The organism is Enterobacter cloacae complex sp. 2024EL-00227 (assembly GCF_043945315.1).
Classification (GTDB): domain Bacteria; phylum Pseudomonadota; class Gammaproteobacteria; order Enterobacterales; family Enterobacteriaceae; genus Enterobacter; species Enterobacter roggenkampii.
Window position 1 is genome coordinate 57672 of the sequence record NZ_JBIMQP010000013.1, and the last position, 86268, is coordinate 143939.

General features: G+C 57.4%; 82 protein-coding genes and 1 pseudogene (1 of these 83 cut by a window edge). 43 read left to right on the top strand and 40 right to left on the bottom strand.

Features of this window, described 5'->3' with window-relative positions:
* The 6 genes from livF to ugpQ all read left to right on the top strand — a co-directional run.
* Positions 1-580, top strand: the 3' portion of a protein-coding gene (gene livF, locus ACHH0Z_RS19935) for a high-affinity branched-chain amino acid ABC transporter ATP-binding protein LivF (protein ID WP_008500102.1). 134 nt of this gene lie to the left of the window's left edge; only the last 580 of its 714 coding nucleotides appear in the window; the start codon falls outside the window, past its left edge; its stop codon occupies positions 578-580.
* Positions 581-826: 246 nt separating this feature from the next.
* Positions 827-2143 (top strand): sn-glycerol-3-phosphate ABC transporter substrate-binding protein UgpB, encoded by a 1317-nt coding sequence (gene ugpB / locus ACHH0Z_RS19940; protein WP_045407242.1) that lies wholly within the window; start codon positions 827-829, stop codon positions 2141-2143.
* Between the two features lie 106 nt (positions 2144-2249).
* On the top strand, positions 2250-3137 hold the full coding sequence (gene ugpA, locus ACHH0Z_RS19945; RefSeq protein WP_008503352.1) for a sn-glycerol-3-phosphate ABC transporter permease UgpA: 888 nt from the start codon (positions 2250-2252) through the stop codon (positions 3135-3137).
* Positions 3134-3979 (top strand): sn-glycerol-3-phosphate ABC transporter permease UgpE, encoded by an 846-nt coding sequence (ugpE, locus tag ACHH0Z_RS19950; protein WP_013099125.1) that lies wholly within the window; start codon positions 3134-3136, stop codon positions 3977-3979. Before ugpA ends, ugpE begins: the two co-directional genes overlap by 4 nt.
* A gap of 1 nt (position 3980) precedes the next feature.
* Positions 3981-5051 carry a sn-glycerol-3-phosphate import ATP-binding protein UgpC gene (locus tag ACHH0Z_RS19955; RefSeq protein WP_008503354.1) on the top strand — a complete coding sequence of 357 codons (1071 nt, stop codon included), beginning with the start codon at positions 3981-3983 and terminating at the stop codon, positions 5049-5051.
* Positions 5048-5794 carry a glycerophosphodiester phosphodiesterase gene (ugpQ, locus tag ACHH0Z_RS19960; RefSeq protein WP_021242741.1) on the top strand — a complete coding sequence of 249 codons (747 nt, stop codon included), beginning with the start codon at positions 5048-5050 and terminating at the stop codon, positions 5792-5794. Before ACHH0Z_RS19955 ends, ugpQ begins: the two co-directional genes overlap by 4 nt.
* Here the strand turns inward: ugpQ and ACHH0Z_RS19965 are convergent.
* Positions 5778-6155, bottom strand: a complete 378-nt coding sequence (locus tag ACHH0Z_RS19965) for a DUF2756 family protein (RefSeq protein WP_032664701.1) — start codon at positions 6153-6155, stop codon at positions 5778-5780. The genes ugpQ and ACHH0Z_RS19965 overlap by 17 nt on opposite strands.
* A gap of 123 nt (positions 6156-6278) precedes the next feature.
* On the opposite strand from ACHH0Z_RS19965, the gene ggt reads away from it, so the two are divergent.
* Positions 6279-8024, top strand: coding sequence for a gamma-glutamyltransferase (ggt, locus tag ACHH0Z_RS19970; RefSeq protein WP_172621899.1), 1746 nt, complete (start codon positions 6279-6281; stop codon positions 8022-8024).
* 86 nt (positions 8025-8110) lie between these two features.
* Here the strand turns inward: ggt and yhhY are convergent, their stop codons facing one another.
* Positions 8111-8599 (bottom strand): N-acetyltransferase, encoded by a 489-nt coding sequence (gene yhhY, locus ACHH0Z_RS19975; protein WP_021242744.1) that lies wholly within the window; start codon positions 8597-8599, stop codon positions 8111-8113.
* A 256-nt stretch (positions 8600-8855) separates the two neighbouring features.
* On the opposite strand from yhhY, the gene ACHH0Z_RS19980 reads away from it, so the two are divergent.
* From ACHH0Z_RS19980 to gntU, 5 genes are all read left to right on the top strand, one after another.
* Positions 8856-9893, top strand: a complete 1038-nt coding sequence (locus ACHH0Z_RS19980; RefSeq protein WP_045407243.1) for an oxidoreductase — start codon at positions 8856-8858, stop codon at positions 9891-9893.
* A gap of 123 nt (positions 9894-10016) precedes the next feature.
* Positions 10017-10712, top strand: a complete 696-nt coding sequence (locus ACHH0Z_RS19985; protein ID WP_008503360.1) for a pirin family protein — start codon at positions 10017-10019, stop codon at positions 10710-10712.
* A gap of 101 nt (positions 10713-10813) precedes the next feature.
* On the top strand, positions 10814-11809 hold the full coding sequence (gntR, locus tag ACHH0Z_RS19990) for a gluconate operon transcriptional repressor GntR (protein ID WP_021242747.1): 996 nt from the start codon (positions 10814-10816) through the stop codon (positions 11807-11809).
* Between the two features lie 126 nt (positions 11810-11935).
* The gene (gene gntK, locus ACHH0Z_RS19995) at positions 11936-12463 is read left to right on the top strand and encodes a gluconokinase (RefSeq protein ID WP_045407244.1); all 528 of its coding nucleotides are present in this window, start codon (positions 11936-11938) and stop codon (positions 12461-12463) included.
* 3 nt (positions 12464-12466) lie between these two features.
* Positions 12467-13807 carry a gluconate transporter gene (gene gntU / locus ACHH0Z_RS20000; protein WP_014833577.1) on the top strand — a complete coding sequence of 447 codons (1341 nt, stop codon included), beginning with the start codon at positions 12467-12469 and terminating at the stop codon, positions 13805-13807.
* 102 nt (positions 13808-13909) lie between these two features.
* Here gntU and plsB read toward each other — a convergent pair whose 3' ends face one another.
* Complete coding sequence (gene plsB, locus ACHH0Z_RS20005; protein WP_021242749.1) at positions 13910-16330, bottom strand: glycerol-3-phosphate 1-O-acyltransferase PlsB; 2421 nt, start codon at positions 16328-16330, stop codon at positions 13910-13912.
* A 154-nt stretch (positions 16331-16484) separates the two neighbouring features.
* Between plsB and ACHH0Z_RS20010 the strand changes: the two genes are divergently transcribed.
* From ACHH0Z_RS20010 to ACHH0Z_RS20025, 4 genes are all read left to right on the top strand, one after another.
* Positions 16485-16853 (top strand): diacylglycerol kinase, encoded by a 369-nt coding sequence (locus ACHH0Z_RS20010; RefSeq protein WP_045335150.1) that lies wholly within the window; start codon positions 16485-16487, stop codon positions 16851-16853.
* A 108-nt stretch (positions 16854-16961) separates the two neighbouring features.
* Positions 16962-17570 (top strand): transcriptional repressor LexA, encoded by a 609-nt coding sequence (gene lexA / locus ACHH0Z_RS20015; RefSeq protein ID WP_008503366.1) that lies wholly within the window; start codon positions 16962-16964, stop codon positions 17568-17570.
* Between the two features lie 63 nt (positions 17571-17633).
* Positions 17634-18971, top strand: coding sequence for an MATE family efflux transporter DinF (dinF, locus tag ACHH0Z_RS20020; RefSeq protein WP_045407247.1), 1338 nt, complete (start codon positions 17634-17636; stop codon positions 18969-18971).
* 120 nt (positions 18972-19091) lie between these two features.
* Positions 19092-19301: a CsbD family protein gene (locus ACHH0Z_RS20025; RefSeq protein WP_014830284.1), complete on the top strand. Its 210-nt coding sequence runs from the start codon at positions 19092-19094 to the stop codon at positions 19299-19301.
* Positions 19302-19370: 69 nt separating this feature from the next.
* On the opposite strand, the gene zur is transcribed toward ACHH0Z_RS20025, so the two are convergent.
* Complete coding sequence (zur, locus tag ACHH0Z_RS20030) at positions 19371-19883, bottom strand: zinc uptake transcriptional repressor Zur (protein WP_008503369.1); 513 nt, start codon at positions 19881-19883, stop codon at positions 19371-19373.
* A 115-nt stretch (positions 19884-19998) separates the two neighbouring features.
* On the opposite strand from zur, the gene ACHH0Z_RS20035 reads away from it, so the two are divergent.
* The 4 genes from ACHH0Z_RS20035 to pspG all read left to right on the top strand — a co-directional run bounded on the left by ACHH0Z_RS20035 (position 19999) and on the right by pspG (position 23427).
* Entirely contained in the window at positions 19999-20487 is a 489-nt protein-coding gene (locus ACHH0Z_RS20035) for a cupin domain-containing protein (RefSeq protein WP_045407251.1), read from the top strand.
* Positions 20488-20659: 172 nt separating this feature from the next.
* Entirely contained in the window at positions 20660-21970 is a 1311-nt protein-coding gene (locus ACHH0Z_RS20040; RefSeq protein ID WP_021242754.1) for a conjugal transfer protein TraF, read from the top strand.
* A gap of 82 nt (positions 21971-22052) precedes the next feature.
* Complete coding sequence (dusA, locus tag ACHH0Z_RS20045) at positions 22053-23048, top strand: tRNA dihydrouridine(20/20a) synthase DusA (protein WP_045407253.1); 996 nt, start codon at positions 22053-22055, stop codon at positions 23046-23048.
* Positions 23049-23184: 136 nt separating this feature from the next.
* Positions 23185-23427: an envelope stress response protein PspG gene (gene pspG, locus ACHH0Z_RS20050; RefSeq protein ID WP_023293521.1), complete on the top strand. Its 243-nt coding sequence runs from the start codon at positions 23185-23187 to the stop codon at positions 23425-23427.
* 184 nt (positions 23428-23611) lie between these two features.
* On the opposite strand, the gene ACHH0Z_RS20055 is transcribed toward pspG, so the two are convergent.
* Positions 23612-24595, bottom strand: a complete 984-nt coding sequence (locus ACHH0Z_RS20055) for a quinone oxidoreductase (RefSeq protein WP_008503374.1) — start codon at positions 24593-24595, stop codon at positions 23612-23614.
* Positions 24596-24655: 60 nt separating this feature from the next.
* Here ACHH0Z_RS20055 and dnaB point away from each other — a divergent pair, with 60 nt between their 5' ends.
* From dnaB to ACHH0Z_RS20095, 8 genes are all read left to right on the top strand, one after another.
* Positions 24656-26068 (top strand): replicative DNA helicase, encoded by a 1413-nt coding sequence (gene dnaB, locus ACHH0Z_RS20060; protein WP_008503375.1) that lies wholly within the window; start codon positions 24656-24658, stop codon positions 26066-26068.
* Between the two features lie 16 nt (positions 26069-26084).
* A complete protein-coding gene (gene alr / locus ACHH0Z_RS20065; RefSeq protein ID WP_008503376.1) occupies positions 26085-27164 on the top strand; it encodes an alanine racemase in 1080 nt (359 codons plus the stop codon).
* A gap of 22 nt (positions 27165-27186) precedes the next feature.
* Positions 27187-27744 carry a nicotinamide riboside transporter PnuC gene (pnuC, locus tag ACHH0Z_RS20070; RefSeq protein ID WP_023293520.1) on the top strand — a complete coding sequence of 186 codons (558 nt, stop codon included), beginning with the start codon at positions 27187-27189 and terminating at the stop codon, positions 27742-27744.
* Positions 27741-28751, top strand: coding sequence for an AAA family ATPase (locus ACHH0Z_RS20075; protein WP_023293519.1), 1011 nt, complete (start codon positions 27741-27743; stop codon positions 28749-28751). The genes pnuC and ACHH0Z_RS20075 overlap by 4 nt, the downstream gene beginning before the upstream one ends.
* 75 nt (positions 28752-28826) lie before the next feature.
* Positions 28827-30020 carry an aromatic amino acid transaminase gene (gene tyrB, locus ACHH0Z_RS20080; protein ID WP_045407257.1) on the top strand — a complete coding sequence of 398 codons (1194 nt, stop codon included), beginning with the start codon at positions 28827-28829 and terminating at the stop codon, positions 30018-30020.
* 247 nt (positions 30021-30267) lie between these two features.
* Positions 30268-30981 carry an acid phosphatase AphA gene (aphA, locus tag ACHH0Z_RS20085; protein ID WP_021242762.1) on the top strand — a complete coding sequence of 238 codons (714 nt, stop codon included), beginning with the start codon at positions 30268-30270 and terminating at the stop codon, positions 30979-30981.
* Between the two features lie 113 nt (positions 30982-31094).
* The gene (locus tag ACHH0Z_RS20090) at positions 31095-31511 is read left to right on the top strand and encodes a secondary thiamine-phosphate synthase enzyme YjbQ (RefSeq protein WP_008503381.1); all 417 of its coding nucleotides are present in this window, start codon (positions 31095-31097) and stop codon (positions 31509-31511) included.
* 2 nt (positions 31512-31513) lie between these two features.
* The gene (locus ACHH0Z_RS20095) at positions 31514-31867 is read left to right on the top strand and encodes an MmcQ/YjbR family DNA-binding protein (RefSeq protein ID WP_008503382.1); all 354 of its coding nucleotides are present in this window, start codon (positions 31514-31516) and stop codon (positions 31865-31867) included.
* A gap of 3 nt (positions 31868-31870) precedes the next feature.
* Here ACHH0Z_RS20095 and uvrA read toward each other — a convergent pair whose 3' ends face one another.
* Positions 31871-34693, bottom strand: a complete 2823-nt coding sequence (gene uvrA / locus ACHH0Z_RS20100; RefSeq protein WP_008503383.1) for an excinuclease ABC subunit UvrA — start codon at positions 34691-34693, stop codon at positions 31871-31873.
* Between the two features lie 251 nt (positions 34694-34944).
* Between uvrA and ssb1 the strand changes: the two genes are divergently transcribed.
* Positions 34945-35469, top strand: a complete 525-nt coding sequence (gene ssb1, locus ACHH0Z_RS20105) for a single-stranded DNA-binding protein SSB1 (RefSeq protein WP_008503384.1) — start codon at positions 34945-34947, stop codon at positions 35467-35469.
* Positions 35470-35531: 62 nt separating this feature from the next.
* Here the strand turns inward: ssb1 and ACHH0Z_RS20110 are convergent, their stop codons facing one another.
* Entirely contained in the window at positions 35532-35813 is a 282-nt protein-coding gene (locus tag ACHH0Z_RS20110) for a YjcB family protein (protein WP_008503385.1), read from the bottom strand.
* 636 nt (positions 35814-36449) lie between these two features.
* Here ACHH0Z_RS20110 and ACHH0Z_RS20115 point away from each other — a divergent pair.
* A complete protein-coding gene (locus ACHH0Z_RS20115; RefSeq protein WP_045407259.1) occupies positions 36450-38015 on the top strand; it encodes an EAL domain-containing protein in 1566 nt (521 codons plus the stop codon).
* Positions 38016-38021: 6 nt separating this feature from the next.
* On the opposite strand, the gene soxS is transcribed toward ACHH0Z_RS20115, so the two are convergent.
* A complete protein-coding gene (soxS, locus tag ACHH0Z_RS20120; RefSeq protein ID WP_008503387.1) occupies positions 38022-38348 on the bottom strand; it encodes a superoxide response transcriptional regulator SoxS in 327 nt (108 codons plus the stop codon).
* A 98-nt stretch (positions 38349-38446) separates the two neighbouring features.
* Here soxS and soxR point away from each other — a divergent pair, with 98 nt between their 5' ends.
* From soxR to ACHH0Z_RS20140, 4 genes are all read left to right on the top strand, one after another.
* Entirely contained in the window at positions 38447-38905 is a 459-nt protein-coding gene (soxR, locus tag ACHH0Z_RS20125) for a redox-sensitive transcriptional activator SoxR (RefSeq protein WP_008503388.1), read from the top strand.
* Between the two features lie 373 nt (positions 38906-39278).
* The gene (locus ACHH0Z_RS20130) at positions 39279-39950 is read left to right on the top strand and encodes a glutathione S-transferase family protein (protein WP_021242766.1); all 672 of its coding nucleotides are present in this window, start codon (positions 39279-39281) and stop codon (positions 39948-39950) included.
* Between the two features lie 294 nt (positions 39951-40244).
* Positions 40245-41594 carry a guanine/hypoxanthine transporter GhxP gene (ghxP, locus tag ACHH0Z_RS20135; protein WP_008503390.1) on the top strand — a complete coding sequence of 450 codons (1350 nt, stop codon included), beginning with the start codon at positions 40245-40247 and terminating at the stop codon, positions 41592-41594.
* A gap of 150 nt (positions 41595-41744) precedes the next feature.
* Positions 41745-43391 (top strand): Na+/H+ antiporter, encoded by a 1647-nt coding sequence (locus ACHH0Z_RS20140; RefSeq protein ID WP_008503391.1) that lies wholly within the window; start codon positions 41745-41747, stop codon positions 43389-43391.
* Between the two features lie 81 nt (positions 43392-43472).
* Here ACHH0Z_RS20140 and ACHH0Z_RS20145 read toward each other — a convergent pair whose 3' ends face one another.
* Complete coding sequence (locus ACHH0Z_RS20145) at positions 43473-44360, bottom strand: LysR family transcriptional regulator (protein ID WP_021242768.1); 888 nt, start codon at positions 44358-44360, stop codon at positions 43473-43475.
* Between the two features lie 102 nt (positions 44361-44462).
* On the opposite strand from ACHH0Z_RS20145, the gene ACHH0Z_RS20150 reads away from it, so the two are divergent.
* Positions 44463-44873 (top strand): CidA/LrgA family protein, encoded by a 411-nt coding sequence (locus ACHH0Z_RS20150; RefSeq protein WP_021242769.1) that lies wholly within the window; start codon positions 44463-44465, stop codon positions 44871-44873.
* A complete protein-coding gene (locus ACHH0Z_RS20155) occupies positions 44866-45555 on the top strand; it encodes an LrgB family protein (protein ID WP_023293512.1) in 690 nt (229 codons plus the stop codon). Before ACHH0Z_RS20150 ends, ACHH0Z_RS20155 begins: the two co-directional genes overlap by 8 nt.
* 32 nt (positions 45556-45587) lie before the next feature.
* On the opposite strand, the gene actP is transcribed toward ACHH0Z_RS20155, so the two are convergent.
* From actP to acs, 3 genes are all read right to left on the bottom strand, one after another.
* A complete protein-coding gene (gene actP, locus ACHH0Z_RS20160; protein ID WP_039024675.1) occupies positions 45588-47237 on the bottom strand; it encodes a cation/acetate symporter ActP in 1650 nt (549 codons plus the stop codon).
* A complete protein-coding gene (locus ACHH0Z_RS20165) occupies positions 47234-47548 on the bottom strand; it encodes a DUF485 domain-containing protein (protein ID WP_008503396.1) in 315 nt (104 codons plus the stop codon). The genes actP and ACHH0Z_RS20165 overlap by 4 nt, the downstream gene beginning before the upstream one ends.
* An 82-nt stretch (positions 47549-47630) precedes the next feature.
* Positions 47631-49589, bottom strand: coding sequence for an acetate--CoA ligase (acs, locus tag ACHH0Z_RS20170; protein WP_008503397.1), 1959 nt, complete (start codon positions 49587-49589; stop codon positions 47631-47633).
* Between the two features lie 423 nt (positions 49590-50012).
* On the opposite strand from acs, the gene gltP reads away from it, so the two are divergent.
* Positions 50013-51326, top strand: coding sequence for a glutamate/aspartate:proton symporter GltP (gene gltP / locus ACHH0Z_RS20175; RefSeq protein ID WP_008503398.1), 1314 nt, complete (start codon positions 50013-50015; stop codon positions 51324-51326).
* Between the two features lie 83 nt (positions 51327-51409).
* Here gltP and ACHH0Z_RS20180 read toward each other — a convergent pair whose 3' ends face one another.
* The 3 genes and pseudogenes from ACHH0Z_RS20180 to fdhF all read right to left on the bottom strand — a co-directional run bounded on the left by ACHH0Z_RS20180 (position 51410) and on the right by fdhF (position 54823).
* Positions 51410-52084 carry a tetratricopeptide repeat protein gene (locus ACHH0Z_RS20180; protein ID WP_008500036.1) on the bottom strand — a complete coding sequence of 225 codons (675 nt, stop codon included), beginning with the start codon at positions 52082-52084 and terminating at the stop codon, positions 51410-51412.
* Positions 52085-52205: 121 nt separating this feature from the next.
* Positions 52206-52354 (bottom strand): annotated as a pseudogene (locus ACHH0Z_RS20185) (Hok/Gef family protein).
* A 321-nt stretch (positions 52355-52675) separates the two neighbouring features.
* Positions 52676-54823, bottom strand: a complete 2148-nt coding sequence (gene fdhF / locus ACHH0Z_RS20190; protein ID WP_084832236.1) for a formate dehydrogenase subunit alpha — start codon at positions 54821-54823, stop codon at positions 52676-52678.
* A gap of 256 nt (positions 54824-55079) precedes the next feature.
* Between fdhF and ACHH0Z_RS20195 the strand changes: the two genes are divergently transcribed.
* Positions 55080-55811 carry a response regulator gene (locus tag ACHH0Z_RS20195; RefSeq protein WP_021242940.1) on the top strand — a complete coding sequence of 244 codons (732 nt, stop codon included), beginning with the start codon at positions 55080-55082 and terminating at the stop codon, positions 55809-55811.
* Positions 55812-55814: 3 nt separating this feature from the next.
* On the opposite strand, the gene lpxO is transcribed toward ACHH0Z_RS20195, so the two are convergent.
* From lpxO to ACHH0Z_RS20230, 7 genes are all read right to left on the bottom strand, one after another.
* Positions 55815-56723 (bottom strand): lipid A hydroxylase LpxO, encoded by a 909-nt coding sequence (lpxO, locus tag ACHH0Z_RS20200; protein ID WP_045407268.1) that lies wholly within the window; start codon positions 56721-56723, stop codon positions 55815-55817.
* Between the two features lie 143 nt (positions 56724-56866).
* Positions 56867-57871 carry a carbohydrate kinase family protein gene (locus ACHH0Z_RS20205; RefSeq protein WP_032655361.1) on the bottom strand — a complete coding sequence of 335 codons (1005 nt, stop codon included), beginning with the start codon at positions 57869-57871 and terminating at the stop codon, positions 56867-56869.
* The gene (locus ACHH0Z_RS20210; RefSeq protein WP_025912336.1) at positions 57871-58731 is read right to left on the bottom strand and encodes a ketose 1,6-bisphosphate aldolase; all 861 of its coding nucleotides are present in this window, start codon (positions 58729-58731) and stop codon (positions 57871-57873) included. The genes ACHH0Z_RS20205 and ACHH0Z_RS20210 overlap by 1 nt, the downstream gene beginning before the upstream one ends.
* Positions 58732-58741: 10 nt before the next feature.
* Positions 58742-59428, bottom strand: a complete 687-nt coding sequence (locus ACHH0Z_RS20215; RefSeq protein ID WP_023293504.1) for a D-lyxose/D-mannose family sugar isomerase — start codon at positions 59426-59428, stop codon at positions 58742-58744.
* Positions 59429-59477: 49 nt separating this feature from the next.
* Positions 59478-60419: an ABC transporter substrate-binding protein gene (locus ACHH0Z_RS20220; RefSeq protein WP_021242935.1), complete on the bottom strand. Its 942-nt coding sequence runs from the start codon at positions 60417-60419 to the stop codon at positions 59478-59480.
* Positions 60420-60449: 30 nt separating this feature from the next.
* A complete protein-coding gene (locus ACHH0Z_RS20225; RefSeq protein WP_045407271.1) occupies positions 60450-61445 on the bottom strand; it encodes a ribose ABC transporter permease in 996 nt (331 codons plus the stop codon).
* On the bottom strand, positions 61442-62962 hold the full coding sequence (locus ACHH0Z_RS20230) for a sugar ABC transporter ATP-binding protein (protein WP_021242933.1): 1521 nt from the start codon (positions 62960-62962) through the stop codon (positions 61442-61444). The genes ACHH0Z_RS20225 and ACHH0Z_RS20230 overlap by 4 nt, the downstream gene beginning before the upstream one ends.
* A 181-nt stretch (positions 62963-63143) precedes the next feature.
* Here ACHH0Z_RS20230 and ACHH0Z_RS20235 point away from each other — a divergent pair, with 181 nt between their 5' ends.
* Entirely contained in the window at positions 63144-65423 is a 2280-nt protein-coding gene (locus ACHH0Z_RS20235; protein WP_045407274.1) for an ATP-binding protein, read from the top strand.
* Between the two features lie 69 nt (positions 65424-65492).
* Positions 65493-65816, top strand: coding sequence for a DDRRRQL repeat protein YjdP (yjdP, locus tag ACHH0Z_RS20240; RefSeq protein ID WP_008500050.1), 324 nt, complete (start codon positions 65493-65495; stop codon positions 65814-65816).
* 82 nt (positions 65817-65898) lie between these two features.
* Here yjdP and phnP read toward each other — a convergent pair whose 3' ends face one another.
* The 16 genes from phnP to ACHH0Z_RS20320 all read right to left on the bottom strand — a co-directional run bounded on the left by phnP (position 65899) and on the right by ACHH0Z_RS20320 (position 77831).
* Positions 65899-66657: a phosphonate metabolism protein PhnP gene (gene phnP, locus ACHH0Z_RS20245; RefSeq protein ID WP_045407275.1), complete on the bottom strand. Its 759-nt coding sequence runs from the start codon at positions 66655-66657 to the stop codon at positions 65899-65901.
* Between the two features lie 9 nt (positions 66658-66666).
* Complete coding sequence (phnO, locus tag ACHH0Z_RS20250; protein ID WP_021242924.1) at positions 66667-67101, bottom strand: aminoalkylphosphonate N-acetyltransferase; 435 nt, start codon at positions 67099-67101, stop codon at positions 66667-66669.
* On the bottom strand, positions 67094-67645 hold the full coding sequence (gene phnN / locus ACHH0Z_RS20255) for a ribose 1,5-bisphosphokinase (RefSeq protein WP_102046715.1): 552 nt from the start codon (positions 67643-67645) through the stop codon (positions 67094-67096). The genes phnO and phnN overlap by 8 nt, the downstream gene beginning before the upstream one ends.
* Entirely contained in the window at positions 67642-68778 is a 1137-nt protein-coding gene (gene phnM, locus ACHH0Z_RS20260) for an alpha-D-ribose 1-methylphosphonate 5-triphosphate diphosphatase (protein ID WP_045407278.1), read from the bottom strand. The genes phnN and phnM overlap by 4 nt, the downstream gene beginning before the upstream one ends.
* On the bottom strand, positions 68775-69455 hold the full coding sequence (gene phnL / locus ACHH0Z_RS20265; protein ID WP_045335185.1) for a phosphonate C-P lyase system protein PhnL: 681 nt from the start codon (positions 69453-69455) through the stop codon (positions 68775-68777). The genes phnM and phnL overlap by 4 nt, the downstream gene beginning before the upstream one ends.
* A 157-nt stretch (positions 69456-69612) precedes the next feature.
* Positions 69613-70368 (bottom strand): phosphonate C-P lyase system protein PhnK, encoded by a 756-nt coding sequence (gene phnK, locus ACHH0Z_RS20270; RefSeq protein ID WP_045407280.1) that lies wholly within the window; start codon positions 70366-70368, stop codon positions 69613-69615.
* On the bottom strand, positions 70365-71210 hold the full coding sequence (locus tag ACHH0Z_RS20275; RefSeq protein ID WP_045407282.1) for an alpha-D-ribose 1-methylphosphonate 5-phosphate C-P-lyase PhnJ: 846 nt from the start codon (positions 71208-71210) through the stop codon (positions 70365-70367). The genes phnK and ACHH0Z_RS20275 overlap by 4 nt, the downstream gene beginning before the upstream one ends.
* A complete protein-coding gene (locus tag ACHH0Z_RS20280; protein WP_023293494.1) occupies positions 71203-72267 on the bottom strand; it encodes a carbon-phosphorus lyase complex subunit PhnI in 1065 nt (354 codons plus the stop codon). Before ACHH0Z_RS20280 ends, ACHH0Z_RS20275 begins: the two co-directional genes overlap by 8 nt.
* Positions 72267-72851 (bottom strand): phosphonate C-P lyase system protein PhnH, encoded by a 585-nt coding sequence (gene phnH, locus ACHH0Z_RS20285; protein ID WP_008500060.1) that lies wholly within the window; start codon positions 72849-72851, stop codon positions 72267-72269. Before phnH ends, ACHH0Z_RS20280 begins: the two co-directional genes overlap by 1 nt.
* A complete protein-coding gene (gene phnG, locus ACHH0Z_RS20290; RefSeq protein WP_045407285.1) occupies positions 72848-73300 on the bottom strand; it encodes a phosphonate C-P lyase system protein PhnG in 453 nt (150 codons plus the stop codon). Before phnG ends, phnH begins: the two co-directional genes overlap by 4 nt.
* A complete protein-coding gene (gene phnF, locus ACHH0Z_RS20295) occupies positions 73301-74026 on the bottom strand; it encodes a phosphonate metabolism transcriptional regulator PhnF (RefSeq protein ID WP_023326523.1) in 726 nt (241 codons plus the stop codon).
* Between the two features lie 20 nt (positions 74027-74046).
* A complete protein-coding gene (gene phnE / locus ACHH0Z_RS20300; protein WP_021242916.1) occupies positions 74047-74826 on the bottom strand; it encodes a phosphonate ABC transporter, permease protein PhnE in 780 nt (259 codons plus the stop codon).
* Positions 74827-74928: 102 nt separating this feature from the next.
* Complete coding sequence (gene phnD, locus ACHH0Z_RS20305; protein ID WP_045407287.1) at positions 74929-75945, bottom strand: phosphonate ABC transporter substrate-binding protein; 1017 nt, start codon at positions 75943-75945, stop codon at positions 74929-74931.
* Positions 75946-75969: 24 nt separating this feature from the next.
* The gene (gene phnC, locus ACHH0Z_RS20310) at positions 75970-76758 is read right to left on the bottom strand and encodes a phosphonate ABC transporter ATP-binding protein (protein ID WP_045407290.1); all 789 of its coding nucleotides are present in this window, start codon (positions 76756-76758) and stop codon (positions 75970-75972) included.
* Positions 76759-76931: 173 nt separating this feature from the next.
* Complete coding sequence (gene yjdN / locus ACHH0Z_RS20315; RefSeq protein ID WP_045407296.1) at positions 76932-77372, bottom strand: VOC family metalloprotein YjdN; 441 nt, start codon at positions 77370-77372, stop codon at positions 76932-76934.
* A gap of 123 nt (positions 77373-77495) precedes the next feature.
* Positions 77496-77831 (bottom strand): zinc ribbon domain-containing protein YjdM, encoded by a 336-nt coding sequence (locus ACHH0Z_RS20320; RefSeq protein ID WP_008500067.1) that lies wholly within the window; start codon positions 77829-77831, stop codon positions 77496-77498.
* A gap of 594 nt (positions 77832-78425) precedes the next feature.
* Here ACHH0Z_RS20320 and crfC point away from each other — a divergent pair.
* Both crfC and ACHH0Z_RS20330 read left to right on the top strand, forming a co-directional pair.
* The gene (gene crfC, locus ACHH0Z_RS20325) at positions 78426-80771 is read left to right on the top strand and encodes a clamp-binding protein CrfC (protein WP_021242912.1); all 2346 of its coding nucleotides are present in this window, start codon (positions 78426-78428) and stop codon (positions 80769-80771) included.
* Positions 80768-81643 carry a diguanylate cyclase regulator RdcB family protein gene (locus ACHH0Z_RS20330; protein ID WP_008500070.1) on the top strand — a complete coding sequence of 292 codons (876 nt, stop codon included), beginning with the start codon at positions 80768-80770 and terminating at the stop codon, positions 81641-81643. The genes crfC and ACHH0Z_RS20330 overlap by 4 nt, the downstream gene beginning before the upstream one ends.
* Before the next feature lie 57 nt (positions 81644-81700).
* On the opposite strand, the gene kdgT is transcribed toward ACHH0Z_RS20330, so the two are convergent.
* A complete protein-coding gene (kdgT, locus tag ACHH0Z_RS20335) occupies positions 81701-82693 on the bottom strand; it encodes a 2-keto-3-deoxygluconate transporter (protein WP_008500071.1) in 993 nt (330 codons plus the stop codon).
* Between the two features lie 650 nt (positions 82694-83343).
* Here kdgT and proP point away from each other — a divergent pair.
* The gene (gene proP, locus ACHH0Z_RS20340; protein WP_008500072.1) at positions 83344-84846 is read left to right on the top strand and encodes a glycine betaine/L-proline transporter ProP; all 1503 of its coding nucleotides are present in this window, start codon (positions 83344-83346) and stop codon (positions 84844-84846) included.
* Positions 84847-84878: 32 nt separating this feature from the next.
* Here the strand turns inward: proP and ACHH0Z_RS20345 are convergent, their stop codons facing one another.
* Positions 84879-85832 (bottom strand): nickel/cobalt transporter, encoded by a 954-nt coding sequence (locus ACHH0Z_RS20345; protein ID WP_045409827.1) that lies wholly within the window; start codon positions 85830-85832, stop codon positions 84879-84881.
* Positions 85833-86268 lie beyond the last annotated feature (436 nt).

Genomic DNA, 86268 nt, shown 5'->3' on the forward strand with positions numbered 1-86268 from the left:
CACGCTGCTCGGCACCCTGTGCGGTGACCCGCGCGCCACCAGCGGGCGGATTGTGTTTGACGGCAAAGACATTACCGACTGGCAGACCGCCAGAATCATGCGCGAGGCGGTGGCGATTGTTCCGGAAGGGCGTCGCGTGTTCTCGCGTATGACGGTGGAAGAGAACCTGGCGATGGGCGGCTTCTTCGCCCACCGCGATGAATACCAGACCCGCATCAAGTGGGTGTACGAACTCTTCCCGCGCCTGTGGGAGCGCCGCATCCAGCGTGCGGGCACCATGTCCGGCGGTGAACAGCAGATGCTGGCGATCGGCCGCGCGCTGATGAGTCAGCCGCGCCTGCTGCTGCTGGATGAGCCGTCGCTCGGCCTGGCGCCGATCATCATCCAGCAGATCTTCGACACCATTGAGCAGCTGCGTAAAGAGGGGATGACCATCTTCCTCGTTGAGCAGAACGCCAACCAGGCGCTGAAGCTGGCTGACCGTGGCTACGTGCTGGAGAACGGCCGCGTGGTGCTTGAGGATACCGGAGACGCACTGCTGGCGAACGAAGCGGTGCGGAGCGCTTACCTGGGCGGCTGAGCCGTCTGTATCGCCCGGTGGCGCTGCGCTTACCGGGCCTACAGGGATCGACCAGGCCGGGTAAGGCGTAGCCGCCACCCGGCTTTTTAACCACTACACCCCTTCACACAACCATCATCCCCCTGACCCTTTGCTGTCACTTATCTGTAAACAAACAGTTATTTTTCTGTCATTCGAGCATGTCATGTTACCTCGCGAGCATAAAACGCGTGATATCGCGCATCCGGCACAATAAGAGAGATGACAATGACATCGTTACGACACACAGCTTTGGGTCTGGCACTGGGTCTGGCTTTTGCGACGAACGCAACGGCTGTGACGACCATTCCGTTCTGGCATTCCATGGAAGGGGAGTTGGGTAAAGAAGTTGACTCCCTGGCGCAGCGTTTCAACGACACCCACCCGGATTACAAAATTGTGCCGGTGTACAAAGGTAACTACGAGCAGAGCCTGAGCGCGGGCATCGCCGCCTTCCGTACCGGCAACGCGCCTGCACTGTTACAGGTTTATGAAGTGGGCACCGCCACCATGATGGCCTCCAAAGCCATCAAGCCGGTCTATGAAGTGTTCAAAGAAGCGGGTATTAACTTCGATGAATCCCAGTTCGTGCCAACCGTAGCGGGTTACTACACCGATTCCAAAACCGGACATCTGCTGTCTCAGCCGTTTAACAGCTCCACGCCGGTGCTGTACTACAACAAAGACGCCTTCAAGAAAGCCGGTTTAGACCCGGAGCAGCCGCCAAAAACCTGGCAGGACCTGGCCGAATACACCGCGAAGCTGAAAGCGGCGGGGATGAAGTGCGGCTACGCCAGCGGCTGGCAGGGCTGGATCCAGATCGAAAACTTCAGCGCCTGGCACGGCCTGCCGGTGGCGACCAAAAACAACGGCTTCGACGGCACCGACGCGGTACTGGAGTTCAACAAGCCGGAGCAGGTGAAGCACATCGCGCTGCTGGAAGCACTGAACAAGAAGGGCGACTTCAGCTACTTCGGGCGTAAAGACGAATCCACCGAGAAGTTCTACAACGGCGACTGCGCCATTACCACCGCCTCGTCCGGCTCGCTGGCGGATATCCGCCACTACGCCAAATTCAACTACGGCGTGGGCATGATGCCGTATGACGCTGACGTGAAGGGCGCGCCGCAGAACGCCATCATCGGCGGGGCGAGCCTGTGGGTGATGCAGGGTAAAGACAAGGGCACCTATAAAGGCGTGGCCGAGTTCCTCGACTTCCTGGCGAAGCCGGAAAACGCTGCCGAATGGCACCAGAAGACCGGCTACCTGCCGATCACCAAAGCCGCGTATGACCTGACCCGCGAGCAGGGCTTCTACAGCAAGAACCCGGGCGCGGATATCGCGACGCGTCAGATGCTGAACAAGCCGCCGTTGCCGTTCACCAAAGGCCTGCGCCTGGGCAACATGCCGCAGATCCGCACCATCGTGGATGAAGAGCTGGAAAGCGTCTGGACCGGGAAGAAAACGCCACAGCAGGCGCTGGATTCCGCGGTAGAGCGCGGGAATCAGCTGCTGCGCCGCTTTGAGCAGTCGACGAAATCGTAATCCGTGATTCGCCCGGTGACGCGTAGCGATCCGGGCCTACGATGTGCCCCATGTAGGCCGGGTAAGGCGTAGCCGCCACCCGGCACTGTTCAGGAACCCAATCTCAATGTCATCATCCCGTCCGGTGTTCCGTTCCCGCTGGCTGCCGTACCTGCTGGTCGCGCCTCAGCTGGTCATCACCGTTATCTTCTTTATCTGGCCTGCGGGCGAAGCGCTGTGGTACTCGGTACAAAGCGTCGATCCGTTTGGGCTCTCCAGCCAGTTTGTCGGGCTGGACAACTTTACCGCGCTGTTCCATGACAGCTACTACCTGGACGCCTTCTGGACGACGATCAGGTTCAGCGCGCTGGTCACCGTCAGCGGCCTTGTTGCCTCGCTGTTTTTCGCCGCGCTGGTGGACTATGTGGTGCGCGGCAGCCGCCTGTATCAGACCCTGATGCTGCTGCCGTACGCCGTGGCACCCGCCGTCGCCGCCGTCCTGTGGATTTTCCTGTTTAACCCCGGTCGCGGGTTGATTACCCATTTCCTGGCAGAGTTCGGCTACGACTGGAACCACGCCCAGAACAGCGGTCAGGCCATGTTCCTGGTGGTGTTCGCCTCGGTGTGGAAGCAGATCAGCTACAACTTCCTGTTCTTCTTTGCCGCGCTGCAGTCCATCCCGCGTTCGCTGGTGGAGGCCGCCGCCATTGACGGCGCAGGGCCGATTCGTCGCTTCTTCAGGCTGTCGCTGCCGCTGATTGCCCCGGTGAGCTTCTTCCTGCTGGTGGTTAACCTCGTGTACGCCTTCTTCGACACCTTCCCGGTGATCGATGCGGCCACCGCAGGCGGTCCGGTGCAGGCGACCACCACGCTTATCTATAAGATCTACCGCGAAGGCTTCGCCGGGCTGGATCTCTCGGCCTCCGCCGCGCAGTCGGTGGTGCTGATGTTCCTCGTCATCATCCTCACGGTGGTGCAGTTCCGCTATGTTGAAAGTAAGGTGCGCTACCAATGATTGAGAACCGTCGCGGGCTGACGATTTTCAGCCATACCATGCTGATTCTGGGGATTATCGTCATCCTCTTCCCGCTGTACGTGGCCTTTGTCGCCGCCACGCTGGACACCAAAGCGGTGTTCGATACGCCGATGACGCTGATCCCAGGCACACATCTGTTCGAGAACATGAAGACCATCTGGACCCAGGGCGTGGGCGCCAACAGCGCGCCGTTCTGGCTGATGATGCTCAACAGCTTCATCATGGCGTTTGGCATCACCGTCGGCAAAATTACGGTGTCGATGCTCTCGGCCTTCGCCATCGTCTGGTTCCGCTTTCCGCTGCGCAACCTCTTCTTCTGGATGATCTTCATTACCCTGATGCTGCCGGTGGAGGTGCGTATCTTCCCGACGGTGGAAGTGATCGCCAACCTGAAGATGCTCGACAGCTACGCGGGCCTAACCCTGCCGCTGATGGCCTCGGCGACCGCCACCTTCCTGTTCCGCCAGTTCTTTATGACCCTGCCGGACGAGCTGATTGAAGCCGCGCGCATCGACGGCGCGTCGCCGATGCGCTTCTTCCGCGACATCGTGCTGCCGCTGTCGAAAACCAACCTTGCGGCGCTGTTTGTGATCACCTTTATCTACGGCTGGAACCAGTACCTGTGGCCGCTGCTGATTATTCAGGACGTCAATCTCGGCACCGCCGTGGCGGGCATCAAAGGCATGATTGCCACCGGCGAAGGCACCACCCTCTGGAACCAGGTGATGGCGGCGATGCTGCTCACCCTAATCCCACCCGTAGTCATTGTTTTAGCCATGCAGCGCGCGTTTGTCCGCGGCCTGGTCGATAGCGAGAAATAAGATGGCAGGTTTAAAACTTCAGGCAGTAACCAAAAGCTGGGACGGCAAAACCCAGGTGATTCAGCCGCTGACGCTCGACGTGGCGGACGGGGAGTTTATCGTGATGGTCGGCCCGTCCGGCTGCGGCAAATCTACGCTGCTGCGCATGGTGGCGGGGCTGGAGCGCGTAACGTCCGGGGATATCTGGATTGACCGCCAGCGCGTCACCGAGATGGAGCCGAAAGACAGGGGCATCGCGATGGTGTTCCAGAACTACGCTCTCTACCCGCACATGAGCGTGGAGGAGAACATGGCCTGGGGGCTGAAAATCCGCGGCATGGGCAAAGGCCATATTGAGGAGCGCGTGAAAGAAGCGGCGCGCATTCTGGAGCTGGACGGCCTGCTCAAGCGCCGCCCGCGCGAACTCTCCGGCGGCCAACGCCAGCGCGTGGCGATGGGGCGCGCCATCGTGCGCGATCCGGCGGTATTCCTCTTCGACGAGCCGCTCTCTAACCTCGACGCCAAGCTGCGCGTGCAGATGCGTCTTGAGCTGCAGCAGCTGCACCGTCGTCTGAAAACCACGTCACTGTACGTCACCCACGATCAGGTTGAGGCCATGACCCTCGCCCAGCGCGTGATGGTGATGAACAAAGGCGTTGCCGAGCAGATTGGTACCCCCGTGGAAGTCTACGAGAAACCGGCCACCCGCTTTGTGGCGAGCTTTATCGGCAGCCCGGCGATGAACCTGCTCGAAGGGCGCATCAGCAGCACGGGCACGCACTTTGAGCTGGAAAGCGGGATGGCATTGCCGATCAACTGGTACTATCGTGGCTACGCCGGGCGTAAGATGACGCTCGGTATCCGCCCGGAACATATCGGTTTAACCTCTCAAGCGGAAGGCGGCGTGCCGCTGGTGATGGACACGCTGGAGATGTTAGGTGCAGATAACCTGGCGCACGGGCGCTGGGGCGAGCAAAAGATGGTGGTGCGTCTGGCGCATCAGGAGCGCCCGAAAGCAGGCAGCACGCTGTGGCTGCACCTGCCGGAAAATCATCTGCACCTTTTTGACGGTGAAACAGGACAACGAGTATGAGCAACTGGCCTTATCCCCACGTCGTCGCCCACCGCGGCGGCGGTAAGCTGGCGCCGGAGAACACCCTGGCGGCGATTGATGTTGGCGCGCGTTACGGCCACACCATGATCGAGTTCGACGCCAAGCTGTCGAAAGACGGCGAGATTTTCCTGCTGCATGACGATAACCTCGAACGCACCAGCAACGGCTGGGGCGTGGCGGGCGAGCTGCCGTGGCGCGATCTGCTGAAAGTCGACGCCGGAAGCTGGTACAGCGGCGAATTCAAAGGCGAACCGCTGCCGCTGCTGGCGGAAGTGGCCGATCGCTGTCGCCAGCACGGCATGATGGCCAATATCGAAATCAAACCGACCACCGGCACCGGGCCGCTGACGGGCAAAGTCATTGCCCTGGCCGCGCGCGAGCTGTGGGAAGGGATGACCGCGCCGCTGCTCTCCTCGTTTGAAATTGACGCCCTGGAGGCGGCGCAGGCGGCCGTGCCGGAATTGCCGCGCGGGCTATTGCTGGACGAGTGGCGCGAGGACTGGCGCGAGCTGACGACGCGCTTAGCGTGTGTCTCTATTCATCTTAATCACAAGCTGCTGGATGAGGCGCGGGTGAAGATGCTGAAAGACGCGGGACTGCATATTCTGGTTTACACCGTCAATAAACCCCAGCGTGCGGCCGAACTGCTGCGCTGGGGCGTGGACAGCATCTGTACCGATGCGATTGACCTGATCGGCCCGGACTTTAGTTCTGCGGATTAAGCATACTGCCATTCGACTGCGGCGGCAGCATATGCTGCTGTCCGCTGCCTGACGAGGTCATTCCACCTAACATTCCGCCATTTTTGTTCGGCAGCGGCTGCTCGCGAACCTGCCCCTGCTGCACGCGCTGGGTGTTGGCGTTCATCTGATTTTGCAGGCTTTGCTGCTGCATCTGGGTCTGCGTTCTCAGCTGCTGATTCAGCATCCCTTTTTGCTGCTGTTGCTGGCTCATCATCTCGGTCTGCATACGCTGCTGGCTCGGGATAACGTAACCCGGCTGGTTCGGGTTATTCATCGTATTGAGTGGCTGTGCGAGCGCGGCAAACGGGATCAGCGCCGTAAGAATCAATAAGCGTTTCATTGTCATTTCCTCCTTTTGAGGTCTCTCTTAAGTTTACCCTGATTTCACCATGACGATGATTTTTTAGGAGTTGTGAACCAGGCTTAAGCGGGGAATATGGATCCCTTCACCTGGAGAACAATAATGATGAAACCAACGTTTTTGCGCTGGGTCGCCCTCGCCGCGCTGATGGCAGGCGGTACATTTAGCGTGGCGGCCAACCCGCCCGCGGCGCCTCCGGTCTCTTACGGCGTGGAGGAAGATGTCTTTCATCCCGTGCGGGCAACCCACGGCATGGTGGCGTCGGTGGATGCGCTGGCGACCCGCGTGGGTGTCGATATTCTCAGGCAGGGCGGTAACGCGGTGGATGCGGCGGTCGCCGTCGGCTATGCGCTGGCGGTGACGCACCCGCAGGCGGGGAACCTGGGCGGCGGCGGCTTTATGATGCTGCGCACCAAAGACGGGAAAACCACCGCCATCGACTTCCGTGAAATGGCGCCTTCTCAGGCGTCACGGGACATGTTCCTCGATGACCAGGGCAACCCGGACAGTAAAAAATCCCTGACCTCGCACCTGGCCTCCGGCACGCCGGGCACCGTTGCGGGCTTCTCGCTGGCGCTGGAAAAATACGGCACGATGCCGCTGAACAAGGTGGTGCAGCCTGCTATCAAGCTGGCGCGGGAGGGCTTTGTGGTGAATGACGCCCTGGCAGACGACCTCAAAACCTACGGCAGCGAAGTCATCCCGAATCACGAAAACAGTAAGGCGATCTTCTGGAAAGACGGTGAACCGCTGAAGAAGGGCGATAAGCTGGTGCAGAAGAACCTCGCCAAAAGCCTGGAGCTGATTGCGGAGCACGGTCCGGACGCTTTCTACAAAGGGGCGATTGCCGACCAGATTGCGGAAGAGATGCAGAAGAACGGCGGGCTCATCACCAAAGCGGATCTGGCGGACTACAGGGCGGTGGAGCGCGAGCCGATTAGCGGCACCTACCGCGGGTACGAGGTCTTCTCCATGCCGCCGCCGTCTTCCGGGGGCATTCACATCGTGCAGATCCTCAACATTCTTGAAAACTTCGATATGCACAAGTTCGGCTTCGGCAGCGCGGATGCCATGCAGATAATGGCGGAAGCGGAAAAACGCGCCTATGCCGACCGCTCGGAATATCTCGGCGACCCGGACTTCGTGAAGGTGCCGTGGCAGGCGCTGACCAACAAGGCGTACGCCAAATCCATTGCCGATCAGATTGATATCAACAAGGCCAAGCCGTCGAGCGAGATCCGTCCCGGCAAGCTGGCGCCGTATGAAAGCAACCAGACCACCCACTTCTCGGTGGTGGATAAAGACGGTAACGCGGTGGCGGTGACCTATACGCTCAACACCACCTTCGGCACCGGGATTGTGGCGGGCAACAGCGGCATTCTGCTGAACAACGAGATGGATGACTTCTCTGCCAAGCCGGGCGTGCCGAACGTCTACGGGCTGGTCGGCGGCGATGCGAACGCGGTAGGGCCGAAGAAACGTCCGCTGTCGTCCATGTCGCCCACCATCGTGGTAAAAGAGGGCAAAACCTGGCTGGTAACCGGTAGCCCGGGCGGCAGCCGAATTATCACCACCGTATTACAGATGGTGGTAAACAGTATCGACTTTGGGATGAACGTCGCCGAAGCGACTAACGCCCCGCGTTTCCACCACCAGTGGCTGCCGGACGAGCTGCGCGTCGAGAAGGGCTTTAGCCCGGACACCATTAAACTGCTTGAGCAGCGTGGGCAGAAGGTGGCGGTGAAGGAGGCGATGGGCAGCACCCAGAGCATTATGGTGGGGCCGGACGGAGCGCTGTTTGGCGCATCAGACCCGCGTTCGGTGGATGATTTGACGGCGGGGTATTGATGTATTGCCCGGTGGCGCTGCGCTTACCGGGCCTACAACTGCACGAACGTAGGCCGGGTAAGGCGAAGCCGCCACCCGGCAAATCACTACTTCATTCTCGCCATATAATACGCGTCCACATATTCGCCGTTGCGCAGGGCAAATTTCTTGCCGGTCCCTTCGATTTCAAAACCAAAATTTTTATAGAGGGCAACAGCCGCGGGGTTATCGGCAAAGACCGTCAGTTCGATACGTTCAATGCGCAACCAGTTGTCACACAGGTTGATCATCTCGCTCATGAGCCTGCGGCCTACGCCGCGTCCCTGCATATCCGCAGCCACGCTGATGCCGAATGTGGCAACATGGCTGCGACGCGGGTTTTCCATCACGTCCAGCGCCATATGCCCGATAACGCGCTGGTCCAGACAGGCAACGAGATGGCGCCGGCCTGGTTTTGTCGCAACGCGTTCGTGCCACATTTCCATAGAAGGATGAGGGAGCTGTAGCGTGTCGTGATACACATCAGGATGCGACATGATGTCACGTAAAGCTTCTGCATCGCTGGGTTCGATGTGGCGTATCACTATCTCACTCATTCCTTGTTCCTCAGTCATTTAAAAGGCCCTTCCAACATCAATGACTTTAAAATTTGAGTCAACCGCTATTTTTTGCAAAAAGTATTGGACAAGTGCGAATGAGAATGATTATTATTGCTCTGCATTCAGGAAGACCGCTACGGGAACCTGAAAGCACGACATTGCTCACATTGCTTCCAGTATTACTTTAGCCAGCTTTTAGCTGGCTTTTTTTTTGTTATGGTTAGACTCAGTAACCTTCCAAAAGGACTGAGCCATGACACTACACTGTGCATTTATTGGATTTGGCAAAAGCACCACCCGCTATCACCTGCCGTATGTCCTCAACCGTAAAGATACCTGGCATGTGGCCCATATCTACCGCCGCCGCGCGAAGCCGGAAGAGCAATCTCCTCAGTATTCCCACATCCACTTCACCAGCGATCTCGATGACGTGCTTAACGATCCGCAGGTCACGCTGGTGATTGTCTGCACCCACGCCGACAGCCATTTTGACTATGCGAAACGCGCGCTCAATGCGGGTAAAAACGTGCTGGTAGAAAAGCCGTTCACCCCGACTATTGCCGAAGCGAAAGCGCTGTTCGCGCTGGCGAAAAGTAAAGGGCTGACCGTCACGCCGTACCAGAACCGTCGCTTTGACAGCTGCTTCCTGACGGCAAAAAAAGCGATTGAAAGCGGCAAGCTCGGCGACATTGTGGAGATAGAAAGCCACTTCGATTACTACCGTCCGGTGGCGGAAACCCAACCCGGACTGCCGCAGGATGGTTCATTCTATGGTCTGGGGGTGCATACCATGGACCAGATCATCTCCCTGTTTGGCCGCCCGGACCACGTGGCGTATGACATTCGCAGCCTGCGCAATAAAGCCAACCCGGACGATACCTTCGAAGCCCAGCTTTTCTACGGCGACCTGAAGGCCATCGTCAAAACCAGCCACCTGGTGAAGATCGACTACCCGAAATTTATCGTTCACGGCACTAAAGGTTCGTTTATCAAATACGGTATCGACCAGCAGGAGACCAGCCTGAAGGCCAATATCATGCCGGGTGAACCAGGCTTTGCCGCGGACGATTCCGTGGGCGTGCTGGAGTATGTGAACGACGAGGGCGTGACGGTCAAAGAAACGCTGAAGCCGGAAACCGGCGACTATGGCCGCGTCTATGATGCGCTGTTTGAGACCCTCACAAACGGCACGGCGAATTACGTCAAGGAATCTGACGTTCTGACCAACCTCGAAATCCTTGAGCGGGCCTTCGAACAGGCCTCTCCTGCCACGGTAACCCTCGCAAAATAAGCAAAAACGGCTCCTCTGAACTTGTTCACAATTTTTGAACAGAGGAGTCAATTTTCACCCTCTATGATCCCAGGCCGTTTGCGTCCACACTTACTCCATCGAAACGAACTGAGGGTGAAAACAATGATCTACTTACGCAAAGCAAACGAACGTGGTCACGCGAATCATGGCTGGCTGGACTCATGGCATTCATTCTCGTTTGCCGACTACTACGACCCGAACTTCATGGGCTTCTCCGCACTGCGGGTGATTAACGACGACGTGATTGATGCAGGCCAGGGCTTTGGTACCCACCCGCACAAAGACATGGAAATCCTGACCTATGTGCTGGAAGGCGCGGTTGAGCACCAGGACAGCATGGGCAACAAAGAGCAGGTTCCGGCGGGCGAGTTCCAGATTATGAGCGCGGGTACCGGGGTGCGTCACTCCGAGTACAACCCAAGCAAAACGGAAAAACTGCACCTGTATCAAATCTGGATCATTCCAGAAGAGACCGGCATCACGCCGCGCTACGAGCAGCGCCGCTTCGACGCCAAACAGGGTAAACAGCTGGTGCTCTCCCCGGATGCGCGTGAAGGTTCCCTGAAAGTGCATCAGGATATGGAGCTGTACCGCTGGGCGCTGGCGAAAGATGAACAGTCCGTGCATCAGATTGCCGCTAACCGCCGCGTCTGGATCCAGGTGGTGAAAGGGGAGGTGTCCATCAACGGCACCAAAGCGACAACCGCCGATGGTCTGGCCATCTGGGATGAGCAGGCGATCTCCGTGCATGCCGACAGCGAAAGCGAAATTCTGCTGTTTGACCTGCCGCCGGTGTAATAAAACATAAATAAATCCCCATCCTTCCCTTTGACAGGGGAAGGATGGGCTTTGTCCGTGGTAAACTGAGCGAATCTCTCACTTCAAGATTTCTCAGGACGATGAAAAAGAAACGCCCCGTACTTCAGGATGTCGCCGATCGCGTCGGTGTGACCAAAATGACGGTCAGCCGTTTTTTACGTAACCCGGAACAGGTTTCCGTGGCGTTACGTGGCAAGATTGCCGCTGCCCTTGATGAACTGGGTTACATCCCCAACCGTGCACCCGATATTCTCTCCAATGCGACCAGCCGCGCGGTGGGCGTTCTGCTTCCTTCTTTGACCAACCAGGTTTTCGCCGAAGTATTACGTGGAATCGAAAGCGTTACCGATGCGTTTGGTTACCAGACCATGCTCGCCCACTACGGGTACAAGCCGGAACTCGAAGAGGAACGTCTTGAATCGATGCTTTCCTGGAACATTGACGGCCTGATTTTAACCGAACGTACCCACACTGCCCGCACGCTCAAAATGATTGAAGTGGCCGGTATTCCGGTCGTGGAGCTGATGGACAGCCAGTCGCCGTGCCTCGACATCGCCGTCGGCTTTGATAACTTCGAAGCGGCGCGCCAGATGACGGCGGCCATTATCGCCCGTGGGCATCGTCATATCGCCTATCTGGGTGCGCGTCTTGATGAACGTACTATCATCAAACAGAAGGGATACGAGCAGGCGATGCTCGACGCGAACTTAACCCCGTACAGCGTGATGGTGGAGCAATCCTCTTCCTATACGTCGGGTATTGAGCTGATGCGTCAGGCGCGACGCGAGTATCCGCAACTGGACGGTATTTTCTGTACCAACGATGACCTTGCGGTCGGCGCAGCGTTTGAGTGCCAGCGTCTGGGGCTGAAGATCCCTGATGATATGGCGATCGCCGGTTTCCACGGCCATGACATCGGTCAGGTGATGGAGCCGCGTCTGGCGAGCGTCCTGACGCCGCGTGAACGTATGGGCCGCATTGGCGCAGAACGCCTGCTGGCGCGCATTCGTGGCGAGACGGTTACGCCGAAAATGTTAGATTTAGGTTTCACCTTGTCACCGGGTGGATCTATTTGAACTGACAAATTTGAAGTAGCTCACACTTATTCACTTCGCGCACGTTTGGATATTGCTTCTCTTTTGCCCCGGCAGGACAATGTTACCGATAACTGTTACCCGTAACAATTGACTGAGGGACACCCTTTGAGCACGACTAATCACGATCACCACGTCTACGTCCTGATGGGCGTTTCCGGTAGCGGGAAATCAGCCGTGGCCAGCGAAGTGGCGCATCAACTCCAGGCTGCGTTTCTTGATGGCGACTTCCTCCATCCGCGCAGCAACATCATGAAAATGGCCTCCGGCGAGCCGCTGAACGACGACGACCGCAAACCGTGGTTGCAGGCGCTGAACGACGCCGCGTTCGCGATGCAGCGCACCAACAAAGTCTCCCTGATCGTCTGCTCCGCGCTGAAAAAAACCTACCGCGATCTGCTGCGTGACGGCAATCCGAACCTCTCTTTCATCTACCTGAAAGGGGATTTCGAGGTGATTGAAAGCCGCCTGAAGGCGCGTAAAGGTCACTTCTTCAAAACCCAGATGCTGCTGACGCAGTTTGAAGCACTGCAGGAGCCGGGTGAAGACGAAAAAGACGTCTTAGTGGTTGATATCGATCAGTCACTGGAGGGTGTTGTTGCCAGCACCATCGAGGTCATTAATAAAAGGCAGTAAGTTTTGAGTACATTAACGCTAGTTTTGACAGCAGTAGGTTCGGTATTGCTGCTGTTGTTTTTAGTGATGAAGGCGCGCATGCACGCCTTTGTTGCTTTGATGGTGGTTTCTATTGGTGCTGGTCTCTTTTCCGGTATGCCGCTCGACAAGATCGCCGCGACAATGGAAAAAGGGATGGGCGGTACGCTGGGCTTCCTGGCGATTGTGGTCGCGCTGGGCGCGATGTTTGGCAAGATTTTGCACGAGACGGGCGCGGTCGACCAGATTGCCGTCAAGATGCTGAAATCCTTTGGCCACAGCCGCGCGCACTACGCGATTGGTCTGGCCGGTCTGATTTGCGCGCTGCCGCTGTTCTTCGAAGTGGCCGTTGTGCTGCTGATAAGCGTCGCATTCTCCATGGCGCGCCATACCGGTACTAACCTCGTGAAGCTGGTCATTCCGCTGTTTGCGGGCGTGGCGGCAGCCGCAGCGTTTCTGCTGCCGGGGCCTGCCCCGATGCTGCTGGCCTCCCAGATGCACGCCGACTTTGGCTGGATGATCCTGATTGGCCTGTGCGCGGCAATCCCGGGGATGATTATCGCCGGTCCGCTGTGGGGCAACTTCATCAGCCGTTACGTTGAGCTGCACATTCCGGACGACATTACCGAGCCGCACCTGGGCGAGGGCAAAATGCCATCCTTCGGCTTCAGCCTGTCGCTGATCCTGCTGCCGCTGGTGCTGGTGGGCCTGAAAACCATCGCCGCGCGCTTTGTGCCGGTCGGTTCTACCGCCTACGAATGGTTTGAGTTCATTGGTCATCCGTTCACGGCGATCCTGGTGGCGTGCCTGGTGGCGATTTACGGCCTGGCGATGCGTCAGGGGATGCCAAAAGACCGGGTGATGGAGATCTGCGGTGCGGCGCTGCAGCCTGCGGGGATTATCCTGCTGGTGATCGGTGCAGGCGGCGTGTTCAAGCAGGTGCTGGTGGATTCCGGCGTGGGCCCGGCTCTGGGCGAAGCGCTGACCGGGATGGGCTTGCCGATTGCGGTCACCTGCTTTGTGCTGGCTGCGGCGGTGCGTATCATCCAGGGTTCCGCCACCGTGGCGTGTTTAACCGCCGTGGGTCTGGTGATGCCGGTGATTGAACAGCTGAACTACTCCGGTGCCCAGATGGCCGCGCTTTCTATTTGTATCGCGGGTGGTTCGATTGTGGTCTCTCACGTTAACGACGCCGGCTTCTGGCTGTTCGGTAAGTTTACCGGCGCCACCGAAGCGCAAACCCTGAAAACCTGGACGCTGATGGAAACTATCCTCGGCACGACGGGTGCAATTGTCGGGATGATTGCCTTTACGCTGCTCAGCTAAATGCAATGATTTAACAAGGCAAAAAAAGGCCCGGTAGCGTCAGCGCTTACCGGGCCTTTTTATTATCCAGGGCGTCAGGCCGGGCCATAACCCGGCATTGTGTTACTCGCCCTGCGTGGCGCTCTCAATCGTTAAGCGCACGTCCGAGGTAATCAGCTCTGCCAGCATCTGGTACACCTTCAACGTCTCTTCCGGCTCGGCATCACCCGTATCGCTGATGAAGCCTTCATCGCGCAGCGTCAGCACCAGAGAACTGAAGACCGCTTTGTCGAAGAATTCAGGGGCGTTAATGCCGTGCAGAACGGACAGGCGCTGGGCCAGCGTCCGGCTCTCTTTCTCCAGCGTACCGCGGTTGATGGACGGGTTCGCGCTCAGCAGCCAGAACGTGATGGCGTAGCGCTGCAGCGTTTCGCGCGCACCGGCCGCCAGCAGTTGCAGGGTGCGGGAGCGTGACGGATTGATGTGCAGCTCGTCGTTGTTCAGGGTAATCAGCCCCTGGCGACGCATCTCTTCCGTCATCTTATCCAGTTCTGTCGCCAGCTCATCCTTACTCCAGCGCAGGAACAGCTCCGCTTTCAGCATTGGATAGATGGTCTCAAGATGGCGCAATAGCTCCTGACGGGAGATATGACGATGCTGGGTAATAATGGCGGCCATGAGCGACGGCAGCATCAGCATATGCGTGATGTTGTTGCGGTAGTAGGTCATCAGAACGGCCTGCTCGCGCGGCAGAATGATGATGTCGCCGATCGTGTCCTTCTCCACTTCAAACTTGTTCATCTGCAACGCGTGATCGATAAGTTCACTGGCGGTTGCAGAAGGCACGGTCGAGTCAACCGAATACGGCACGTTACGCATCATGTCCAGATAGCAATCCAGCTGCTCCGTGAGCTGTTCACGGGTCAGCGAGCGCTGACGTGAAGCCAGCAGCGCCGTACAGCAGAGGTTCATGGCGTTAGCCGCACCGGCGTTGTTAATGCGCACCATCAGCTCGGACGCGATGCCGTTAACCGTTGGCGTTAGCCAGGCCGGACGCACCGCTTCGATAGGATCGATGGACTCGCGCCACTCCGGCACGTGATGGTTCAGGTAGGTCATCAGCGGCATCGGCTCGCCGAAGTTCACGTAGCCCTGACCGAGATTGCGCAGCTTGCTCAAGCCGCGCAGCATCTGCGGCAGGCTCTCTTTCTCTTTGGTCGCGCCACGCAGCTCTTTCGCGTACGTGCCCACTTCCATCACGTGCTCGTAGCCGATGTAGATAGGCACCAGCGTGATCGGACGGGTACCGCCGCGCAGCATGGCCTGGATGGTCATCGACAGCGTGCCGGTCTTCGGATCGAGCAGACGACCGGTACGGGAACGGCCGCCCTCCACGAAGTATTCCACGGAATAGCCGCGGCTGAACAGCTCGCCCAGATACTCGCGGAACACGGTGGAGTAGAGCTTGTTGCCCTTGAAGGTACGACGAATAAAGAACGCGCCCAGGCGGCGGAAAATCGGGCCCGCTGGCCAGAAGTTCAGGTTGATACCGGCTGCGATGTGCGGTGGCACCAGCCCCTGGTGATAGAGCACGTAGGAAAGGAGCAGGTAGTCCATGTGGCTGCGGTGGCAGGGGACATAGACAATCTCATGGCCATCGTGCGCCAGCTGACGCACGCGCTCGGCGTTATGCACGTTGATGCCCTGATACAGTCGGTTCCAGGTAAAGCCGAGAATACGATCGGACAGGCGAATCATCTCGTAAGAGAAGTTTGCTGCGATCTCTTCCATCAGCGCAATGGCGTTCTGCTGAGCTTTCTCATGCGAAATTTTCTTGCTGCGCGCTTCATCTTCAACGGCGCGGGCGATCGCTTTGGAGGCCAGCAGCTTGTTGAACAGATCCTGACGCGCCGGAAGGCGTGGCCCTACGGCCGCCAGGCGCTGACGGGCGAAGTGCATACGCGCCACGCGCGCCAGTTTTTGCGCGATGATCTTGTCGGTGCCGTGCTCGTCCGCCATGCGACGCAGCGAAACGGAAGGGGAGAAGCGCACGAAGCTGTCGCGTCCCAGCCAGGAGACCGCGAAGAACTTCTGGATGCCGTTAAGCATGCGCAGCGGCGGATTCTCTTCGCCTTTTTCACGACCCGGACGACGACCAAACATCACCGATACCGGCACCATCTGCACATCCAGATCGGGGTTGCTGCGGTGCAGATCGAGATAGTCATGGAACAGCTTGATGGACTCTTCTTTCGGCGTGTAATAGGTAAACACGCGCGGCCCGCCGTGGATGAAGACGTAGCGCGGCAGCAGCGTACCGTCAACTTCCAGCGGTTCAAGCGGGTCAGGTAAGTCATGCGCCAGACACTGGGCGCGAAGCGTCAGTAAGTCTGCCTTCGAGTTATAAGGCAAAACGTACATAATAGGGCGCGACGTATCGAGCCCCAGTTCCAGCGCGGGTTCTGCTGGGATAGACTTGCTTTTTACCAGGATGCTTAATGGTAAATTAAGTAATTTGTAGTAAATTCGTGGCCAGCCGGACATAAACGATGTAAAGCCTCTGGTTAATAATGCAATTGCGGCGCAAGGATAACAGAAAGCGCGCAAAATTTCTGTTGTTACCCGTCATACTTCAGGCTGTAGCGAAACGCGCTCCGCCTCATGTTAATGACGCTCTTTTTTAAAAAAGGTTCTTTTAATGGCCAATAATACCACTGGGTTAACGCGTATCATCAAAGCCGCCGGCTATTCATGGAAAGGGTTCCGTGCCGCATGGGTCAACGAAGCCGCTTTTCGCCAGGAGGGCGTTGCCGCAATCGTCGCGGTGATCGTCGCCTGTTTCCTTGATGTTGATGCGATTACCCGCGTACTGCTTATCGGTTCCGTACTTCTGGTGATGATAGTGGAAATTCTTAATAGCGCTATTGAGGCCGTTGTTGATCGCATTGGTTCCGATTTCCATGAGCTTTCTGGCCGTGCAAAAGACATGGGCTCTGCTGCCGTGTTGCTGGCGATTATCACTGCCGTTATCACCTGGGTCACCCTGCTTTGGTCACATTTCCGATGAGCCTCGAGGAATAATTAAGTCCCTGGTTTTTTGTGCAGTTTTTGGTTCCAAAATCGCCTTTGACTGTATATACTCACAGCATAACTGTATATACACCCAGGGGGCGGAATGAAAGCGTTAACGACCAGGCAGCAAGAGGTGTTTGATCTCATTCGGGATCATATCGGCCAGACGGGTATGCCACCCACGCGTGCGGAAATCGCGCAGCGTCTGGGCTTCCGTTCTCCGAATGCTGCCGAGGAACACCTGAAAGCGCTGGCGCGTAAGGGTGTGATTGAGATTGTGTCAGGCGCGTCGCGTGGTATCCGCCTGCTGGTGGAAGAAGAGACGGGCATTCCGCTGATAGGTCGTGTTGCTGCAGGTGAGCCGCTGCTGGCACAACAGCATATTGAAGGTCACTACCAGGTCGATCCCGGCATGTTCAAACCGAGCGCTGATTTCCTGCTGCGCGTCAGCGGCATGTCGATGAAAGACATCGGCATTCTTGATGGCGATCTGCTTGCGGTGCATAAAACTCAGGACGTGCGAAACGGCCAGGTCGTGGTCGCACGCATTGATGACGAAGTGACCGTTAAGCGTCTGAAAAAGCAGGGTAACACTGTTCAGTTGCTGCCCGAAAACAGCGAGTTCACCCCGATTGTGGTCGACCTCCGCGAACAGAGCTTCTCTATTGAAGGTCTGGCGGTAGGCGTGATTCGCAACGGTGAATGGCTGTAATCTCTTCCTGACAGGCTATGGCACCGCTGTAGCCTGATTCATTCCCCACTCCCGGTATCTTTCATGTCACTGCTGACGGCATCCGATAAGGCATTGTGGCGTCTTGCTCTGCCGATGATTTTCTCCAATATTACCGTGCCCTTGCTGGGGCTGGTTGATACTGCCGTTATAGGCCATCTTGATTCACCGGTTTATCTTGGCGGCGTGGCGATTGGCGCGACGGCAACCAGCTTCCTGTTTATGCTGCTGCTCTTTTTGCGCATGAGTACCACCGGTCTTACCGCACAGGCTTATGGCGCGAAAGATCCGCTGCGTCTGGCGCGCGCACTGGTGCAGCCGCTGATCCTCGCGCTTGGCGCGGGTGCGTTAATCGTTGTATTGCGGGCCCCCCTGATCGATCTTGCGCTTCATATCGTCGGTGGCAGCGAAGCGGTACTGGCGCAGGCGCGACGGTTCCTGGAAATCCGCTGGCTCAGCGCACCCGCCTCGCTGGCAAACCTGGTTCTGCTGGGGTGGCTACTGGGCGTGCAGTACGCCCGCGCGCCCGTGATTTTGCTGGTGGTGGGTAATCTGCTCAACATTGTTCTGGACGTCTGGCTGGTCATGGGTCTGCATATGAACGTGCAGGGCGCGGCGCTGGCGACGGCGATTGCCGAATACGGGACCTTTATCATTGGCTTGTGGATGGTCCGGTGTGTGCTGGCCATGCGCGGGATCTCCCTGGCGCTGCTCAAAACCGCATGGCGCGGCAATATCCGTAAGCTGCTGGCGCTCAACCGTGACATCATGTTGCGCTCGCTTCTTCTTCAGCTCTGCTTTGGTGCGCTGACGGTTTTCGGGGCTCGACTGGGGCCGGAAATCGTTGCGGTGAATGCGGTATTGATGACGCTTCTGACCTTTACCGCCTATGCGCTGGACGGATTTGCCTACGCGGTTGAAGCGCATTCCGGGCAGGCGTACGGCGCGCGCGAAAGCGGGCAGCTTCGGGAGGTGTGGCGGGCTGCCTGCCGTCAGTCGGGGCTGGTGGCGCTGGCCTTTGGTCTGGTTTACGCCTGCTTCGGTGAGCAAATCGTTGCATTGCTTACCTCTCTCCCTGCGCTGCGCGAGCTGGCGAGCCACTATCTCATCTGGCAAGTCGTCTTACCGGTGGTTGGCGTCTGGTGTTATCTGCTGGACGGCATGTTTATTGGGGCGACGCGCGGAGCCGAAATGCGCAACAGTATGGCTGTCGCGGCGGCCGGATTTGGCCTGACGCTCCTGACGCTCCCCTGGCTGGGGAATCATGGTTTATGGCTGGCCCTGGCCGTCTTCCTCTCGTTGCGCGGATTATCGCTGGCGTTTATCTGGCACCGACACTGGCAAAACAATACCTGGTTTCCCTCGCGCTCCGATATATCGTGACGGTTAAAGATTCCGAATATGAAATTAACCACGGAATCCTTAACTACAATAATTATCACGTCCAGCAGAAAAGAACGTAACGGACGTTACGACCCGACGCTTAACGAAGAGGACACGATGATGAATAAAGACGAAATCGGCGGCAACTGGAAGCAGTTCAAAGGTAAAGCGAAAGAACAGTGGGGTAAGCTGACGGATGACGACATGACCGTCATCGAAGGTAAACGCGATCAGCTTGTCGGTAAAATCCAGGAGCGTTACGGCTACGCAAAAGACCAGGCGGAAAAAGAAGTGGGCGACTGGGAAAAACGCAACGACTACCGCTGGTAACCGGGCTACACCCGAAAGTACAAGGAAGTACACCCTGAGGGCGGCCATGAGCCGCCTTTTCTTTTGCCGCTAACGCGGCTTTTTCTTCACCAGGATAGAGTGGTCGTGCTGACACGCGTCCTGATGGCGACAGGCTTCCACCTCCACGCACGCGGAACAGAGCCCGTGCGCTTCAATCACGTTATGACGCAGGGCAAAGCCCATTTTCGCTGCCAGCGTATGCATAATATCTTCCACGCCTTCCGCAGCCTCTTCTTTCACCACGCCGCAGCGGTCACAGATAAACATCGCCGATGTGTGGGTGGGCTGATCGAACAGATGGCATAGCACATAGCTGTTGGTGGATTCCACCTTGTGCACGAACCCTTGTTCAAGCAGGAAATCCAGCGCGCGATAGACCGTCGGCGGCTTTGCCTGCGGCTCGCTTTCGCGGAGTAGATCCAGCAGATCGTAGGCGCTGATGGCACCCTGCTGCAGGCTCATCAGACGTAATACTTCAAGGCGCTGCGGAGTCAGGCGCACATTGCGTTGCGCACACAGCTTTTCGGCCTGCGCTAACAGCTCTTTTGTGGACTTATCCATGTAGCACCCCGGATGTTATAGGACGGAAAACCTTCACTTTATCATGTTCTGCTAAAAACACCGAGATCCGCCAGTCTGTGCTATACCTGACCCATCGAAAACCGGGAGAACCAGAATGAAAAGACCTGACTGCATTCGACACTGGCGCGACGTGGAAGGCGCGGATGACTCGACCTACCCCGACAGCGATGAGCTGTTTTCCATTGGTGCTCCGCTGGCTCGCAGGCTTGGGCTCGGGCGTATTGGCATCCATCATGAGCGCCTGCCGCCGGGGCGCAGAACATCCTATCCGCATGCGGAGAGCGACGAAGAAGAGTTTATTTACGTGCTCGAAGGTTACCCTGAAGCCTGGATTAACGGCTACTTGTGGAAGCTGGAGCCTGGCGACAGTGTAGGTTTTCCCGCCGGCACCGGCATCTGTCATACCTTTATCAACAACACGGACTACGAGGTTCGGTTACTGGTCGTTGGCGAGGCCAACAAGAAGCACAACCGCATCTACTACCCGCTCAACCCCGTGTATGCCGCCACGCGGGAAGATCGCTGGGTAGATCATCCCCCGCAGTTTTTTGGGCCGCATGATGGAAAACCTGGGAAAAAATAATTTCCTCTTCTATAAATATTGAGGGCCGTCACAAAATATAACAGGCCGTAAGGGAGTTTTACTTAGGGAAAGAAATAGCGGGTCTTTTACTACTTATTCACAGCAATAGTTCGTTCCTGTTTGGGTGATAACAGACAGGGGTTATTTCATAACAGACTATAACGGGCATACTGTGAAAAAAAATTTTAAATTTTCGGTGGTTAGCATTGCTGTCTCCTTGTTTATGGCAAATCAGGCGGGAGCAGCCAATACCTGGACAGAATCACGCAGCGACGCAATGGGTGGCACCGGCGTGGCTTCGGGAAGCTATGGTAGTGGGGCGTTAATCAACCCCGCGCTGCTGGCAAAGGCAAAACCGGACGATGATGTGACGGTCATATTGCCTTCGGTTGGCGCGCAAATCACGGATGAAGACAATCTTCAGGACGAGATTGATAACATCAACGACAAAATTAATCACTACAAGGATGTGGTTGATAATCTCACGCCACGAGAAATTATCACCAATCCATTAGGTTCCATTAATCAATTCCAGGGCGCGGCCAAAGATCTGGCCGATGAGCTGGACTATCTCAAAGGCAAAACCGCACGCGCAACGGCAGGGGCAGGGCTTGCGGTGAGTATCCCTAACGATGTCCTTTCGGTAGCCTTCATGGCGAAAGGCTATGCCCATGGCCGGGTGAGCTCGTCTATCGATCAGCAAGATATTGATTACCTTCGCCGTATTCAACGAAGCAATGTCGTGGCTGCCGGTGTCGCGCTGGACGCTGCGCTGAATGGTACGGATCAGATCACCAAAAACCTCAACTCAACGGCATCCGGCCGGGCGGCGATAGTCTCCGATTACGGTGTTGCTGTTGCCCGTCAGTTCGATCTGGGTGGCGTCCCGGTTTCCGTGGGGGTTACGCCAAAACTGCAAAAAACCTGGGTCTATAACTACACCACGTCAATCTACGATTACGACAGTAACAAGTGGAACGACAGCCGCTACCGCACTGACGATACGGGCTTCAACGTGGATGCCGGTATTGCGGCCGATTTCGGCGAACACTGGACCGTGGGCGTGAGCGGACAAAACCTGATGTCGCGTGATATCGACACCAAAGACATCCGTATTCGCAACGGCCGTACGGGAGAAGTGGTGAGCTATAAAGACACCTATCAGATCCGTCCGCTGGTGACCGCCGGTGCTGCCTGGCACAACGACCTGGTGACGCTGACCGCCGATGGCGATCTGACCGAAACCAAAGGCTTCAAGAGCGAAGATACATCGCAGTACGTGGGTGTCGGTGCCGAGGTGACGCCGCTGAGCTGGCTGGCGGTGCGTGCGGGTTATCGTGCCGACGTGAAGGGTAACGACAGCAATGTCTTTACCGGCGGTGTCGGTTTCGCGCCGTTTAGCACCGTGCATGTTGACCTGATGGGCCTGTACGGTGAAGACGAAACCTGGGGCGCAGGGGCTCAGCTGAGCATGACGTTCTAAAGTCCACCGGAGGCGCTGCGCCTCCGGCTTTTCTTTGTGCTATAGTAGCGCCCCTTTTCCACCAGATGCTTAAAACTTCGCCATGTCGTCAGAATTACAGACCGTTTTCCCTGCACACCGTTTTTCCATTGCGCCAATGCTCGACTGGACGGACAGACACTGCCGCTATTTCCTGCGCCAGCTCTCCCGCCATACGCTGCTGTACACCGAAATGGTGACCACAGGCGCAATCATTCACGGCAAGGGCGACTATCTGGCCTATAGCGAAGAAGAGCATCCGGTTGCCCTGCAATTGGGCGGCAGCGATCCGGCCGCCCTGGCGCAGTGCGCGAAGCTGGCTGAAGCGCGCGGCTACGACGAGATCAACCTCAACGTTGGCTGCCCGTCCGATCGCGTGCAAAACGGCATGTTCGGCGCCTGCCTGATGGGGAACGCGCAGCTGGTGGCGGACTGTATCAAGGCGATGCGCGACGTCGTTTCCATTCCGGTGACGGTCAAAACCCGTATCGGGATTGACGACCAGGACAGCTACGAATTCCTGTGCGATTTCATCAATACGGTCTCCGGCAAGGGCGAATGCGAGATGTTCATCATCCACGCGCGAAAAGCCTGGCTCTCCGGCCTGAGCCCGAAAGAGAACCGTGAGATCCCGCCGCTGGACTACCCGCGCGTGTATCAGCTGAAGCGTGACTTCCCGCACCTGACGATGTCCATTAACGGCGGCATCAAGTCGCTGGAAGAGGCCAAAGCGCATCTTGAATATATGGATGGGGTGATGGTCGGGCGCGAGGCGTATCAGAACCCGGGCATTCTGGCGACGGTCGATCGCGAAATCTTTGGCATCGAAGGTGCAGACACCGATCCGGTTGGCGTCGTGCGTGCGATGTATCCTTACATTGAGCGCGAGCTGAGCAACGGTACGTATCTCGGCCATATCACTCGCCATATGCTTGGGCTGTTCCAGGGCATTCCGGGCGCGCGTCAGTGGCGTCGCTACCTGAGCGAAAACGCCCATAAAGCCGGGGCCGATATTGAGGTGCTGGAACATGCGTTGCGCCTGGTGGCGGACAAGCGATAACTTTCGCTAAAAGTTCGTCAAATTCACCACGCCCTGCGAATTCTCGCGGGGCGTTTTGTTTTAAGAACAACACGTTATGTCTGGCATGATTCTTGTAATGTTTGCTGCATCATTCGGGAACTCGTGGGAGAGCACCATGCTGGAACTACTTTTTGTGATTGGCTTTTTTGTCATGCTGTTAGCAACGGGCATTTCGCTGCTCGGCATTCTGGCGGCTATCGTGGTGGCGACGGTCGTCATGTTTATTGGCGGATTGTTTGCCCTGACGATCAAACTGCTGCCGTGGTTACTGCTGGCCGTCGCGGCGGTGTGGGTGATACGGGCGATTAAATCGCCAAAAGTGCCCAGTTATCAGCGCAATAACCGCTTCCGTTACTAAGGTATTGAGGGGTTCGTCACAGAGTTGTAACTTTTCCAGCAGCCTGGCTTAGAACAGAATAGGATTTACTTATCGAATCTGTCACTATGACTGCCGTTAAAGAATTCATCGCGCTGTACCCTACATACAGCCGAACTAAAAAAAGAAAGGGCTTCCCACGGGAAGCCCAATTTCTTTTTGGGGCTCAGGGAATCAACAAGCTCGATCCCTGCGTTGCCCGGCTCTCCAGCACCTCATGCGCGCGCTGCGCATCGGCTAGCGGGTATTTCTGCGCTTCTGCCACATCCACCTTAATGACGCCGCTGGCGATCAGCGAGAACAGCTCGTTGCTGGCTTCCTCAAGTTCTTCCCGGTTGGTGATGTAACCCTGCAGGGAAGGGCGCGTGACGTACAGCGAGCCTTTCTGGTTAAGGATGCCCAGATTCACGCCGGTGACTGCGCCTGAGGCATTTCCGAAGCTCACCATCAGCCCACGACGCTGCAGGCAGTCCAGCGACGCTTCCCAGGTGTCTTTCCCAACCGAGTCATACACGACACGCACCTTTTTGCCGCTGGTGATCTCCTTCAGCCGTTCGACAATGCTCTCTTCACGGTAGTTAATCACCTGCCAGGCGCCCGCCTGCAGCGCGCGCTGGGCTTTTTGGGCATTGCCCACGGTGCCGATCAGTTTTGCGCCCAGCGCTTTTGCCCACTGACAGGCGATGAGACCGACGCCACCCGCCGCGGCATGAAACAGGAACTGCTCGTCGGGTTTAATTTCATAGGTTTTGCGCAGCAGGTAGTAAACGGTTAACCCTTTCAGAAAGGAGGCCGCCGCCTGCTCAAAGGAGATGGCGTTGGGCAGCAGGGCGGCTTTATCCGCCGGGACGTTGTGGACGGAGCTGTAAGCGCCCAGCGGAGATTGCGCGTACACCACGCGGTCGCCTTCTTTAATATGCTTAACCGCGCTGCCCACTTTGACGACGACGCCGGCCGCCTCGGTGCCCAGTCCGCTCGGCATCGACGGAGGCGGGTAGAGCCCGCCGCGAATATAGGTGTCGATGTAGTTTATGCCGATGGCTTTGTTTTCAACCTGCACTTCGTTTTCGCCAGGCGCGGTGGGGGTGAACTCCACCGCGTTGAGTACGTCAGGGCCACCATGCTTGTGAAATTCAATACGTGTTGCCATGCTTCCTCCAGAATGTGGTAATCTTTCGACCCACTCTTTATCTCGGTAACTCCATTCACTATGGCAGGAAACAAACCCTTCAACAAACAGACTGAACCTCGCGAGCGTGATTTCCAGGTCGCAGGGTTAAAAGTCCCGCCGCACTCGATTGAAGCGGAACAGTCGGTGTTGGGCGGTTTAATGCTGGATAACGAGCGCTGGGACGACGTCGCCGAGCGCGTGGTGTCCGAGGACTTCTACACCCGTCCGCACCGTCATATCTTTACCGAAATGGCGCGCCTGCAGGAGTCGGGTAGCCCGATTGACCTGATCACGCTCGCGGAATCGCTGGAGCGTCAGGGACAGCTGGACAGCGTCGGCGGGTTTGCCTATCTGGCAGAACTGTCAAAAAACACGCCAAGTGCGGCGAACATCAGCGCTTATGCTGACATCGTGCGTGAACGCGCCGTTGTCCGCGAGATGATCTCGGTGGCGAATGAGATCGCCGAAGCCGGTTTTGATCCGCAGGGTCGCACCAGTGAAGACCTGCTCGACCTTGCCGAGTCTCGCGTCTTCAAAATCGCCGAAAGCCGCGCCAACAAAGACGAAGGCCCCAAAAACATCGCCGACGTCCTCGACGCCACCGTTGCCCGTATCGAACAGCTGTTCCAGCAGCCGCACGACGGTGTGACCGGGGTGAACACCGGTTATGACGATCTCAACAAAAAAACCGCCGGTCTGCAGCCGTCGGATTTGATTATCGTCGCCGCGCGTCCGTCGATGGGTAAAACGACATTTGCGATGAACCTCGTCGAAAATGCGGCAATGTTGCAGGATAAGCCGGTACTGATTTTCAGCCTTGAGATGCCCTCCGAGCAGATCATGATGCGTTCTCTGGCATCGCTGTCGCGCGTGGACCAGACCCGCATCCGTACCGGTCAGCTCGACGATGAGGACTGGGCGCGCATCTCCGGCACCATGGGCATTCTGCTGGAAAAACGTAACATCTATATTGATGACTCCTCCGGCCTGACGCCGACGGAAGTCCGTTCCCGCGCGCGTCGTATCGCCCGCGAACACGGCGGTATCGGCCTTATCATGATCGACTACCTTCAGCTGATGCGCGTCCCGTCGCTCTCCGACAACCGTACGCTGGAGATCGCCGAAATTTCCCGCTCGCTCAAGGCGTTAGCCAAAGAGCTGCACGTGCCGGTGGTGGCGCTGTCGCAGCTTAACCGCTCTCTGGAACAACGTGCCGACAAGCGCCCGGTCAACTCCGACCTGCGTGAATCCGGCTCGATCGAGCAGGATGCCGACTTAATCATGTTTATCTACCGTGATGAGGTTTATCACGAGAACAGTGACCTGAAAGGGATCGCCGAAATTATTATTGGTAAACAACGTAACGGCCCGATCGGGACGGTGCGTCTGACCTTTAACGGCCAGTGGTCGCGTTTCGACAACTATGCCGGTCCTCAATATGATGATGAGTAATTTCTAAGGAATTCAAATGCAAGCGGCAACTGTTGTCATTAACCGCCGCGCTCTGCGACACAACCTGCAACGTCTGCGTGAACTGGCACCCGCCAGCAAGCTCGTTGCAGTCGTGAAAGCGAACGCTTACGGACACGGTCTTCTTGAGACCGCGCGAACGCTCCCCGATGCCGACGCCTTTGGTGTCGCCCGTCTTGAAGAAGCCCTCCGCCTGCGCGCGGGGGGGATTACCCAGCCGATTCTGCTCCTCGAAGGCTTTTTCGAAGCCGCCGATCTGCCAACTATCGCGGATCAGCATCTGCACACGGCGGTACACAACGAAGAACAGCTGGCCGCGCTGGAAACCGCCGAGCTGAGCGAGCCGGTGACCGTGTGGATGAAGCTTGATACGGGCATGCACCGTCTGGGCGTGCGTCCGGAAAGCGCCGAAGCGTTTTATCAGCGTTTATGCCGGTGCAAAAACGTGCGCCAGCCGGTGAATATTGTCAGCCACTTCGCCCGTGCCGATGAGCCCGAGTGCGGTGCGACCGAGCGACAGCTGGATATCTTTAATACCTTCTGCGAAGGCAAGCCGGGGATGCGCTCGATCGCCGCATCCGGCGGTATTCTGCTGTGGCCGCAGTCGCATTTCGACTGGGCGCGACCGGGCATCATTCTTTACGGTGTGTCGCCGCTGGAGAATAAACCCTGGGGGCCGGACATGGGTTTCCAGCCAGTCATGTCTCTGGTGTCTACTCTGATTGCCGTGCGTGAACACAAAGCCGGTGAACCGGTGGGCTATGGTGGCACCTGGACCAGCGAGCGCGACACGCGTCTCGGCGTGGTGGCGATGGGCTACGGCGACGGCTATCCGCGCGCAGCACCAACGGGTACGCCGGTGCTGGTCAACGGTCGCGAGGTGAAGATCGTTGGCCGCGTGGCGATGGACATGATTTGCGTCGATCTGGGGCCAGAAGCGCAGGATAAACCCGGCGACGATGTGGTGATGTGGGGGGAAGGTTTACCCGTTGAACGTATTGCTGAAATCACTAAAGTGAGTGCTTACGAACTTATCACCCGCCTGACGTCTCGGGTGGCGATGAAGTACATCGACTAACATTTCATTCCAGGGAAGGATAATGTCCCCTTCAGAAATCGCTGCATGTCTGGCCTATGCTCTCTCCGTCTGGCTGGCCGCCAGAAACAATATCCATACGTGGTGGATAGGCATCATCGGTAGCGGGCTTTATGCCTGGGTCTTCTATTCTGTGCAGCTTTATGCTGACGTTACCCTTCAGTTCTTTTTCATCATAACGAGCATAACCGGCTGGCTGCATTGGCTTAAAGGCAATCATGGAGAGGTCTTGCCTGTCCGTCGTACCAGACCGGGACATTTTTTTATGCTTTTAGCCTGCGCCGTAAGCGTAGCAGCGGCGTACGGGTGGATATTGCATCTCTATACCAACGCATGGGCCCCCTGGCTGGACTCCATCATTTTGACATTTAGCATTCTTGCTCAGTTTATGTTGATGGGACGGCGTCTGGAAAACTGGTACATCTGGCTTGCCGTTAACACGCTGGCAGTACCGCTGTACGCGACGAGAGAACTGTATCTGACCGCCGGTTTATATCTGGTGTTTTGGTTTAATGCGTGGCACGGACTGTATCAGTGGCGCAAGGAGATCCGTGCGCAATGACGCTGTATGCTAACGGCCTGGTGGTAGGCAAATTCGCACCATTACATGCAGGCCATGAAGCGCTTATCAATACGGCACTTGAGCAGTGCGAGACGGTCTGTATCATCAGCTATTCGTCGCCGGAAATACGCGGTTACGAACCTGAAAAGCGGCTTAACTGGTTAACAACGCGCTTTCCGCAATGTCGCCACCTCGTGCTTTCGCCGCATGTGTTGGCTACATATGGCCTTGCGCCACCGCCACCGAATGACGCTGATGACGATCTTCACCGGCATTATGTTGCAACGCTGTGTGAGGACATTTTGCACTGTCAGCCAGAGGCGGTATTTACTGCCGAAGACTATGGAGACGGGTTTGCCGTTGTCCTGAGCCAGCGTTTCGGACGACCGGTTGCGCACGTGCGTCTCCAGCGTCAACGGGGACCAGAGGCCCCTTCGGGAACGCTCATCCGTTCTGATGTTCATCGTTATCGTAAGATGATGTCCCCAGAGGTGTACCGCAGCTTTGTTTTTCGTATCTGCTTATTAGGAGGAGAATCGACGGGCAAAAGCACGCTAGCAAAAGCTCTGGCGCAGACGTTAAACGTTCCGTACGTTGCAGAGTATGGCCGTGAACACTGGGAAGCGAAGAACGGTATCCTGGATCGGGAGGATTTGCTGCATATTGCCCGCGAGCAAGTACGTCGGGAAGCATTAGCCTGCACGGCGCCTTATCTGGTCTGTGATACCTCACCTTTAACGACCCTGTTTTACGCACTCGATCAGTTTGGCAGCGCGCCGCAGGCGTTAAAGGAGTTAGCTGAACGAGACTATGCGCTGGTCGTACTTTGCGGAGATGAATTTCCGTTTGTGCAGGATGGCACCCGGCAGGGCGAGGCGTTTCGCCACCGACAGCAAGTATGGTATGAAGCAGAGCTGTCGGCACGAAATATTCCTTTTCTGCGCGTGCAGGGCTCACTGCCTGAGCGAATCGATCACATTTGCCGATATATCCAGGGACCGATCTGATATCGCTCTCGACCTTCATCTGCTTCCGGTTTATTGTTGAAATCCCTGCCTCATCGAATTCCGGAGAACCATCGCGTGTTTCAGAAAGTTGACGCCTATGCCGGCGACCCTATCCTCTCCTTAATGGAGCGTTTCAAAGAAGATCCTCGCAGCGACAAAGTGAACCTCAGCATCGGTCTGTATTACAACGAGGAGGGCATTATTCCTCAATTAAAAGCCGTTGCCGAAGCCGAAGCGCGTCTGAACGCGGTTCCACACGGCGCGTCTCTGTATCTGCCGATGGAAGGGCTAAACGCTTATCGCAACACCATTGCACCGCTGCTGTTCGGCGCCGATCACGCTGTGCTCGCGCAAAAACGCGTGGCGACCATCCAGACGCTGGGCGGCTCGGGTGCGCTGAAGGTCGGTGCAGACTTCCTGAAAAAATATTTCCCGGATTCAGGCGTGTGGGTCAGCGACCCGACGTGGGAAAACCACGTTGCGATCTTCGAGGGCGCGGGCTTTAAGGTGGCGACCTATCCGTGGTTCGACAGCGAAACGAACGGCGTGCGCGTTGACGCGCTGCTGGAAAAGCTGAACACGCTGCCAGCGCGCAGTATTGTGCTGCTGCATCCGTGCTGCCATAACCCAACCGGGGCGGATCTCACCCATGCTCAGTGGGATGCGGTGATCGAGGTGCTGAAGACCCGCGACCTGATCCCGTTCCTCGACATTGCCTACCAGGGCTTTGGCGCGGGTATGGAAGAAGACGCCTATGCCATCCGTGCCGCTGCCAGCGCCGGGCTGCCTGTTCTGGTGAGTAACTCCTTCTCTAAGATCTTCTCCCTGTACGGTGAACGCGTTGGTGGCCTGTCCGTGGTGTGTGAAGACGCCGAAGCGGCGGGCCGCGTGCTGGGCCAGCTGAAAGCGACGGTGCGCCGTATCTACTCCAGCCCACCAAACTTTGGTGCTCAGGTGGTGGCGACGGTTCTCGGTGACGAAACGCTGAAAGCCTCCTGGCTTGCCGAAGTGGAAGCGATGCGTAAGCGCATCCTGTCGATGCGTCAGGCGCTGGTTAATGTCCTGAAAGAGGCCGTGCCCGGGCATAACTTTGATTATCTGCTCAAGCAGCGCGGGATGTTCAGCTATACCGGACTGAGCGCGGCGCAGGTCGATCGCCTGCGCGAAGAGTTCGGCGTCTACCTGATCGCCAGTGGCCGTATGTGCGTGGCGGGCCTGAATGCCAGCAACGTTCATCGCGTGGCGCAGGCGTTTGCAGCTGTGATGTAAGTACTCACAACTTATTATCGCCCTCTCCCTGTGGGAGAGGGCATCAGGCCGCAGAAAATCTTGCCCGGTGGCGGCTGCGCCTTACCGGGCCTACATCACTCATCCACACTTTGTGATCGTCTTCTTTTTATTCCGCTTCATAAGCAAAAACTCCTTCCCTTCACCTCCCGCTGGGGTTAAGGTCGGATAGTTTTTTGACCATTCACTCAAAATAAAACGATAACTAGCTGAATATTCAGGGGAAAACATGCGCAAGATCACACTGGCGCTCAGCGCCGCCTGCTTATTGTTCTCACTTAATAGCGCCGTCGTCGCACGTGCCTCGGCGCCGACGCCGCTTTACACCGGCACCACCGCCGCCATGCTTGCCGAGCAGGCGCCCATTCACTGGGTCTCCGTGGCCCAAATCGAAAACAGCCTGATGGGACGCGCGCCAATGGCCGTGGGCTTCGACATTGACGATACCGTGCTGTTCTCAAGCCCTGGCTTCTGGCGCGGCAAAAAAATGTATTCACCGGACAGCGAAGCGTATCTGAAGAATCCGGAGTTCTGGGAAAAAATGAATAACGGCTGGGACGAGTACAGCATCCCGAAAGAGGTCGCCCGGGCGCTTATTGCTATGCACGTTAAGCGCGGTGACAGCATTTACTTCGTTACCGGCCGTAGCCAGACCAAAACGGAAACCGTCTCCAGAACACTGCAGGACGATTTCCAGATCCCGGCTGCCAATATGAATCCGGTCATTTTTGCGGGTGACAAAGAGGGGCAAAACACCAAAATCCAGTGGCTGGAAAAGAAAAACATCAAAGTGTTTTATGGCGATTCGGATAACGACATTACCGCCGCGCAGGATGCTGGTGCCAGAGGGATCAGGGTGTTACGCGCGTCTAACTCGACCTATCGACCGCTGCCGATGGCCGGAAAGTTTGGTGAAGAGGTGATCGTCAACTCGGAGTATTAAGCCTCTGGCAGCGAGTTTGACTCTTTTTTAATCAAATCTCGCTGCTGCGGGTTTTACCTTTCGCCTTCTTGCTGCACACTTAGAAAGATTCATCTTTCATTACGGAGCAGCAGATGTGGTACCAACAGACCCTGACCTTAAGCGCTAAACCACGCGGTTTTCACCTGGTGACGGATGAAGTCATCGGGCAGCTCCGCGACCTGTCGCGGGTCAAAACGGGTTTGCTGCATCTGCTGCTTCAGCACACGTCAGCCTCTCTCACGCTGAATGAAAATTGCGATCCCACCGTCCGGTCTGACATGGAGCGTCATTTTCTGAAGAGCGTCCCGGACAACGCGCCCTACGAGCATGACTATGAGGGGGCGGACGATATGCCTTCGCATATCAAATCTTCCCTGCTGGGCGTATCGCTGATGCTGCCGGTCCACAACGGACGGCTGCTGTTGGGCACGTGGCAGGGGATCTGGCTGGGAGAGCATCGCATTCACGGTGGTTCGCGTAAAATTATCGCCACGCTACAAGGGGAATAAAGATGACAATTTCGGAGATACTTCAGTACTGCATGAGCAAACCCGGCGCGGAGCAGAGCGTCCATAGCGACTGGAAAGCCACGCAGGTTAAGGTGGGGGATGTGCTGTTTGCGATGGTGAAAGAGGTAGAGGGCCGTCCGGCGGCGTCGCTGAAAACCAGCCCTGAACTGGCGGATTTACTGCGTCAGCAGCATGATGACGTGAGGCCGAGCCAGCACCTCAATAAGGCGCACTGGAGCACCGTCTATCTGGATGGATCGATTCCAGGCTCGCAAATTTACTACCTGGTGGACGCGTCCTATCAGCAGGCGGTTGAGCTGCTGCCGGAAACGACCCGACAGCAACTCTCCGTGTGACAATTACAGCAACGGTTTAAGGAAGCGCGCGGTGTGCGAGGCTTCGCACTCTGCAACGGTCTCTGGCGTACCGGAGACGAGGATTTCACCGCCGCCGCTGCCGCCTTCCGGGCCAAGATCGACAATCCAGTCCGCGGTTTTAATCACGTCCAGGTTATGCTCGATGACCACGATGGTGTTGCCCTGATCGCGCAGCTGATGCAGCACGTCCAGCAGTTGCTGGATGTCGGCAAAGTGCAGACCGGTGGTCGGCTCATCCAGGATATACAGCGTCTGGCCGGTACCGCGTTTTGACAGCTCGCGCGCCAGCTTCACGCGCTGCGCTTCACCGCCGGACAGCGTCGTGGCGGACTGCCCCAGACGAATGTAGGTCAGGCCGACGTCCATCAGCGTCTGCAGCTTACGCGCCAGCGCAGGGACGGCGTCAAAGAACTCACGCGCCTCTTCGATGGTCATATCCAGCACTTCGTGGATGGTCTTGCCCTTGTACTTAATCTCCAGCGTTTCGCGGTTATAGCGCTTGCCTTTGCACTGGTCGCACGGCACGTAGATATCCGGCAGGAAGTGCATCTCAACCTTGATCACGCCGTCGCCCTGGCAGGCTTCACAGCGGCCGCCGCGCACGTTAAAGCTGAAACGGCCTGGCGTGTAGCCGCGTGAACGCGCTTCCGGCACACCGGCAAACAGTTCACGTACGGGCGTGAAAACACCGGTATAGGTTGCCGGGTTAGAGCGTGGCGTACGGCCAATCGGGCTCTGGTCGATATCGATAACCTTATCGAAATGTTCCAGCCCCTGAATGTCACGGTACGGTGCAGGTTCGGCCAGCGTCGCGCCGTTCAGCGCCGTCTGCGCAATCGGGAACAGCGTATCGTTGATCAGCGTCGACTTACCGGAACCGGACACGCCGGTAATGCAGGTAAACAGGCCCACCGGCAGCGTCAGGGTAACGTCTTTCAGGTTGTTGCCGCGCGCGCCGGTCAGCTTCAGCACTTTTTCCGGGTTCGCCGCCACGCGCTGTTTTGGTACTTCAATCTTGCGCTTGCCGCTCATGTACTGGCCGGTCAGCGACTCGGGCACCGCCATAATGTCCTTCAGCGTGCCTTCCGCCACCACCTGGCCGCCGTGCACGCCAGCGCCCGGGCCAATGTCGATCACGTGGTCTGCGGCGCGGATCGCGTCTTCGTCGTGCTCCACCACGATCACCGTGTTACCGAGGTTACGCAGGTGAACCAGGGTGCCGAGCAGGCGCTCGTTGTCGCGCTGGTGCAGGCCGATGGACGGCTCATCGAGCACGTACATCACGCCCACCAGGCCCGCACCAATCTGGCTCGCCAGACGAATACGCTGGGCTTCACCGCCGGAGAGCGTTTCTGCCGAGCGTGAAAGCGTCAGGTAGTTCAGGCCGACGTTCACCAGGAACTTCAGGCGATCGCCAATCTCTTTCAAGACTTTTTCAGCAATTTTGGCGCGCTGGCCGGACAGCTTCAGGTTATTGAAGAAGTCCATCGCGTGGCCGATGCTCATGTCTGAGATGGTCGGCAGCGCCGTATTTTCCACGAACACGTGGCGCGCTTCGCGACGCAGGCGCGTGCCCTCGCAGGTGGCGCAGGAGCGGTTGCTGATGAACTTCGCCAGCTCCTCGCGCACCGCGCTGGATTCGGTCTCTTTGTAGCGGCGCTCCATATTGTGCAGCACCCCTTCGAACGGGTGGCGACGCACGGAGGTATCGCCGCGATCGTTCATATACTTGAACTCGATGTTCTCTTTGCCAGAACCGAACAGGATCACTTTGTGTACGTTCGGGCTCAGGCTCGCCCACGGCGCTTCCACGTCGAACTTGTAGTGCTCCGCCAGCGACTTCAGCATCTGGAAGTAATAGAAGTTACGCTTGTCCCAGCCGCGAATGGCGCCACCCGCCAGCGACAGCTCCGGATTCTGGATCACGCGGTCCGGGTCGAAATACTGCTGGACGCCCAGACCGTCACAGGTCGGGCAGGCGCCCGCCGGGTTGTTAAACGAGAACAGGCGCGGTTCCAGCTCGCGCATGCTGTAGCCGCAAATCGGGCAGGCAAAGTTGGCGGAGAAGAGCAGCTCTTCCGCCTGCGGGTCGTCCATGTCGGAAACCACGGCCGTGCCGCCGGAGAGCTCCAGCGCCGTTTCAAACGATTCTGCAAGACGCGTGGCGAGATCGTCACGCACCTTAAAGCGGTCAATCACCACCTCAATGGTGTGCTTCTTCTGCAGTTCCAGCTTGGGTGGGTCGGACAGGTCACACACCTCGCCGTCAATACGGGCGCGGATATAGCCCTGGCTTGCCAGGTTCTCCAGCGTTTTGGTGTGTTCGCCCTTACGCTCTTTAATGATTGGCGCCAGCAGCATCAGGCGTTTGCCTTCCGGCTGCGACAGCACGTTATCCACCATCTGGCTCACGGTCTGTGCCGCCAGCGGGACGTCGTGGTCCGGGCAGCGCGGCTCACCCACGCGGGCATACAGCAGACGCAGGTAGTCATGGATTTCAGTAATGGTACCGACCGTGGAGCGCGGGTTATGCGACGTGGACTTCTGTTCAATAGAGATAGCAGGAGACAACCCTTCAATGTGGTCGACATCCGGTTTTTCCATCAGCGACAGGAACTGACGCGCGTACGCCGAGAGCGATTCAACGTAACGACGCTGTCCTTCGGCATACAGAGTGTCGAAAGCCAGTGAGGATTTGCCAGACCCCGAAAGCCCGGTCACGACAATGAGTTTGTCGCGAGGGATTATGAGGTTGATATTCTTGAGATTGTGGGTGCGGGCGCCCCGAACTTCGATCTTATCCATTCACCTTTCCCGGTTGGAACACGGATTGCCTGGTTTGTTTGAAGGACAAACGGCTGTCAGAAACGGCTAATTATGACACAATTTGACCTGTTTGAATATACAGTATTGGAATGCATTTTCTGACGGACTGTGTAACAATGTTATGTTCGCACGAGAACTCTGGAATCCATCTCGCAGCTATCAAAATGCAGCGTGGAAATGGTACACTCGCGCGTTTACACTATTAAGAAACGTATTCAGGAGACACGAACATGGCCAGCAGAGGCGTAAACAAGGTGATTCTCGTCGGTAATCTGGGCCAGGACCCGGAAGTACGCTACATGCCGAGTGGTGGCGCAGTTGCCAACATTACGCTGGCTACTTCCGAATCCTGGCGTGATAAAGCGACCGGTGAGATGAAAGAGCAGACCGAATGGCACCGCGTTGTGCTGTTTGGCAAACTGGCAGAAGTGGCCGGTGAGTATCTGCGTAAAGGTTCTCAGGTCTATATCGAAGGCCAGCTGCGTACCCGCAAATGGACCGATCAGTCCGGTGCTGAGAAGTACACCACTGAAGTCGTGGTTAACGTCGGCGGCACCATGCAGATGCTGGGTGGCCGTCAGGGCGGTGGCGCACCAGCAGGTGGCGGCCAGCAGCAGGGCGGTTGGGGTCAGCCTCAGCAGCCACAGGGCGGCAACCAGTTCAGCGGCGGCGCGCAGTCTCGTCCGCAGCAGCAGTCTGCTCCGGCGCCGTCTAACGAACCGCCAATGGATTTCGACGACGACATTCCGTTCTGATTTGTGCGTCCTTCAAACAAAAAACCCAGACATCGTCTGGGTTTTTTTATTCCATAAAGGGATCAGGTAATCACCATTGGCCAGTCTGGTGGCGTGTGGCTCATCGCTTCAACCATCACCACTTTGATATTTTCCCAGACGGCGGCGATATCCAGCAGGGTAATGCCAAGCAACCCCGTTGCAAACCAACATGCTGCACCCAGCCCCAACAGCGTGCTGATGACAGCGAGACCCGCGTAGTCAGATTTACGAAACTGAATGTTCAGCGTGCTGGCCAAAAACATCAGTACCGCACTCAACAAAGGCCAGCGCAGGAGAACCATGCTGGTAGTAATGGTTGCCATAAACCCATCCTCTACAAAACAGACGACCTGAATGAAACGGTGTTTCTCGTTACAGAATATGTGTGAACTATATCACATTTGTTGATTTATTCGCCAGTGTCTGTGCGATCAAAAAACGGTTTTTATTCCTCAGGTAAAGAGTGTGTGCAGGCTGGCCCTGCCTTCGGCGCGCGAGGAGGCGCCCCCCAGCGTGCCGGAAACGTCCATCGGGCTAGTGGTGATACCTCAAATTCGGTTTTTATAAGAGGGGGCTCAGTCGAATCATAAAATAGTGCGGCGAAGACTGATTATTTATAAATCAACGCACACAATGCCCCACAGTAAATAGCATAAAACGTCATGATAAAGGTGCGCTTTTTTCATGCTGCCAGAAGTTTGGCTTAATCAACGATCGTCTGTTGTGTTATCTTCCCTCCGTCCTCGAGGGCTGGATAATTATTTTCCTTAATTGAAACGGAACGAATACTTACAGTTTCACTTACGGGAAAATATTATCGTCATAACGAAATTTAAGATTTTTAATACGAAAAGTCAGTTGCTAACTTCGCATGATTCATGCAACGTAATCACCTGTTTAACACAGCATCCGGCCTTCATTACTACAGGCGTACAACATGCAGGGATATAGGGCGGGAAATGAATCGTAGCGCGCGGCGCAAGATGCTCAGAGTGGTAGGGATCATCATGGTAGTTATGCTGCCGGTGATGCTTGCGCTATGGTTTGCCCAGCTAAGAGCCGTGTCTGAAACAAGCGCCCAGCTACGGACATTTGCTGAACTGGCTTTAGACAAAACTGAGCTGGTTATACAACAGGTTGATCTGGCCCGGGACGAGGCAGAAAAATATTGGGGCGAGCTCTGTACCCCGGGACACCGTCAATATATGTTGAACGTTGTTCGTGGTCGCCTGTTTGTTGCCGATTTAATTTACGCTGAAGGTCAGAATTTTCTTTGTTCGACCGTTTTTACACCGGATCAACCCTACGCCATACCCGTCGCTAATTACACGCGAAAACCTGACGTCGCTATCTATTATTATCGCGACACCCCATTTTATACTGGCTATAAAATGACATATATGCAGCGCGGAAATTATGTAGTGGTCGTTAATCCACTTTCATACAGCGAAGTCATGTCCGCGGATCATTCTCTCTCGTGGGGGGTTTACGACACGGTAACCAATGCTTTCTTTTCCGTCAGTCAGAAAGCCAACGTTTCGTTATTAAATTCGCTGATTCGGGATAAGGAATCGGTATTTCAAAAAGATAACCGCTTTTATACGATCGTCACATCCCCTAAAAGACCGATTGCGGCCATCGTGTCGACATCGAATAAACGCTTTTATGAAACGCTTTATCATCAGGCGACATTAACGCTGCCGCTGGGCATGATCTGCAGCATTATTATTTTGTTGGTCTGGTCCCGTACTCATCGTGAGCTTAATTCGCCGGGGCGTTTACTGCACCGGGCGCTGAACAAACGCCAGCTTTGCGTGCACTATCAACCGATTATTGATATCAAGAACAACCGGTGTGTCGGCGCGGAGGCGTTGTTACGCTGGCCGGGTTTTAACGGACAGGTGATGAGCCCGGCTGAGTTTATTCCGCTGGCTGAAAATGAGGGGATGAGCGAGCGGATTACGGATTACGTCGTTGAGGAAGTGTTCAGCGATTTGGGCCATTTCCTGGCCGAGCATCCGCATCTCTATATTTCGATTAACCTGTCGGCCACGGATTTCCACTCCTCGCGGCTGATCGCCATGATTTCTGAGAAGGCTCGCCACTACGCCGTCCGCGCGCAGCAAATCAAAATTGAAGTGACGGAACGCGGTTTTATCGATGTGCCTAAAACCACGCCGGTGATTCAGGCTTTCCGTCAGGCGGGGTATGAAGTGGCGATCGATGATTTCGGTACCGGCTATTCGAACCTGCACAACCTCTACTCGCTGAACGTCGATATTCTGAAAATCGATAAATCGTTTATCGATACCTTAACGACCAACAGCACCAGCCACCTGATCGCCGAGCATATTATCGAGATGGCGCAAAGCCTGCGGCTGAAAACCATTGCGGAAGGGGTCGAGACGGCAGAGCAGGTGAGCTGGCTGTTGAAGCGCGGCGTCCAGTTTTGTCAGGGATGGCACTTCGCGAAAGCGATGCCGCCCCAGGAATTTATGACCTGGCAGCAGCAACCTTTGCACTGAGAGTAATTAATTCAACTGGTGGCGATAGTCGCTCGGCGTGCGGTCAAACTCGCGGCGAAACACGCGGGAAAAGGTTTGTTGCGACACATAGCCAAGATCCATCGCGATATCAAAAATCGGCCGCTGCGTTGAGCGTAGCGCCTGCGCCGCCAGCAGCAGCCTGCGCTGACGAATGTACTCACCCAGCGTCTGGTGCATGACCGTGCGGAACATTCTCTGTAAATACCATTTCGAATAGCCCGACTTTTTCGCGACCACATCAATGTTCAACGGTTGGTCGATATGATCGTCAATCCATTCAATAAGCGTCTGAATAATCTGCTGATGCGACATAAGGTTGCCCCTCTGTAGATACAACTTTCTCGGTTGATTCGTCGTTTTCTCTGCGGGGGAGTATAATTCCTCAAGTTAACTTGAGGTAAAGAGGTTTTATGGAAAAGAGATTGCCGCGCATTAAAGCGCTGTTAACCCCCGGCGAAGTGGCAAAGCGAAGCGGCGTTGCGGTATCGGCGCTCCACTTCTATGAAAGCAAAGGGTTAATTAAAAGCATCCGCAACGGCGGCAACCAGCGTCGCTATACCCGCGACGTGCTCCGCTACGTGGCGATTATCAAAATTGCGCAACGAATCGGCATTCCCCTGGCTACCATTGGCGAGGCATTTGGCGTGCTGCCGGAAGGGCATACGCTGAGCCCGAAAGAGTGGAAAGAGCTTTCATCCCAGTGGCGAGAAGAGCTGGACAGGCGTATCCATACGCTGGTCGCGCTGCGTGATGAGCTGGACGGTTGTATCGGCTGCGGCTGCCTGTCGCGCAGCGACTGCCCGTTGCGTAACCCCGGCGACAAACTGGGCGAACAGGGGACGGGAGCGCGGTTGCTGGAAGAGGATTGAGCGTGCGTGTAGCCCATTCGCCGGGTGGCGCTTCGCTTACCCGGCCTACCAAACCGTCAAATGTAGGCCGGGTAAGGCGCAGCCGCCACCCGGCAAAACCCCGCACAATAAAGAACTAAAGCGCCACAAAGGGCGCTTTAGTTTTTCCCGGTCTTTGTCTTTCTCTCTATCCCGCTGGTTCACGGGAGGGTTTCCCCCGACGTCAGCACCCCTCATGTCGAGCTGGTTGGGGAGGTTCCGGATTGTGCTGACACTTTAATTCTATGCAAGACCCGTTTTTTCGCCAGCGTCGCTGACCGGTTTTTAGCCGAATTTTTTTCGCGGTGTTGTTCGATTTTCTATAGTTAAAAAGTATGAATAACAGGAGAAAACCATGCTCACGGTACACCACCTTAACCAGTCGCGCTCGCACCGCGTGATCTGGGCGCTGGAAGAACTCGGTCTGCCTTATGAGATCGTTCACTATCAGCGCGAAAAGAACATGCTTGCGCCGGAGGCTCTCAAAAAGGTGCATCCGTTGGGCAAATCGCCGGTCATCGAAGATAACGGGCTGATCCTCGCGGAGTCTGGCGCCATTCTCGAGTATCTGCAGGAAACATACGATGCCGAGTCGCGGCTTAAGCCTTTAGATCCGGCGCATAAGGTGCAGTATCGCTTCTGGCTGCACTACGCGGAAGGATCGCTGATGCCGCTGCTGCTAATGAAGCTGGTCTTCAGCAGTCTCGGCAAGCCGCCGGTGCCGTTTGGTATCCGAACCCTGGGCAAAGCGCTTGGGCAGGGGGTGCAGAAAGCGTACCTTAACCGCCAGCTGGAAACCCATGCGCGCTTTATTGAGTCGCACCTTGCTAAAAACAGCTGGTTTGCCGGGGATTCGCTCAGCATGGCCGACATTCAAATGAGCTTCCCGATCTTTGCCCTGCTGGCGCGCGGCGGTATCGACAACCTGCCGCATAGTCAGGCATGGAAAACGAAAGTTGAAAACAGCCCCGGCTGGCAACGAACCCTGACACAAGGGGGACCGTTATCCATTCCGGGTGAGGATTGAAATGTAAACAAATTGCGCATAGACGATAACGTTTGCGCATCCTCTGTTTATTTCTTCAGCGTCATAAGGGAATTTTAGCGAAAAACGATAAAGTTCAGTTGAAAAGGGCGGGGATTAGGCTAGATAATCGTTTGCCTTAATTTGACCACCCGTTTGTAAGCGCGGAGCTAAACGTTTGCTTTTTATGTGACGCCCTTTCGTCGCAAACGCAACACAAGGATTTGACGTTTAGCTGGCAGTGGCGTCTCCACCTCGCTTACGGACTTCCTAAAAAACTCTCAGGGGATGTTTTCTATGTCTACGCCATCTGCGCGTACTGGCGGTTCACTTGACGCCATGTTTAAAATTTCGGCCCGCGGCAGCACCGTGCGCCAGGAAATCGTTGCCGGTTTGACAACGTTTCTGGCGATGGTTTATTCCGTCATCGTTGTGCCGGGTATGCTGGGCAAAGCGGGCTTCCCGCCAGCGGCTGTCTTTGTGGCGACCTGCCTTGTGGCCGGCGTGGGCTCTATCGTGATGGGCCTGTGGGCGAACCTGCCGCTGGCGATTGGTTGCGCCATCTCCCTGACCGCGTTTACCGCGTTCAGCCTGGTGCTGGGCCAGCACATCAGCGTACCGGTTGCGCTGGGCGCCGTGTTCCTGATGGGTGTGCTGTTTACCGTTATTTCAGCGACCGGCATCCGTAGCTGGATCTTGCGCAACCTGCCGCAGGGCGTGGCGCACGGTACCGGCATCGGTATCGGCCTGTTCCTGCTGCTGATCGCCGCCAATGGCGTCGGTCTGGTTATCAAGAACCCGCTCGACGGCCTGCCGGTTGCGCTGGGCCACTTCGCCAGCTTCCCGGTGATCATGTCACTGATCGGCCTGGCGGTGATTATCGGTCTGGAAAAACTGAAAGTCCCGGGCGGCATTCTGCTGACCATTATCGGCGTGTCCATTGTGGGCCTGATTTTCGATCCGAACGTCCACTTCTCCGGCATTTTCGCCATGCCGTCGCTGAGCGATGACAAAGGCAACTCTCTGATTGGCAGCCTCGATATCGTTGGCGCGCTCAACCCGGTGATCCTGCCAAGCGTGCTGGCGCTGGTGATGACCGCCGTGTTTGACGCGACCGGTACCATTCGTGCGGTGGCCGGTCAGGCGAACCTGCTGGATAAAGACGGTCAGATTATTGACGGCGGCAAAGCGCTGACTACGGACTCCCTGAGCAGCGTCTTCTCGGGCCTGGTGGGCGCAGCGCCTGCGGCGGTGTACATCGAGTCCGCAGCGGGTACGGCGGCGGGCGGTAAAACCGGCCTGACGGCGATCACCGTGGGCGTGCTGTTCATGCTGATCCTGTTCCTCTCCCCGCTCTCCTATCTGGTTCCGGCGTACGCGACCGCGCCAGCGCTGATGTACGTTGGCCTGCTGATGCTGAGCAACGTGGCGAAAATCGACTTTGCGGATTTCGTTGACGCGATGTCTGGCCTGATTACCGCGGTCTTCATCGTGCTGACCTGTAACATCGTGACCGGCATTATGATCGGCTTCGCGTCGCTGGTGATTGGTCGTCTGGTCTCCGGTGAATGGCGCAAGCTGAACGTTGGCACCGTTGTGATTGCCGTTGCGCTGGTGGCGTTTTACGCGGGCGGCTGGGCAATCTGAGTTGTCCTTTGATGCGAAAACGGGTGGCTCAGGCCGCCCGTTTTTATTTTCAGGACTCATCCTGTTGCCTTTTGCGTTACTCTGGGGAAGATAGAATAAAAGGCACGACGCCTTCCGGAGTACATAAGCAACACAGCAAACAGGGAACGCATGGAAATCTTCTTCACAATACTCATCATGACCCTTGTGGTCTCGCTATCCGGGGTGGTTACACGCGTACTGCCCTTTCAGGTCCCCCTGCCATTAATGCAAATTGCCATCGGCGCGCTGCTGGCGTGGCCAACGTTTGGCCTGCACGTGGAATTTGACCCCGAACTGTTCCTCGTGCTGTTCATCCCGCCACTGCTGTTTGCCGATGGCTGGAAAACGCCCACGCGCGAGTTCCTTGAGCACGGGCGAGAGATCTTCGGCCTGGCGCTTGCGCTGGTGGTGGTCACCGTCGTCGGGATTGGTTTCCTGATCTACTGGACGGTACCGGGTATCCCGTTAATTCCTGCCTTTGCGCTGGCCGCCGTGCTGTCGCCAACCGATGCCGTGGCGCTGTCCGGCATTGTGGGCGAAGGCCGCATTCCGAAGAAAATCATGGGGATTTTACAGGGTGAGGCGCTGATGAATGACGCCTCCGGCCTGGTTGCTCTGAAGTTTGCCGTGGCCGTTGCGATGGGCACGATGGTCTTTACCGTCGGCGGCGCGACGCTGGAGTTCTTTAAGGTAGCCATCGGCGGTATTCTCGCGGGCTTCGTGGTGAGCTGGCTGTACGGCCGCTCATTGCGCTTCCTCAGCCGCTGGGGCGGCGATGAACCCGCGACGCAGATCGTACTGCTGTTCCTGCTGCCGTTCGCCTCTTATCTGATTGCCGAACATATCGGCGTGTCGGGCATTCTGGCCGCGGTCGCGGCAGGGATGACCATCACCCGCTCCGGCGTGATGCGCCGCGCGCCGCTGGCGATGCGCCTGCGTGCCAACAGCACCTGGGCGATGCTGGAGTTTGTCTTTAACGGCATGGTGTTCCTGCTGTTGGGCCTGCAGCTGCCGGGCATTATGGAATCCTCGCTGGTGGCGGCGGAGGCCGATCCGAACGTTGAGGTCTGGATGCTGTTTACCGACATCGTGCTGATCTACCTGGCGCTGATGCTGGTGCGTTTCGGCTGGCTGTGGACGATGAAAAACTTCAGCGTCCGCTTCCTGAAGAAAAAACCGATGGAGTTCGGCTCGTGGACAACGCGTGAGCTGCTGATCGCCTCTTTTGCGGGCGTACGCGGGGCGATAACCCTCGCCGGTGTGCTCTCCATTCCGCTGCTGCTGCCGACGGGCGATGTCTTCCCGGCGCGTTACGAACTGGTGTTCCTGGCGGCGGGGGTGATTCTGTTCTCCCTGTTCGTCGGCGTGATTATGCTGCCGATTTTGCTCCAGCATATTGATGTTGGCGATTCGACCCAGCAGCACAAGGAAGAGCGTATTGCGCGTGCGGCCACCGCCGAAGTGGCGATTGTCGCCATCCAGAAAATGGAAGAGCGCCTGGCCGCGGATGCGGAAGAGAACATCGACAATCAGCTGCTGACGGAGGTGAGTTCCCGCGTAATTGGTAACCTGCGTCGCCGCGCGGACGGGCGTAACGATGTAGAAAGCTCGCTGCAGGAGGAGAACCTGGAACGCCGGTTCCGTCTGGCCGCGCTGCGCTCAGAGCGTGCCGAACTGTATCACCTGCGCGCCACGCGCCAGATCAGCAACGAGACGCTGCAAAAGCTGCTGCACGATCTGGACCTGCTGGAAGCGCTGTTGATAGAGAATCAGTAGCGCTGTTTTGCCGGGTGGCGGCTTCGCCTTACCCGGCCTACGGTTCGAACGTAGGCCCGGTAAGCGCAGCGCCACCGGGCACTATTCAGACCGCACCCAAAACCCCTCACAACACTGCAGCCACGCCTGCGCGCTCTGCGACAAATAGACCCCTTCACGCCAGATCATCCCTAACTGCCAGTGCAGATCGCTCTCCAGCGGGATCCAGCGCAGCGTGTTTTTGTCCAGACGCTCGCAAATCGGCTGCGGCAGAATGGCAATCCCCACGCCCGCCTGCACCATCGCGGCCAGGAAATCCCACTGACCGCTGCGCACCGCGATGCGCGGCTTGACGTTATGTTGGTTAAACAGCGTCATTAGCTGGCGGCTAAGAGCGAAGTCTTCGTTGTAGATCAGCAGAGGGTGTTCGCCGAGCAGCTCAGGCTTCACCGCGTCCCTTTTCAGCCAGTCGCCGGAGCGGGGAACCAGCACGCACAGCGGGTGGCTAAAGAGCGGAAGCGTCGCCAGGCCGCTCTCTTCCTCAACGGGGAGGGCGGTCATGGCCACGTCGAGCTCGCCGTTAGTGACGGCCTGCTGGACGGTTAAGCCACCAAACTCCGAAATCTTCAGCTCTACGCCAGGATAGCGCTGGCGAAACAGGCCGATCGGCCCGGCCATCATCATCCCCACCATCGGTGGAATGCCGAGGCGAAGCACCCCTTTGGTCAGATGATTAATATCGTCCAGCTCCGCTTCCAGCTGGCGGAACTCCGCCAGAATGGCCAGCCCGCGTTCGAACACCACGCGTCCGGTGTCGGTCAGCAGCAGCTTGCGCCCGTCGCGGATCAGCAGGGTACAGTTAAGTTCATCTTCGAGGTTTTTCAGCATCTTGCTGATGGTGGGCTGGGTAACAAACAACTTCTCCGCTGCGCGGGTAAAACTTTGCTGGCGAACCACTTCGACAAAATAGCGCAGCGTTCTTATGTCCATGATTATTCCTCGAAACTATACCTGTGATGATTTTAATTCATTTCAGTCCATACCGTGCGCTCACTATACTGGCGCCTCGTCTCATTTTTGAGGAAAACCCCCATGGCCGTGGCGTTAAGCCGTGTTACGCCTGCCGTTGTGCAACGACTCCAGGTCCCGGTTCAGGTACTGCTCTACGCGGGACTGTTTGTTTTCGCCGAATATCTTGTCGGCTGGCTCCACCTGCCGCTGCCTGCCAACCTGGTGGGGATGCTGCTGATGTTGACGCTCATCCTCTGTCGCGTGATCCCCCTTAACTGGGTGCGCGCCGGGGCGCGCTGGCTGCTGGCGGAGATGCTGCTGTTCTTTGTGCCTGCCGTGGTGGCGGTGGTGAACTATGCGCAGCTGTTGATGGTGGACGGCTGGCGCATCTTCGCGGTGATCGCGCTGAGTACGCTGATGGTGCTGGGAGCGACCGCCTGGGTGGTGGATAAAGTGTATCGCTTTGAAATCAGCAGGCACAAACATGACTAACTTTCAGATCAGCGTTTTGTGCCTGATCGCGACGCTGGCGATCTACTTTGCCAACAAGCGGCTGTATCGCCGGTTTCATGCGCTGCCGCTGATGCCGCTGGTCTTCACGCCGATCCTGCTGGTGCTGATGCTGGTCTTCGGCCATATCTCCTGGCAGAACTACATTGGTGAATCCCACTGGCTGCTGTGGCTGCTCGGCCCGGCGACCATCGCCTTTGCCGTGCCCGTTTACGACAACCTGGCGATTATCAGGCGCCACTGGATGTCGCTCAGCGCAGGCGTCATCACCGCCACGGTGGTCGCGGTCTGTAGCTCCGTCTGGCTGGCGAGACTGTTTACGCTGCCCGACGAAATTCAGCGCAGCCTGGCCGTGCGCTCGGTGACCACGCCGTTTGCGCTCGCGGCGGCGAAACCGCTCGGCGGACAGCCGGACCTGGTGGCGCTGTTTGTGGTGGTGACGGGCGTCTTTGGGATGGCGGTGGGCGATATGCTCTTTCTGCGGCTTTCCATCCGGGAAGGGATGGCCAAAGGCGCGGGGTTTGGCGCGGCGTCGCACGGCGCGGGGACGGCGCGTTCGTATGAACTCGGTCAGCAGGAGGGGGTTGTCGCAAGCCTGGTGATGATGCTCTCGGGCGTGACGATGGTGCTGGTTGCACCGCTGGTGGCGTGGATGATGTTTTGAACTCCCCGGCCAGAGCGGCCGGGGAGAAAGGTTTAGTGCGCGCGGCCCTGCTCAACGCCAAGACCGGTTTGTGAACGAATAAACTGGGCGCGGAATTTCTCACGCTCCAGGTTACCCTCCGGCGAGTTGTCGGTAGCCGAGAAGACCCAGATACCGATAAACGCCACGGCAATGGAGAACAGCGCCGGGTACTCGTACGGGAAGATAGCGCTTTCGTGACCGAGGATCTGCACCCAGATGGTTGGGCCCAGAATCATCAGGATCACCGCCGTCAGCAGCCCCAGCCAGCCGCCAATCATCGCGCCACGGGTGGTCAGTTTCGACCAGTACATGGAGAGCAGGATGATCGGGAAGTTACAGCTTGCCGCGATGGAGAAGGCCAGCCCCACCATAAAGGCGATGTTCTGCTTCTCGAACAGAATGCCCAGCAGGATCGCCACGACGCCCAGCACCAGCACGGTGATTTTAGAAACCTTCAGCTCATCGCGCTCGCTCGCGCCTTTGCGGAAGACGTTGGCGTAGAGGTCATGCGAAACCGCCGACGCCCCGGCCAGCGTTAAACCCGCAACCACCGCAAGAATGGTGGCGAAGGCCACGGCGGAGATAAAGCCGAGGAACAGGTTGCCGCCCACCGCGTCGGCCAGATGCACCGCCGCCATGTTATTGCCGCCAATCAGCGCGCCCGCGGCATCTTTAAACGCCGGGTTTGCCCCCACCAGCATGATCGCGCCAAAGCCGATAATAAAGGTCAGGATATAAAAGTAACCCATGAAGCCGGTGGCGTAGAAGACGCTCTTGCGCGCTTCACGCGCGTCGCTCACGGTGAAGAAGCGCATCAGGATATGCGGTAAGCCTGCGGTACCAAACATCAGGCCCAGACCGAGCGACAGGGCCGATATCGGGTCTTTCACCAGCCCGCCCGGGCTCATGATGGCTTCCCCTTTCGGGTGGACCGCCATGGCTTCAGTGAACAGGTTATTGAAGCTGAACCCGACGTGCTTCATCACCATAAAGGCCATAAAGCTGGCGCCGAACAGCAGCAGCACGGCTTTGATGATCTGCACCCAGGTCGTCGCCAGCATGCCGCCGAACAGCACGTACATCACCATCAGCACGCCCACCAGCACCACCGCGATGTGGTAGTTCAGGCCGAACAGCAGTTGGATCAGTTTACCCGCGCCCACCATCTGCGCAATCAGGTACAGCGCCACCACCACCAGCGAACCGCAGGCGGAGAGGGTGCGAATCGGTCCCTGCTTCAGGCGATAGGAGGCCACGTCGGCGAAGGTGTAGCGGCCCAGATTGCGCAGGCGCTCGGCAATCAGGAACAGAATGATCGGCCAGCCGACGAGGAAGCCGAGGGAGTAAATCAGGCCGTCATAGCCGGAGGTGTAGACCAGCGCGGAGATCCCGAGGAACGAGGCGGCGGACATAAAGTCACCCGCAATCGCCAGCCCGTTCTGGAAGCCGGTAATGTTGCCGCCTGCGGTGTAGTAATCGTTACGGGAGCGCACGCGTTTCGACGCCCAGTAAGTGATGTACAGCGTCAGCACCACGAAAATCAGGAACATCACAATCGCCTGCCAGTTGGTTGGCTGGCGCTGTACCTCGCCGGTAATCGCATCTGCCGCGTGGGCGGCAAAGGGAAGCGTGGCGGCGAGCGCCGTCAGAATTCTCTTCATGATGCTTTTACCTCTTGCAGTACCGCTTTATTAAGGCGATCGAATTCACCGTTCGCGCGCCAGACGTAAACACCGGTCAGCACAAATGAAATCACGATGACGCCAATGCCAATGGGAATACCGCGCGTCACGCTGGTGCCCTCGTGCAGCGGGGTGCCCAGCCAGTGCGGCGCAAAGGCGATCAGCAGAATAAAGCCGACATAGATAATCAGCATGATGATGGAAAGGGTGAAGGCAAACCGTTGCCGCTTATCGACGAGCTCCCTGTAGTGCGCACTATTCTCTATCTGCTGACAAATATGGTCATTCATCACAGAGTCTCCAAAGGTAAGGTTGGTTTGTTTTTATCCCCTCTCCCCTATGGGGAGAGGGTGAGGGGAGAGGGAGAAAACACTAGGAAGGCATTGCGATGGCCTGCTTCTCTTCGAGCAGTTTTTCCACCACGCCAGGATCCGCGAGCGTTGAGGTATCACCGAGGTTGCTGGTGTCCCCTGCCGCGATTTTGCGCAAGATACGGCGCATGATTTTGCCGGAGCGGGTTTTCGGCAGCGAGTCGGTCCAGTGCAGCACGTCCGGCGTCGCCAGCGGGCCAATCTCTTTACGCACCCAGTTGCGCACCTCAGCATAGAGCTCTGGCGACGGCTCTTCCCCGTGGTTCAGGGTGACGTAAGCGTAAATTGCCTGGCCCTTGATGTTGTGCGGAATGCCGACAACGGCGGCTTCGGCAATCTTCGGATGCGACACCAGCGCCGATTCAATCTCCGCGGTGCCCAGACGGTGGCCGGAGACGTTCAGCACGTCGTCCACGCGTCCGGTGATCCAGTAATAGCCATCTTCATCACGACGCGCGCCGTCGCCGCTGAAGTACATGTTTTTAAAGGTCGAGAAGTAGGTCTGCTCGAAGCGATCGTGATCGCCGAACAGGGTACGCGCCTGACCCGGCCACGAGTCCGTGATCACCAGGTTGCCTTCGGTGGCCCCTTCCAGCGGGTTGCCTTCGTTATCCACCAGCGCAGGCTGTACGCCGAAGAACGGACGGGTTGCCGAGCCCGCTTTCAGCTGCGTGGCGCCCGGCATCGGGGTGATCATAAAGCCGCCGGTTTCGGTCTGCCACCAGGTGTCCATGACCGGGCATTTCTCGTTGCCGATTTTCTTCCAGTACCACTCCCAGGCTTCCGGGTTGATTGGCTCACCCACGGAGCCGAGGATGCGCAATGAAGAACGGTCCGTGCCTTCGATGGCTTTGTCGCCTTCCGCCATTAACGCGCGGATGGCCGTTGGTGCGGTGTAGAGAATGTTGACCTGGTGTTTGTCGACCACCTGGCACATACGCGCCGGGGTCGGCCAGTTCGGCACGCCTTCAAACATCAGCGTGGTGGCGCCACAGGCCAGCGGACCGTACAGCAGGTAGCTGTGTCCGGTGACCCAGCCCACGTCGGCGGTACACCAGTAGATGTCGCCCGGGTGGTAGTCGAAGACGTATTTGAAGGTAGTGGCCGCGTAGACCAGATAACCGCCGGTGGTGTGCAGCACGCCTTTCGGTTTGCCGGTTGAGCCAGAGGTATAAAGAATGAAGAGCGGATCTTCCGCGTTCATCTCTTCCGGCTGATGCTGGTCGCTCGCCTTTTCAATCAGGTCGCTCCACCACAGGTCGCGCCCCTCGTGCCAGTCGATTTTGCCGCCGGTACGCTTAAGGACGATGACGTTGCTGACCGTGTTGACGTTCGGGTTTTTCAGCGCTTCGTCGACGTTTTTCTTCAGGGGGATACTGCGTCCTGCGCGCACGCCTTCATCGGCGGTGATCACCAGTTTTGAGCTTGAATCGACAATACGACCCGCAACCGCCTCTGGCGAGAACCCACCGAAAATAACGGAATGAATCGCGCCGATACGCGCACAGGCCAGCATGGCCACCGCCGCTTCCGGCACCATCGGCATATAGATAGCGACCACGTCGCCTTTTTTAATGCCTTTATCCAGCAGGACGTTGGCAAAGCGGCACACGTCGCGGTGCAGTTCTTTATAGGTAATGTGTTTGCTCTGCGAGGCATCATCGCCTTCCCAGATAATCGCCGTCTCGTTCCCGCGCGCGGCAAGGTGACGGTCCAGACAGTTTGCCGCCAGGTTCAGCGTGCCATCTTCATACCATTTAATGGAGACGTTACCGGGCGCAAAGGAGGTGTTCTTTACCTTCTGATAAGGTTTGATCCAGTCAAGGATATGGCCCTGCTCACCCCAGAAGGTGTCCGGGGCGGTAATAGATTGCTGATATTTCTCGTGGTACTGCTCCGGGTTGATCAGGCAACGGTCCGCAATGTTTGCGGGAATGTCATGTTTGTGTATTTGGCTCATGGCTTTTTTTCTCCTTGTAAGATGTTAATAATATGTCGCAAAAACGTTAAGAGTAGGGGCTTTACAAGCTTTGTTTATTATTTGGGCGACAGATCACGCATTGTTTGAACAGGTTGAAAAATGAGCGAATGAAACTTTGAAGGAAAATAATTTATGCTGACGATTATTCACATTTATGTTTAAAAAAGGTTTTTTATAACAAAAGGTTATTTATTAGAATCAGGAGAAACTCCCGTCACAGACGCTTTTACGAGTGAAATGCGTCGTTCTTTAAGGCTTGCGCAACAGGCCGCGCAAATGATACTCATACGCCGCGTTAAAAAATCCCATAAATCGACGCAACACAATTCATACCCTTTCAGTATGTCCCCATATTCATGCAGTTTAAGTGAATAAGGCGCTTCATTGAGGAAGTCAGTTTCTATGAAAAACGTTAAAGTCAGCCTGGCCTGGCAGATCTTAATCGCCCTTGTGCTGGGCATCCTGCTGGGCAGTTACCTCCACTATCACAGCGACAGCCGCGACTGGCTGATTGCGAACCTGCTTTCACCGGCAGGGGATATCTTTATTCACCTGATCAAGATGATCGTAGTACCGATTGTGATCTCGACGCTGGTGGTGGGTATTGCAGGCGTCGGCGATGCGAAGCAGTTAGGCCGTATTGGTGCGAAAACCATTATCTATTTCGAAGTGATCACTACGGTTGCGATCATTCTCGGTATTACCCTGGCGAACGTGTTCCAGCCGGGTTCCGGGATTGATATGTCGCAGCTGGCGACGGTGGATATTTCGAAATACCAAAGTACGACCGCTGACGTGCAAAGCCATGCACACGGCCTGATGGGCACGATCCTTTCTCTGGTACCGACCAACATCGTGGCGTCGATGGCGAAGGGCGAGATGCTGCCTATTATCTTCTTCTCGGTCCTGTTTGGTCTGGGGCTCTCTTCACTGCCCGCGACGCACCGCGAACCGCTGGTGACCGTGTTCCGCTCGATCTCCGAAACCATGTTTAAAGTGACCCACATGGTGATGCGTTACGCGCCGGTAGGGGTGTTTGCGCTTATCGCCGTCACCGTGGCGAACTTCGGTTTTGCCTCCCTCTGGCCGCTGGCGAAGCTGGTGCTCCTGGTGCACTTTGCCATCCTGTTCTTTGCGCTGGTGGTGCTGGGAATTGTGGCGCGTCTGTGTGGGCTGAGCATCTGGATCCTGATTCGTATCCTGAAAGATGAGCTGATTCTGGCCTACTCCACGGCAAGCTCTGAGAGCGTGCTGCCGCGTATTATTGAGAAGATGGAAGCCTACGGTGCGCCAGCGTCGATCACCAGCTTCGTGGTGCCGACCGGTTACTCCTTTAACCTGGATGGTTCCACGCTGTACCAGAGCATCGCCGCTATCTTTATTGCGCAGCTGTACGGCATTGACCTGTCGCTGTGGCAGGAGATCGTCCTGGTGCTGACCCTGATGGTGACGTCTAAAGGCATCGCAGGCGTACCGGGCGTTTCGTTCGTGGTGCTGCTGGCGACGCTGGGCAGCGTAGGCATTCCGCTGGAAGGCCTGGCCTTTATCGCGGGTGTGGACCGTATCCTCGACATGGCGCGTACGGCGCTGAACGTGGTGGGTAATGCGCTGGCGGTGCTGGTTATCGCCAAGTGGGAACACAAATTCGACCGTAAAAAAGCGCTGGCGTATGAACGCGAGGTGCTGGGTCGTTTTGATAAGACGGCTGACCAGTGATGTAAAAAGCCGGGTGGCGGCTTCGCCTTACCCGGCCTACACAAGCCGTAGGCCCGGTAAGCGCAGCGCCACCGGGCAATGGTTTACTCCCCGCTCAACGCATCAAACTCTTCGCACCCCGTATCAAACCCTTCCGTACAGCTCAGGTTTAACCAGTACAGCGCTTTCTGTTTATTGGGCGTGATAAAGCCTTTCTCCCCCTGCCTGAACAACATCCCTGCCCAGTACTCGGCATAGCCCGTACGCGAAAGGGCTGAACTCCGCTTGAACCACGAGGCGGCCTGCACGTCATCCTGCGCTACTTCGACGCCGTTGGCATAAATCAGCCCCAGCAGCAGCTGTGCATCGACCGCAGAGTCGCTGTCGATATCTTCGGTTGCCGTGTGCAGCAGTCTGATGGCCTGGGGATAGTCAGTTTTCCCCGCCTGAGTATTCACCAGAATGCGCGCCAGCATGATCGCGCCGCGTTTGCTGCCAGCAATGTTTGCCTGTTGGGCCAGGGCTTTGGCCTGTGAGTAATCGCCCTGCGTAAAGAGGATTTGCGAGAGCAACCCCATGGCGTCGACATCGCCGCCTTTCGCGGCTTTCTCGGCCCACAGCGCGGCCTGCTTGCTGTCGCCGGAGCTGAAGTACGTATCGGCAAGATAATACTGGGCACGCGCATCACCGGCTTCCGCCTGTTTCCGATACTGGCTGCCTATCTCATCGGCGCGGGCGAAGGATGTTAAAAACACTAACAACAGAAAAATGGCTTTCATGGATTCTTATCATCTGGGTACACGCCGCGCAGTATAATCGCGGGCGCAAAAGAAAAAAATGGGTGCATTAAGACCTCAGCATCCTACAAGCCGGGCGGAACCGTTGTTCCGCCCGTAGAGGTTAGCCTGGGTTGCAGGCTAATTTAGCCGCCACCTCCTGATGCTCACTCTTTATTACTCGCAGAGCCTGCCGCGAGTAATAAAGGTAAAGATCACTATCGTCAGGCAAACAATAAAGACGATGCCTAACGCAGTTTTTAATGGCGTCATGCCTTTTACTCCTTGTCAAAAAAAGAATAAGAGGCTACTCTCAACTTGTTGGAGTTGAGGGAGTAGCCTCGGGTAAATGAAAATTTCCCGGGGCTTTCTACTTTCTGTCCCTCAACAATGCTCAAGACAGAAAGTCTTAAGCACCCGCCGAATATCTTATCCCTCTGAATTAAAATGCAAAGATGTAATTCTTTTTCGCGAAAATTACATTATTTCTGCGAGCCGTTTTCAAGAATATTAATTAATATTATTGATGGGTTACTCGGAAATAAAAAGGGAGTGAATATTTCACTCCCTTTATTCATCGATGAATTAACGGCTTCAACCCATTGCGCTTTCGCGCAGTCGGGCTTTTAGCTTGTTATATTCGTCGATCACATACTGTTCCGCGGCGTGCTGATCCGCAATCGGCTCAACGTTAACGGCGCAGTATTTATACTCCGGCGTTTTGGTTATCGGGCTTAAGTTCTCTGTTACCAGCTCGTTGCAGGCACCAATCCACCACTGGTAGGTCATATAGACCGCCCCTTTGTTTGGACGATCGCTGACCTGCGCACGAGTAATGATCCGCCCTTTGCGCGAGTTCACCCACACCAGCGCTTCATCCTCAATACCGAGCTGTTCCGCATCGGCGGTGTTGATTTGCGCATAGCCCGGTTCATCCGCCAGCGCCGCCAGCGCGGCGCAGTTTCCGGTCATCGAACGACAGGAGTAATGGCCCACTTCGCGTACGGTGGAGAGCACCATCGGATACTCATCGGTGAGTTTATCGATCGGCGCGACCCAGTCGCAGGTGAAGAACTGCGCCAGCCCGTTCGGGGTGTCGAATTTCTCCTTAAAGAGATAGGACGTCCCCTGATCGGCCTTTGACTCATCCCGACACGGCCACTGGATGTATCCCAGCTCGCCCATTTTTTCATAGGTGGCGCCGTAGAAGTCCGGACACAGGCTGCGCAACTCATCCCAGATCTCCTGGGTGTTGTTGTAGTGCATCGGGTAGCCCATGCGGGTGGCGATTTCACTGATGATCTGCCAGTCCGTTTTCAGATCCCACTTCGGCTCGACCGCCTTGAAGAAGCGCTGGAAGCCGCGGTCGGCCGCCGTGTAGACGCCTTCATGCTCGCCCCAGGAGGTCGACGGTAAAATGACATCCGCCGCCGCCGCGGTTTTGGTCATGAAGATATCCTGGACAATCACCAGCTCCAGATCCTCAAACCCTTTACGCACTGCAGAAAGCTCGGCGTCGGTCTGAAGCGGATCTTCACCCATGATATAGGCCGCACGCACTTCGCCATGCGCCGCGCGGTGCGGCAGCTCGCTGATGCGATACCCGGTATGTTCCGGCAGGCTTTCCACGCCCCACGCCTTCGCGAACTTGGCGCGGTTTTCCGGGAACTTCACGTACTGGTAGCCCGGATACGTGTCCGGCAGCGCGCCCATATCGCAGGCGCCCTGCACGTTATTCTGACCGCGCACCGGGTTCACGCCAACGTGTGCTTTACCCAGATTACCGGTCAGCATCGCGAGGCTGGTGAGCGAGCGCACGGTTTCCACGCCCTGGTAGAACTGGGTCACGCCCATGCCCCAGAGAATGGCGGCGGTTTTTGCCCCGGCATACATTCTGGCCGCCTGACGAATCTCCTGTGCGCTAACGCCGGTTATCGCTTCGACGGATTCAGGCGTATAGCCCTCGACTATTTTCTTATACTCTTCAAAGCCTTCTGTACGGGTCGCGACAAACGCCTGATCGTACAGGTTCTCCTCAATAATGACGTGCCCCATTGCGTTCAACAGCGCGATGTTTGAGCCGTTTTTCAATGCAATGTGCATATCCGCAATGCGCGCGGTTTCAATTTTGCGCGGATCGCAGACGATGATTTTCGCCCCATTCTGTTTAGCGCGAATAACGTGGTTCGCGACGATAGGGTGAGAATCCGCCGGGTTATAACCAAAGATGAAGACGAGATCGGTATTATCTATCTCGTTGATGGCATTACTCATTGCGCCGTTACCGACCGACTGGTGCAGACCTGCAACCGATGGGCCGTGTCAGACGCGAGCGCAGCAGTCGACGTTATTGGTACCAATAACGGCGCGCGCGAATTTTTGCATCACATAGTTGGTTTCATTTCCCGTCCCGCGGGAAGAGCCGGTGGTCTGGATGGCATCCGGGCCATACTTGGCCTTAATGGCACTCAGGCGCGTGGCGACATAATCCAGCGCCTCGTTCCAGGATACGGCTTCCAGCTTGCCGCCGCGCTCGCGGCGGATCATAGGGGTTTTCAGGCGCGGGGTAAGGATTTGGGTATCGTTAATAAAATCCCAGCCGTAGTACCCTTTCAGGCACAGCGTGCCCTGGTTGGTTTTCCCCTGCGCGGCCTCCGCCCGGACGATTTTGCCGTTATCGACCACCAGGTGGATCTTGCAACCTGAGGCACAATAAGGGCAAACCGTGACGACTTTTTTCATCAGTCTGCTCCAGTTAATCGAATCGTTCGCACCCACTATGCAGCTTCTATGCCATGTTTTTTGTATGGGTATCCCCTGACTTTACGGCCCATCCGGGGTGAAAACCCTGACAAAAAGCAGTCAATCGTCAAAATTGACGTGTCGACAGGGCGGCGGATGTGACATGGGTTGAATTTCCGTCACTGAAAAAACCTTTTGACTGGAGCCGACGGCAGAATAGTTCAGACTTAACATAATCCCCTGACGGAAGCATACGATGAAACCGGCGATTCTGGTGGTTGATGACGATACGGCAGTCTGCGAACTGCTTCAGGACGTGCTGAGCGAGCACGTCTTTAGCGTGCTTGTCTGCCATAACGGCCAGGATGCGCTGCGCCAGGTGCAGCAGGAGCCGAATATCGCGCTTGTGCTGCTGGATATGATGCTGCCGGATATCAACGGCCTGCAGGTTCTGCTGCAGCTGCAAAAGCAGCGTCCGGCGCTACCGGTTGTGATGTTAACCGGCCTGGGCAGTGAGTCAGACGTGGTGGTGGGGCTGGAGATGGGGGCCGACGATTATATTGGCAAACCGTTCAACCCGCGCGTGGTGGTCGCCCGGGTGAAAGCGGTGTTGCGCCGAACGGGCGCGCTGGCGGCAGAAGCCCCCGCAGCGCCCGTCGCGGGCATTGCGTTTAACGGATGGACGCTTGATACCACCCGCTGTGAGCTGATTGATCCGCAGCGTAATACCGTGCCCTTAACCCAGGGCGAGTACGGCCTGCTGCTGGCGCTCACGCAAAATGCCCGCCGGGTGCTGAGCCGTGACAGGCTGCTTGAGCTGACCCACAGCGAAAGCGCCGACGTGTTCGACCGCACGATTGACGTGCTGATCATGCGCCTGCGCCGGAAAATAGAGGCTAACCCGCATCAGCCTGCGCTCATCAAAACCATCCGCGGGTTGGGTTACGTGTTTGCCACTGACGTGAGCCGGCCCGAACAGGCGGCATAAGGCTTACGTTATCGCCGGAACAATGATGGCGGCAAAGATTGCAGCGATGCAAAGATACTTGAGGGCGTAATAGGCCTTACGGTTCCTTTTTTTCAGACGCTGCCCCCGCTCGCGACCTGCATGAACGTATTTAAAAATGCGGTTAATGCCGCCGGTGCTGTCATTCTCGTCATTCGGTGACCTGGCCGCAGACATCAGCGTGGTTCCCACCCAATGGTTAACCGCCTGCGCCCAGCGCCATTTCATCGGACGCTCGATATCGCAGAAGAGAATAATGCGCGTTTGATCCGTTTTATTTTCTGCCCAGTGGACGTAGGTCTCATCAAAAATAACGGCTTCACCATCCCGCCAGCTGTGGCGTTGCCCGTCGACTTCAATAAAGCAGCGATCGTCATTCGGGGTGAATAAGCCCAGATGGTAACGAACCGAGCCCGCATACGGATCCCGGTGCTTGCCAAGCTTTGCACCCGCCGGCAGCTCGGCAAACATGGCCGCCTTCACCGAAGGGATTTCACTCACCAGCCGGGTCGTCACCGGGCATAAAGACTGCGCGGAGGGATGGGCATCGGCATACCACTTCAGATAAAAACGTTTCCAGCCGCGTTTAAAAAAGGTGTTAAAGCCGGCGTCGTTATTATTTTCCGCTGCCTTAATATGATGCTGCAAACGCAGCGCCTCTTCGCGAATAACCAGCCAGTTTTCCGTCAGCTTATTTAATTCCGGGAAGCGCTCTGTTTCAAAGAAAGGCTGCCTGGCGGGCAGGGAAGAAAACGCCGTCATAAACATATTGATGGGCGCCATAAACGTCGAATGGTCGAAGAGCTGACGGGAAAGCGTCTGTTTTTCTTTGCCGCGGGAATGCGCATAAATAACGCTGATAATGAAAATACCGATGATGATGGCTGCGAACATTTTTCCCTTGTCCTCTTTCTATCTCATTTCGGAAAAGCGTGCGGACAGAGTGCTGCCCACGCCGAATATGCCAGATGGAGAGAGTGTAGTTCGGGAATATAAAATTCATAGAACTGTAATGAAAAATCGCAATTATTGTTAAATTAAATGCTCTCGCGAATAAACGCCTGCAGCTCGGCCAGCGTTTTTGCGCCGTCAATCGCATTGGCGGCCAGCAGGCTTGCCCGCGCGCAGGCGTGCGCCAGATAAATACTCTCTGTTAGCGGGAGCGATTCATGGCAGCCGTATAAAAAGCCCGCGCAAAAGGCATCGCCCGCGCCGACGCTGCCGATAATCTCTTCCTGCTCCAGCATCCATGACGGGATCCAGCGACCCGCTTCACCGCGAGCTTCTCCCCATGCGCCTTCCGGACAGTGGATCACCACCCGCTGGCGTACGCCGGCCGCCAGCAGCTGCGCCGCGGCGTCCGCGATATGGGCAATGTGCGGGGCGTCGTTTTCGTCACGCATTGTCAGGCCGCTAAACTCACCGGCCTCCAGCTCGTTAATCACCAGATAGTCGAGATGGCGAAGGGCAGGGAGCACCAGCGGCTGATAGCGCGGGTCGCCCTTGCGGGAAACCAGATCGAGCGAGGTTTCATACCCCTGGTCGCGCATCTGCGCCAGCAGCCGCGCGCTGCGGGTGCCAAATTCGTCATCGGGCATATCCAGGCTGTCGAGCAGCAGGAGATAGCCGAGATGGAAGATCTTCATCGATCCGTCTAAGCGATCGAAGGCGGGAAGATCCAGCAGGCGGTTGGCCCCCGGCGAGTGGAAAAAGGTGCGCTGTCCGCTGGGGTCGGTCATCACCTGCGACATGGAGGTTGGCGCAAAGGTGGTGCGCTGTACGCGCTGGCGGTTGACGTGGTACTGGTCGAGCATCGCCAGAATGTAGTCCCCGTCGCCGTCTTCGCCAATCAGCCCCACCGCCTGCAGCGGCAGGCCAACGTGCATTTTTGCCAGCGTCAGCAGGACGTTGAGCGGCGCGCCGCCGGTTGAGCGTTCGCTGTGGGTGATTTCCGCCAGCCAGCCGCGCTCCGGCCACTGTACGATCTGGTGGACGTGGTCCACCAGCATATTGCCTGCGGCGATGATGCCTTTGCGTTCCATCATGCCTGCCCCGCGCTGCCGAAGATGCGCATCTGTTCGGCGACCGTATCGGTAATCGCTTCTTCAATGCCGAGCAGCAGTTCGGCAAACTCGTCGTACAGCGGCTGGCGGTTCGCCATGCGCTGCTCCACGGCGGCGAGTGCGGCCTGCGACATGCCGGTATAGAAATTGATTTTATGAATGCCCAGCTCGATGGCGCGGCGGAAGTCGGCATCGCTAATCCCGGAGCCGCCGTGTAAAACCAGCGGCAGCCCCGTCTGCTGACGAATGGCGTCCAGACGCGGGAAATCGAGCTTCGGCTCGCCTTTATACTTGCCGTGTGCGTTGCCGATGGCGACGGCCAGCGCGTCGATGCCGGTTGAATCAACAAATTCGCGCGCCAGCTGCGGATCGGTGAAGAAGGCTTCATCCGCATGTCCGTAAAGCGCGCCCCCTTCATCACCCCCGACCGCGCCCAGCTCTGCCTCCACGGAGACGCCCACCGCATGGCACATCTTCACCACTTCTCGCGTCTGGCGAACATTTTCCTCATAGCTCAGCGTAGAGCCATCGAACATCACGGAGCTGAACCCTAAGCGCAGGGCGCGCACGACGGCGTCATAATGCAGGCCGTGGTCGAGGTTGAGCACCACGGGAATAGCGTGGCGAGCGGCCTCGAACTTCACCGCTTCGACAAGGGAATCCAGCGACACGTACTTAAAATGCACTTCCGCGATGTTGATGATAAACGGCGAGCGTTCCTGCTTTGCGGCGGCGAATAGCGCGCGCAGGAAGTGGGAGTCGAGCACGTTAAACGCGCCCAGCGCATAGCGGTGTTGTCTGGCGTGCGCAAGACCGTCGGCAAGAGAAATCAATGGCATCATTCACCCCTTATATCCGGAACAGGTTGTACTCGTTGCACAGCACCAGCAGTGCCGGTTCGTCTTCTTCGATGTTGTTATAGCGGGCAACCGGCTGCAAAAAGTGGTTGTCGTGTTCATCGTCATTAACCGAGGAGACTTCCCCCACCAGCACGTCGCCGAAGCCGCGTTCGCCCCAGAAACTGTGGTAAAGAGTGGGCGTCAGGCAGATGCTTTCCCCTGGCGTGAGGCGCAGCTGGCTGCCGGGGGCGTGGGTCTGGCGGCAGCCGTCGACGGTGACGGTCACGTCGGTGTTTTCCGTCTCTTCATGCGCTCCGGCATTCCATAACTCAATGATCAGATTCCCGCCGCCCCGGTTGATGATGTCTTCGCGCTTGCGCCAGTGAAAATGCATCGGCGTCACCTGGCCGTCGCGCACGTGCATGATTTTTTCGGCATAGCTTTTTTCATAAGGCACGCCGTTGGGCGAGCCGTTGCGCAGGGTAAAGAGCGTCAGGCCCTCAGCGGCAAAGTTGTTGCCGCCGAACGCCGTCACGTCCCAGCCGAGCTTGAGGTCGAACACTTCCTGCCATGCGGCCTGGTCAAGCTGCTGCCATTTCGTTGGCGGAAAGCTGGCAAAAGGCGGGAGATGAACGTCGTGCATGGAGAAAAACTGCCGCGTGTGGCCGAGGATTTCATTGATGTCGGAGCGTTTCATGGGGACTCCTTGAAAACAGTTCCCTCTCCCTGCGGGAGAGGGAAAAGGATCATTTAACCGTCCAACCCTTATAGGTACCGACGTTCTTTTTATCGATCATCGTCACCGGGATCAGCACGGGCGCTTTCGGCGCGGGTTTGCCCTGGAGAATGTCATAGCCAATCTCCACCGCTTTTGCCGCCATGACCTGCGGATCCTGCGCCGGGGTCGCCACAAATAGGGAGTTTTCGCGCTTCAGCGCTTCCTCACCGTCCGGCGATCCATCCACGCCAACGATAAAGAACTCATTGCGCTGAGCCTGTTTCGCGGCCAGATCGGCGCCGATCGCAGTCGGATCGTTAATCGCAAACACGCCGTCGATCTTCGGATTGGCCGCCAGCAGGGAGGTCATGACTTCCAGACCGCCTTCACGACTGCCCTTGGCGTTCTGGTTATCCGAGAGCACCTTGATATCCGGATGTTTTTTGAACTCCGTCTGGCACCCTTCTACGCGGTTTTGTACCGCAGAGACCGGCGGTCCGTTGATGATCACCACGTTGCCTTTCCCTTTCAGGCGGTCGGTAATGTACTTACAGGCCATCTCACCCGCCTGGGTGTTATCGGAGGTGATGGTGGCATCAGCCCCTTCCGCCGCCACGTCAACCGCCACGACCACAATCCCGGCGTCCTTCGCGCGCTTCACCGCCGGGCCGATCCCTTTGGAATCCGCGGCGTTGAGGATGATCATGTCCACTTTCGCGGCAATGAAGTTGTCGATCTGCGCCACCTGCTGGCCCAGATCGTACCCGCTGGAGACCAGCGTCACCTTGACGTTATCGCCCGCCAGCTTGCGCGCTTCCAGCTCGGCACCTTTGGTGATCTGCACGAAGAACGGGTTAGCCAGGTCGCCCACCGTCACGCCGATGGACTTCAGATCTTTCGCCTGCGCAAACGGCGTTGCGGCAAGCAGCGCGCCAGCACAGAGCGCGGTCACTAAGGGTTTCAAACGCATCTTGTCTTCCTCACTCGTAGGGTATTGTTGTTATGCACTTTGATGGTGTCGGGTACGGTATTTGTCGATCAGCACCGCAATGATGATCACCGCCCCTTTGATCACCAGCTGCCAGAAGTAGGAGACGCCCATCAGCGTCATGCCGTTGTTGAGGGTGGCGATGATCAAGGCACCGACCAGCGTGCCGGTGATCGTGCCGATCCCGCCGACGAAGCTGGTGCCGCCGAGGATCACCGCCGCAATTGCATCCAGCTCGTAACCCGTGCCGAGGTTGCCGTTGGCGCTGTAGAGGCGCGAGGCGCTCATCACCCCGCCGAGGCCGGAGAGCAGGCCGCTCATGCCGTAGACAAACAGCAGCACCAGCCAGACCTTGATGCCCGTTAAGCGCGCCGCCTGCATGTTGCCGCCGACCGCGTAGATATGAACGCCGAGCGTGGTGCGGCGCAGGATGAACCAGCAGATAGCAATGACCGCCAGGGCAATGACTACCAGCCACGGAATCGGGCCGAGGTAGTTATTGCCGATCCACTCGAAGTTGATGTTGGAGTTAATGACCGTGGTGCCGTCGGCCAGCAGATAAGCCGCGCCGCGCAGTGCCGTATAGGTGCCGAGCGTCACGATGAAGGGCGGCAGCCCGGCGAAGGCCACCAGCGCGCCGTTGAACAGGCCCAGCACCATGCCGAGCATCAGCGCGGCCGGAATGGACAGCCCGGCGAATTCGGGAATGAGCGACACCACCATCGCCGCCACCGCCGTGGTGCCGAGAATCGACCCTACGGAGAGGTCAATCCCGCCGGTGAGGATAATAAAGGTCATTCCCGCCGCCAGCACGATGTTGATCGACGCCTGACGGGTGATGTTGAGCAGGTTGCTCTCAGTGAAGAAGTTGGGCGCAATAAAGCCAAAAACCGCCACAATCAGGATCAAAATCGGCAAAATGCCGACCGTTTGCATCAGATCGCTCATCAGCATTTTTTTGGCGGAGGCGGATTTCGCCACCTGCTGCGGATGGGTTGGAGTTGTCATGATTGCACCGCCTGATGATGAGTGTCGTTCACGCCGGTTGCCAGCGTCATAATGTTTTCCTGAGAGATGTCACGTCCGTGAAGCTCGCCCGCGATGCTGCCTTCGCGCATCACGTAAACCCGGTCGCTCATGCCCACCACTTCCGGCAGCTCGCTGGAGATCATCAGGATCGCCACGCCTTTGCGCGCCATCTGGTTCATGATGCGGTAGATCTCGCTTTTTGCGCCGACGTCCACGCCGCGCGTGGGTTCGTCCAGAATCAGAATGCGTGGGCCGATGGCTACCCAGCGGGAGATGAGCAGTTTTTGCTGGTTGCCGCCGGAAAGACCGCCTGCGCGCACCTGCGAATGGGGCACGCGGATATTGAGCAGAGCAATGGCGTCATCGGAAATGGACTGGGCTTTTTTGCGGTTCAGCCAGCCGAAGGTGGCGTCGCGCTCCAGCGTCGCCATAGTGATGTTCTCCTGCGCCGCCAGCTCCAGAAACAGCCCCTGCTCCTTGCGGTTCTCGGTGAGAAAACCGATGCCGTTTTCGATGGCCGCGCGCGGGGAGTGGATCACTACCGGCTCGCCGTCGACCTCAATCATGCCGCCCGTGGCTTTACGCACGCCGAAGATAAGCTGTGCCAGCTCGGAACGTCCGGCCCCGACCAGCCCTGCCAGCCCGACGATTTCGCCGGAACGCACCTGCAGGCTGCACGGCTGTACTTTTTTACCGTCGGTGAGGTGGTGGACGTTGAGACGCGGACTGCCGAGGGGAATATCACGCTCCTTGTTGAACAGGTCGCTTAGCGGGCGGCCCACCATCATCTTTACCAGTTCCGACGCGTTCAGCTTGTCGCGCGTCAGGCTCCCGACGTACTGCCCGTCGCGCAGAACGCTGACGCGGTCAGAGAGTTCATAGACCTCCGCCATGCGGTGGCTGATATAGATGATCGCCATCCCTTCATCGCGCAGGCGCAAAATCAGTTCAAACAGGCGATGGGTTTCGCGGGAGGAGAGGGCGGCGGTGGGTTCATCCATCACCAGAATGCGGCTGTTGCGGTGCAGCGCGCGAGCAATTTCCACCTGCTGCTGTTCGGCGATGGTGAGCTTCATCACCAGATCGGTGGCGCTAAACTGCGCGCCGAGGCGGTCAATCACCGCCTGCGCCTGGGCGGCCATCTCCTTGCGCTGGACCAGCCCGCCGCGCGACAGCTCGCTGCCGAGGAAGATATTTTCGGCTACGGTCAGATTGGGCGCGAGCTGCATCTCCTGGTAAATCAGCGTGATGCCTGCGGCCAGCGCATCCTTCGGCCCTTTAATGTGAAACGGCTGGCCGTCGATCAGGATTTCGCCGCCGGTGGCGGTATAGGCGCCCGCAAGGATTTTCATCAGCGTGCTTTTGCCTGCGCCGTTTTCACCCATCAGCGCGTGGATCTCACCTGCAAAGACCGTCAAATCCACACCCTTGAGCGCGTGGAAACTGCCAAACGTTTTGGCAATGCTGCGCATCTCTAATACCGGGGTTCTGCTCATGGCGGATCTCCTGTGAATGCCGATTTCTGCACTTCATCACAGGTGCGTAAATGCAAAATGTCAGAAGCTGTTCATATTTGTCATAGTTATGAATAGCTAATCGCCATCACATTTTCCTTTTCCCTCTCCCTGTGGGAGAGGGCCAGGGTGAGGGCACCAAACCGCACAGGAGCCCAACCCCATGCCATCACGCCCCCCGTTCTTCGCCAGCGCACGAGGCCGCCTGCTGATTTTCAATCTGCTGGTGGTCGCCGTGACGCTGATGGTGAGCGGCGTGGCGGTGCTCGGCTTCCGCCACGCCAGCCAAATCCAGGAGCAGGTCCAGCAGCAAACGCTGGACGACATGACCGGCAGCATGAACCTGGCCCGCGACACCGCCAGCGTGGCAACGGCGGCGGTGCGGCTCTCGCAGGTGGTCGGGGCGCTCGAGTATAAAGGTGAAGCCGAGCGCCTGAAGCAGACGCAAATGGCCCTGCGCCACTCGCTGGAGCAGCTTGCGGAGGCGCCGCTGGCGCAGCAGGAGCCGGCGCTGGTGGCGCGTATTATTCAACGAAGCAATGAGCTACAGCAGAGCGTGACGGAGATGCTGGAGCGCGGACAGCGACGCCATCTGGAGCGTAACGCGCTGCTGAGCTCGCTGTACCAAAGCCAGAGCTACCTGCGCCATCTGCAGGACATCAACCGCCGCTATGACAGTAACGTACCGGATGCGCAGCAGCTGATGGAGATGGACCGGCTGATCGCCGCCGCCATCGACACCCCTTCGCCGCGTGCGACCGTTCAGCAGCTGGACGCGGTGGCCGCAACGCTGCCCCGGAGTGCCGCACAGCCGGTTGTGAAGGCGGTTCTGCCTGATTTTAATGCCGAGCTAGGTCAGCTCGCCCCGCTGTCGAAGCAGCTGGAGGAGAGCGATCTGGCGATAAGCTGGTACATGTTCCACATCAAGGCGCTGGTGGCGATCCTCAACAGCGATATTAATCAGTACGTTGAGCAGGTGGCGCAGGCCTCCCGGCTTCGCACGGCCCAGAGCCATCACGAGCTGCAATCCATCAGCGTATTTATCACCATTTTCGCCGTGCTGGCGCTGATCATCACCGGGTGTGCCTGCTGGTATATCTACCGCCATCTGGCCTCCAACCTGACGGCCATTTCCCGGGCGATGTCACGCCTTGCGCACGGCGAACAGGATGTTTCCGTTCCCGCGCTGCAGCGGCGTGATGAGCTGGGTGAACTGGCGCGCGCGTTCAACGTTTTTGCCCGCAACACCGCCTCGCTTGAGCACACCACGCGTCTGCTGAAAGAAAAAACCACGCAGATGGAGATCGACCGCATTGAGCGTCAGGGGCTGGAAGAGGCGCTCCTGCACAGCCAGAAAATGAAGGCCGTCGGACAGCTGACGGGCGGGCTGGCGCATGATTTTAATAACCTGCTGGCGGTGATCATCGGCAGCCTTGAGCTGACCGACCCCGAATCAAACGACGCGCCGCGCATTACCCGGGCGCTGAAGGCGGCCGAGCGTGGCGCCTTGCTGACCCAGCGCCTGCTGGCGTTTTCCCGCAAGCAATCCCTGACCCCGCATGCGGTTGAAATGCAGCCGCTGCTGGAGAACCTCCGGGAACTGCTGCGTCACTCCCTCCCTGCCACCCTGACCCTGGAGATCGAAGCGCAATCCCCGGCATGGCCCGCCTGGATAGACGTTAGCCAGCTGGAAAACGCCATCATAAACCTGGTGATGAACGCGCGCGATGCAATGGAAGGGCAAAGCGGGGTGATAAAAATCCGCACCTGGAATCAGCGCGTCACCCGCAGCGACGGGCGCAGGCAGGATATGGTGGCGCTGGAGGTCATTGACCGCGGCTGCGGGATGTCTCAGGAGGTGAAATCCCGCGTCTTTGAGCCGTTCTTCACCACCAAACAGACCGGGAGCGGGAGCGGGTTAGGCCTGTCGATGGTGTACGGCTTTGTCCGCCAGTCCGGCGGCCGCGTGGAGATCGAGAGCGCGCCGGGGCAGGGGACGACCGTCCGGCTTCACCTTCCGCGATCGACGCTACCCGTAGTTCCTGAAGATGAAACGCTCTCTGCCACCGCCTCCGTCGATAACGAGCGGCTGGTACTGGTGCTGGAAGATGAAGCCGATGTCCGTCAGACCCTGTGCGAGCAGCTGCACCAGCTTGGCTACCTGACGCTCGAAGCGGAAAACGGCGAGCAGGCGCTGAACATGCTGGCGGCGTCGCCGGATATTGGCATGTTTATCAGCGACCTGATGTTGCCGGGAAGCCTGAGCGGAGCCGAGGTGATTAGTCATGTGCGCAGCCACTATCCGCAGCTTCCGGTGCTGCTGATCAGCGGACAGGATTTACGGCCCACGCATAATCCTCAGCTGCCGGACGTTCAGCTACTGCGCAAGCCGTTTACGCGGGTGCAGCTGGCGCAGGCGCTGCGGAGAGTGATGGTAATTTGAGATTCCTCCGCTACCCCCACACCCTGCTGTTCATTACCTTAAGGCCAGTTCACCTGCGAGTCTGGCCTTATGAAACGTTACTCTACCGCTCTGTTATTTGGTCTGCTGTCACTCACCAGCCAGCTGGCGCATGCCGATGTGATTGATGACGCCATTGGCAACATTCAGCAGGCGATCAACGATGCCTATAACCCCAGCAGCAGCCGCAGCAACGATGATGACGATCGTTATGACGATAACCGTCGCATGGATAGCCGTCAGTATGACGATCGCCGTCGGCAGCTTGAAGACAGACGCCGCCGTTTAGACGAGCGTCAGCGCCAGCTGGATGACGACAGACGCCGTCTGGAAGAGGATGAGCGCAGGTTGGAAGACGATTACGATCGAGGCTAAAGCCTGGTGGCGCTTCGCTTACGCAGGCCTACAAAACCCTGGCGCGTAGGCCGGGTAAGGCGCAGCCGCCACCCGGCAAAACTCAGTCGAGAACCAACACCATTCCGTCATACCCCGCTTCAATGCCGTCAGGCAGCGGGTTATCCATCATCCACACGTCAAACTGATGGCTAATGTGCGTCAGGATCACCTGCGGGCAGCCAATCACTTCGTTTAACGCCATCACGGTATTTAAGTCGCAATGGTTTCGCGGCGTCTCGTCGCGCGGTTCGTGGCTGCAGTCGATAATCATCGCCTGCGGCTGACTGTTAAGCAGGAACTTCACCGTTTTTTCCGGCAGCCCGGCGGTATCGGACAGCCAGGCCACGCGGCTGTGGGCTGACTCCAGCAAATACCCGAAGGTCAGTTTCGAATGGTTGAGCGGCAGGGGCGTAACCCGCATACCCTGAAGCTCAAACATGACAAAGGGGTCGACCGTGTGGCTGAAATCCAGAATCCCCGGATGTTTAAACAGGTCGTCGCATCCTGCTTCGTCCGGCGGACCGTAAACCGGAATCGTCGCGCCCACGCCCCAGCGCAGGGGGAAGAGTCCCTGAACGTGATCCATATGGTAATGGGTCAGCAAAAACTGCTGAAAGCTGCCTGCAGCCCAGTCGTCCATCAGGTGTGGAATACCGGCATCCAGCAGGGTCACCGCATCGTTGAATTTGACCACCGCGCTACAGGGGCGACGGCGATAGGTCTCCTGCAGGCGCGCCCGGCGGCACGCCGCGCAGTCGCAGCCAAAGACCGGCACGAGTTGCGCGCTTCCGGTTCCTGTTAACGTGATTGTCAGACTCATAACGCACCTCTACAGCGGTTTGGTGAATCGGAAATGGCTCTGCGTATATCCTTCACGGACGTAAAAACGGTGGGCGTCGGTGCGCTTCACGCTGGTGGAGAGTTCGGTCAGCTCCGCACCGGCCTCTCGTGCCACCCCTTCCGCCCAGGCCAGCAGCTGGCTGCCCACCTTTAACCCGCGCGCCTGCGGCATCACCACCAGCTCCTGGATCTCGCCGATCCAGCGTGCGTGGTGGAGGTGAAACTGCATGTGCAGGCCGATCATGCCGATGACCTGCCCGTCCAGTTCGGCAAGCTGGTAGCGCATGTTGTGATCCTGCAGATTGGCAAGATAGCCCGCGTGAAACGCCTGGTGATCAAATTCGGCCTGCTTTAATTCGCAGATTAACGCATAGACGATTTGCGCATCGTCGGCGGTGGCGGGGCGAAGCGTGCAGTCAGGCATGCTGTTTCTCCTTCTGACGGATAAGCGATAAAAAGGTCTCGACTGACTGTAGCAAACTTCCGTCGTTATTAAGGATATGGCAGTCGGACGGGGCGTAGCGCGCCGCACGCGCAAGCCGCTGATCGATCTCACGGGCGGATTCACGACCCCGGCTCTGCAACCGGCTGCGCAGGACGTCCGGTGAAACCTGCAGGCAGACCGGCAGCAGGGCCGCCCCATAGCGGGCGCGCGCCTGCGGAAGATGCGCCCGTGAACCGTTGACCAACACGTCGAACCCCGCATGCAGCCACAGATCGGTCTCGATGCCGATCCCATAGTAATAGCCGTTGGCGTGCCAGCTCAGCGCCAGCAGGTTTTGCCCGGCACGAATGAAAAACTCCTGCTCGCTCAGGGCGATATGGTTTTCACTCCCCGCATTCGCCGACCGGGTAATGTACCGGTGCGCCACCAGCAGTTGCGGATGCTCCTGCTGCCGTAAGGCGGACAGCAGGCTGTCCTTACCGGAGCCGGACGGCCCCATTAACCAGATAAGTCTTCCCATCAGAACACCCTTTTTCCCTGACGCCAGACGTGGTCAATATGGATGTGCTCGCCCTTGCGGTGGGCCAGCACCAAATCCGCCCGCTTGCCTTCGGCTATCTCGCCGCGATCCTGCAAGTTAAGCGCCGAGGCCGGGTTTTTCGTCACCAGGCGAATCGCCTGCGGCAGCGTAAAGCGGTTGCCCTCGTCGTCGGCCACCCGGAACGCCGCGTCGAGCAGGCTGGCGGGGTAGTAGTCGGACGAGAGAATATCCAGCAGGCCGAGGGACGCGAGCCTGCTTGCCGCAACGTTGCCGGAGTGCGAGCCGCCGCGCACGATGTTCGGTGCGCCCATCAGCACGTTCATGCCGTGCTTGCGGGAGGCTTCAGCCGCCTCGAACGTGGTGGGAAATTCGGCGATCACGCTGCCAAGCTGGTGGGATTCGAGCACGTGATCGTGCGTGGCATCGTCATGGCTGGCCAGCGCGATATTGCGGTCCCGGCACATCGCCGCAATTCGGACACGGTTAGGCTGCGACCACCGTGCCGCAAGCGCCAGCTGCTCTTCTTCGTAACGGGCCATCTCCGCGTCGCTGAGGGAATATTTGCCCTGATAGTATTCGCGATACTTTTCAATGTTGGCGAACTGACGCTGCCCCGGCGAGTGGTCCATCAGGGAGACCAGCGACACCGGCTCGCGGCCGACCAGCTTTTCAAACAGCGGCAGGGTGGTGTGGTGCGGCAGCTCGCAGCGCAGGTGCAGGCGGTGCTCGGCGCGGTTGAGGCCGCGCTTTTGCGTCTCCTCGACGGCGTTGATCATCTTCTCCAGGTTCTCCAGACGGTCGCCGCCGTCGCGCACGTCGCCGATGGCCACCGCGTCCAGTACGGTGGTGATGCCGCTGGCGACCATCAGCGCGTCGTGGCTGCTCATCGCTGAATGCGCGGGCCAGTCCACCTTCGGGCGGGGGGTGAAGAACTTGTCCAGATTATCGGTATGCAGTTCGATCAGCCCCGGCAGCAGCCAGCCGCCGTCGCCGTCCATCGCCTCGGGCGAGCGGCTCTGGGTTTCGGCAAACGCGCGGATTGTTCCGTCCTGGATCTCAATCGAGCCGTCAACCACTTCATTATCCAGTATCAGCTTGACGTTATTGATAATCATGCGGGAGTCCCCATTGGGTGCAGCCTGTCCGCGACGCGGGTGCGAACGCTCTCGTCGTGGAAGATCCCGACGATCGCCGCGCCGCGCGCTTTGGCCTGTTCGATCAGCTCCACCACGGCCGCGCTGTTTTTAGCGTCGAGCGAGGCGGTGGGTTCATCCAGAAGTAAAATCGGGTAGTCGACGATAAAGCCGCGGGCGATGTTGACGCGCTGCTGCTCGCCGCCGGAAAAGGTCGACGGGGCAAGGTGCCACAGACGCTCCGGTACGTTGAGACGCGTCAGCAGGCTGGCGGCTTTAGCGGCGCAGGTTTCGCGCGGCACGCCAAGATCCAGCAGGGGCTGCATCACCACGTCCAGGGCGGAGATCCGCGGGATCACCCGCAGAAACTGACTCACCCAGCCGATCGTCGAGCGGCGTACCTCCAGCACCTTACGCGCCGGGGCCTGCACCAGGTCGATCCATTCATCGCCGTGGCGAATATGAATATGGCCTTCGTCGGGCAGATAGTTGGCGTAGAGGGAGCGCAGCAGGGTCGATTTTCCGCTGCCGGAGTGGCCGTGCAGCACCACGCATTCGCCGCGATTAACCTCCAGCGAGGCATTTTGCAGCACCGGCAGGCGCACGCCGTTTTGCTGGTGGAGCACAAAGGTCTTACTTACGTTTTGTACGTGGATCATGTTGGCCTCGCGATTCGTTTTGCCGGGTGGCGGCTACGCCTTACCCGGCCTACAAGGTGCGGTGTTCGCGTTGCCGGGTGGCGGCTTCGCCTTACCCGGCCCACAGGTGCGCTATTCGTAGGCCGGGTAAGCGCAGCGCCACCCGGCAACAGCCCCCTCAGTTCTGCAACACGGACGACACCAGAAGCTGGGTGTACGGATGATGGGGATCGTCGAGCACGCGGTCGGTTAACCCACTTTCCACCACCTGACCCTGCTTCATCACCAGCAGGCGGTCCGCCAGCAGGCGCGCGACGCCCAAATCGTGGGTGACAATCACCACCGCCAGGTTCAGCTCCACCACCAGACCGCGCAGCAGGTCGAGCAGGCGGGCCTGCACCGAGACGTCCAGCCCGCCGGTGGGTTCATCCATAAACACCAGCTTCGGATGGGTGACGAGATTGCAGGCAATCTGTAAACGCTGCTGCATGCCGCCGGAGAAGGTTGTCGGCAGGTCGTCGATGCGCGAGGCGGGGATTTCCACTTCTTCCAGCCAGTGCTGCGCCGTGGCGCGGATATTGCCGTAGTGGCGCGCGCCGGTGGCCATCAGGCGTTCGCCGATATTGCCTCCGGCAGAGACCTGACGGCGCAGGCCGTCCATCGGGTGCTGGTGCACCACGCCCCACTCGGTGCGCAGCAGGCGGCGGCGCTCGGCCTCGCTCATGCCGTAGAGCGAAGCGCCCTCATACAAAATGTCGCCGTTCTGCGGCGTCAGGCGCGCGGAGATGGATTTCAGCAGAGTGGTTTTGCCGGAACCGGACTCGCCGACAATGCCCAGCACTTCGCCCGGCCACAGCTCGAACGACACGTCGCTAAAGCCTTTGCCCGGCGCATACAGGTGGGTCAGGTGATTTACCGAAAGCAGCGGTTTCATTGGCCGTTCGCCTCGCTCTGTTGGCGGCAGAAATCGGTGTCGGAGCAGACAAACATCCGTTTGCCCGTGTCGTCCAGCACCACTTCATCCAGATAGCTGTGTTTGGATCCGCAGATGGCGCACGGCTCGTCCCACTCCTGCACCGTAAACGGGTGATCGTCGAAATCGAGACTCTCTACACGGGTGTACGGCGGTACGGCGTAGATGCGTTTTTCACGTCCGGCACCGAACAGCTGCAGGGCGGGCATCATGTCCATCTTCGGATTATCGAATTTCGGGATCGGCGACGGGTCCATGACGTAGCGCCCGTTGACCTTCACCGGGTAGGCGTAGGTGGTGGCGATATGGCCGAAGCGGGCGATATCCTCATACAGCTTCACCTGCATGACCCCGTACTCTTCCAGGGCGTGCATGGTGCGGGTTTCGGTTTCGCGCGGCTCGATAAAGCGCAGCGGCTCCGGGATCGGCACCTGGAAAATCAAAATCTGATCTTCCGTGAGCGGGGTTTCCGGAATGCGGTGGCGGGTCTGGATCAGCGTCGCGTCTTCGGTTTTTTCGGTGGTCGCGACGCCCGTTACCCGCTGAAAGAAGGTGCGGATCGATACGGCGTTGGTGGTGTCGTCCGCGCCCTGGTCGATGACCTTCAGCACGTCCGCCTCGCCGATCACGCTGGCGGTAATCTGGATGCCGCCCGTCCCCCAGCCGTAGGGCATCGGCATTTCTCGGCCGCCGAACGGCACCTGATAGCCAGGAATCGACACCGCTTTTAAGATGGCGCGCCGGATCATGCGTTTGGTTTGCTCATCCAGATAGGCAAAGTTGTAGCCGCTTAAGTTAGCCATGTTTGCGCTCCCGTTGCAGGCGTTTCAGCAGTTCCAGTTCGGCCTGGAAATCGACGTAGTGCGGCAGCTTGAGGTGCGAGACGAAGCCCGCGGCCTCGACGTTATCCGCGTGGGCCAGCACAAACTCTTCGTCCTGCGCCGGGCCTGCAACGTGCTCGCCGTAGTCCGGTGCCTGCAGGGCACGGTCGACCAGCGCCATGGCCATCGCCTTGCGTTCGCCGAGGCCAAACACCAGCCCGTAGCCGCGGGTAAAGTGCGGGTCTTCATTTTCGGGCGCGACAAAACCGTTCACCATTTCACACTCGGTCATCAGCAGTGCGCCGACGTTTACGGCAAAACCCAGCTCTTCCGGCACGATTTCGACGTCGATATAGCCGCTGCGAATTTCGGCGGCAAACGGGTGGTTGCGCCCGTAGCCACGCTGGGTGGAGTAGGCCAGCGCCAGCAGATAGCCCTCGTCGCCGCGCATCAGCTGCTGCAGGCGGGACGAGCGCGAGCACGGGTAAACCGGCGGCGTGCGGGTGATGTCATCCGGCTGCGCGCCGGAGTCCTCTTCCGCCTTCGCCAGGCCCTGTTTCGCCAGCAGGCTGAAGACGTGCGGAGACGGTTCCTGTTCGGCGTCAGAGGTGCTGAGTCGTGGCGCCTCGCCGTTCGCCAGCAGGGTAAAATCCAGCAGGCGATGGGTGTAGTCATAGGTAGGGCCGAGCCGCTGGCCGCCGGGAATGTCTTTATAAACGGCAGAAATGCGGCGCTCCAGGCGCATCTCCGCCGTGTTGATGGGTTCGCTGACCGCCAGCTTCGCCAGCGTGGTGCGGTAGGCGCGCAGCAGGAAGATGGCTTCCACGTTATCGCCGCTGGCCTGCTTGAGGGCCAGCGCCGCCAGCTCGCGGTCGGCGATGCCGCCCTCGGTCATTACCCGATCGACGGCGAGGTTTAGCTGCTGCTCAATCTGGGCGACGCTCAGCTCAGGGAGCTGTTCATCACCCCGTCGTCTGTGCGCCTGCAGCGCATGGGCGGCGGCGATGGCCTTCTCGCCCCCTTTGACGGCAACGTACATCAGCACACCTCCACGTGGGTGGTCCGCGGGATGGCCAGCAGGCGCTCGCCGCAGGTCAGGATCAGGTCAATGCCCAGCGGGAACGGGTGCGGGCGCTCGGTCAGCTCGTGAATGATGCACTCCGGCAGCTGCGGCGCGACCATGCGTTCGTCGGCGATGCCTGCGCCCGTCAGGCGCAGCATGCGGCCGCCGCTCAGGCTGGCGACCTGCAAAATCAGCGTGGCGCTGGTTTCCGGGGCGACGGCGGTGCCTTCGCTCAGGGCATTCAGCTGTTCATGGCTGATTTGTTCGTCGGCCACGGCAAAGATTGCCTGCTGCGGCTGTTCAACAAGCGGGGCGCCGGTGTGAAAACGCAGGTTCTGGTTGGCGATATCGTTCGACAGCGCGCCCGAAAGCCATACCGGGGTATCGTTGTCGGCCAGGGTGAGCAGCACGCTGGTTGTCGCCAGGTTCAGCGGCAGCCAGCCCTGAGAGAGCTGGTGCAGCGAGACAATCACGCCCGGCTCGCTCATGGCCTTCAGCAGGCGACGAAAACTGTGTTGGGCATCCTGGACGGCCAGGGTAAAAGCGGGTTGAAGCGTCATGCGTTGTCTCCGCGAACGAGCGTAAAGAAGTCGACCCGGCTGGTATTCACTTCGGCCTGACGCGCGGCAAGGCGTGCGGCGCGGTCGGCCTCCAGCGGGGAAATAAGGGTTTCCATCAGCGTCTGGAAATGCGGGGGTTCCTGTAAAAGCGCGTCGATGACCGCGCAGCGCTCGGCGTGCGCTTTATCACGCCCCAGCACGTAGCCGTAGCCCAGCGTGCCGCTGTGCAGGCGGATCGCGGCGCGGGTGAGGGTGGCGTCCCCGGCGAAAAAGCGCGCGCCGGTGCCGCCCATGCGCGCCTGGATCTGAACGAGGCCGATCTCCGGCGCGCGGAGGAGGTCGTACCCGGGAGCCAGGCTAAGGGCGTTCATGCGGGCAGAGAGCGCAGCAGGCTGGCTGTGGGCCAGCACGCGCATCCAGCGCTGTCGGGTGGCGGTGTCGAAGTGCATTCAGTGCTCCATGGTGAATTCGATCATGTCGGCGCGGGTCAGGCTGACGGAGTATTCCGTCGCGTCGATCTCGCCGTCACGGTGGTTGAGGGTGCGCACGCAGAGCAGCGGGGCCATATTGGGGATCTCCAGCACCTTGCTCTCTTTCGCCTGCGCGCGGCGGGCGCTGATGCGCGTCTGGGTGCGTTTCAGCGCAATGCCTGTCGCATTCTGGAGAAAATCATGCAGCGATCCGCTGGAGAAATTCTGCAGCACCGGCCAGAGGGTGAGGTCCGCGAAGTAGTGATCGATCTGGCACACCGCGACGCCGTTGACCCGGCGCAGCGTGCGCAGGTGGATGACGTTGTCGCCCTCCTGAATACCCAGCGCGTCCGCCACGTGGCTGGAGGCCGGGCGTAATACCGAGAGCAGCTTTTCGCTGGTCGGGTGGCTGCCCTGATCCAGCAGGTTCTGGCTAAAGCGCGCCTGGGCGTTAAGCGGGTAGTCGAACGGGCGCATCAGCACCAGCACGCCCACGCCCTGACGGCGCTGGACCCAGCCGCGCTCGACCAGCTGGTCAATGGCGCGGCGCAGGGTGTGTCGGTTCACTTCATAGCGGTCAGCAAGCTGCTGCTCGGCAGGGAGGTAGTCTCCGCAGCGGTAGTGCGTGCGCAGCTCCACTTCGAGCTTTGCCGCGATCTCTTGCCAGCGGGTGGGGTAACTGGTCGGATGTCTGGATAAGTGCATAGAAAACAAAGCCTCGCTTCTCAGATGAAGTGCTTACGCAAACGTTGAGAGAGGAAATCCAGCAGGCTGACGGTGACGATGATGAGCACCATCAGGGCGCAGGTTTGCTGGAACTGAAAACCGCGAATCGCTTCCCACAGGGTGACGCCAATCCCGCCTGCGCCGACCATGCCGACGACGGTGGCGGAGCGGACGTTGGACTCAAAGCGGTACAGGGAGTAGGAGATGAGTAACGGCATCACCTGCGGCAGGACGCCGTAAAGGATCTCTTCGATTTTATTGGCGCCGGTGGCGCGAATGCCTTCCACCGGGCCGGGCTCGATGGCTTCGACCGCCTCGGAAAGCAGCTTGGAGAGCACCCCGGTGGTGTGAATGAACAGCGCCATGACGCCCGCGAACGGACCGAGGCCGACGGCGACCACGAACAGCATCGCAAAGACCATTTCGTTGATCGCCCGACAGGCGTCCATCAGGCGGCGCATGGGCTGGTATATCCACCACGGCACGATGTTTTCAGCGCTCATCAGGCCAAACGGAATGGAGAGAATAACGGCCAGCGCGGTGCCCCAGACGGCGATTTGCAGGGTGACCGCCATTTCACTGAGGTAGTCCTGCCACTGGCTGAAGTCCGGCGGGAAGAAGTCGGCGGCGAAGGTCGCCATATTGCCCGCGTCTTTGAAGAGCAGCAGCGGATCCATTTCCGCGCCCTTCCAGGAGATAACCAGCACCGCCAGCAGGATGGCCCAGCTTATGAGCGAGAACCAGCTGCGCTTCGGCGGCGGGAGGGTGATGGTTTGCATGTGTTACTCCGCAGGTCTTTGTGTGCCGGATGGCGCTACGCTTATCCGGCCTACGATCCAAAATGTAGGCCCGGTAAGCGCAGCGCCACCGGGCGAAAAGCGTTACTGCACCGCTTTATTCACGCTGGTCATCGCGCCGAGCGCGGCGGTCAGGCGGTCGAGGTCTTCAAGCTGGGCCTGAATCGCGGCCACTTTGCTGGTCTTCTCCTCGTTCTTCAGGCCTTTGTTGTCCTTCACGCCCTGCATCTCTTTAAACAGCGCCAGCTGGCGAATCGGGACCAGCTGCAGGTCGCTTGACGGGCGGAACGGTGCCCAGCCCAGACGTTCCAGGACCGCTTTCTCTTCCGGCGTTTTGCCGTAGGTCATAAAGAAGTCGTACACCTTGTCCTTGGTGCTTTCGGACAGGTTTTTACGCCACACGATCGGGTCGCCGGGGATCAGCGGGGATTTCCAGATAACCTTCAGCTCTTTCAGCTTGTCCGGGGCGGACGTCTTCAGCTTGTCGAGGTTCTCGGTGTTGTTGGTGGCAACGTCCACCTGCTTGTTGGCCACGGCCAGAGCGTTGGTTTCATGGCTGGCGTTTACCGTGCGCTTAAAGTCGCTGGCGGAGGCGTTGTTTTTGGCGAAGACGTAGTAGCCAGGGACCAGGTAACCCGAGGTGGAGTTCGGATCGCCGTTGCCGAAAGTCAGCTCTTTGCGTTTGGCGAGCATGTCGTTGAGGTTGTTGATCGGGCTGTCTTTGTTGACGATCAGTACGCTCCAGTAGCCCGGGGAGCCATCTGCCGCGACGGTCTGGGCAAAGACCTGGCCGTTCGCGCGGTCCACCGCTTCCATGGCGGAGAGGTTGCCGTACCAGGCGATGTCCACTTTATTAAAGCGCATCCCCTGGATGATGCCCGCGTAGTCCGGGGCGAAGAAGGCGTTCACTTTGATCCCCAGCTTGGTTTCCATATCTTTCAGGAACGGTTCCCACTGAGGTTTCAGGTTTTGCTGTGATTCCGTCGAAATAATGCCGAAGTTTAGCGCTTTTTCCTGTTCTTCCGCATACGCCGGGCTTAACAGGGTGCTGAGGCTGAACATGCTGGTAAAGGCCAGCGCGGCAACGGCTTTGTAGCTCATGTACTTTCCTCGGATCGGGTTTAATTAAGCAGCCTGCGCGTTCTCTTCGACGCGGTTAATGCTGCGGTAGAGATGGTCAAAACGTTCGTTATCAAACTGATGGCTTGCGCCATCAAAGAACACGTGTCCCTGACGCAGGGCGACGATGCGTTCGCAATAGCGCAGGGCGTAATCCACCTGATGCAGCGTGACCACCACGGTAATGCCGTCGTTCTGGTTAATGTCGCGCAGGGTCTCCATCACGATGCGGGCGGACTCCGGGTCCAGCGAGGCGATGGGTTCGTCAGCAAGGATGATTTGCGCTTTCTGCATCAGCGCGCGCGCAATCGCCACGCGCTGCTGTTGTCCACCGGACAGGGTGGAGACGCGCTGGTGGGCGAAATGCGCCATGCCGACGCGGGTCAGCGCCTGTAAAGCTTCCTGCTTCTGGGAAGGGGTGAACCAGCGCAGACAGGTGCGCCAGAACGGGGTGCTGCCGATCGCGCCAATCAGCACGTTCTCCAGCACCGTCAGGCGGTTTACCAGGTTGAACTGCTGGAAGATGTAGCCCGTCTGGGCGCGGCTCTTGCGGATATCGCTCGCCAGACGCCCGGCGCGCTGTACGGTATTACCCAGCAGCTCGACGTGGCTTGCCGGCGTTTTATCGCCGGTGATAAGCCCGCTCAAATGGCGCAGAAGGGTGGATTTACCCGAGCCAGAAGGCCCGAGAAGCGCCACCATGTCGCCCTGCCGGACGGTCAGATCAACGGCATGCAGAGCCTTGTTGTGATTGAAGGTCTTGCTCAGTTTCTCGACGCGGATGACAGTTTGCATGTGCTGGGCCTCACGATAAATGTGGCCTCATGCTGGCGCATCAATGTGACATTTGGGTTAAGTGCAGGTTGCGGGAGTTTGAAGAGTTGAGCGGAGTTTGATGACAATCACCGTAGGCCCGGTCAGCGCAGCGCCACCGGTCGCTGTTGCCGGCTGCGCTGCGCGTGTCCTGCCTACGACGTTTGTTGCTTGACGACGTTAATCATCCACGGCACGCCGTATTTGTCGGTGACTTTACCGAAACCGTGCGCCCAGAAGGTCTCCTGCCACGTCATGTCGATGTTCCCGCCCGCGGCGAGGTTGTCGAACCAGCGCTTGCCTTCTGACACATCCTGCGTGTCGAGCACCAGCGTGAAGCCCGCGTACTGCGCGTTGCTGCCGGGCGGCATCCCGTCGCTCATCATGATATCGCTGCCCGCAATGCGGACGTTGGAGTGGGCGATAGCCGAATCCGGAAACTGCATACCGGACGGACAGCCTTCTTCGCTGTTATCGCTTTTTGGCATTTCGCCGAAGGTAATTTTATAGAGAAGTTCTGCGCCGACGGCTTGCTGGTAAAAGGCGGTGGCCTCAGCGCAGTTGCCGGCGAAAGAGATGTAGGGACTTAACGGCATAATCTTTACCTCACGTAAGAAAAGCCCGTTAAGTTTAGTTCTTTTTTTGTAGGCCGGATAAGCGTAGCGCATCCGGCAAAATCGCCCGGTGGCGCTTCGCTTACCGGGCATACAGGTGAAAAATCAGTTCTTTTTCACGAACTCAGATTTCAGTTTCATTGGACCGAAGCCGTCAATTTTGCAGTCGATATTATGATCGCCTTCAACCAGACGGATATTCTTCACTTTGGTGCCGATCTTCAGCATGGAAGAACTGCCTTTCACCTTCAGGTCCTTAACGACGGTAACGCTGTCACCGTCCGCCAGCAGGTTGCCGTTCGCATCTTTTACGATGAGCGCATCAGCATCCTGAGCCGGCTCGGCATCATTCCATTCATGAGCGCATTCCGGGCAGATGAACATGCCATTATCTTCATAGGTGTATTCAGAATTGCATTTTGGGCAGTGTGGGAGAGACATATCGGTATCCTCGAAAGTGTAAACGCGCTGGAAAGTGCCAGCTAAATGACGGCAGGGTGCCGAAAAAGGCGGCAAGTATAGCGCAAATCCACACCGTTGTCGGTGATATTGTGAATTAAAAAAGCCAAAAAGCGTATCGGGAGTGACACGTTCTGTCAGTCAGTTACGCGAAGCTTATGTCCATTAACACGGTGGGAAGAAATGACGATAAATATATCGAATATTTTATTGCAGCAAATTGCTACGCTCTGCCATTTCGGATAAGGTGAAGCGACACATTGTTATTTATCTCCGGACTTTGCTGCCATACATATCTTATGGCAGTGGTGCATTACCTCTCTTTTTAGGTGGGTAAATAATGGTGATATATCCTGAAGTTTCTTAAAAATGGGCTACGCTTTTTTCTTTTGGCTATCAGGCCTGGAGAAGAGTTCTACACGCCATGCAAGGATAGGGAATTATTCCTGATTATCTTCAATCAGTTATATTTCGGCGAACATGTTTTCCACACGTGATCATATAAGCCTGAACAACATAATTAAAACCAGTGGCTTAATAAAAGTAATAAATTTGCGTTAAGGAAAGGCTTTTATCATGCACACACAGACCATTTTTGAATTAAGCCAGGAAGCCGAGCGTTTGTTACAGCTTGCCCTGCAAAATCTTGATACGTTGAAATCAATGCCCACTGAGATGCTGGAGAGCACAGAGGCTGCTATTACTGGCGAAACAAACAACGTTTTACCTTTGCATTTTAGCGCGCGCGGTGTCGACGCCCAGCAGGCGATGCTGAATAATGAATTACGCAAAATAACCCGGCTGGAAATGGTCCTGGCCATTGTTGGCACCATGAAAGCGGGGAAATCGACCACCATTAATGCGATTGTGGGTACCGAAGTGTTGCCGAACCGCAATCGTCCGATGACGGCGCTGCCGACGTTGATTCGCCACACGCCGGGCCAGAAGGAGCCGGTGCTGCATTTCTCTCATGCCTCCCCGATTGATGAATTGATCCAACTGCTTCAGAAACAGCTCTGTGATTACGACCGCGGGAAGCTGGCTCAGCGTCTGGAAATTGATAAAGACATGAATACGCTGCTGGAGCGCATTGAAAAAGGGGAAGCGTTTGAGAAGCATCACCTGGGCGCGCAGCCGATATTTCATTGTCTGAAAAGCCTCAACGATCTGGTGAGACTTTCCCAGGCGCTGGGTGTGGAGTTTCCGTTCTCTGAATATACGGCTATTGAACATATCCCGGTCATTGAAGTGGAGTTCGTGCATCTTGCGGGCCTGGATGCCCACCTCGGGCAGCTGACGCTGCTCGATACGCCCGGGCCGAACGAGGCCGGACAGCCGCATCTGCAAAAAATGCTCAGCGAGCAGTTGTCCCGCGCATCGGCGGTACTGGCCGTGATGGATTATACCCAGCTTAAATCCATTTCTGATGAAGAAGTCCGCCAGGCGATTTCCGCGGCGGGAAAATCGGTGCCGCTGTATGCGCTGGTCAATAAATTCGATCAGAAAGATCGCAATAGCGATGATGAAGAACAGATTCGGGCAATGATCTCCGGCACCTTAATGAAAGGCAATATTTCGCCTGGCCAGATTTACCCCGTGTCGTCCATGTGGGCGTATCTGGCGAACCGCGCGCGCTATGAGCTAAGTTCGCATGGACGACTGCCGGATCACCAGGAGCAACCTTGGGTGCAGGATTTTGCCGAAGCCGCACTCGGACGTCGCTGGCGTACGGCGGACCTGGACGATATCGACCATATCCGACATTCTGCCGATTTGCTCTGGGAAGATTCGCTCTTCGAGCAACCGATACGGAAACTGATTTACGCCGCCTATGCCAATGCCTCGCTCTACGCGCTGCGTTCGGCCTCGCATAAGCTTCTTAACTACGCGCAAAACGCCCGAGAGTATCTCGATTTCCGCTATCAGGGGCTGACGGTGGCCTTTGAGGCGCTGGAGCTGAATATCGCACGTCTGGAAGAGGACATGGCGCTTTTGCAGACGCGTCAGCGCGTGGTGAGCGATGAGGTGAAACACGAGGTTGAGGAAGCGCTGAACGCCACCGCGGACTTTATGGGATCCCAAAAAACCGCGCTTCACCAGGCGATTGACCAGGTGTTCAGCACGCCCCCGATTCTTGATTCGGCAGGCACCGAACGGCAGCAACTTCGCGGTGAGAGGGTGAAGCAGCTGGTGCTGGATGATGAAGGGCAGGCGCAGATTGCGCTGAGTAAATTACGCGCCTCCTGCGAGCGGGTGATGCTGGATGCCCAGACGAAGATCGGCCGGGAGCTGGCGTTACGCTTCGATCAGCTGGAGTCCACGCTGGCGCGTTCTCTTAACGAAGCCATGCGTCCCATCGAAACGCGTATTAAAGAGCATCTGAGCCATGCGGGTTTTCGGGCGCGGATCAGCTTCCCGGCGTTTCAGGCAAGCCAGCTTAACTTCAATACGCGAGCGCTGTTTAACGATGCGATTGCGCAGGACGATAGCCAGGCCGCCCCGCCTTCCGGCGGGAGCAGCATGCGCGAAACGGTCTCTCGCTGGCTCAATAATCCTGGCTGGGGCTGGGACGAGTATGTGGAAACGCGCACGCGCTATGTTATCGACATTGCGCAGCTACATGACAAATTTAAGCAACATATTGATCAGTTTTGTGAACAAATACGTAAAGCTTTGTCCGCGCAGGTCGATGTCTCTGTTACGGCAGGAATGGCGACGTTCTTTGCAGAATTTTCGTTGTGCCTGACCGGGTTACAGGAAAGCTTGCGTGATAGCCTCGCAGTGCGTCAGCAAAATGAGCACTCAACCCGAGCGCTCTGCCAGTTGTTGAAGCAAAGCATCACTACTGCGACGTGGATACAGGAAGATACCCGACTGTTACGCGATGATATTCAAACTCTATTCGCGGCAGAGCAACCATGACAACACCACTACTGGACGGCCCCGGGCGAACGCTGGAGTGTATTAATCCAAAATTTATGGTCGATCTGGTGCAGGGGGGAGACGCGGCGCGTCATCCTCGCCTGGGACCACAGCAGCTGCAGTTTCGCGAGCGTTTGACGCAGGAAATCATGACGCATACCCGGCTACGCCCCTGGGCGATGGCGGGGATGCTCAATGAAAATGCGGCGCTGCGCCTGGGGCTGGCGGAAAAGCTGGCCGGGATGCTTGATCCGGGCCATCTCGCGCTGACGCTGATGGCAGAGAAGCTGATCGCGCTGCGTCAGCAGACTCACCCACGCACCCTGCAGTCTCCCGGACTGACGCAGCAGTACGCCGATCTCGTGTCTCATTTTACCCAACGCGCAGCCTGGAAAGAAAAGGCGCTGACCCAGCGCGGGCTAACGGTGCAGGCGGGTGAGCATAGCGAGCAAATTTTTACCCGCTGGCGGGCCGGACATTATGATGGCTGGTCGCTGGCCGGGCGCTGTTTTATCGTTCTGGAAGAACTGCGCTGGGGAGCATTTGGCGACGCATGCCGCCTCGCGAAAGAAGATGTGGCGGCCATGCTTAAGGATAACCTGCGCAGCATGGCGGCTAACTATCTGGCGCAGGGCATTAATGCCTCACCCACGACCCGCCATTTTTATCACCAGTGGCTGACAGCGCCTGCTTCTCCCGGATCGATCGATCATAAAGACATGCTGGGCTGGCTGGGGGACTGGTGTCAGGCGGATAAGCATCCGGTGAGCTGGTCAGTGACGCAAAACTGGCAGACCGTCGCACTGGGAATGCCGAGGCTCTGTTCGGCAAAACGGCTGGTGGACGGGATGGTGGAAGAGATTTTTGGGTAAATCCCTTACCCCTTACCCTCTCCCCGCAAGGAAGAGGGGAGGGTTTGGTGCAGTGTATTAATGGCGGAGTTCGACCGCTTTTCGTTCGATATTCTGCTCGGGGGCATTGGCGTAGCGTTTCGCATATAGCGCCGTGATGATCGGCACCAGTAGCGCAGTGACAATCACGCTGGCGGCAACCAGCGCCGTCGCTGAAGCGGCTACTGGTTCGAAGGCCGGGTTAATCTGGGCAATAATCACCGGGTTGGCGACGGCAGCGCCTGCGGCTGAAGAGGCGGCGACGCCCGCCGTGCCGTTTCCTCCCCCGATCACGCGGTCGGCAACGATCAGCGGAATACCGGTAATGACGATTACGGCGACACCCAGCACAATACCCAGCAGGCCGGTATCAAGGATAACCTTCAGGTTGATGGTGTTCCCCAGCGCAAAGCCGAAGAACGGTATCAGCACCGGCGTGGCTTTGCTGAAGAAATCACGCAGATCGTGATCGAGGTTGCCAAGGGCAAAGCCGATCAGGAAGGGCAGGATTGCGCCGACAAAGTGGTGGGGTTCAAAAGAGGCCAGGCCAGCGGACCCCAGGATCAGCATCGTCATCAGCGGGCCTGATTCGAGAGACATCAAGACAAATGCGCCGGACTCTTCTTTCGTCCCGTACTGGTTCATCAGGCTGGCGTACAATCCGCCGTTAGTCATATCCATCGCGGAGACAATCGCCAGCACCGATAACCCCGCGAAGAACCCGGTCTGAATTCCATTCTCCGGGATGAACATCGCGCATATCATTGCCACCGCCCAGGCTACCGCTATTTTGGTTATTACCAGCGTGCCGGATTTCCGTAATACGGTACCTGTCGCCCGCAAATTAATGGATGCACCGATACAAAAAAACCAGACGGCAAGAATTGGAACCGTGCCCGTTATCATGCCTTTTGTGAAACCACCAAAATATGCCCCGGTATCAGGGGCAAGGGTATTCAGGATGGCGCCCAGCACCAGCGGAACCAGCATCATACCGCCGGGTATGCGTTCTATCGTGGCTTTAATCTTCATGGACAATCCTCACATCTGACCCCGCAGGACGGGCGTTCGGTGTTAAAAATTAGTCAATAAATTCAATTGATTGGCATTTGTTTTTGAGAGGTGTTTCTCGATAACCCTGCCAGGAAAATAAATGTTTTCTCTCGATTAACTTTCTTAGAAAACATATGAAATGCTGTATTCGGATTTATCATGCGATCATTGGAATATTGATTCAATCAAAATAAAACATCGTTTTAGTTATCTTTGTCACATATTCAATGTAAAACTATCGGCGGCTTCCTGATGAAGAAAATTTATGTAAATTGAATGTGAGTAAACGTGGTTTGTTTTTTTGTTGCGAAAGAACTCATGACGTGCGTGAGAGAGCTCATGAGGCGGGGATGAGAAAGGGCTTATTTGCACTGATTGACAAATACTGGACTGAGTTGACCTGATGCTGAAATATGTGTGAAGTTGATCACAAATATAAACGCTGGTAGGGTAAAAAGGTCATTAACTGCCCAGGCAGGCGTCAACAGGTTCGGTTGTATCGACGTAAAACGTCAATGTAAGTAAACCTGCTACGCTTGAATAAGGCGATTCGCATGGAGCGGATCCCATGGTTCACAGAACGCACACTGGACTGTGAAACAGACAGGGCCGAGTCAACGAGGATAGCTATGCTGAGAAGGAAAAAGATTAAACCCATCACGCTTCGCGACGTCACCATTATTGATGACGCCAAACTGCGTAAAGCGATTACCGCAGCCTCGCTCGGTAATGCGATGGAATGGTTCGATTTTGGTGTCTACGGCTTTGTGGCCTATGCGTTAGGTAAAGTGTTTTTCCCCGGGGCCGATCCCAGCCTGCAGATGATTGCGGCACTGGGTACGTTCTCCGTTCCCTTCCTGATTCGCCCGCTGGGTGGTCTGTTCTTCGGTATGCTCGGTGATAAATATGGTCGTCAGAAGATCCTGGCTATCACCATCGTCATTATGTCGATCAGTACATTCTGTATCGGCCTTATACCGTCTTACGCCACCATCGGCATTTGGGCACCGATTCTGCTGCTGATCTGTAAGATGGCACAGGGCTTCTCCGTGGGCGGTGAATATACTGGCGCCTCGATCTTCGTTGCCGAGTATTCTCCTGACCGTAAGCGCGGGTTTATGGGAAGCTGGCTGGACTTCGGCTCCATTGCCGGTTTTGTCCTGGGCGCGGGTGTGGTGGTCCTGATTTCAACCGTGGTGGGGGAAGAGAACTTCCTCGACTGGGGCTGGCGTATCCCATTCTTCCTGGCACTGCCGCTGGGGATCATTGGTCTCTACCTGCGTCATGCGCTTGAAGAGACGCCTGCGTTCCAGCAGCACGTTGATAAGCTGGAGCAGGGTGACCGCGAAGGGCTGCAGGACGGTCCGAAGGTATCGTTCAAAGAGATTGCCACTAAGCACTGGCGAAGCCTGCTGGTCTGTATCGGTCTGGTGATCTCCACCAACGTGACCTATTACATGCTGCTGACCTACATGCCGAGCTATCTGTCGCATAACCTGCACTACTCGGAAGATCACGGTGTGCTGATCATTATCGCCATCATGGTGGGTATGCTGTTTGTGCAGCCGATTATGGGCCTGTTGAGTGACCGCTTTGGTCGTCGACCGTTCATTATTCTGGGAAGCGTTGCGCTGTTTGCCCTCGCCATCCCGGCATTTATTCTGATCAACAGTAATGTACTGGGGCTGATTTTTGCCGGTCTGCTGATGCTGGCGGTGATCCTTAACTGCTTTATCGGGGTGATGGCCTCAACGCTGCCCGCGATGTTCCCGACCCATATTCGCTACAGCGCGCTGGCCGCGGCCTTCAACATCTCGGTGCTGATTGCCGGTCTGACCCCGACGCTTGCCGCCTCGCTGGTGGAGAGCACGCAGAACCTGATGATGCCTGCTTATTACCTGATGGTGATCGCGGTGATTGGTTTGATTACCGGTATTACCATGAAGGAGACGGCGAATCGCCCTCTGAAAGGCGCAACGCCTGCGGCATCGGATATCCAGGAAGCGAAAGAGATCCTCCGTGAGCACTACGATAATGTAGAGCAGAAGATTGAGGATATTGACGCCGAGATTGAAGAGCTGCAGAAAAAACGTTCCCGACTGGTGGATCAGCATCCACGCATCAATGAGTAACAAAAAACCCGCCGCTGGCGGGTTTTCTTTTATTAGCATCCTGCGGCGATGTAGTCGCCATTGGCGCTGATGGGGATCACCGTCAGGAACAGCACCGTCGCGAACAGGATCAGGACTATCCCTCCGACAATTTTGACGGCCGGCACCAGCCATTTTAACGAGGCGCTTTCTCCGAACCAGGCCACCGTGCGTTCGCGGGCGTAACGTACAGCCAGTGAAAGCCCCATAATAGAAAGAGCGGTTCCCAGCGACATGGTCATGACTGCGGCCATCCCCCAGGTAACAATGCCCAGCGCGTTCGAAAACATCAGAATCATGATCGCCCCGCTGCACGGGCGTGCGCCAATCGCCAGTATCACGCCCAGACGGGTTTTCCAGTCGCCCTGCGTCAGGTCTGCACCTACGCCGTGATGACCGCAGCCACAGTGTTCATCGTGCTGGTGAAGAGGCTTAATGGCGGACACTGCTATCCTGCGTGGGCGCAGGCTCTTCAGCGCCTGGTAAATGACGAATGCGCCGAATGCGCCAATAAGCACTGCGCTGACCTTCTCCACATACCAGCGGCTGGTACTGATATCCCCTGAGGCGAGGTTAAACCCTACCGCCAGGATAAAGACAAACAGAATGGCGCTGACGCCCTGCATCAGGCTGCCCAGGAAAGGGACGACCCGGGCGGCCAGCTCGCTTTCCTTATTGGTGGTCAGATAGGTCGTCACAATGAATTTTCCGTGCCCGGGTCCGACGGCGTGAAGCACACCATAAAGGAAAGCGCCCGTTAACAGCCATAACCCGCCGCTGTACTGATGGTTATTCAGCTGCAGCAGGTACATCACCAGATACCGGTGCAGGGTAATTTGCGAGGCAAGACACCACTGGATAAAGGTGTTCCAGTGCGTATGCAGGGTAAAACCGGCAAAAAACATTGCCAGCAGCATCAACCCAGCGGTAGGGAGACGCCAGTCACGGATGAGGCGTTGTGTGGTCATGAAGCGGCCTGAACAGAGAAGAGTATTTGCCGCCAGTATAGTTGATCTTCCCGCTCAATTCGTGGGATCGCATTGGGATCCGTGCAGAATTGTGGATAACTTTGTGCATAAATGGGTATAAGGCGGGGTTTTGCTGGGGAATGCAGCAGTCAGTCATTTTTTTGCAACTTTTCGGTTGCGGTCGTTCGCGAACTCCCTATAATGCGCCTCCATCGACACGGCAGATGTGAATCACTTCACAAACAGCCCGGTCGGTTGAAGAGAAAAAATCCTGAAATAACGGGTTGACTCTGAAAGAGGAAAGCGTAATATACGCCACCTCGCAACGGTGAGCGAAAGCCGCGTTGCACTGCTCTTTAACAATTTATCAGACAATCTGTGTGGGCACTCAAAGTGACATGGATTCTTAACGTCCTCGGACGAAAAATGAATACCA

Coding starts and splice junctions, on each gene's coding strand:
- ugpB (WP_045407242.1), top strand. CDS start 827: ATGACATCGTTACGACACACAGCTTTGGGTCTGGCACTGGGTCTGGCT.
- ugpA (WP_008503352.1), top strand. CDS start 2,250: ATGTCATCATCCCGTCCGGTGTTCCGTTCCCGCTGGCTGCCGTACCTG.
- ugpE (WP_013099125.1), top strand. CDS start 3,134: ATGATTGAGAACCGTCGCGGGCTGACGATTTTCAGCCATACCATGCTG.
- ACHH0Z_RS19955 (WP_008503354.1), top strand. CDS start 3,981: ATGGCAGGTTTAAAACTTCAGGCAGTAACCAAAAGCTGGGACGGCAAA.
- ugpQ (WP_021242741.1), top strand. CDS start 5,048: ATGAGCAACTGGCCTTATCCCCACGTCGTCGCCCACCGCGGCGGCGGT.
- ACHH0Z_RS19965 (WP_032664701.1), bottom strand. CDS start 6,155: ATGAAACGCTTATTGATTCTTACGGCGCTGATCCCGTTTGCCGCGCTC.
- ggt (WP_172621899.1), top strand. CDS start 6,279: ATGATGAAACCAACGTTTTTGCGCTGGGTCGCCCTCGCCGCGCTGATG.
- yhhY (WP_021242744.1), bottom strand. CDS start 8,599: ATGAGTGAGATAGTGATACGCCACATCGAACCCAGCGATGCAGAAGCT.
- ACHH0Z_RS19980 (WP_045407243.1), top strand. CDS start 8,856: ATGACACTACACTGTGCATTTATTGGATTTGGCAAAAGCACCACCCGC.
- ACHH0Z_RS19985 (WP_008503360.1), top strand. CDS start 10,017: ATGATCTACTTACGCAAAGCAAACGAACGTGGTCACGCGAATCATGGC.
- gntR (WP_021242747.1), top strand. CDS start 10,814: ATGAAAAAGAAACGCCCCGTACTTCAGGATGTCGCCGATCGCGTCGGT.
- plsB (WP_021242749.1), bottom strand. CDS start 16,330: ATGTCCGGCTGGCCACGAATTTACTACAAATTACTTAATTTACCATTA.
- ACHH0Z_RS20010 (WP_045335150.1), top strand. CDS start 16,485: ATGGCCAATAATACCACTGGGTTAACGCGTATCATCAAAGCCGCCGGC.
- lexA (WP_008503366.1), top strand. CDS start 16,962: ATGAAAGCGTTAACGACCAGGCAGCAAGAGGTGTTTGATCTCATTCGG.
- dinF (WP_045407247.1), top strand. CDS start 17,634: ATGTCACTGCTGACGGCATCCGATAAGGCATTGTGGCGTCTTGCTCTG.
- ACHH0Z_RS20025 (WP_014830284.1), top strand. CDS start 19,092: ATGAATAAAGACGAAATCGGCGGCAACTGGAAGCAGTTCAAAGGTAAA.
- zur (WP_008503369.1), bottom strand. CDS start 19,883: ATGGATAAGTCCACAAAAGAGCTGTTAGCGCAGGCCGAAAAGCTGTGT.
- ACHH0Z_RS20035 (WP_045407251.1), top strand. CDS start 19,999: ATGAAAAGACCTGACTGCATTCGACACTGGCGCGACGTGGAAGGCGCG.
- dusA (WP_045407253.1), top strand. CDS start 22,053: ATGTCGTCAGAATTACAGACCGTTTTCCCTGCACACCGTTTTTCCATT.
- pspG (WP_023293521.1), top strand. CDS start 23,185: ATGCTGGAACTACTTTTTGTGATTGGCTTTTTTGTCATGCTGTTAGCA.
- ACHH0Z_RS20055 (WP_008503374.1), bottom strand. CDS start 24,595: ATGGCAACACGTATTGAATTTCACAAGCATGGTGGCCCTGACGTACTC.
- dnaB (WP_008503375.1), top strand. CDS start 24,656: ATGGCAGGAAACAAACCCTTCAACAAACAGACTGAACCTCGCGAGCGT.
- alr (WP_008503376.1), top strand. CDS start 26,085: ATGCAAGCGGCAACTGTTGTCATTAACCGCCGCGCTCTGCGACACAAC.
- pnuC (WP_023293520.1), top strand. CDS start 27,187: ATGTCCCCTTCAGAAATCGCTGCATGTCTGGCCTATGCTCTCTCCGTC.
- ACHH0Z_RS20075 (WP_023293519.1), top strand. CDS start 27,741: ATGACGCTGTATGCTAACGGCCTGGTGGTAGGCAAATTCGCACCATTA.
- aphA (WP_021242762.1), top strand. CDS start 30,268: ATGCGCAAGATCACACTGGCGCTCAGCGCCGCCTGCTTATTGTTCTCA.
- ACHH0Z_RS20090 (WP_008503381.1), top strand. CDS start 31,095: ATGTGGTACCAACAGACCCTGACCTTAAGCGCTAAACCACGCGGTTTT.
- ACHH0Z_RS20095 (WP_008503382.1), top strand. CDS start 31,514: ATGACAATTTCGGAGATACTTCAGTACTGCATGAGCAAACCCGGCGCG.
- uvrA (WP_008503383.1), bottom strand. CDS start 34,693: ATGGATAAGATCGAAGTTCGGGGCGCCCGCACCCACAATCTCAAGAAT.
- ssb1 (WP_008503384.1), top strand. CDS start 34,945: ATGGCCAGCAGAGGCGTAAACAAGGTGATTCTCGTCGGTAATCTGGGC.
- ACHH0Z_RS20110 (WP_008503385.1), bottom strand. CDS start 35,813: ATGGCAACCATTACTACCAGCATGGTTCTCCTGCGCTGGCCTTTGTTG.
- ACHH0Z_RS20115 (WP_045407259.1), top strand. CDS start 36,450: ATGAATCGTAGCGCGCGGCGCAAGATGCTCAGAGTGGTAGGGATCATC.
- soxS (WP_008503387.1), bottom strand. CDS start 38,348: ATGTCGCATCAGCAGATTATTCAGACGCTTATTGAATGGATTGACGAT.
- soxR (WP_008503388.1), top strand. CDS start 38,447: ATGGAAAAGAGATTGCCGCGCATTAAAGCGCTGTTAACCCCCGGCGAA.
- ACHH0Z_RS20130 (WP_021242766.1), top strand. CDS start 39,279: ATGCTCACGGTACACCACCTTAACCAGTCGCGCTCGCACCGCGTGATC.
- ghxP (WP_008503390.1), top strand. CDS start 40,245: ATGTCTACGCCATCTGCGCGTACTGGCGGTTCACTTGACGCCATGTTT.
- ACHH0Z_RS20140 (WP_008503391.1), top strand. CDS start 41,745: ATGGAAATCTTCTTCACAATACTCATCATGACCCTTGTGGTCTCGCTA.
- ACHH0Z_RS20145 (WP_021242768.1), bottom strand. CDS start 44,360: ATGGACATAAGAACGCTGCGCTATTTTGTCGAAGTGGTTCGCCAGCAA.
- ACHH0Z_RS20150 (WP_021242769.1), top strand. CDS start 44,463: ATGGCCGTGGCGTTAAGCCGTGTTACGCCTGCCGTTGTGCAACGACTC.
- ACHH0Z_RS20155 (WP_023293512.1), top strand. CDS start 44,866: ATGACTAACTTTCAGATCAGCGTTTTGTGCCTGATCGCGACGCTGGCG.
- actP (WP_039024675.1), bottom strand. CDS start 47,237: ATGAAGAGAATTCTGACGGCGCTCGCCGCCACGCTTCCCTTTGCCGCC.
- ACHH0Z_RS20165 (WP_008503396.1), bottom strand. CDS start 47,548: ATGAATGACCATATTTGTCAGCAGATAGAGAATAGTGCGCACTACAGG.
- acs (WP_008503397.1), bottom strand. CDS start 49,589: ATGAGCCAAATACACAAACATGACATTCCCGCAAACATTGCGGACCGT.
- gltP (WP_008503398.1), top strand. CDS start 50,013: ATGAAAAACGTTAAAGTCAGCCTGGCCTGGCAGATCTTAATCGCCCTT.
- ACHH0Z_RS20180 (WP_008500036.1), bottom strand. CDS start 52,084: ATGAAAGCCATTTTTCTGTTGTTAGTGTTTTTAACATCCTTCGCCCGC.
- ACHH0Z_RS20195 (WP_021242940.1), top strand. CDS start 55,080: ATGAAACCGGCGATTCTGGTGGTTGATGACGATACGGCAGTCTGCGAA.
- lpxO (WP_045407268.1), bottom strand. CDS start 56,723: ATGTTCGCAGCCATCATCATCGGTATTTTCATTATCAGCGTTATTTAT.
- ACHH0Z_RS20205 (WP_032655361.1), bottom strand. CDS start 57,871: ATGGAACGCAAAGGCATCATCGCCGCAGGCAATATGCTGGTGGACCAC.
- ACHH0Z_RS20210 (WP_025912336.1), bottom strand. CDS start 58,731: ATGCCATTGATTTCTCTTGCCGACGGTCTTGCGCACGCCAGACAACAC.
- ACHH0Z_RS20215 (WP_023293504.1), bottom strand. CDS start 59,428: ATGAAACGCTCCGACATCAATGAAATCCTCGGCCACACGCGGCAGTTT.
- ACHH0Z_RS20220 (WP_021242935.1), bottom strand. CDS start 60,419: ATGCGTTTGAAACCCTTAGTGACCGCGCTCTGTGCTGGCGCGCTGCTT.
- ACHH0Z_RS20225 (WP_045407271.1), bottom strand. CDS start 61,445: ATGACAACTCCAACCCATCCGCAGCAGGTGGCGAAATCCGCCTCCGCC.
- ACHH0Z_RS20230 (WP_021242933.1), bottom strand. CDS start 62,962: ATGAGCAGAACCCCGGTATTAGAGATGCGCAGCATTGCCAAAACGTTT.
- ACHH0Z_RS20235 (WP_045407274.1), top strand. CDS start 63,144: ATGCCATCACGCCCCCCGTTCTTCGCCAGCGCACGAGGCCGCCTGCTG.
- yjdP (WP_008500050.1), top strand. CDS start 65,493: ATGAAACGTTACTCTACCGCTCTGTTATTTGGTCTGCTGTCACTCACC.
- phnP (WP_045407275.1), bottom strand. CDS start 66,657: ATGAGTCTGACAATCACGTTAACAGGAACCGGAAGCGCGCAACTCGTG.
- phnO (WP_021242924.1), bottom strand. CDS start 67,101: ATGCCTGACTGCACGCTTCGCCCCGCCACCGCCGACGATGCGCAAATC.
- phnM (WP_045407278.1), bottom strand. CDS start 68,778: ATGATTATCAATAACGTCAAGCTGATACTGGATAATGAAGTGGTTGAC.
- phnL (WP_045335185.1), bottom strand. CDS start 69,455: ATGATCCACGTACAAAACGTAAGTAAGACCTTTGTGCTCCACCAGCAA.
- phnK (WP_045407280.1), bottom strand. CDS start 70,368: ATGAAACCGCTGCTTTCGGTAAATCACCTGACCCACCTGTATGCGCCG.
- ACHH0Z_RS20275 (WP_045407282.1), bottom strand. CDS start 71,210: ATGGCTAACTTAAGCGGCTACAACTTTGCCTATCTGGATGAGCAAACC.
- ACHH0Z_RS20280 (WP_023293494.1), bottom strand. CDS start 72,267: ATGTACGTTGCCGTCAAAGGGGGCGAGAAGGCCATCGCCGCCGCCCAT.
- phnH (WP_008500060.1), bottom strand. CDS start 72,851: ATGACGCTTCAACCCGCTTTTACCCTGGCCGTCCAGGATGCCCAACAC.
- phnG (WP_045407285.1), bottom strand. CDS start 73,300: ATGCACTTCGACACCGCCACCCGACAGCGCTGGATGCGCGTGCTGGCC.
- phnF (WP_023326523.1), bottom strand. CDS start 74,026: ATGCACTTATCCAGACATCCGACCAGTTACCCCACCCGCTGGCAAGAG.
- phnE (WP_021242916.1), bottom strand. CDS start 74,826: ATGCAAACCATCACCCTCCCGCCGCCGAAGCGCAGCTGGTTCTCGCTC.
- phnD (WP_045407287.1), bottom strand. CDS start 75,945: ATGAGCTACAAAGCCGTTGCCGCGCTGGCCTTTACCAGCATGTTCAGC.
- phnC (WP_045407290.1), bottom strand. CDS start 76,758: ATGCAAACTGTCATCCGCGTCGAGAAACTGAGCAAGACCTTCAATCAC.
- yjdN (WP_045407296.1), bottom strand. CDS start 77,372: ATGCCGTTAAGTCCCTACATCTCTTTCGCCGGCAACTGCGCTGAGGCC.
- ACHH0Z_RS20320 (WP_008500067.1), bottom strand. CDS start 77,831: ATGTCTCTCCCACACTGCCCAAAATGCAATTCTGAATACACCTATGAA.
- crfC (WP_021242912.1), top strand. CDS start 78,426: ATGCACACACAGACCATTTTTGAATTAAGCCAGGAAGCCGAGCGTTTG.
- ACHH0Z_RS20330 (WP_008500070.1), top strand. CDS start 80,768: ATGACAACACCACTACTGGACGGCCCCGGGCGAACGCTGGAGTGTATT.
- kdgT (WP_008500071.1), bottom strand. CDS start 82,693: ATGAAGATTAAAGCCACGATAGAACGCATACCCGGCGGTATGATGCTG.
- proP (WP_008500072.1), top strand. CDS start 83,344: ATGCTGAGAAGGAAAAAGATTAAACCCATCACGCTTCGCGACGTCACC.
- ACHH0Z_RS20345 (WP_045409827.1), bottom strand. CDS start 85,832: ATGACCACACAACGCCTCATCCGTGACTGGCGTCTCCCTACCGCTGGG.